Origin of the sequence: Spirosoma fluviale (assembly GCF_900230225.1) — a bacterium.
Taxonomy (GTDB): Bacteria; Bacteroidota; Bacteroidia; order Cytophagales; family Spirosomataceae; genus Spirosoma; species Spirosoma fluviale.
In genome coordinates, this window is sequence record NZ_OCNH01000003.1 from 980,413 (window position 1) to 1,095,755 (window position 115,343).

At 49.9% G+C, this 115,343-nt stretch carries 96 protein-coding genes (1 of these 96 running past the window's edge); 44 read left to right on the forward strand and 52 right to left on the reverse strand.

Annotation, left to right across the window (positions count from 1 at the left end):
- Window positions 1-51: 51 nt before the first annotated feature.
- From CRO74_RS20070 to CRO74_RS20185, 24 genes are all read left to right on the forward strand, one after another.
- Window positions 52-1,335 carry a M20/M25/M40 family metallo-hydrolase gene (locus tag CRO74_RS20070; protein ID WP_245877921.1) on the forward strand — a complete coding sequence of 428 codons (1,284 nt, stop codon included), beginning with the start codon at window positions 52-54 and terminating at the stop codon, window positions 1,333-1,335.
- Between the two features lie 369 nt (window positions 1,336-1,704).
- A complete protein-coding gene (locus tag CRO74_RS20075) occupies window positions 1,705-3,771 on the forward strand; it encodes an alpha-L-fucosidase (RefSeq protein ID WP_097128217.1) in 2,067 nt (688 codons plus the stop codon).
- Between the two features lie 24 nt (window positions 3,772-3,795).
- The gene (locus tag CRO74_RS20080) at window positions 3,796-6,078 is read left to right on the forward strand and encodes a family 20 glycosylhydrolase (protein ID WP_097128219.1); all 2,283 of its coding nucleotides are present in this window, start codon (window positions 3,796-3,798) and stop codon (window positions 6,076-6,078) included.
- Window positions 6,079-6,466: 388 nt separating this feature from the next.
- On the forward strand, window positions 6,467-8,761 hold the full coding sequence (locus CRO74_RS20085; protein ID WP_097128221.1) for a GH92 family glycosyl hydrolase: 2,295 nt from the start codon (window positions 6,467-6,469) through the stop codon (window positions 8,759-8,761).
- A 95-nt stretch (window positions 8,762-8,856) separates the two neighbouring features.
- Entirely contained in the window at window positions 8,857-9,753 is an 897-nt protein-coding gene (locus CRO74_RS20090) for a CE1 family esterase (RefSeq protein WP_097128222.1), read from the forward strand.
- A gap of 103 nt (window positions 9,754-9,856) precedes the next feature.
- Complete coding sequence (locus CRO74_RS20095; protein WP_097128224.1) at window positions 9,857-10,879, forward strand: LLM class flavin-dependent oxidoreductase; 1,023 nt, start codon at window positions 9,857-9,859, stop codon at window positions 10,877-10,879.
- Window positions 10,880-10,962: 83 nt separating this feature from the next.
- Window positions 10,963-11,322: a hypothetical protein gene (locus CRO74_RS20100; RefSeq protein ID WP_097128226.1), complete on the forward strand. Its 360-nt coding sequence runs from the start codon at window positions 10,963-10,965 to the stop codon at window positions 11,320-11,322.
- 6 nt (window positions 11,323-11,328) lie between these two features.
- Complete coding sequence (locus CRO74_RS20105; protein WP_097128228.1) at window positions 11,329-11,949, forward strand: TetR/AcrR family transcriptional regulator; 621 nt, start codon at window positions 11,329-11,331, stop codon at window positions 11,947-11,949.
- 213 nt (window positions 11,950-12,162) lie between these two features.
- Window positions 12,163-13,143, forward strand: a complete 981-nt coding sequence (locus tag CRO74_RS20110; protein ID WP_097128229.1) for an NADH-quinone oxidoreductase subunit B family protein — start codon at window positions 12,163-12,165, stop codon at window positions 13,141-13,143.
- Window positions 13,144-13,273: 130 nt separating this feature from the next.
- Complete coding sequence (locus CRO74_RS20115; RefSeq protein WP_097128231.1) at window positions 13,274-14,869, forward strand: nickel-dependent hydrogenase large subunit; 1,596 nt, start codon at window positions 13,274-13,276, stop codon at window positions 14,867-14,869.
- Window positions 14,870-15,005: 136 nt separating this feature from the next.
- A complete protein-coding gene (locus tag CRO74_RS20120) occupies window positions 15,006-15,482 on the forward strand; it encodes a hydrogenase maturation protease (protein ID WP_097128233.1) in 477 nt (158 codons plus the stop codon).
- 208 nt (window positions 15,483-15,690) lie between these two features.
- The gene (locus CRO74_RS20125) at window positions 15,691-15,996 is read left to right on the forward strand and encodes a hypothetical protein (protein WP_097128235.1); all 306 of its coding nucleotides are present in this window, start codon (window positions 15,691-15,693) and stop codon (window positions 15,994-15,996) included.
- Between the two features lie 9 nt (window positions 15,997-16,005).
- On the forward strand, window positions 16,006-17,502 hold the full coding sequence (locus CRO74_RS20130; protein WP_097128237.1) for a tetratricopeptide repeat protein: 1,497 nt from the start codon (window positions 16,006-16,008) through the stop codon (window positions 17,500-17,502).
- Between the two features lie 147 nt (window positions 17,503-17,649).
- Window positions 17,650-17,991, forward strand: coding sequence for a hydrogenase maturation nickel metallochaperone HypA/HybF (locus CRO74_RS20135; protein ID WP_097128239.1), 342 nt, complete (start codon window positions 17,650-17,652; stop codon window positions 17,989-17,991).
- A gap of 21 nt (window positions 17,992-18,012) precedes the next feature.
- On the forward strand, window positions 18,013-18,720 hold the full coding sequence (hypB, locus tag CRO74_RS20140; protein WP_097128242.1) for a hydrogenase nickel incorporation protein HypB: 708 nt from the start codon (window positions 18,013-18,015) through the stop codon (window positions 18,718-18,720).
- 96 nt (window positions 18,721-18,816) lie between these two features.
- Window positions 18,817-21,153: a carbamoyltransferase HypF gene (hypF, locus tag CRO74_RS20145; RefSeq protein WP_097128244.1), complete on the forward strand. Its 2,337-nt coding sequence runs from the start codon at window positions 18,817-18,819 to the stop codon at window positions 21,151-21,153.
- The gene (locus CRO74_RS20150) at window positions 21,131-21,406 is read left to right on the forward strand and encodes a HypC/HybG/HupF family hydrogenase formation chaperone (RefSeq protein WP_097128709.1); all 276 of its coding nucleotides are present in this window, start codon (window positions 21,131-21,133) and stop codon (window positions 21,404-21,406) included. Before hypF ends, CRO74_RS20150 begins: the two co-directional genes overlap by 23 nt.
- Window positions 21,403-22,539, forward strand: a complete 1,137-nt coding sequence (hypD, locus tag CRO74_RS20155; RefSeq protein WP_097128246.1) for a hydrogenase formation protein HypD — start codon at window positions 21,403-21,405, stop codon at window positions 22,537-22,539. Before CRO74_RS20150 ends, hypD begins: the two co-directional genes overlap by 4 nt.
- A gap of 98 nt (window positions 22,540-22,637) precedes the next feature.
- Entirely contained in the window at window positions 22,638-23,672 is a 1,035-nt protein-coding gene (gene hypE / locus CRO74_RS20160; RefSeq protein WP_097128248.1) for a hydrogenase expression/formation protein HypE, read from the forward strand.
- 4 nt (window positions 23,673-23,676) lie between these two features.
- Entirely contained in the window at window positions 23,677-24,819 is a 1,143-nt protein-coding gene (locus CRO74_RS20165; protein ID WP_097128250.1) for an NHL repeat-containing protein, read from the forward strand.
- A gap of 5 nt (window positions 24,820-24,824) precedes the next feature.
- Window positions 24,825-25,451 carry an urease accessory protein gene (locus tag CRO74_RS20170; protein ID WP_097128251.1) on the forward strand — a complete coding sequence of 209 codons (627 nt, stop codon included), beginning with the start codon at window positions 24,825-24,827 and terminating at the stop codon, window positions 25,449-25,451.
- Window positions 25,441-25,677 carry a hypothetical protein gene (locus tag CRO74_RS20175; RefSeq protein ID WP_097128253.1) on the forward strand — a complete coding sequence of 79 codons (237 nt, stop codon included), beginning with the start codon at window positions 25,441-25,443 and terminating at the stop codon, window positions 25,675-25,677. The genes CRO74_RS20170 and CRO74_RS20175 overlap by 11 nt, the downstream gene beginning before the upstream one ends.
- Window positions 25,652-26,221, forward strand: a complete 570-nt coding sequence (locus CRO74_RS20180; RefSeq protein WP_245877922.1) for a bifunctional nuclease family protein — start codon at window positions 25,652-25,654, stop codon at window positions 26,219-26,221. Before CRO74_RS20175 ends, CRO74_RS20180 begins: the two co-directional genes overlap by 26 nt.
- Before the next feature lie 224 nt (window positions 26,222-26,445).
- A complete protein-coding gene (locus tag CRO74_RS20185; RefSeq protein WP_097128257.1) occupies window positions 26,446-27,351 on the forward strand; it encodes an alpha/beta fold hydrolase in 906 nt (301 codons plus the stop codon).
- Between the two features lie 74 nt (window positions 27,352-27,425).
- Here the strand turns inward: CRO74_RS20185 and CRO74_RS20190 are convergent, their stop codons facing one another.
- Window positions 27,426-27,692 (reverse strand): hypothetical protein, encoded by a 267-nt coding sequence (locus CRO74_RS20190; protein ID WP_097128259.1) that lies wholly within the window; start codon window positions 27,690-27,692, stop codon window positions 27,426-27,428.
- A gap of 960 nt (window positions 27,693-28,652) precedes the next feature.
- On the opposite strand from CRO74_RS20190, the gene CRO74_RS20200 reads away from it, so the two are divergent.
- The 3 genes from CRO74_RS20200 (at window position 28,653) to cas5b (ending at window position 32,335) form a co-directional block, all read left to right on the forward strand.
- Entirely contained in the window at window positions 28,653-30,542 is a 1,890-nt protein-coding gene (locus tag CRO74_RS20200; protein ID WP_097128263.1) for a hypothetical protein, read from the forward strand.
- Between the two features lie 63 nt (window positions 30,543-30,605).
- Complete coding sequence (locus CRO74_RS20205) at window positions 30,606-31,529, forward strand: type I CRISPR-associated protein Cas7 (protein ID WP_097128264.1); 924 nt, start codon at window positions 30,606-30,608, stop codon at window positions 31,527-31,529.
- Window positions 31,526-32,335: a type I-B CRISPR-associated protein Cas5b gene (gene cas5b, locus CRO74_RS20210; protein ID WP_245877923.1), complete on the forward strand. Its 810-nt coding sequence runs from the start codon at window positions 31,526-31,528 to the stop codon at window positions 32,333-32,335. Before CRO74_RS20205 ends, cas5b begins: the two co-directional genes overlap by 4 nt.
- A 168-nt stretch (window positions 32,336-32,503) precedes the next feature.
- On the opposite strand, the gene CRO74_RS20215 is transcribed toward cas5b, so the two are convergent.
- From CRO74_RS20215 to CRO74_RS32425, 20 genes are all read right to left on the reverse strand, one after another.
- Entirely contained in the window at window positions 32,504-34,114 is a 1,611-nt protein-coding gene (locus CRO74_RS20215) for a right-handed parallel beta-helix repeat-containing protein (protein WP_097128266.1), read from the reverse strand.
- A 401-nt stretch (window positions 34,115-34,515) separates the two neighbouring features.
- A complete protein-coding gene (locus CRO74_RS20220; RefSeq protein WP_097128268.1) occupies window positions 34,516-36,978 on the reverse strand; it encodes a T9SS type B sorting domain-containing protein in 2,463 nt (820 codons plus the stop codon).
- A gap of 108 nt (window positions 36,979-37,086) precedes the next feature.
- A complete protein-coding gene (locus CRO74_RS20225; RefSeq protein WP_097128269.1) occupies window positions 37,087-37,962 on the reverse strand; it encodes a hypothetical protein in 876 nt (291 codons plus the stop codon).
- A gap of 53 nt (window positions 37,963-38,015) precedes the next feature.
- Window positions 38,016-39,443: an MBOAT family O-acyltransferase gene (locus CRO74_RS20230; protein ID WP_097128271.1), complete on the reverse strand. Its 1,428-nt coding sequence runs from the start codon at window positions 39,441-39,443 to the stop codon at window positions 38,016-38,018.
- A 41-nt stretch (window positions 39,444-39,484) separates the two neighbouring features.
- Window positions 39,485-40,696 (reverse strand): glycosyltransferase family 2 protein, encoded by a 1,212-nt coding sequence (locus CRO74_RS20235; RefSeq protein ID WP_097128274.1) that lies wholly within the window; start codon window positions 40,694-40,696, stop codon window positions 39,485-39,487.
- Window positions 40,697-40,960: 264 nt separating this feature from the next.
- Window positions 40,961-42,154, reverse strand: a complete 1,194-nt coding sequence (locus tag CRO74_RS20240) for a glycosyltransferase family 2 protein (protein WP_097128276.1) — start codon at window positions 42,152-42,154, stop codon at window positions 40,961-40,963.
- 136 nt (window positions 42,155-42,290) lie between these two features.
- A complete protein-coding gene (locus tag CRO74_RS20245; protein ID WP_097128277.1) occupies window positions 42,291-43,775 on the reverse strand; it encodes an O-antigen ligase family protein in 1,485 nt (494 codons plus the stop codon).
- Complete coding sequence (locus CRO74_RS20250; protein ID WP_097128279.1) at window positions 43,738-45,123, reverse strand: lipopolysaccharide biosynthesis protein; 1,386 nt, start codon at window positions 45,121-45,123, stop codon at window positions 43,738-43,740. The genes CRO74_RS20245 and CRO74_RS20250 overlap by 38 nt, the downstream gene beginning before the upstream one ends.
- 3 nt (window positions 45,124-45,126) lie before the next feature.
- Window positions 45,127-47,334, reverse strand: coding sequence for a GumC family protein (locus tag CRO74_RS20255; RefSeq protein ID WP_144035955.1), 2,208 nt, complete (start codon window positions 47,332-47,334; stop codon window positions 45,127-45,129).
- A gap of 65 nt (window positions 47,335-47,399) precedes the next feature.
- Window positions 47,400-48,179, reverse strand: coding sequence for a TolC family protein (locus CRO74_RS20260; RefSeq protein WP_179830253.1), 780 nt, complete (start codon window positions 48,177-48,179; stop codon window positions 47,400-47,402).
- A 48-nt stretch (window positions 48,180-48,227) separates the two neighbouring features.
- Entirely contained in the window at window positions 48,228-48,782 is a 555-nt protein-coding gene (locus CRO74_RS20265; RefSeq protein WP_097128284.1) for a PKD domain-containing protein, read from the reverse strand.
- A gap of 35 nt (window positions 48,783-48,817) precedes the next feature.
- Complete coding sequence (locus CRO74_RS20270; protein ID WP_097128285.1) at window positions 48,818-49,456, reverse strand: acyltransferase; 639 nt, start codon at window positions 49,454-49,456, stop codon at window positions 48,818-48,820.
- A gap of 37 nt (window positions 49,457-49,493) precedes the next feature.
- The gene (locus tag CRO74_RS20275) at window positions 49,494-50,717 is read right to left on the reverse strand and encodes a glycosyltransferase (RefSeq protein WP_097128287.1); all 1,224 of its coding nucleotides are present in this window, start codon (window positions 50,715-50,717) and stop codon (window positions 49,494-49,496) included.
- Between the two features lie 42 nt (window positions 50,718-50,759).
- Window positions 50,760-51,950: a glycosyltransferase family 2 protein gene (locus tag CRO74_RS20280; protein WP_097128289.1), complete on the reverse strand. Its 1,191-nt coding sequence runs from the start codon at window positions 51,948-51,950 to the stop codon at window positions 50,760-50,762.
- The gene (locus CRO74_RS20285) at window positions 51,947-52,837 is read right to left on the reverse strand and encodes a glycosyltransferase family 2 protein (RefSeq protein ID WP_179830254.1); all 891 of its coding nucleotides are present in this window, start codon (window positions 52,835-52,837) and stop codon (window positions 51,947-51,949) included. The genes CRO74_RS20280 and CRO74_RS20285 overlap by 4 nt, the downstream gene beginning before the upstream one ends.
- Before the next feature lie 83 nt (window positions 52,838-52,920).
- Window positions 52,921-54,108 (reverse strand): sugar transferase, encoded by a 1,188-nt coding sequence (locus CRO74_RS31680; protein ID WP_097128293.1) that lies wholly within the window; start codon window positions 54,106-54,108, stop codon window positions 52,921-52,923.
- A 46-nt stretch (window positions 54,109-54,154) separates the two neighbouring features.
- Entirely contained in the window at window positions 54,155-54,634 is a 480-nt protein-coding gene (locus CRO74_RS20295; RefSeq protein ID WP_097128295.1) for a response regulator, read from the reverse strand.
- A 63-nt stretch (window positions 54,635-54,697) separates the two neighbouring features.
- Complete coding sequence (locus CRO74_RS20300; RefSeq protein ID WP_097128297.1) at window positions 54,698-56,278, reverse strand: T9SS type A sorting domain-containing protein; 1,581 nt, start codon at window positions 56,276-56,278, stop codon at window positions 54,698-54,700.
- Between the two features lie 217 nt (window positions 56,279-56,495).
- Window positions 56,496-56,693 carry a hypothetical protein gene (locus CRO74_RS20305; protein WP_097128298.1) on the reverse strand — a complete coding sequence of 66 codons (198 nt, stop codon included), beginning with the start codon at window positions 56,691-56,693 and terminating at the stop codon, window positions 56,496-56,498.
- Window positions 56,694-57,242: 549 nt separating this feature from the next.
- Window positions 57,243-57,566, reverse strand: coding sequence for a LytTR family DNA-binding domain-containing protein (locus CRO74_RS32425; RefSeq protein ID WP_097128300.1), 324 nt, complete (start codon window positions 57,564-57,566; stop codon window positions 57,243-57,245).
- A gap of 1,109 nt (window positions 57,567-58,675) precedes the next feature.
- Between CRO74_RS32425 and CRO74_RS20315 the strand changes: the two genes are divergently transcribed.
- On the forward strand, window positions 58,676-59,548 hold the full coding sequence (locus CRO74_RS20315; RefSeq protein WP_097128301.1) for a CRISPR-associated endoribonuclease Cas6: 873 nt from the start codon (window positions 58,676-58,678) through the stop codon (window positions 59,546-59,548).
- A 125-nt stretch (window positions 59,549-59,673) separates the two neighbouring features.
- Here the strand turns inward: CRO74_RS20315 and CRO74_RS20320 are convergent, their stop codons facing one another.
- Window positions 59,674-61,296 (reverse strand): amidase, encoded by a 1,623-nt coding sequence (locus CRO74_RS20320; RefSeq protein ID WP_097128303.1) that lies wholly within the window; start codon window positions 61,294-61,296, stop codon window positions 59,674-59,676.
- A 33-nt stretch (window positions 61,297-61,329) separates the two neighbouring features.
- Window positions 61,330-62,157 carry an SGNH/GDSL hydrolase family protein gene (locus CRO74_RS20325; RefSeq protein WP_097128304.1) on the reverse strand — a complete coding sequence of 276 codons (828 nt, stop codon included), beginning with the start codon at window positions 62,155-62,157 and terminating at the stop codon, window positions 61,330-61,332.
- A gap of 798 nt (window positions 62,158-62,955) precedes the next feature.
- Between CRO74_RS20325 and CRO74_RS20330 the strand changes: the two genes are divergently transcribed.
- From CRO74_RS20330 to CRO74_RS20345, 4 genes are all read left to right on the forward strand, one after another.
- On the forward strand, window positions 62,956-66,084 hold the full coding sequence (locus CRO74_RS20330; protein ID WP_097128306.1) for a SusC/RagA family TonB-linked outer membrane protein: 3,129 nt from the start codon (window positions 62,956-62,958) through the stop codon (window positions 66,082-66,084).
- A 32-nt stretch (window positions 66,085-66,116) separates the two neighbouring features.
- Entirely contained in the window at window positions 66,117-67,655 is a 1,539-nt protein-coding gene (locus CRO74_RS20335) for a RagB/SusD family nutrient uptake outer membrane protein (RefSeq protein WP_097128308.1), read from the forward strand.
- 170 nt (window positions 67,656-67,825) lie between these two features.
- Complete coding sequence (locus tag CRO74_RS20340; RefSeq protein ID WP_097128311.1) at window positions 67,826-71,212, forward strand: CRTAC1 family protein; 3,387 nt, start codon at window positions 67,826-67,828, stop codon at window positions 71,210-71,212.
- 203 nt (window positions 71,213-71,415) lie between these two features.
- Window positions 71,416-72,417: a WD40/YVTN/BNR-like repeat-containing protein gene (locus CRO74_RS20345; RefSeq protein ID WP_097128313.1), complete on the forward strand. Its 1,002-nt coding sequence runs from the start codon at window positions 71,416-71,418 to the stop codon at window positions 72,415-72,417.
- Between the two features lie 276 nt (window positions 72,418-72,693).
- Here the strand turns inward: CRO74_RS20345 and CRO74_RS20350 are convergent, their stop codons facing one another.
- The 6 genes from CRO74_RS20350 to CRO74_RS20375 all read right to left on the reverse strand — a co-directional run bounded on the left by CRO74_RS20350 (window position 72,694) and on the right by CRO74_RS20375 (window position 79,912).
- On the reverse strand, window positions 72,694-73,209 hold the full coding sequence (locus CRO74_RS20350; protein ID WP_097128314.1) for a hypothetical protein: 516 nt from the start codon (window positions 73,207-73,209) through the stop codon (window positions 72,694-72,696).
- A gap of 307 nt (window positions 73,210-73,516) precedes the next feature.
- The gene (locus CRO74_RS20355) at window positions 73,517-74,752 is read right to left on the reverse strand and encodes an MFS transporter (protein WP_097128316.1); all 1,236 of its coding nucleotides are present in this window, start codon (window positions 74,750-74,752) and stop codon (window positions 73,517-73,519) included.
- Window positions 74,753-74,866: 114 nt separating this feature from the next.
- Window positions 74,867-76,564: a sodium:solute symporter family transporter gene (locus CRO74_RS20360; RefSeq protein ID WP_097128318.1), complete on the reverse strand. Its 1,698-nt coding sequence runs from the start codon at window positions 76,562-76,564 to the stop codon at window positions 74,867-74,869.
- Window positions 76,565-76,746: 182 nt separating this feature from the next.
- Window positions 76,747-77,160, reverse strand: coding sequence for a T9SS type A sorting domain-containing protein (locus tag CRO74_RS20365; protein ID WP_097128320.1), 414 nt, complete (start codon window positions 77,158-77,160; stop codon window positions 76,747-76,749).
- Between the two features lie 109 nt (window positions 77,161-77,269).
- Window positions 77,270-78,517 (reverse strand): MFS transporter, encoded by a 1,248-nt coding sequence (locus tag CRO74_RS20370; protein WP_097128322.1) that lies wholly within the window; start codon window positions 78,515-78,517, stop codon window positions 77,270-77,272.
- A 126-nt stretch (window positions 78,518-78,643) separates the two neighbouring features.
- A complete protein-coding gene (locus CRO74_RS20375; protein WP_097128712.1) occupies window positions 78,644-79,912 on the reverse strand; it encodes an MFS transporter in 1,269 nt (422 codons plus the stop codon).
- Between the two features lie 262 nt (window positions 79,913-80,174).
- Here CRO74_RS20375 and CRO74_RS20380 point away from each other — a divergent pair, with 262 nt between their 5' ends.
- Window positions 80,175-81,554: a hypothetical protein gene (locus CRO74_RS20380; protein WP_097128325.1), complete on the forward strand. Its 1,380-nt coding sequence runs from the start codon at window positions 80,175-80,177 to the stop codon at window positions 81,552-81,554.
- On the opposite strand, the gene CRO74_RS20385 is transcribed toward CRO74_RS20380, so the two are convergent.
- The 6 genes from CRO74_RS20385 to CRO74_RS20410 form a co-directional block, all read right to left on the reverse strand.
- Complete coding sequence (locus CRO74_RS20385; RefSeq protein ID WP_097128327.1) at window positions 81,551-82,492, reverse strand: hypothetical protein; 942 nt, start codon at window positions 82,490-82,492, stop codon at window positions 81,551-81,553. The genes CRO74_RS20380 and CRO74_RS20385 overlap by 4 nt on opposite strands.
- Before the next feature lie 89 nt (window positions 82,493-82,581).
- Complete coding sequence (locus CRO74_RS20390; protein WP_097128328.1) at window positions 82,582-83,073, reverse strand: NADH-quinone oxidoreductase subunit B; 492 nt, start codon at window positions 83,071-83,073, stop codon at window positions 82,582-82,584.
- Between the two features lie 75 nt (window positions 83,074-83,148).
- Window positions 83,149-83,622, reverse strand: coding sequence for an NADH-quinone oxidoreductase subunit A (locus CRO74_RS20395; protein ID WP_097128330.1), 474 nt, complete (start codon window positions 83,620-83,622; stop codon window positions 83,149-83,151).
- 14 nt (window positions 83,623-83,636) lie between these two features.
- Window positions 83,637-84,245, reverse strand: a complete 609-nt coding sequence (locus CRO74_RS20400) for an outer membrane beta-barrel protein (RefSeq protein ID WP_097128333.1) — start codon at window positions 84,243-84,245, stop codon at window positions 83,637-83,639.
- Window positions 84,246-84,359: 114 nt separating this feature from the next.
- Window positions 84,360-84,920 carry a YqgE/AlgH family protein gene (locus CRO74_RS20405; protein ID WP_097128334.1) on the reverse strand — a complete coding sequence of 187 codons (561 nt, stop codon included), beginning with the start codon at window positions 84,918-84,920 and terminating at the stop codon, window positions 84,360-84,362.
- 188 nt (window positions 84,921-85,108) lie between these two features.
- The gene (locus CRO74_RS20410; RefSeq protein ID WP_097128336.1) at window positions 85,109-86,809 is read right to left on the reverse strand and encodes a glycoside hydrolase family 13 protein; all 1,701 of its coding nucleotides are present in this window, start codon (window positions 86,807-86,809) and stop codon (window positions 85,109-85,111) included.
- A gap of 101 nt (window positions 86,810-86,910) precedes the next feature.
- Here CRO74_RS20410 and CRO74_RS20415 point away from each other — a divergent pair, with 101 nt between their 5' ends.
- The 4 genes from CRO74_RS20415 (at window position 86,911) to CRO74_RS20430 (ending at window position 91,734) form a co-directional block, all read left to right on the forward strand.
- Window positions 86,911-88,146, forward strand: a complete 1,236-nt coding sequence (locus CRO74_RS20415; RefSeq protein WP_097128338.1) for a sulfite oxidase — start codon at window positions 86,911-86,913, stop codon at window positions 88,144-88,146.
- 121 nt (window positions 88,147-88,267) lie between these two features.
- The gene (locus tag CRO74_RS20420; RefSeq protein ID WP_097128340.1) at window positions 88,268-88,675 is read left to right on the forward strand and encodes a hypothetical protein; all 408 of its coding nucleotides are present in this window, start codon (window positions 88,268-88,270) and stop codon (window positions 88,673-88,675) included.
- A 76-nt stretch (window positions 88,676-88,751) separates the two neighbouring features.
- Window positions 88,752-89,924 carry an LLM class flavin-dependent oxidoreductase gene (locus tag CRO74_RS20425; RefSeq protein ID WP_097128342.1) on the forward strand — a complete coding sequence of 391 codons (1,173 nt, stop codon included), beginning with the start codon at window positions 88,752-88,754 and terminating at the stop codon, window positions 89,922-89,924.
- A gap of 19 nt (window positions 89,925-89,943) precedes the next feature.
- Window positions 89,944-91,734 (forward strand): SLC5 family protein, encoded by a 1,791-nt coding sequence (locus CRO74_RS20430; protein WP_097128345.1) that lies wholly within the window; start codon window positions 89,944-89,946, stop codon window positions 91,732-91,734.
- On the opposite strand, the gene CRO74_RS20435 is transcribed toward CRO74_RS20430, so the two are convergent.
- The gene (locus CRO74_RS20435) at window positions 91,722-92,324 is read right to left on the reverse strand and encodes a DUF4230 domain-containing protein (protein WP_097128346.1); all 603 of its coding nucleotides are present in this window, start codon (window positions 92,322-92,324) and stop codon (window positions 91,722-91,724) included. The two genes, CRO74_RS20430 and CRO74_RS20435, sit on opposite strands and share 13 nt — an antisense overlap.
- An 87-nt stretch (window positions 92,325-92,411) precedes the next feature.
- Window positions 92,412-93,695 carry a glutamyl-tRNA reductase gene (hemA, locus tag CRO74_RS20440; protein WP_097128348.1) on the reverse strand — a complete coding sequence of 428 codons (1,284 nt, stop codon included), beginning with the start codon at window positions 93,693-93,695 and terminating at the stop codon, window positions 92,412-92,414.
- A 349-nt stretch (window positions 93,696-94,044) separates the two neighbouring features.
- Here hemA and CRO74_RS20445 point away from each other — a divergent pair, with 349 nt between their 5' ends.
- The gene (locus CRO74_RS20445; RefSeq protein WP_097128350.1) at window positions 94,045-95,241 is read left to right on the forward strand and encodes a sensor histidine kinase; all 1,197 of its coding nucleotides are present in this window, start codon (window positions 94,045-94,047) and stop codon (window positions 95,239-95,241) included.
- A gap of 21 nt (window positions 95,242-95,262) precedes the next feature.
- Here CRO74_RS20445 and CRO74_RS20450 read toward each other — a convergent pair whose 3' ends face one another.
- Window positions 95,263-95,805, reverse strand: a complete 543-nt coding sequence (locus CRO74_RS20450) for a hypothetical protein (protein ID WP_097128352.1) — start codon at window positions 95,803-95,805, stop codon at window positions 95,263-95,265.
- A gap of 124 nt (window positions 95,806-95,929) precedes the next feature.
- Between CRO74_RS20450 and CRO74_RS20455 the strand changes: the two genes are divergently transcribed.
- Window positions 95,930-96,973: a LuxE/PaaK family acyltransferase gene (locus tag CRO74_RS20455; protein WP_144035960.1), complete on the forward strand. Its 1,044-nt coding sequence runs from the start codon at window positions 95,930-95,932 to the stop codon at window positions 96,971-96,973.
- A 33-nt stretch (window positions 96,974-97,006) separates the two neighbouring features.
- Here the strand turns inward: CRO74_RS20455 and CRO74_RS20460 are convergent, their stop codons facing one another.
- Window positions 97,007-98,158 (reverse strand): sigma-54-dependent transcriptional regulator, encoded by a 1,152-nt coding sequence (locus CRO74_RS20460; protein WP_097128357.1) that lies wholly within the window; start codon window positions 98,156-98,158, stop codon window positions 97,007-97,009.
- A gap of 241 nt (window positions 98,159-98,399) precedes the next feature.
- On the opposite strand from CRO74_RS20460, the gene CRO74_RS20465 reads away from it, so the two are divergent.
- Window positions 98,400-99,347 carry an alpha/beta hydrolase gene (locus CRO74_RS20465; RefSeq protein ID WP_097128714.1) on the forward strand — a complete coding sequence of 316 codons (948 nt, stop codon included), beginning with the start codon at window positions 98,400-98,402 and terminating at the stop codon, window positions 99,345-99,347.
- A 29-nt stretch (window positions 99,348-99,376) separates the two neighbouring features.
- Here CRO74_RS20465 and CRO74_RS20470 read toward each other — a convergent pair whose 3' ends face one another.
- From CRO74_RS20470 to sufB, 5 genes are all read right to left on the reverse strand, one after another.
- A complete protein-coding gene (locus CRO74_RS20470) occupies window positions 99,377-99,904 on the reverse strand; it encodes a DUF2911 domain-containing protein (protein ID WP_097128358.1) in 528 nt (175 codons plus the stop codon).
- A 189-nt stretch (window positions 99,905-100,093) separates the two neighbouring features.
- Complete coding sequence (uvrB, locus tag CRO74_RS20475) at window positions 100,094-102,115, reverse strand: excinuclease ABC subunit UvrB (RefSeq protein ID WP_097128360.1); 2,022 nt, start codon at window positions 102,113-102,115, stop codon at window positions 100,094-100,096.
- A 172-nt stretch (window positions 102,116-102,287) separates the two neighbouring features.
- Complete coding sequence (locus CRO74_RS20480; RefSeq protein WP_097128362.1) at window positions 102,288-103,100, reverse strand: peptidoglycan-binding protein; 813 nt, start codon at window positions 103,098-103,100, stop codon at window positions 102,288-102,290.
- A gap of 81 nt (window positions 103,101-103,181) precedes the next feature.
- Window positions 103,182-103,382 carry a DUF4177 domain-containing protein gene (locus tag CRO74_RS20485; protein ID WP_097128364.1) on the reverse strand — a complete coding sequence of 67 codons (201 nt, stop codon included), beginning with the start codon at window positions 103,380-103,382 and terminating at the stop codon, window positions 103,182-103,184.
- A gap of 73 nt (window positions 103,383-103,455) precedes the next feature.
- Window positions 103,456-104,949, reverse strand: coding sequence for a Fe-S cluster assembly protein SufB (gene sufB, locus CRO74_RS20490; protein WP_097128366.1), 1,494 nt, complete (start codon window positions 104,947-104,949; stop codon window positions 103,456-103,458).
- Between the two features lie 697 nt (window positions 104,950-105,646).
- Between sufB and CRO74_RS20495 the strand changes: the two genes are divergently transcribed.
- The gene (locus CRO74_RS20495) at window positions 105,647-106,174 is read left to right on the forward strand and encodes a phage tail protein (protein ID WP_097128367.1); all 528 of its coding nucleotides are present in this window, start codon (window positions 105,647-105,649) and stop codon (window positions 106,172-106,174) included.
- A gap of 280 nt (window positions 106,175-106,454) precedes the next feature.
- Window positions 106,455-107,873, forward strand: a complete 1,419-nt coding sequence (locus CRO74_RS20500) for a hypothetical protein (RefSeq protein WP_097128369.1) — start codon at window positions 106,455-106,457, stop codon at window positions 107,871-107,873.
- 295 nt (window positions 107,874-108,168) lie between these two features.
- Here the strand turns inward: CRO74_RS20500 and CRO74_RS20505 are convergent, their stop codons facing one another.
- The 4 genes from CRO74_RS20505 to CRO74_RS20520 form a co-directional block, all read right to left on the reverse strand.
- Complete coding sequence (locus CRO74_RS20505; RefSeq protein ID WP_097128371.1) at window positions 108,169-108,882, reverse strand: hypothetical protein; 714 nt, start codon at window positions 108,880-108,882, stop codon at window positions 108,169-108,171.
- Window positions 108,883-108,952: 70 nt separating this feature from the next.
- Window positions 108,953-109,342, reverse strand: coding sequence for a DoxX family protein (locus CRO74_RS20510; protein WP_097128373.1), 390 nt, complete (start codon window positions 109,340-109,342; stop codon window positions 108,953-108,955).
- Complete coding sequence (locus CRO74_RS20515) at window positions 109,332-109,589, reverse strand: hypothetical protein (RefSeq protein ID WP_097128375.1); 258 nt, start codon at window positions 109,587-109,589, stop codon at window positions 109,332-109,334. The genes CRO74_RS20510 and CRO74_RS20515 overlap by 11 nt, the downstream gene beginning before the upstream one ends.
- 50 nt (window positions 109,590-109,639) lie before the next feature.
- The gene (locus CRO74_RS20520) at window positions 109,640-109,891 is read right to left on the reverse strand and encodes a hypothetical protein (protein ID WP_097128377.1); all 252 of its coding nucleotides are present in this window, start codon (window positions 109,889-109,891) and stop codon (window positions 109,640-109,642) included.
- Window positions 109,892-109,991: 100 nt separating this feature from the next.
- On the opposite strand from CRO74_RS20520, the gene CRO74_RS20525 reads away from it, so the two are divergent.
- Entirely contained in the window at window positions 109,992-110,786 is a 795-nt protein-coding gene (locus CRO74_RS20525) for an alpha/beta fold hydrolase (protein ID WP_097128379.1), read from the forward strand.
- Here CRO74_RS20525 and CRO74_RS20530 read toward each other — a convergent pair whose 3' ends face one another.
- The 4 genes from CRO74_RS20530 to CRO74_RS20545 form a co-directional block, all read right to left on the reverse strand.
- The gene (locus tag CRO74_RS20530) at window positions 110,787-111,725 is read right to left on the reverse strand and encodes a TIGR01777 family oxidoreductase (RefSeq protein WP_097128381.1); all 939 of its coding nucleotides are present in this window, start codon (window positions 111,723-111,725) and stop codon (window positions 110,787-110,789) included.
- The gene (locus tag CRO74_RS20535; protein WP_097128383.1) at window positions 111,722-112,489 is read right to left on the reverse strand and encodes a thiol-disulfide oxidoreductase DCC family protein; all 768 of its coding nucleotides are present in this window, start codon (window positions 112,487-112,489) and stop codon (window positions 111,722-111,724) included. Before CRO74_RS20535 ends, CRO74_RS20530 begins: the two co-directional genes overlap by 4 nt.
- Window positions 112,490-112,542: 53 nt before the next feature.
- Entirely contained in the window at window positions 112,543-113,043 is a 501-nt protein-coding gene (locus CRO74_RS20540; RefSeq protein ID WP_097128385.1) for a GbsR/MarR family transcriptional regulator, read from the reverse strand.
- A 229-nt stretch (window positions 113,044-113,272) separates the two neighbouring features.
- On the reverse strand, window positions 113,273-113,941 hold the full coding sequence (locus CRO74_RS20545) for a peptidoglycan DD-metalloendopeptidase family protein (protein WP_097128715.1): 669 nt from the start codon (window positions 113,939-113,941) through the stop codon (window positions 113,273-113,275).
- Window positions 113,942-114,204: 263 nt separating this feature from the next.
- Between CRO74_RS20545 and CRO74_RS20550 the strand changes: the two genes are divergently transcribed.
- Window positions 114,205-115,343 carry the 5' portion of a peptide MFS transporter gene (locus CRO74_RS20550; protein WP_097128386.1) on the forward strand. It continues 358 nt past the right edge of the window, so 1,139 of the gene's 1,497 nt are visible here — the first part of the coding sequence; its start codon is at window positions 114,205-114,207; its stop codon lies beyond the right edge, outside the window.

The following is a 115,343-nucleotide window of genomic DNA, read 5'->3' on the forward strand; positions in this document are numbered from 1 at the left end:
GCAGTATATTGACCAGCTAACGAACTACAAGCCAACTTTTACAAACACAGCATGAAGAAAGTAGTACCCACCTGTTTTATCGGATTATTGACGGTTTTTCTCTTTCCTGTCCATAACACACAGGCGCAGGATCTGGAACCGGGTAAAGTTGCCAACGTGCAAGTCCAGTACACAAAGGAGATCGACCAGTTAGCCAAAAACAAGCAGATTCAAAAGGCGTTTCAGTTCATTGTCGCCCAAAACAAACGGAACCGCGATGAATTGATTAAACTCACCGAAATTCCGGCTCCGCCCTTTCTGGAAGAAAAACGGGGGGTCGAGTTTGCCGCGATGCTGAAAGAAGCGGGTGCCGACTCGGTCTGGACCGATAAGGTGGGTAACGTACTTGCTCTTCGAAAAGGTAAACAAAGCAAGCGTACGGTGGCCCTCGATGGTCACCTGGATACGGTATTTCCGGCCGAAACAGACGTTCGGGTAAAAGCGAAAGGAGATACGCTCTTCGCACCGGGCATTGGCGACGATACGCGCGGGCTGGTGGCCGTAGTGGCGGTGCTGCGGGCATTGGAAGATGCCAACATCGAAACCCAGTCTGATGTGCTGTTTATTGGCTCAGTGGGCGAAGAGGGGCTGGGCGACTTACGCGGTGTAAAACACCTCTTTAGCAATCAAAGCCGCCGAATCGACTCCTGGATTTCGATTGAAGCAGGAGCCATGGGACGCGCCAGCAACATGGGCCTGGGGTCTAACCGCTACCGGATCACGTTCAAAGGCCCCGGCGGGCATTCGTGGGGAGCTTTCGGTCTGGCAAACCCCCAACATGCGCTGGGTTCCGCCATCCACTACTTTTCGAAAGCGGCCGACAAATTCACCCGTACCGGTGCCCGAACCAGCTTCAACGTGGGCCGTATTGGCGGGGGAACGTCCGTTAACTCCATTCCCTTTTCGTCCTGGATGGAAGTGGACATGCGTTCCGAAATTCCGGAGAACCTCGTGCTGATTGATTCGCTGCTGAAATCGTCTGTTCAGAAAGCGCTCGAAGAACATAACCAGATGCGCCGGTCGGGGCCAGCTTTGACCGTTGACTTTGAGCGAATAGGGGAGCGCCCTTCCGGTGAGTTACCCGAAACGCTCCCGCTGGTGCAGCGATCCATGGCTGCCATTGCCCATTTTGGTGAATCGCCTAAAATTGGACGCGGTTCTACGAACGGAAACATTCCCATCTCAAAAGGGATTCCGGCGGTTACCATCGGTCAGGGGGGACTAACGGGAGGCACGCTCTCAATGAGTGGTGGCTTGATAAGGATGCTTATAAGGCGATTCAGGCCGCGCTGCTGACGCTGGTGGCCGAAGCAGGCATGGTAAAACCCTGATTTATCGTTTCCTGGTCAGACAAAACGGTATACTCCCGTCTTTGACGTAAGCGGGGGCGAGGAGGCCGGTTGATCGGGAAAGTCCTGTTGCTGACCCACCAGTGATAAAGCAGCTACGGAGGCACTGCTTTTCAGGAAGTGACGACGTAGTTTTTCGCAGTTTCTCAGAAATTCTTGGAGATAAGTTAATCCGGCTGGCCCCTACGCTGTCCGTAATGGCCTACTTATGTCCATGGACGTTCAAAAAAGATTATCCGTGAAATACTATCGGGAAACGGGTATTTTTGCAGTAATCCGTTTGGTATTACCCCAATTCCCCAATATCCTCTAAACTATGCGTCGACTTACACTCCTTGCTGTTTTCGTTAGTTTTTCACTTGTATCATTAGCCCAGACACCCGCCCCGTATGGTGCCGTTCCGTCGGCCCGTCAGCTTGCGTGGCATAAGCTCAAGTACTACGCCTTCGTTCATTTCAATATGAACACCTTCACCAATGAAGAGTGGGGGCATGGCACCGAAACCCCCGACCAATTCAACCCAACCCAACTCGATTGTCGGCAGTGGGCTAAAGTAGCGAAAGAAGCGGGTATGGAAGGGATTGTGATCACGGCCAAACACCACGATGGCTTCTGCCTGTGGCCGTCGAAATACGCCGAACACTCGGTCAAAAACAGCAAATGGCGTGATGGGAAGGGCGATGTTTTGAAGGATTTATCGGAAGCCTGTAAAGAGTACGGCCTTAAGTTCGGTGTGTACCTGTCGCCCTGGGACCGTAACCACCCCGCCTACGGTACGCCGGAATACAACGAGGTATTCAAGAAAACCCTTCAGGAAGTGTTGACCCAGTACGGCGACGTATTTGAGGTCTGGTTCGACGGGGCAAATGGCGAAGGGCCGAACGGCAAAAAGCAGGTCTATGACTGGCCCGGATTCATCGAGACGGTGCGAAAATACCAGCCCAACGCCGTTATCTTCAGCGATGCCGGTCCCGACATTCGATGGGTGGGCAACGAAGACGGGTACGCGGGCGAAACCAACTGGAGCACCCTCAACCGCGATAAAGTTTACCCCGCTTACCCGAATTACTGGGAGTTGACGCTGGGTCATGAAGATGGCACGCACTGGGTGCCTACCGAAGTGAACTGCTCCATCCGGCCGGGCTGGTACTACCACGCCAGCGAAGACAACAAAGTTAAATCACTGGAACACCTGGTCGATATCTATTACAGCTCCATCGGGCGAAACGGCAACTGGCTCCTCAATCTGCCCGTCGACCGGCGGGGGCTGGTGCATGAAAACGATGTAAAGCAGCTCATGGCGCTGAAAGCGTATACCGACAAGGCCACGCATAACCTCGCCGGGGGCAAAAAGATCACCAGCAACAGCGTCTTCAGCAAGGCTCCTACTTTTGCCGCCAGCAACGTGCTCGATAACAGCCGGGATACCTACTGGGCTGCTGCTGAAGGCGCAAAACAGGCGACTCTCGACATTGACCTGGGCAAACCCACAACCCTGAACCGCCTGCTGATTGAGGAATACATTGCGCTGGGGCAACGCGTGAAGAAGTTTTCGGTGGCAGCCTGGCAAAAAGATAGCTATCAGACCATTGCCAGCGGAACGACCATCGGCAACCGGCGTATTCTGCGCTTCCCGACCGTAACGACCAGCAAAATCCGGGTGACCATCGACGAGTCGAAAGCGAGCCCGCTGATCCGGCACATCGAAATGTACAACGCGCCCGAGTTGATCGTAACGCCCGTTATCAGCCGGAATAAAGAGGGCATGGTGACGATTGCCTGTCCGAAAACGACCGATCCGGTCATTACCTACACCCTCGATGGCTCGGAGCCCACGGCTCAAAGTCAGCGGTTTACCCAGGCCGTTGCCTTGCCGCAGGGTGGGGTGGTAAAAGCCCGCGCTTTCGTGGACAACATGAAAAAGGCGAGCAGCCCCGTAACGACCGAGTTTGATATCAGTTCCGCAAAATGGACGGTTATCTCAACCGGCGACGCATCGCCCAAAAAAGAAGCTGCCCGGCTGATCGACGGCAACGCGGACACCTTCTGGCAGCAACGCAAACAGCCCGAAAATCCGACATCGGTGGTGCTGGATTTAGGCGAGTCATTACCCTTGAAAGGATTCACGTACATGCCTCGTCAGGATGGGAAAAAGACGGGTATTGTGTATCGGTATGCCGTTTCGGTGAGTGAGGACGGCAAAACGTGGACCGGGCCGATCAGTCAGGGTGCGTTCAACAACATTAACAATAACCCCGTTGGGCAGGCGATTCGCTTCGACAAGCCTCAAACGGCCCGGTTCCTAAAGTTCGACGCTCTGGAAACAACCGAGGCCAGCGACGCCACTGTTTCCATTGCCGAGCTGGGTGTACTGACCCGCTGATTTTCCTCACATAGATTTAATCGAATGCAAATCAAACCGTTCGTTTTCATAGTCGGGCTTAGTTTGCTGATTACCAGTCATGGTCAATCGCAAACACCCGATCAATATCCCATTATCCCGTATCCAACTTCGCTCGTGCCGGGTCAGGGACAGTTTACTATCACCTCCAAAACCGCACTGGTTGTACAGGATGGCCGATTTGTCAACGAAGCCAGGCAACTACAACTGTTACTGAAACCAGCGGTAGGTAAGCCATTGCCCACGAGTGGGGGCACCGCGCAGATTGTGCTCAACTACGACCCGTCCATCACGGCCCCGGAAGGGTATCAACTTACCATCACGCCCAGGGCAGTAACCTTATCGGCTAAAGAGCCGGTGGGGATGTTTCGGGCCATTCAGACCATCCGGCAGTTGTTGCCGGTGAGCATCGAGCAAAAAAAGGCGACTGGTGCGCTAACCCTCCCGGCGGTGCAAATCCGCGACCAGCCCGCCTATGCCTGGCGGGGTATGCACCTCGACGTGTCGCGGCACTTTTTCTCGATGGATTACCTGCACAAATTCGTTGACCTGCTGGCTCTTTACAAGTTCAATAAATTTCACCTGCACCTCACCGACGATCAGGGCTGGCGGCTGGAGATAAAGGCATATCCCAAACTAACCAGCGAAGGTGCCTGGCGGACGTTTAACAATCAGGATTCGGTGGTGCTGAAACGGGCCGCCACAAACCCCGACTTCAACCTGCCGAAGCAATACCTGCGGCAGAAAGAGGGGAAAACGCAGTACGGCGGGTTCTATACCCAAGACCAGATGCGAGAACTCATTGCGTACGCAACCGCCCGTCATATCGAGATTATTCCGGAAATCGACATGCCCGGTCACCTGACGGCGGCCATTAGGGCGTACCCGTTTCTGAGTTGTACGGGGCAGGAAGGCTGGGGCAAAACGTTTTCGGTGCCCATCTGCCCCTGCAACGAACCTACCTACACCTTTACCGAAACCGTGCTGAGCGAAGTGGCCGCGCTGTTTCCAAGCCAGTACATGCACATCGGGGCCGACGAAGTGGAGAAATCGACCTGGGCGCAGTCGACGGCCTGTCAGACGTTGATGAAGCGGGAAGGAATCAACAGCGTGGAAGAACTGCAAAGTTATTTCGTACACCGAACCGAGAAATTCCTGCTGTCGAAAGGGAAAAAGCTGATGGTCTGGGACGACGCGCTGGAAGGCGGACTGGCACCATCGGCCACGGTCATGTACTGGCGCAGTTGGGTGGCCGACGCACCTGTAAAAGCGGTTCGGAATGGGAATTCGGTGGTGATGACGCCCGTTAATACCCTCTATTTCGATGTGCTGCCCGATAAGAATTCGCTCGCGAATGTCTACCAGTTTAACCCCGTTCCGGCCGGATTAACCCCCGCCGAAGCGACATCCATTCAGGGCGCTCAGGCCAACACCTGGACGGAGTATATCCCGTCCGAAAATCGGGTCGATTATATGGTGATGCCCCGCATGACGGCATTGGCCGAACGACTATGGACCAATCAGAGTCAATACGACGCCTACCGGCAGCGCCTGAACCGGCACTACCCGCGTCTGGATGCGCTGGAGGTGCATTACCGTGTGCCCGATCTGAGCGGCTTTGCCGAAGAGAACGTATTTACAGACCAGATCGCCCTGCACATTCGCAAACCAACGGATAATCTGGTTGTTCGTTACACCATCGATGGCAGTTTGCCGGATGCTGCGTCGGTGGTGCTGCCCGAGTCGTTGCTGATCAGTCAGCCGACGACGGTGAAGCTGGCGGCTTTCACAAACAGTGGCTTACAGGGCGATGTGTATACACTAAAGTATCAGTCGCAATCCCTGGCGGAGCCGGTGCCGGTATCGTCCGTTAAAGCCGGGCTGATGAGTACCTATGTGAAGGGACAATTCAGGAACATAGCCGCCATGTTAAAGGCAACGGCTTCCGATTCGGTTGTGGTGAATCAGGTAAAAGTGCCGGACATGGCCACAGCGGGTGGTTTCGGGGTTCGGTTCCGGGGCTATATAACCGTTCCGGCTACAGGTATTTACAGTTTTTTTCTGGTTGCGGATGATGGGGGCGTGCTGCGCATTGCCAACCGAACGGTCATCGACAACGATGGCAATCACGGTCCTATCGAAAAAAGCGGACAGGTGGCGCTGAAGCAGGGCACGCATCCCTTCGCCCTCGACTTTATCGAAGCGGGTGGGGGCTACACGCTGAAGCTATTCTACAGCCGTGACGGTGCCGAACCACAACCCGTACCAGCCAACTGGTTCGGGCATTGATGTATGTATGTCTGGGCCAAGCTCCAGCTTGGCCATCGACTTGTAACGGCCAGGCTGGAGCTTGGCCCAGACATACAGTGGTGTCAGCTTGAAAAAGCTACGTTGTATAGGTAGCTCTGGCATAGGCCAACTAGCCCTGTAAGGGCGGCCTGTCGATAGGTATGAGCGCCCATGCCTTGCCTGAAGCGCCGTAGGTGCGACCTATATGAACTGAACTGGATCAGGTCGCACCTACGGCGCTTTCCAGATATATAATTCGCTCTTTTCTATTGACAGGTCGCCCATACAGGGCTTTTTTGTAAGGAAAAGAGTTTACAACGTAGGTTGAAGAACCCTACATCACAACTACCCCACACCACTACATTACAAAGCCAATTCTAAGAACTTTATGCGCTTATCCTCTTTGCATTCAACCGTCAACTACCTCTCTTCGCTAACCCTCGCTGTTGGGTTATTGCTACCGTTAGCCGGTAGAAGTCAGTCGACTACCGTTCCCAAAGCGGCAACCGGCCTGACCCGTTACGTCGACCCATTTATTGGAACGGGGTTTCACGGACACGTTTTCATGGGAGCCAATGTACCGTTCGGGGCCGTTCAGCTTGGGCCTACCCAGATGTCGCAGGGGTGGGACTGGTGTTCGGGCTACCATTATTCTGACTCCCTGATTGTCGGGTTTGCGCATACGCACCTCAACGGAACGGGCATCGGCGATCTGGGCGATGTACAGATCATGCCCACAACCGGGCCTGTCAAGCTCAGCCGGGGCAACACTAAAGACAGCCAGAGCGGCTACGCATCCCGCTTTTCGCATACGCAGGAAACGGCTCGGCCGGGCTACTACGCCGTAAAACTACAGCGGTACAACATCGACGTTGCGTTGACGGCTACCGAGCGGGTGGGGCTGCATCAGTACACCTTCCCCAGAAGCAGCGACGCCCACATTGTAATCGACCTGGGCGAAGGCGTGGGCGATAGACCCATCGAAACCTATCTGGAGAAGCTGAATGATTCCACCCTCGTCGGCTACCGTTTTTCCAAAGGCTGGGCTCCCGACCAGCGGCTTTATTTCGCCATTATTTTTGCCAAACCCATTCAGCAACTAGCGCTCTATACCGACCAGACTCCGGCAACGGGCACATCAGCAAAAAGCAATCGGGTGAAGGGCGTGGTGAGTTTCGCTACTCAGGCCAACGAAAAGGTGCTCGTGAAGGTCGGCATTTCGCCTGTTAGCTCCGTTAATGCGCTGGCTAACATTCGGGCTGAGCTACCACACTGGAATTTTGCGAAAGTGGCGCAGGATGCCGATGCGGCCTGGAACCGGGAGTTGAACAAAATTTCGGTCAAGACGAAAGATCAGAACCGGCTGAAAATCTTTTACACCGCCCTGTTTCATACGCAGGTAGCCCCGTCGCTGTTCAACGATCACAACGGCGATTATCGCGGTACGGACAAGCAGGTGTATCCGAAGGCTTCGTTCAAAAACATGACGACGTTTTCGCTCTGGGACACCTACCGGAGTGCCCACCCGCTGTTCACGCTGACCCAGCCCCGGCGCGTGGCCGACATGATCAATTCCATGCTGGCCATCTTCGATCAGCAGGGAAAACTGCCCGTCTGGCATCTGGTGGGTAACGAAACGAACACCATGCCCGGTAACGGCGCCATGCCCGTTATTGCCGATGCCTGTCTGAAAGGCATTGCCGGTATCGACGTCAATCGGGCCTTCAATGCTATGAAGACAAGCGCCATGCTGGACGAACGGGGGCTGAAATTCGTAAAGTCGACAGGCTATATCCCTGCTGATACCCTGGTGGAGAGTGTAGCCAGAGGACTCGAATACGCCATTGATGACTGGGCTCTTGCGCAGGTAGCGAAGAAGCTGGGGAAAGAGACCGACTATGCCTATTTCAGCAAGCGGGCCAAGGCCTACCAGCAGTATTTCGATCCGAAAATCCGGTTCATGCGCGGGCGCGTGTCGGACAACGAACGCCGGACGCCCTTCAGTCCGCTGGTATCCCGGCACATGAAAGATGATTTTGCCGAAGGCAACAGCTGGCAATACACCTGGCTGGTGCCTCACGATGTGGAAGGTCTGATTTCGCTATTCTCGGGCGAGAAAGCGTTCACGCAGAAGCTGGACTCTCTGTTTGTGGTCCACGGCGACATGGGCAGCGAAGCCTCCAACGATATTACCGGATTGATCGGGCAATATGCGCACGGCAACGAGCCAAGTCACCACATCACCTACCTGTATGGGTATGTGGGTCAGCCCTGGAAAACGGCGGATAAGGTGCGTTATATCCTCGATAGTCTGTACACCACCCGACCCGACGGTCTGATTGGCAATGAAGACGTGGGGCAGATGTCGGCCTGGTACGTGCTCTCGGCTATGGGTTTTTACCCGGTCAACCCGGCCAATGGGGCCTATGTATTTGGCAGCCCGGTCTTTGATGACGTTACGCTCAATCTGGAAAACGGCAAATCGTTTCAGATAAAAACGGTCAACAACAGCGCCAGGAACCGGTACATCAAGCGCATCCTGCTGAATGGAAAACCGTATACCAACGCTTATTTGCTCCACCAGACCATCCTGAACGGCGGAACGCTGACCATCGACATGGACAATAAACCAAGCGCCAGTTGGGGCATCCGACCCGAAGATCGGGCCAGGTCGGTGTATTGAGGGCGGCTGTAGAACAAACCTGACAATAGGTATTAAATCAACTTGGCGGGCTTTGATTGTCTTCTAATGGCTCATCTAACCAACGCCACAACTAAATGCGTAACAATCGTATGATAAAAGTAATGTTTCTGTTTTTTCTGACCCTTCTTGGGTTCTCGTCGGTGAGAGCTGAGGTTATCAGTGATTCTGTACTGATTGAGGGCCACTATCGGTCGTTTCATTACAACAATGTTCCCGCAGCGTCGGTCAATCGGTCGGGGCTGATTTTTGTGCTGCATGGGTCCGGGGGGGATGGTAAAAGGTTGATGAAGGCCGCTGCGAAGATGGAGCAACAGGCCAATGCCGAGAATATGCTGGTCATTTACCCGGATGGCTACAAACGGTACTGGAACGAATGCCGGAAAGCCTCTCCGGCGGAGGCCAACGTCGAAAATGTCAATGAGCAGGCATTCTTCGAGGGAATGATTCAGTACTTCGCGAAACGGTGTAAGATTAACCGGAACCATGTGTTTGCCGTGGGTACTTCCGGCGGAGGGCATATGGCCTATAAACTGGCCCTGACCATGCCGCGTACGTTTCGGGCCATCACGGCCATCATCGCCAATTTGCCCGATACAACCAATCTTGACTGTACGCCATCCGGCAAAGCCGTGCCGGTTATGATCGTCAACGGCACACTGGATAAGACAAATCCGTACGAGGGTGGCGTTGTCGTTCTGGGCAAAAACATGACTATGGGGGCCGTTCGCTCCACCGACCGTACGCTGGCGTACTGGGCCGAACTGGCTCGGTATAAAGGCAGACCAACTCAGGAGAACCTGCCTGATACCGACCCCGCCGACGGTAAAACCATCGAACGGTACACCTATAAAGAAAAGGGAAAGCCCGAAATTGTGCTTTTAAAGGTGATTGGCGGAAAACACGACTACCCCAACGATATTGACGTCCATGTAGAGGCCCTGCGGTTTTTTATGCGGCAGGTAATTGACTAGTTTCGTGGTACCAAACCGGCGACCGGCGTTCCGGCGTTCCGGTTCGGAGTGGAGTCAACAGGGATAAGCCCGGCCAGAACGGTCGGTACGACAATTCAGTATAATGCAAATTGGCATAGATAGTTTCGCGGCCAAAGGCCGACAGGAGGGGAGCCCGTCCATCAACAGTGATGCGGCTTCATTGAATCAGCTACTCGACCGAATTGAGCGGGCCGATCAGGTGGGGCTGGCTGTTTTTGGTATTGGCGAACACCACCGCCCGGAATTTCTCGACTCTGCCCCTACGCTGATTCTGGCCGCTGCCGCAGCCCGAACCCGCCAAATTCGGCTGACCAGCGCCGTAACGGTGTTGAGTGCTGCCGATCCCGTTCGCGTATTTCAGCAGTTTTCTACCCTTGACCTTATTTCCAACGGGCGGGCCGAACTCGTGGTTGGGCGTGGTTCCTTTACGGAAGCTTTTCCGCTGTTTGGCCTGAAACTTAAGGATTACGATGCGCTTTTCTCAGAAAAGCTCGACTTGCTGCTCGCCATTCGGGATAATGAGTTCGTTACCTGGTCGGGGCAGTTCCGCCCGGCCCTCAACGGAGAGGGGATTTACCCAAGACCCATCCAAAACCCATTACCCATCTGGCTGGGCGTTGGCGGAACTCCGCAGTCGTTCGTGCGGGCCGGTATGCTGGGACTGCCGCTTATGGTAGCGGTAATTGGGGGCGAAACCCACCGTTTCCGGCCCCTGGTTGACCTGTATCGGGAAGCGGGTCGGCGGGCGGGTCATTCGCCGGAGCAGCTACAGGTAGGACTTCACTCGCTGGGGTACGTAGCTGCCACCACCGAAGGCGCTATGGCTGATTTTTATCCGGGCTATGCCGCAACGTTCACTAAAATTGGCCGGGAGCGGGGATGGCCACCCGTCACGAAGGCACATTTCGACGCGTTGGCAGGTAAGCAGGGTGCTTTGCTGGTGGGTAGCCCCGAAGAAGTGGCGCAAAAGATTTTACGGCATAGTGAGGCTCTGGGCGGGATTTCGAGGGTTACGTTTCAGATGGACAGCGCGGAGTTATCGCACGAAAAACTTATGTCGTCCATCGAATTGCTTGGAACGCATGTGAGGCCGCTACTTCAATAGTTTTTTACGGAAAAAGTGGCTTTAACGCACAGATCATTATACATTCGTTCTAACGAACTCAGGATCAACCTTGCTTAAGCGTTATGAAGCCACTCTTTACTATGGACAAGGCGGCTTATGCCAACCTGCTTACGGGTCTCAATAGCCTCCACTTTACGGAGCGGAAAGGAAACCTGACCGATTTTCGGCTGTATTACGATGATTTGTGGTTGTCGGATACAGCGGTGATCGAGAACCTGCGTCTGCACCGGGGGGAGTGGGAGGTGGAGTTGATCTTTGCGCATACGGCTAATCCCCTTAAGTTCATCAAACGACGGATCACCTCGCATTCCTGTCCAAAACGGGCCGCGCAGCAAGCGCATTTTATGCGTCGGTTAGCGGCCAAAGACCAGCGTGGTACGCTCTCCGTCTCGGCCGATCAATTGAATACCTGCCTGAATTAATCAACTATGACGCTTTCGACCAAGGAACGCATTCTGAACGCATCCGTCCGGCTCTTCAATGAGTACGGAGTCGATGCCGTGCGGCTCCAGCAGATAGCCGAGGAAATTGGCATCAGCGTCGGGAATTTAGCGTACCATTTCAAGACGAAAGACGCGATCATCGAATCGGTTTATGAACAGGTGCTCGATGAGTTTGCCCATATTTTTCGCCAGTACCTTCAGGCTCCCGAGCTGGCGGCATTCGACCAGCAGATAAGCCTCTACTACCAATTCTTCCGAAATTATCAATTCTATCTGGCGGAGTTTTTCAAGACGAATTCCGAGCAAACGACGCAGCAGATTCAATGGCAGCGGGCGGTGAATAAAATGCTCATGCAACTGCGTAGCTGGCTCGATTTTCATGTGCAGCGACGTGTTATCCGGCCCGAAACCAGCCGGGGGCAGTATGACCAACTGGCTCAGTCGCTCTGGATGACGCTGGTTTTCCTGCCTGTATTCTCTGCCATGCGCGGCAATGCAGTGGATGAACGGCTCTACAAACAATCGGTTTGGGAACACCTGAAACCCTATCTTACCGAAGAGGGCATCTACGAATTCGAAACACTGGTTTTGCCAACACTGGCCTGATGCCGTCGAGTATCCTCCATTACGTATAAGTTTTTCCTCCTACAGTTAAAAAATCAACTTCTCACCTGATTGCGCTCATTCCGTTCGGGTGACGTAAAACAAACCTTGCTTTATTGTTAAAAAGAATTAGAAAAAATTTTCTAATTCAGAATTATAATTATATTTGTACTTCTTATAATTCAAAAATTCCGAACCCTTACACCCCCGTTTCGCATGGCTAATGTATTATGGCTTCAGGGAGGAGCGTGCAGTGGCAACACGATGTCGTTCCTGAATGCTGAGGAACCCACGGTTGTCGATTTAGTAACCGATTTTGGTGTCAACATCCTCTGGCACCCGTCTATTGGCCTTGAGATTGGCGATCAGGTAACGCACCTGCTCAACGATATTGTCAGCGGCCGTACGCAGTGCGACATTCTTGTCTATGAAGGCAGTATCATTCAGGGGCCGCATGGCACAGGAACCATGAACTACTTTGCGGATCGCCCCATGCAGGACTGGGTTCGGGATTTGTCGAAAGTAGTTGGTTATGTGGTCGCCATTGGCGATTGTGCTACCTGGGGTGGTATTCCGGCCGTGGCTCCCAACCCCAGCGAATCGACCGGAATGCAGTTTCTGAAAAAGGCCAAAGGTGGTTTCCTGGGCTCCGATTATGTATCGAAAGGGGGGCTGCCCGTTATCAATATACCTGGCTGCCCGGCTCACCCCGACTGGATTACGCAGATTCTGGTTGCCATTGCTACCGGCCGTATCGGCGATGTTCTGCTGGATGATTTCCACCGGCCCAAAACGTTCTTTACGGACTTCGTGCAAACGGGTTGCCCCAACGTGATTAGTTTCGCTCAGAAAGTTGACGGCGGATTTGGTAAGCGGGGCGGGTGTTTGTTCTACGAAGTGGGTTGCCGGGGTCCCATGACCCGCGCCAGTTGCAACCGGATTCTGTGGAACCGGCAATCGAGCAAAACCCGCGCCAATCACCCTTGTTTAGGTTGTACGGAGCCGGGCTTTCCCCACCATGATCTGGAGAAAGGCAGTGTCTTCAAAACGATGCATTACCTCGGTTTCCTGCCCAAAGAAGTACCCACCGGTACATCGAAATTAGGCTACTATTTACGGGCTGGTTTCGAGAAAGTCGTTTCAGGCAGTGAGCGCATGGTTGGCGTCGATCAACCTCAGTTTTCTTCATCTAAGTAGTTAGTGGTGAGTGGTTATTAGGGTATTGGTGATTAGTTAGATACGCACGAATAGCGCATCCCAATAACTAATGACGAATAACTCAGTAACCATTAACCAATCACCATTCACGAATTACCAATAACCAAACATGGCAACGCAGAAAGAACTAAACATTTCGCCGGTTGGGCGGGTCGAGGGCGACCTCGATGTGAAGGTATATATGGAAGACGGAGTCGTAACGCGGGCGCACACACAGGCTGCCATGTTCCGGGGCTTCGAGAAAATTATGGAGGGCAAAGACCCGCAGGCGGGTTTGATCGTAACGCCCCGTATTTGCGGCATCTGCGGTGGTTCCCACCTGTACTGTGCCTCGTCGGCGCTGGACACGGCCTGGAAAACAACCCTGCCGCCTAACGCGCTGCTGCTGCGGGCCATTGGTCAGGCTACCGAAACGATACAAAGTATTCCCCGCTGGTTCTACGCGATTTTCGCTACGGACATGGCGAATAAGAAATTCGCCAATAAGCCCCTCTACGATGAAGTCGTGAAGCGGTTTGCGGCTTATGTAGGTACTTCGTTTCAGCGGGGGGTTACCGCCAGCGGGCGTCCGGTTGAGGTGTACGCCCTTTTTGGCGGGCAGTGGCCGCATTCGAGCTACATGGTGCCCGGTGGGGTTATGTGTGCCCCCACGCTCAAAGACATTACCCGTGCTCACGCCATCATGAACCAGTTCCGGAAAGACTGGCTCGAAACCCTCTGGCTGGGCTGCTCCATCGAGCGGTACATGCAGATCAAAACCTGGGACGATCTGATGGCCTGGGTAGAAGAAAACGACTCGCAGCGCAATTCAGATCTGGGCCTGTTCATTCGCGCCAGTTTGGAATTTGGCCTGCATAAGTTTGGTCAGGGCGTTGGCAAGTTCGTTGCCTACGGAACGTACCTGCACAAAGACCATTATCAAAAACCAACCGTAGAAGGCCGTAATGCCGCCCTGATTAGCCGGAGTGGCTTCTTCGATGGTAGCAAATACCACGTTTTCGATCACCTGAGCATTAAGGAGCACGTGGGTCATGCCTGGTACGAAGATGTACCGGCGGCTCACCCCTGGGACGAACCCATGCCCACGCCCGTACAGTCGCACACGCTGCACGACTCGAATTTCAATGAGAAATACAGCTGGTCCAAAGCGCCCCGCTACATGGACATGGCGGCCGAAGCTGGCCCTCTGGCCCGCGTGATCATGAATGCCAATCCGGACAACCTGCTGCCGCATCAGGTCTACGACCCGCTGTTTGGCGATGTGCTGGATAAAATGGGTGCCAACGTATTTACCCGAACGTTAGCCCGCGTTCACGAAGCAGCCCGGCTGTACACCCAAATTGACGAGTGGCTCCGGCAGATCGACCTCAACAGCGAATTCTACATCAAACCCGAAGAGCGCGACGGGAAAGGGTTCGGGGCTACCGAAGCGGCCCGTGGTGCGTTGGCGCACTGGATCGAGATCGAGAACGGCGTTATCAAAAACTATCAGGTGATGGCTCCCACTACCTGGAACGTTGGCCCTAACGACGACCGGGGTAACCCCGGCCCAATCGAAGCGGCTCTCGAAGGCACCGAAATCGAAGACCCGCACGACCCCGTCGAAGTAGGGATGGTGGCCCGTTCGTTCGACTCCTGCCTGGTGTGCACCGTACACGCCCACGATGGCAAATCGGGCAAGGAAATGGCTAAATTTAAACTTTAACGGATTGATGGAACGCTGATTTTTATGATCCTTAAGCGCAGTTATGATTTTTAGAAGTGCTGACGTTTTTCTCGCTTTATAAATCATAACCAACCATAATGATCTTAAAAATCAGCGTTCCATCCTTCGCTCTTTGATGAAAAAGACCGCCATAATGGGTTTCGGCAATCCCGTTCGTAGTGACGACGGCGTGGGTTGTTACGTGATTGACCAACTTCGGGAATCACTTGGTGAGCAGCCCGACGTTGGTCTGTTTGATATGGGTACGTCGGCCTTCGAGGTGTTGTTTCAATTGCGGGGTCACGAACGGATTCTGATTGTCGATGCGGTGGTCAACACGGGCGAAGAGCCCGGCACGCTATACAAATTACCCGCCCACGAGGTTGAAGCCGCTATTGAAGATGATCCGATGGTGTTTCTGCATAGTCTGAAATGGAATCAGGCGCTATCCTACGCCCGAAAGATTCTGCTCAACGACTATCCCGACGATGTACAGGTCTATCTCATTGCAGTCGATAATACCAAACTGGAAGTCAGCCTGTCCGATGCCGTAAAAGCCGCCGGTGATCGTGTTGTAGCCTTGATTGGAGACTCCTTAATGGTTACTGGTTAGGGAGTTAATGTTTCTTTAGGGGTCATGTCCTCACACACCTCTCGTCCAGATGGACAATGCTGGCTGACACCACGGCAAACGCTGGCTAGCGCATGTGTGGCCTGCCTCCGTGGCGCGGTGAAGACCAGACCATGGAGAAGAAAAAACTCTGTGAATCTCTGTTTTTCTCTGCGAATCTCTGTGTAACAACTCAACAACTCAATCACCAATGATCTACCTGAAAAACAGCTATCTGCTCATTGGCGCATCGGTTGCTAAAGAGGCTTTTGATGATGATTTGCAGGTGAGTGTCGTGTATTATCCCGACCGGCAAACGTTGCTGGTAGCGGGTAAGTCGAAAGCGTTTTTCGAGAAAATGCACAAAACCAGTTGGCTGCTCCTGAAAGACCGGAACCTGCTGGGCGATAAGTCGGTGAATATTCGCGAGTTGTTGATTGATAATGACCTTGATGATACAGATCGTGACTTACCCTACGACTTAAAAACGACCGGAATTCTGAGCGTTACGCTTTAATCCTGCCTTATGCTTTATCTAACTATTCGAACCGATAACATAGCTGCTGTTAACCAGGTCATTGCATCCGAATTCAGGCTCAGTGAACTGGTGCAGATGATGCCGATTACTGATACCGATGCGGATCCTGACGCGATAACCGTTATCGAAGAAACGATTCAGGTATCACTCGACTGGAGTGAATCGCTTCCCCCCATTCTGTTGCCCCGCCCGTTGGTTTTCTCGCCCGAAAACCTGCTGACGGTCGTGTTTATTCGCTTAGACAACTGGGAGAAAGCCTATGAATACGGGCGGCATGATCGCTCACTGGCCGACACCATCGACCTGACGAACCGCTTGCAGGCGGGCGTATCGGTAGACGTACCGGCCCGGCCCGTTAATGGGGTTGGTACGTTCGAAACCTATCGGCGCTGGCATAACCGGGCGGTGGCACTGCATTACGGAAACCTCGAAACGGATACCGACGACGATGTATCCGAAGCGTATCAGACTGCCCTGAGTCATGCCCCCGATGCGGATTATACAGCCTACACAACAAAACACTACGCCACGCTGCTGCTCGACACCGGGCAACTGGCAGTCTCCAATCAGGTGCTGGCGCAGGCGGCTGTTCCCGAACTGAGTGATGCGGCCAAACATGAGTTGCTGGCGGTTCAGTATGCCGTTTGGTTGCAGCAACTGGTTGTTCCCTACGATGCGGATTTGCTCGAACAGACGAAAACAGCGCTCTGGCAGGTATTGCAATACTATGAAAATCAGCAACGTACCATTCAGGTAGGGCTGTTGCTGGTCGATGCCGCCCAAGTGGCCAACTTCACCAATAGCTTTGCCGAATCACTCGGCTACATCAGTCGGGCGGTGACCATCTTCCGAAATGAAGAGGTCCCCGAACTACTAGCCAATGCGTTATACCGTAAAGGTGTTTTGCTCTACACCTGGGCGCAGAGCGGTAATCCACAGTTTTACCGCCCGGCTATGGAAGCCTATCAGGAAGCACTCAAAGTGTTTACCCAGCAGAATGCCCCGGCCGTTTTTGCCGAAATCCAGCATCACCTCGGGGTTATTTTTGCCGAAATTCCGGACGAAGTCAAGAAGAAAAGCATCTGGGCGGCCGTATCGTCAAGTTCGTTTCAGCAGGCCCTGGCTTATTTTACGCGGGAGGAATTTCCGTACGAATACGCCACCATCTGCAACCACTACGCCAACGCTCTCACAAAATACCCGCAGGCCGCCAAATCCGATAACTATGCCAAAGCCATCGGTTATTACCGCGATGCCTTACGTGTTCGCACCGCCGAAGACTACCCGTACGAACGGGCACTGACCATACTGAACTACCTGGAAGCGGGCTGGTATGTGGGCGAAGATGACCCCGAAAATCAACGCGCTCTCTACAACGACATGGTCAAAAAGGCAAGCGAAGTGCGCTTTCTGGTTACCGATGAAGCCCTGATCAACGACGCCGAACAACACCTGCAACGACTGGGCGAGTTGGTGATTGGTTAATGTACAACGGACGGGGCCGCCCGCGCGGTGGTAATCCGTTGGGCCGCTAGGCCAATTAGTTACCTCATTAGCCTAGTGGCTCAACGGATTACCACCGCGCGGGCGGCCCCGTCCGTTGTACAGTACTACTAATTACCAATAACCAACATGCACGAAATATCCCTGGTCCGTAATATTTTCAGAACGCTGGAAGATGAATTTCCGACCGACATGGGCCGAATACGGGGAATTTATTTAAAAGCCGGACTACTCTCGAACGTACAACCTATATTGATGCAGAACGCATTTGCGGCCGTTCTGGAAGATGAGCCCCGTTACCAGCAAACGAGCCTGCATGTAGAAGTACTGCCGATTCTGATTCATTGCGATGTGTGTGATAAGACGACCGAAGTGCAGCAATATAAGTTTGTATGCCCCTGCGGCAGACCCAGCCGAAACGTCGTTCAGGGCGAAGAGTTGCTGATCAGTAAAGTGGAATTCGATGATTGAGAATCGACCATAACCAAAACTATGACAACTGCCAGACCGAAATCAAATCAGGCTTCAGTAGGAGCCGTACAGTGCGAAAATACAACGTTGAATCTGCTCAAGGTCAATGACTTCGTGGCAAAAGCCATCCGCGATCGTCTGCCCGATATATTGGTGATCAACGTCTGTTCGTCGCCGGGCAGTGGCAAAACCACGCTCATGCAGGAGACGGGCAAGCGACTCCGGGGGCGATTAAATATGGCCGTTCTGGTGGGCGATCCCGAAACCGAACGCGACGCTATCCGGATGCGGGATGTGGGCATTAACGCCCTGCAAATTGTAACGGGTGGCATGTGCCACATCGAAGCGCAGATGATTTATCAGGCGCTCGATCACATCAACCTGACGGGCGTTGATTTGCTGTTTATCGAGAATGTAGGCAACCTCGTTTGTCCGGCTGCCTTCGACCTGGGCGAAGACTTGCGCGTTACGCTGCTAGCCTCGACGGAAGGCGACGACAAGCCCAAAAAGTACCCGCGCATGTTCCTGACCAGCGAACTAATGGTCGTTTCGAAGGCTGATCTGCTGCCCTACGTCCCATTCAAGGTTGAAAACGTGATCCAGGACGCCCGCGACGTGAACCCCGACATCGAAGTTATCACCATCTCCAGCACCACCGGCGAAGGCCTCGATGCCTGGTGCGACTGGCTGCTGGCCAAGGTGGAGCAGAAAAAGGGTGTGATTGTGTAGAGACGCATATTTGCGTCTCCTATGCGTCAGCAATTTGTGTCCATAGAAAAACCATCCGGTCATGAGCCGCAAGGTATTGCGGCTCTACATAAAACCATGACATTCCATCTTCATCTTACCGGACAGGTACAGGGCGTGGGCTTTCGGCCATTCGTCTGGCAATTGGCGCGGTCGATGAAACTGAAAGGGTCCGTGAGCAATGGGGCTGATGGGGTGCATATTTATGTTAATGCCGATTTGGAAACGGCCAGAGTGCTCGCCCGTCGCGTTCAGGCCGAAGCACCCACGCTGGCCCGGATTCAATCGGTGGGGATTACCGAAGCCGACCCAATTGATTTTAGTGATTTCACAATTGTGGAAAGTCAGGCTAGCGGTCTGGCATCGCTGTTGTTAACGCCCGATCTGGCACTTTGCGATGCCTGCCGGGCGGAGATGGACGACCCGGCTAATCGGCGTTTTGGGTATGCGTTTACGACCTGTACGCACTGCGGTCCACGCTACTCCATACTTCATCAACTCCCGTACGACCGGCCCGCGACAACGATGGCTCCATTCGGCATGTGCGCCGACTGCGAGCAGGAGTACCACGACCCATCCAACCGGCGGTTCTACTCACAGACGAATTCCTGTCCGAATTGTCCGGTCGAATTGAGCTTATTTCTGGGATCAGGACGTCTCTTGAGCCAGGATCAGTCTGAAATAATTCGACAAAGTATTGATGCGCTGACGGCTGGAAAAACGGTAGCTGTAAAGGGAATCGGCGGATTTTTGTTGTTGTGCGATGCAACAAATGCCGATGCCATCCATCAACTTCGTGAACGCAAGCATCGGCCATCCAAACCGCTGGCCGTCTTATACCCCAGCGTAAACCAGCTACGGCAGGATTGCGATCTGGCTGACGACGAACTGGCTTTACTGACGAGTTCGGCAGCGCCTATTATCTTACTCAATAATCGGGTCACCCCACTCTCCGGGCTGGCTGTTGACCAACTGGCCCCCGGCTTAAACCAGTTGGGCGTCCTATTGCCTTATGCACCGTTGCTGGCGTTGCTGGCGGATGCGTTCGGCAAGCCACTTGTCGCCACCAGCGGAAATAGCAGCGGTTCGCCGATATGCTACACCAATGAACAGGCTTTGGCCCAACTGCCCGCCGTAGCTGATCTGTTACTGGCCCACAACCGGGATATTGTGGTGCCGCAGGATGATTCGGTGATGCGTCTGTCACCAACCTACCGTCAGCCCATCGTCCTGCGTCGGTCGCGCGGGTTGGCACCGACGTTCATGCCAACGGGTTTCACTCATCCGAATGTCAACGTCCTCGCCCTCGGTGCATCGCTGAAAAGTACGTTTGCCTGGCAATTGCGGGGTAATACGTATGTTAGTCAGTACCTTGGCGATTTGGAGAGCTACGACACTCAGACAAATTTCCGCGCCACACTCGACCATTTTCTGGCCCTCTTCGACGCCACGCCCGACGCCGTTCTGGCCGATCGGCACGAAGGGTACTTCTCCACCCAACTGGCCCACGAACTGGCCGCGATCTGGCGCGTTCCGCTCGTGTCTATTCAACACCACGAAGCGCATCTGGCCGCCGTACTGGCTGAAAATGAGCTGTTAGGGCAGGTAGAGCCTGTTTTGGGAATCATCTGGGACGGAACCGGCTACGGAACCGACGGGCAGATCTGGGGCGGTGAATTCATTACCTACGAAGATGGCGACTTTCAACGGATAGGTCATTTCGATTATTTCGACGCGCTTCTGGGTGATAAAATGCCCCGCGAGCCCCGGCTTTCGGCGCTTTCGCTGGCTTTTGACATACCGAGTGCCGATGAACTGCTACGGCCAAAATTCACCGAAAAAGAGTGGAATCTTTATACGAAAGTAGGTGTCCGGAATAAACTGAAAACCAGTAGCGTAGGGCGGCTTTTCGATGGGGTAGCCGCTCTGTTAGGTCTGGCAGACACTGTTAGTTACGAAGGAGAAGCCGCCTTATTACTTGAAAACTGTGCTACCCGATACGTCCGAACGAACGGCTACACAATCGCGCAAAGTTACCTGCCCGAAACCCTGTCGACGAACCGCATTTCCACAAAAACCATCCTTGCGGGTGTAGTGCGTGACATTCTGGCTGGATACCCAATTGACCGGATTGCGGCTGCCTTTCATTACACACTGGTGCAAGTAGTGGCGGCTGTAGCGCAACGAACGGGTGTCCGGCAACTGGCCTTTAGCGGGGGAGTCTTTCAAAACGGGTTGCTGGTCGACTGGTTGCGGCATGAACTCGAACCGGCGCATCAGCTCTACTTTCATCAACAGCTATCGCCCAACGACGAGTGCATTTCGTTCGGGCAGATCGCTCATTATTCATTGTCCACAACAAACACAGTACACGTCAAAACCGAAACTGCTCATGTGCTTAGCCATTCCCGGTAAAATAAAATCCATCGAATACCAGTACGACGGGCTCGTTCGTATGGCCCGCGTGGCCTTTGGCGGTATCATAAAAGAAGCCAGTCTGGATATGGTTCCGCTGGCTAAAGAAGGTGATTACGTGCTCGTTCACGTGGGGGTCGCCATCAGTATTGTCGATGAAGAAGAGGCCGAGAAAACGTTTGCCTACCTCCGCGAGATTGGTGAACTGGATGAATTGACAGAAAGCAGCCAAATCGATCGTCACGCTCTATGAAACACCTCACCGAATACCGCGACCCCGAACTGGTAGAGCAGTATATTCAGGAACTGCATCGCACCGCCACCCGTCCCTGGACGATCATGGAGGTGTGTGGCGGGCAAACGCATGGCCTGGTCAAAAATGGCATCCTGAACCTGCTGCCCGAGTTTGTTACGATGGTACACGGGCCGGGTTGTCCGGTCTGCGTGACACCCGTCAACCTGATCGATAAAGCGGTCTATCTGGCCGAAGAAAAAAACCCGGATCGCCGGCCGGTAATTCTCTGCTCGTTTGGCGATATGATTCGGGTGCCGGGTTCCACAAAGAGTCTGCTCGACGCAAAAGCGGGTGGGGCCGACGTCCGGATTCTGTATTCTCCGTTGGAGGCCGTTCGGCTGGCGCGCGAAAACCCCGACCGTGAGGTGGTCTTTTTTGCGGTGGGCTTTGAAACAACGGCCCCGGCAAACGCACTTTCGGTGGTACAGGCGCAGAAGCTTGGTCTGAAAAACTTCTCGATACTGGCGTCGCATGTGTTGGTGCCTCCGGCTATGGAGGCTGTTATTCAGGACGATGACACAAGTATTCAGGGTTTTCTGGCCGCTGGCCACGTTTGTGCCATCATGGGAATCGACGCCTACGGCCCACTCGTTGAGCGGTACAAAATGCCGATGGTCGTGACCGGATTTGAGCCGGTCGATCTGTTGCAGGGTATCCTGATGGTGGTTCGGCAACTGGAGCGGGGCGAGTACCGACTCGAAAACCAGTATGCCCGGGTGGTACGGCCGGAAGGAAACCCCGAAGCCCGGCGCATCATCGAACAGGTGTTCGAAACGGTCGACCGCGAGTGGCGGGGCATCGGTACCATTCCCGGTAGTGGCTGGGCCGTGCGTCCTGAACTGGCCGCTTTCGATGCGGATCGTAAGTTTTCGGTATCCATCGCCAAAGCGCCCGAATGCCCCGATTGCATTGCCGGTCTGGTGCTAAAAGGCATTAAAAAGCCGAACGAATGCAGCCAGTTCGGACGTGCCTGCTCACCCGAGCGACCACTGGGCGCGCCAATGGTGTCGTCTGAGGGGGCTTGCGCAGCTTATTATCATTTTGCGAATGTAGAGACGCAAGCCTTTGCGTCTCCTTTGCGTCAGCAATAGCCGTCAGGCTAAACGATTCAATAAAAAAAATATTCGGCCATAAGACGCAAGGGATTGCGTCTCTACAACGATTAACCATTATGCAACTTCACTGCCCAATGCCGAAACTCGATTTCGACATTATTACGCTCGGCCATGGCAGCGGGGGTATTCTGACCAATAAATTGCTCGAAGCGGGTGTGTTTGATCTGCTCAGTAATCCGCTGCTCGATACCCACCACGACGGTGCTTTGCTGAACCTGACGGGACGCGTGGCCTTCACGACCGATAGCTACGTTATCTCACCCGTATTCTTTCCCGGCGGCAATATTGGCGAACTGGCCGTTAACGGTACCGTCAACGATTTGGCCATGTGTGGAGCCATTCCAAAATACCTGTCGCTTGGATTTATTCTGGAAGAAGGCCTGACAATGGCCGAGTTCTGGGATATTCTGGTCAGTATAAAAGGAGCCTCTGAACGGGCCGGTGTCCAAATCGTGACGGGCGATACCAAGGTAGTTGAACGCGGGAAAGGCGATAAAATCTTTATCAATACTTCCGGCATCGGCGAACTGCACCCCAGGGCCGACATCAGCATAAAAAACGTTAGGGCAGGAGATAAGGTGATTGTTAGCGGCAACATTGCCACGCATGGTATGGCCATTATGTCGGTGCGGGAAGGGCTGGAGTTTGAAACCACCCTGACCAGCGATACCGCTCCGCTGAATCATGCGGTTTTGGCGTTACTGGATGAATTTGGAAACGATATTCACCTTCTGCGCGACCCCACACGCGGGGGTGTGGCAACCGTCCTGAACGAAATTGCCCGCGACCGAAACGTTGGTGCAACCCGACTGGGAATTGACCTGAAACAAGCAGCCATTCCGGTCCTCGACGAAGTCGCCGGGGCCTGTGAACTGCTGGGTTTAGACCCACTTTACGTGGCCAACGAAGGTGTTTTTCTCGCGATTGTTGCGCCGGAAGCAGCGGATGCCTTTGTCCGGAAACTACGAACACTCGATTATGGTCATTCGGCAGCGATTATCGGCGAAGTGGTAACTGAGCATCCTGGTCAGGTCGTGCTCACAAGCCGCATCGGCGGTCGCCGGGTGGTCAATATGCTGGTCGGCGAGCAATTGCCGCGAATCTGTTAAGTATATGCTACTGACTACGCCCAATCTTACCCAGTCTTTACCCACACGTCCCCCGTTGGTGGAATTAAATACCGTTTTTCGGGGAAGTGCGGGCCATCCGTTTTTGGCTCCGCGTGGAGTATGGATAGTGGGGGGGCGGTTGATGGTGTCCGATACAGGTCAAAACCGTGTCTTCATCTGGAACCAGATACCCACAACGGAGTACGCTGAACCCGATGTTATTCTGGGCCAGCTGGACACCCAGGAAACAGGCCGAAACTCGGGTGGCCATGTTGGTGGCGATACGCTGCAATATCCATCGGGGCTGTGGTCGGATGGTGTGCAGCTCATCGTGGCCGATGCCTGGAATCACCGTGTTTTGATCTGGAACCACTTTCCAACACAGCATGGCCAACGCGCTGATATAGTGCTGGGCCAGGCTGATTTCAGCAGCAACCAGCCCAACGCCAAAGGCATCGGTGCTGCGCCCACCGAACGAACATTGAACTGGCCGTATGGCGTAACTTCCGACGGAGAGCGGCTCTGGATTGCCGATACGGGGAACCGGCGGGTACTATTTTACGATCACATCCCAACCGAGTCGTTTGCTTCGGCTACAGCCGTAATTGGCCAACCAGATTTTACGGAGCGGGATTACGATTCGGCTAACCCGATCTGGCCGTATTCCGTCAAGATTGGGCCGAAAGGGCAGATGGTCGTGGCTGATACCCAATATTACCGGACGTTACTCTGGAACGACTGGCGAACGGCGCCCCATCAACCCGCCGATGTGCTGATTGGACAGGCTGATTTTGAGAGTAACGGCCAGAATCAATACGGCTTATTCCCCGCTCAACGAACACTAAGCTGGACGTACGACGCGCATTTTTACGGAAACGGCCTATTAGTTGCCGACACGGGTAACAGCCGGGTTTTGTGGTTCGATACGGTACCGACTGAACACAATCAACCGGCCGATAACCTGATCGGTCACGCCAGCTTCGCTACGGGTAGTGAAAACGCCAACACCCGATTCGGCACGGATAAGCAGTTGTATTGGCCCTTCTCCATTAGCACCGATGGCAATCAACTGGTCATTGCCGATACCGGCAACCACCGTATTATCATTGGCAAGCTGCCAGTGCAGTCAACAGACCTTAAAAAGTAACGGATATGCAAACGTTGTTTCCCCTTTTTCTGGCCTTAAGCGTTGGTTTTGCCCACGCCTTTGAAGCAGATCATTTAGTGGCGGTCAGTAGCATTGTTACCCGGCGCAACAATATCCGGCTGGCGCTGAAGGATGGCGTTTTTTGGGGCTTGGGGCACACATCCACCATTCTGCTCGTGGGCAGTGTTTTTATGCTGGGTAAGTTTGCCCTTCACGCGGGCGACTTTCGCTATCTGGAAGCGGGGGTAGGCGTCATGCTGGTTACGCTGGGTAGTCTGCGGCTCTATAAATTGATGGTATATCGAGAGCTGGCCATCACCCATACGCACGTTCACGAAGGTCACGCTCATAAACTAGCCTACGGAGTGGGCCTTGTCCACGGTCTGGCGGGGAGCGGTGCCCTTATCCTTTCTGTGCTAACCCAAATCAAAGAGACAGGGGCAGGTATGATCTACCTCGGGTTGTTTGGCATTGGGTCTATTGTGGGCATGATGGTAGCGGCTGGCGCATTCAGCGTACCGTTTTCTGTTCGCATGGCCACGAATCCATGGGTTCGCACTATGCTGGTTGTCGTATCATCGGTGGTTTGTATCGGCCTTGGTGCCACGGTTATTTATGAAAATGCAATGTAATTACGACGAAACAGATTTTGTGCTCTACGCGCTGGCCGAAATGAAGATTCCAGTGCTGAATCATACGGGAAAGCACATTACCCTGGAGAATGGGTACCAGATCGAAGTGGAGAAGCGCGATTTATACCGATTAAGTGTCGACGGTTTTGTGATTTCACCATTCGATGACATGGGTGAACTTTGCCAGTTTATTCAACGGAATGGATCGCCCGAAGATGATGATTGATTTGTCGATTATTGCTCTCTCGGAAAGCATTTCGAAGCCGGGAAATTATGCATTGATTCTGGAGGATGTTGTTGGTAAACGACGGATTCCGCTCATCATTGGCGCTTCGGAAGCGCAGGCCATTGCCGTAGCCATGGAGAAGATGCAACCCTTGCGACCCTTCACGCACGATCTGTTCTACCAGACGTTGAAACAGACGGGAGTTAGCATGAAAGAGGCCATTATTACCCGTGTGCAGGATGAGATTTTCTACGCCAACATCAGTCTCTTAACATCATCGGGAGAAAGCTTCACCCTGGATGCCCGCCCCTCAGATGCCATTGCGCTGGCCGTTCGCTTTAATTGTCCACTGCGTGCTACGGCTGAGGTTGTGGACGTGTCGGGCTATTTTGTCGATGATAAAACCCGCGATAAAAAAGGGTCCTATGCCGAGTACACACTGGCTGAGCTGGAAGAACTACTGGCAAAAATCATAAAAAAAGAAGATTACGAAAGTGCCGCCCGCGTCCGGGATGCCATTGACCGGCGCATGGGCTTAAAATAGCGTATTGTGTGTACGCTCACCCATGGCGGAACCATTCTATTAGCCGCTTACTAGATGATTAAGCTATTAGTTTACTGTTTATTTATATTGCGCTCAGAATATACTAATTAGTTAGTCGGGATTATTTGGTAATTAGTGCGATATTATTATCTCTATTTGGTCGATAAATAGTAGTGCATAGAGATACGGATAATAGAATCAGCTACCCAATATGCTATTCGTTTATGAGCTCAGCCAGTCACTCTCGTTATAAAGATCCTCAGCACGCTACCGAGTTTAATGACCGGTGGGCGCGCCAGGTGCAGGACTCAAATGGGTTTTCATTTGAGTCGGTTACCGTGCTCACCACCTGGGGTAAAACCGTGGTGTGGATTCATACGCCAAAGCGACGGGTGTATGAAACGCTGGTATTCTTACCTGGTTTTAATACAAGTGCTTTAGTCTGGGTTATCAATGGTGGTCTGGCTGGTTTGAGGAAGAATTATCGACTTTGTCTGATCGAAATCAATGGACAGCCAGGTTTCAGTGACGGTTTGAGCCCGAGCCTTAATACCGACGAATACGGTACCTGGGCACGGCAGGTATTAGAACAACTGGGCATTGCCCGCGTTACCCTGATTGCTCATGCACTGGGTGCGTTAATTAGCCTGAAGGTGTGCCGAATGGCTCCGCAACTGATAAAAAAGGCTATTTTAATTAATCCGGCAGGTATTCAACCACTTACGCTTTCCTTTTATTTACTGAGGTACTATTGGCTGGCTTCCCATGCACCATCGTATGAATCGGTGCAATCGTTTTTACGGGAAGTCATTTTTAGTCCAGCCTATACAGAGTTACTCCCTGATCAGGAAAAACTATTGATCGATTTTCAGGTAGACGCTTTTTCTAATTTTCAACTTACTCCCTGGTGGCATCTTGCCTTGCCTAAAGAAGAGTTGCTGGCTATTCAGACTCCACTTTATATACTACTGGGTGCTCAGGATAAACTATATCCTTACCAGGCTACATTAGAGCGTTCCATCCAGTACTTACCCTCTTTGGTAAGCGCAACTGTTTTGCCGGATTTGGGTCACGGTATTCAGACTTGCCCTTCAGTTCAGCCAAGTATAAAAGATCTGCTTTCATATTGACCACAGCACCTCTTCAAGCAAATTTTTCTCTTTACTTGAAGAGATACTGCTTTTTTTGTTTGATAATCAGATTGTTACATCGGCTTAAGATTGACTAATTTATCGACATTAACTTGTTCCAGATAAGGTGCCAGGCGTTGAATCCTGGTAAAGGTGCAGACACACGTCAGGCTTCCATCATTCTTGTCGTAACAAACCTCCGCAAAGAAATTATTAAAACTGTACAGCTGGCGATTCTGACAAACATCAGACCGATGGGCTAGTGGTACACCCCAAAGGCGTAAAGCACCTTGCCGGATAAATAGAGGTTGACGATCAAAGCAAACACGGGAAATAATCATAAGCGTTGAGTTTAAAGAATCTATAGATGAGGTTTAAAGTAGCATGCCCTGAGCTTGTTAAGAGGAAGCTACAAATACTATCCCGCTTACATCAGTCATAGACGAACAGATGATTAACATCTACGAAGGTATATTGTCCTGAAACATGTTAACACGTTGTTAATACCTTCTTTACTTTAAGAACACTGTTTGGCGAACTGATTGGTACGTTGGTCTGGTAAATTAGTAATAGGTCGACTGTACATACTTACTATAGTATACTTATTGCTACGTGAAATCAGTAGTGATCTACCCATTTCTGAACGAGTCGAATACACCCGTATTATAAGGGGAATAATAGGTGAACTGGTAAGGAAAAGTATGAAATATTACAAGTTTACTTTTGGTTGAAAAAAGAAACTATACAATAAATAACCTTACAAATAATTGCTGTGAAATATATCACCGTTTAATATTGAACCTAAATTGGTTTTTAATGCCAGATTAAAATTCTATCTGAGAATAAAAAAGTTTTACTATACTCAAATGCTGAAATAGCTTTCGCGAATTTGATTATATGAAAAAGCAGAAAATATCCAGATTAGATCAATTACTAATTCCGGCACAGAAAGGGTTTTTGTTCGAATTGTTATTGATCCTTTATATAATGAATGGACAAAAGCTTTTTGACTGTGCCGTTAAGTACGTACAGACAGGATTCTGTTTGGTGGCTACCGGGCGTTATCTTAAATGGAAATCGAAACATATTTAGTCGTAGTGATTATTTATCAGCACTCATTACATGAGTATTTGCTGTTGTTTTGTGCGTTTAATTGACTGCTTATTTTTATTCATTTAAGAAGAAGCGTAGTATGTCTGATGCATATCAGATAATGGTTATAATCCTTGTCTGAAATTTGCTAAGTATAGTGTGTGCTGTTGAATAAGCGTCCTTTATTCCGGCTGAACAGGTAGTTAATTATGCTCAAAGAACTTGCCAGCTTTACTCAGGCACTTGATCCAGAGTTCAAGCGAATTGGTATACAACCTAAAGAGGGCTTGAATGTAGTAATAAAGGTTGATTTTGACGATAGTGCATCATCTGTACGGTTATCCGGTGTTGAGTACGAGATATATAACAGACGAAAACAAATAGATAAACTGTCTGATTTATTGATTCGATGTGCTGAGATCCAGGAAGTAAGCTGGACTCTTGACTTTGATAAGAAACCATTTTACCAAAAGTGCTTCGATCTGCCACAAAAAGGTATATTGACAGTTTCCCCGTTTTGTTTTGCTACCAAGAAAAAGTCATTAATCGGAGGGTCAAAATATATTGAGAAAGATAAGGTAAAGATTAATGAGCGGGTGCCGCGTTATATTAAGAAAGCCAAGACGTTAATTGATGATGAATTTCATAAATATGCAGATTGGCTTCAGGACTATTTATCCACATGGGATGCGTTTGAGCGGTTTCTGGATACTGTTGACGGGTTTGATAACCTTAGCGAGGAAGCTCACATAATACTGCATCTCGATCTACCAATAACGCTATATAAAAAAGCATACTCGGCTTACTTAAAAGATTATCTGTTCAATCGGAAGTTGCCATCTGTAGGTGGAGAATCTATTGGTGTAAGCAATTTTAAGAACGGCTTCAATGAAGAAAAACCATTTCTAAAGCACCAGACGGCTACGTTTCTGTTTAACGGATCGGTAACGCATGAGTTTGCCGAAACAGTTTTTGAAGCACAGAAAATTCTTGATCGTGCTATTTTACCGAGACCCCTACCCATCTTCATCTTTCCTGATCAAGAACCCGTTACAGAGCTACGGGATGATGTAATGAATCTCTTTAAGGAGGAAGCGCGTAAAGCGCCCGCACAGCGTAAGTCATACGAGCAGATTATGGCTGATCTTTATGCAAAATCAACGAACGGGCTTTCTAACTACTACCTTTTATACTACCAGCAGGGACAAATTAAAGATTTCGATTTTGTAAGCAAGTTTGATTACTATATACGGGATGCTTATACAAAACAAGACTGGCTGGAGATTAAAAACGTAATGGCTGTTTTAACTGCCGCTAAAAAACCTAGAAAATACCCAAGACTAACCAACGTGTTTCAATTATTGGATTGTGTTTTTGCTCCTTTGTTTGGTCATAAAAACGTTCATTCCGCTAATCTGCTTGGCGATTTAAAAACAGACGATTTTATTGTTGCCACTACGCCGAATTCGTATCATCTTACCTATACGCACCTTAGCGCCCTAAGATACAGGAAGGCTGTTTATGACTTTGTTTTTAAATCAAAGCACGATGCAATTAAGGGAAAAGCCTTTTGGCACATGGTTGTATCTACGTTTCAGGATGATATGAAATGTGGTAGAAATAAGCAGATAAAAGAAAAACTCAATATTCTCTTTAGTGTTAATCATTTCTTTGATGAAAAGAATGAAAATTTCAACGGATTTTATATGCCAGATAAACTTGATTCATTAACAGAAAAGACGCTGAAGATTGCGGATAGCTTCGAACGTGTTCCCCTTGAGGATGAGTATGAGTTTGCCTTTATTTCGGGCCAGGTGATTGATTATCTTATGAGCTTGAATTATCCATCGGATGAATCGCATGCTGCTTTGGAAACGTTTATCCAAAAAACAGATGTCGAGCTTTTTAAACAGGAGATAGGGCGCCTGTTCCTTAAGCATAAGCATGAAGTTGAACGCCCGGCTAATCTGAAAAGAAACAGGGTTGCTAATCTGATGCGTGAGCTAATGGCTTTCGACAAACGGGCCGATTTAAAGAAACTATACGTGATTATTCTCGCTGGTTACTTCAGCCCGACGTTCTATTTACGGGAGAACTAACGGGGGCAATGCGTTCCAGATACCGCCCGGAATAATAACTCTTTTCTTATCGTAAACCCTGTTATGGGAAATCCTTTTTTTAACCGTGTCTTCGGATGCGTCATTATAAAGTCGGTCAATTCAAATTACAACGCTGATTTCTCGCATCAGCCCCGCACCTTACCGGATGGAACTGTTTACGCTACAGATAAAGCGCTAAAATATACCGTACGAAATTACCTCAAAAAGGCCTTCCCTGGTGAAAAGGTATTTTACCTTAAAACACTCAATACGGAGTTGCAGCCTCGAACGCTGGACGAAAGCTATGAACACTATTTTGGCGTGTATCCCAAAGAAAAAGACGCTCAGTTACGCCGAACGGTAGCTAAACATTTGTTCGAGTGCATCGATGTTCGCTTGTTTGGCGGGACGTATGCCGGTAAAACCAGTTTGTCGATTCATGGGCCTTTGCAAATAACTCATGGCGTCAATCGGTTTGTTGAAGGCGTTATTTACTTCGAACAGATTATGACGCCCTTTCGGAATCCCGGCGCAACTAGTGCGGAGTCTACGATGAGTTCACTGGGTACGCAGTCGAAGTTGAAAGAGGGTCACTATGTACATGGTTTTTCGCTGAACCCGCACAACAGCAGCGATCTTATTGAGTTATGTGGTGGCAAAGCGATCAGCGACGAGGATATTGATAAAGCCAAAAAAGCCTTAACGCAGGGTGCCACTTTTTATGATTCGGCGGCTAAAGCAGGGACGGAAAACGAATTGATGTTGTGGGTACAGCTTAAGGTGGGCTCTATGCTGGTCTTGCCCTCGTTTGTAGACCTGATTCAGGTAGGTGAAGATCGTAAAATTGATCTGTCCAGCGTTACTGAAATCCTCCAAAAACCGTCTGTAACCAAACATATTGAGAAGATTGAGCTTCATTACGATCCTACAGTATCAAACGTGATCGGTGCGCCCAGTGAAGCTGTCTTTTTAGAATTGAACCCATGATGCCTGAAACTACCTCTGAACCGCCGGTTACTGGTTGGAAGGAGTTATTGTCTTTTGATTTAAAGGCTGACTTTGGCTTTTTTCGTAAACCGGACGTTAATGAAGGCATTCAGTATTCGTACAATATGCTGCATAAGCCGGCCTTATTAGGTATTATGGGGGCTATAGCCGGTTTGAAAGGGTATCAGCAAAAAGGCCACTGGCCCCAGTATTACACCCTGTTAAAATCGGTATTAGTGGGTATAGCGCCACTCAATCATGAACGGGGAAGCTTCGCAAAAGTGGCTATTACGTACACCAATACCGTTGGTTACGCCAATGCCGATGGAGCTCTTATTGTACATGAGAATACGTTAAGATGCCCTGCCTATCGTGTTTTCGTACTTCTCGATCATACCAATGACGTGCAGGCTCGCCTGGCAACCCGCATAAAACAGCAGGAAGCTGAGTTTGTTCCTTATCTGGGCAAGAATGAATTTACGGCCTGGTGGGATAACGTACATGAATATGAGATTGACAGAACAATGCCAACCGAATCGTTTGCCTTAGTAAGCCTGTTTGATAGGCGTGTAAAGACTGATTCCAACGCCATAGCGAGTGGAAAAGACCAACTGGATTTCGTTGACATGTCACATCCGAAGGGTAGCTACGTCTATTTTGAACGATTGCCCTCAGGTTTTGATGAGGAATTGTTGCAGTATGATTTAACAAACTTTGTTTATACTGATTACCCAATAAAAGCACCAACTCAACTGGGTAATTTGTACCGGCTCAATGGAGCCAACTCGTATGTACAACTGACGTAGTAGTCCTTTTAATCGTACCTTTCAGGAATTGAAATTTTGGTAAGGAGATTAGTTAACGATCCCTTCTTTTAATCGTACCAATCAGGAATCAAACAAGGCTCCGGGAAAACTTACGTTAAGTTTTCCCGGAGCCTTGTTTGGTTTTCTAACTAATTGAATGAGGTTGACTTACTGTTTGATGAACCGACCTTCCAACACGTTAAGCTCCGACGTAACGACTTTAAAAACATATAAACCCGTTGGTAAAGAAGCCGTTTCGACCCGAAGCTCGCTGGTTGTTGTGGCTGGTTTTATGGTTGTAACCGGCTTACCGTCAACGGTGTAAATGGTGGCTTCTGAAATGGCTAATTCCGAATTCGTCAATTGGAGGAACACTTCGTTTATACAGGGCGACGGGAAGGAAAGAACCTGCCGAACTCCCACTTCTATTCCGCTAAATTCAGCGCCCAGACGAGCACCGGGCGATGGGTCAAATTCATATGCACCGATATCGATTCCTTTTCCCTTAGGACGGCCTTTCCCATTGAGGTCTGTCCTAACGCCCCAATAGTTATTGGTTATGCCTTTGTCAACCAAAGGAGATCCCGATAGTGGATTAAAACTACTATCAAATACTCCGTCTGATAAAGCCGAGCTAACTGAAGCTCCGTAGTAATTGGCCGACTGCGTTACCTGAACGCCCGGCAGCGTATTCAGCAATTTACCCACTCCCGACTGGATTACTGCATTGTTGGCCAGAGTGCTTCTATCCAGTTTGTTATACAGCGCAAAGCCTTCCTTACCAGTATTAGCAATCGTATTATTCGTGAATATGATGCTGTTACCAGCTGGGGTTCCGGCGCGGTTGTCACAAAAAACGCCTATTCCTCCAATATCCGTAACCAGGTTATTGTAGATCAGGTTGGTTCCAGAGTGACCAAGAATAATAATCCCGTTGCCACTTACATTTTTGACGATATTGTTGTATAAACGGCCTGCTACGCCCCCCGAAGCCTGAATGCCATTGTTCTGGTAGGTTGCAAACGGAGAGATCCCGGCATAGTTTACCACATTGTTATACACCCGGTAATCCGGTGCACAGCCATACTGGATGCCTTCGGCACCGGTGCGTTCGACCAGATTATTGTAAATGGCCAGACCATAAATGTTGTGCGGATACACCACTTTGCTCTCTCCATCGCAGTTTTTGGTTATACCACTGTTCCAGAAGGAGTTCCCAATGTACATGCCCTCGCCGTAGGTATCATGCACATAGTTGTCGTGTACCTTGATGTTGTACATGCTGAAGTTTCCCCGCCAGGTGGCCGGATTGCAGGTGGGGTCCATCTTGATCATGATCCCGGCAAAGCCCGTGCCTGATACCTCAACCCGCTCGATCTCAAAATCGGAGCTAAAGCCCGTTACATTGATGCCCGATGCTCCGCTGGGGGTTTTCGTGAGCCTTATACCGTATTTATAGTCACTATCGCCCGAGCCGGTCAGTTTGACAAATTTGCTGTCATAAAACTGAATACCATTTGTGCCGCTTGAGGTGCCAACCGTAACCCGCCCATCGCAGTTGATGAACTTGATGGGTTTGCCAGACGATCCTACAATGTTCTTAAAGTAAAGATAAGGGTAGTTACCGGCTGCAATGCAGATTGTCTGGCCTGGTTTGTAGCCCAGCGCCTTGCCATCGTACATGGCTGCTTTTGAGATAGTAATATCACAATCGCAGCTCTGGGCGAATGTGTGATAAAAAGAGGTAACAACTAAAATGGCAGTTAGAATAACCCTCATTTTGTTACGGTTTATATTGATTTATAAATTTAAATTAACGGATATATTAATTAAGGAATATCGTTTGTTGCTTCGTTGAACAACGACAATATTCCTTAATTAATGCATTAAGAAATAAACGTATACTAAAGGCGGTTTAAAGCAGTGTGTGGGCGTATTTTGTAAACATTTATTATGTAAATATATATTATTAACATAATAAATATAATTATTCTATGAATCCCGGTAAAAGATTACATAGTTGAGAGAAATCGAATTTGAAAAGACAATAATAGGGTAATTAGATTGATTTGTTGATTAAACGGTCACAAATTTATTCGTTTGTGTTAAACATTTTTGTTTGGGTTACAAAAGAGGGGGGCTACTAACTACTTCATGGCTTACCGGTAAAGCAAATGGAGTTAGCGCAAAAGCAAGACCCAACCCTTCAGGGGGGGCGTTGAGGAGGAGGGGATCAGGACATACGAATACGATCCGGTCGGTAGTGGTTTATTGGCAAAAGTGCCATCGAAGGCACGACTATATCCGTCTGCGGCATAGTAAACAATATCGCCCCAGCGGTTAAAAATGGTAAGCTTTGCCTCAGGGTACGCGTCAATTCCAGTTAATTGCCAGGTATCGTTCAGGCCATCACCATTTGGACTAAAGGCATCTGGTATCCAGATAGGCCGTATTAATTTGATTCGGATAGAATCTGAGTTCTGGCAACCCGTACTTCCGGTTACTCTGATGGTGTACTGAATGTCTTCCTGTACGTTAAGGGCCTGTACGTACGGTTGATCGGAAGCGGAGAGATATAGGGTTGGTTCCCAGGAGAACTGCACGGGCTGGCCCGTTAAAATGGGCTCCAAATCGATAGTGCTGCCTTTATAAACCGTTAGCGACGTGGGTAAGTCGACACCAGGTGGCCTAATCACGTCAACGTGTTGCCGAATGGATTCTGCGGCACAAGAGTTAACCGAGCTTTGAAGCGCGTAGGTTAGCTCATGCCGACCAATGCCTGCCAGTTTCGGACTGAATTGATTGCCAACTACCCCTTCGCCCGAAAATGATCCGCCGGGTGGATTGGCTATTAGCGTAACAGGTGGGCCATCCGTACCACAAATCGGAGGAATGGAGTCGAAGGTGATTAATGGCCTCGTTGATTGCCCAAGGACGAAAGGAGGAGAGGTAGCTTCGCAACCCGCCGAATCGACTCCCGTTGCCGTGATTTCGCCTGGTGTTTTCGCGTAAAAGGAGGCCTTATTGGGTGAATCAATCACGAGCCCATCAACATGCCATTGATAACGGGTTGCGCCACTGGCTAAAAGCAGTACCGAGTCGCCAGGACAAACAACGGTTTTGGCCGAAGGTGATGTTAGGGTAATTACCGGGTCTGGTCGCTGGGCTATGGTTACCGTGTCGGAGCCGATAATACAGCCCTGATCGGCATCGTACAAGCGTGCATTGTATTGCCCTGGTTGAGTGGCCGTCAGCGTCTCCCCCGTCTGGTTGCTTAGTTCGGCACCATCCCGGAACCAGCGGTATCCGTAACCCGATGGTGCCGTTAATGGAACTGTACCGCCACTTTTGCAAACTAATGCTGCGCCTGTATACGTAAGTTTAGCCACTACGGAGGCATCATTCAGGCTTACTTTTTCGGAGCTTACCCGTTGGCTACACCCCGAAGCGAGCGAAATAGTGACCCTATACTCCCCCGGTTCCGACGCTGTTAATTTAGCACCGGTCGCTCCATTGATGGGTACGTTGTTTTTGCTCCATTGGTAATTCCAGGCTGCGTTCGTTGTTGTTTCCAGCTGAATTGTTTTGCCCGCGCACAAACTGGCTTCTGTGCTGGTCAAAGGCCGGTTTTGGATGCGTATGGCGGGTGTAGGTAAAGCAACCGTCTGGCAATCCAGAACCAGCAGTTGCAGGTCACGGCGAATTTCTCCCAGTTTTACCCCTTTCCGGAACTCTTCTACCCGAATGGAAAAAACATAAAGACCCGTTTGGCTGGCTTTGACCGAAAGAATACCCGTTTGGGCATCTATAGATAAGGCTGGGTTGCCCGGTATTGCCTGCTGTGCACCAAAACCGGCACGCCAGTTGACTTCGGGGTAGGGGGCCGGTTTAATAACGGGTGTACTGGTGCTGGTAATAAACGTTCCGGCCAAAGGCGTAACCAGTGAGTAACGAAGCTCATCACCATCGGGATCCGTTGCTACGGTAGAGAATGTGAACGGACTACCCACACAGATATAATCGCCGATGAGAGGCTGAAAAACGGGCGACGAATTGACAAAAGCCTGACCTGCCTGCCGGAGTGCAGGGAACTCCAGGTAGAAGAGAAAAGGGGTCGTTTGCGGATTGTTAAGATTCGCAATATTCGCGTTACGGCAGCAGTTCTGCTGAATCATATAGTAGCCCAGCGGATCACTATAGGTATCGGTGTCGAGCTGGATGTCGGCCTGGTAGATAACCTGACTAATACGTAAGTTATTACTTAATGCGCAGCTTGAATTCGCGAACGTAACGGGTGGGCGGTTGGTACTTGTACTGTTGAGCAGAGTAAACTCCGCCATTTTCTTTCCGTCCGATTTCCTGAAAATGACGACATCGCTGGTTGATTGTGGAAGGTTAGCCGTTTGCGCTTCATTGTAGTAGTAGGTCATTTTTACCCGAAAATGCCCTGAAGTACTGTTAATCATCACCATTTCGAGCTGCCCGCCAACGATGTGGGTCGCAAATGTGAAGGTGGGTAAAAACAGAGCTATAATCGTGTACGTTTTCCAGGTCCTCGACACATAAGCATACAGTAACGCCAGCGGCCCTGACAACCAATGGATGAAAGCCTTATCTTTTGTGGAGGAATTAACTGGTTTCATTAATGTCCTGACTTAAAATGACGGTCAATATTCACTGGTTCAGGCGACTCTAGTCACAGAATCTGGCTAATCCATACGGATCGACGAGGAAAGGCGTACGGGATTCGACTAATCTAAAATGGCATCTTTCTTTAACAGAGAGATGTACTTCAGGCTGCCGTTTAAGTTCAGGTGCTGATAATCGGTGAAAAACTCATTGCCCTGAATAGCACGTGAATAATCGGCTACTGGCAAACCGGTAGCGGCTGTTATTGCGTTTTTCCAGGGTTGAACCTGTTTAATTTTGTTTGCGGCAAAAGCAGGCAGGTAGGGGTTAAGGACCAGTTTCACGTCAATCCCCCTTTGCTGAGCCAGTTTTACCGTTTTGACCAGGTTTCGTAAAATCTCCTCTGAGGCAAAGGCAAATCGATACGGTTGCTGTAAGGCTAAGCCCTCAAGCATACCCGGCGAAATAGTGCGGTTGGCCAGCCAGTTATCATCAGCACGATTTAAGTAATAGAGCGTTCGCTGAAATACTTCACCATTATAGCGAAGAAGGTTAATCACCTGTCCTGCAATACCTATTTTCGCATCATGTGCCGTAATAAGATCTGACAAACCCCTGGAAAAGGGCGCGTAGCAGCCAAATATGAGAACAAGCTCTTTGTTCGTCAGGCCACACATGGATACCTCAATGATCAATTTTTGGGGAGCCGGGTTCCGTTCCAGGTAATCGCGAAAGAGGGTATATCCCAAATCCATGGGCATCGCGTTGTAACTCAGGTTGAAGCTTGTGCGGCCCGTAATCTGGTGGACATAAGGCTCGCAGAACGACAACCCGCGTGAGTTGCCCAAAAAGGCAACCTGCGCTTTTGCCTCTCCTTTGTAAAGTTGTGAATAACGGAAATGACTTTTATTGACAAAGCGATTGAGTAGAGATCCGCCTAGTCGGTCGCCTAGTAACGTAAAAACGACGAGCGCAATAAGCCAGAGAACATGTTTCATGAAAAGAGTACGTTAAAGTAGAACACAACGAGTTTCAGGTTTGCATAGCCCCGTTAAAACTGGAAGTAAATGAATGAATTCGCGCCGAAAGTGCCCATCAGGGCAATAATCCAGAATATACACGCGTAGGCAACGAGCCTTAGTACCGGACGACGAATTAACAGTTGAGCATAGTGTAACCGAAAATTCGTAACCTCAATCGTCAGTAAAATGGCAATCAGCAGTACGCCCTTTATGACGGTAAACTTGTTGATCACACTGGACCAGTTGAAGTCTTCGAACGAAAGTACGGTGTGGATCACCTGATCGGCAATGGCAAACGTTGGGCTGCGGAAGTAGATCCAGGCGAAACAGGTGAGCGAATAAACAAGCAGTATATCCAGGCCTTGCCGAACAACTACGGGCAGATGCAGCACCTGATAAAACCGACGGCCATAGGGCTGAATTAAGCGTTGAATGACTTGATAGGAGCCATGCAGAAAACCCCAGAACAGAAATGTCCAGTTTGCACCATGCCACAGCCCGCCAATGAGCATGGTGATCATCATGTTACGGTAGGTTTTGAGTTTGCCGCCCCGGTTACCACCCAACGGAATGTACAGGTAATCGCGTAGCCAGGATGACAGGGAGATGTGCCAGCGTGTCCAGAACTCGGTAAAGCTCCGGGAGAAATAGGGCGTTTTGAAGTTCTCGACGAACGTAAACCCAAGAATACGGGCCAGACCGATGGCAATATCCGAGTATCCCGAAAAATCGCAGTAAATCTGGAATGAATAGAAGATGATGCCCAGAAGTATGTGCAAAGACGATAAAGTAGCTGGTAATGAGAAACACTGCTCAACAAACGGAGCCAGTGAGTCGGCAATGGCCACCTTTTTAAAGAACCCCCACAACACCCGGGTGAGCCCCGACATAAACCGATCCCAATCCCAGCGTTTGTCGGCCTTAAACTGTGGCAGAAAATCCTTCGCCCGTACAATAGGTCCGGCTACCAGTTGAGGAAACAGGGAAACGAAAGCAGCAAAGCGAACCAGGTCGCGTTCGGGTTCAATTTCACGGCGGTAAATATCGACCGTGTAACTCATGGACTGGAAGGTGTAGAACGAAATTCCAATGGGTAAGAGTATTGTCAGCGTCGTATCGCTGGGGTGAAACCCAAACGCCTGCACCAATTGGCGAAATGAGTCGGCGAAGAAGTTGAAATACTTGAAAAAGCCAAGAAAGAGAAGATTGGCCGTCACGCTGAAATAAATCAGCCGTTTTCGATAGCGCTCACTGTCGGAGCCAGCCATCAGAATCCCCAGCGTATAATCCATGAGGGTTGTAAAGCCAATAAGCCCCAGAAAACGCCAATCCCACCAGCCATAGAATAAATAGCTGCCTATTAAACAAACCCATAACCGGGCCCTGCCTGTCAGCGAAAAGTAAATCAACAGGAAGACCGTAATAAATACCAGAAACGTTAAGCTATTAAAAACCATTGCAGTACGATTGATTGTAAAGACTCACTGAGAGGTAGATGCTAAGCCGCCCGGCGGACTTTCTCCCAGATCCCGTTGTCGTTGCCACGTCGGTAGCGAACATAGCCTAACAGGGCACAACCGTTCATGAAGGAGAAGTAATAAGGGACAAATAACATCTTGACTCGTATTTGGCGGTCTTCCAGGTAATATCCCAGAAGTGCTGCTGAGTAAAATCCAAGCTGAGCCACGAATAACCCCTGATAGACCGTGTCGGAGAGAAGGCCATTGCCCGGCAGCGCGAGTAACAAACCATTAAGAATAACAATGAGCGGCAGGCAAAACGGGGCTACTGCCCAGCGCATAACCCGGTGGGAGGTGTACTGAAAAGACAGCCAGCCGTAGCGGAATATATTGAGCAGTGGCTGTAAGCGGGAGATTGCCTGAAAACCACCGGCCGCAATACGTACTTTCCTTTTTTTCTCATCGCCAACCGAAAAAGAAGGCCGTTCCAACGCATAGGCATCCGGCTCATAGACTACCCGATAGCCCCTTTCGGCAATACGCAGCGAAATCACAAAATCATCGAGCAGGGTGTCTTTTTCAACCTGTTCGTACAACTCCGTTCGTACGGCAAATAATTCGCCGGCGGCACCTACTACACTGTAGAGTTCGGTGTCCAGGCGCTTCAGAAACGACTCATACTTCCAGTACAGCCCTTCTCCAGACCCAACAGCGGCTTCGCTGCTTAAGAGCTGGATTCGTTTTTCGCCTGCTACAGCACCTACATTGGGGTCGGCGAAGTGACGGATTATGTGCTTGATAGACGCTGAGTTGAGCGTTGTGTTAGCATCGGTAAAAATGACATAAGGCGCTTTGATCTGGTGCATAGCCCGATTAACTGCTTCAATTTTACCCAGTCGTTGACGGCCACCCATGACATGAACACGCGGGTTCGTGGTAGCATACTGTTCCACTAATTCCGTTGTCCCATCGGTTGAGCCCTCCGTCACGAAAAGGATATGAAGTTTATCGGGTGGATAGTCGAGTGCCAGTGAATTATTGACCTTTTCATCAATGCAGTCCCGTTCATTATAAGCGGGTACGACGAGCATCACCTCGGGTATAAATGAGCTATTGTTTGGTATGGAGCGTTTTCTGCCCATAAGCTTGCGCAGCTTGACAATCAGGTAGATCAGGAGTCCGTATCCCAGGTATGTGTAGAGTACGGCAAGTAGCATCAGTAGGAGGAACACTTCAATCAACAGTTTCATAAATCTGGTTTTAAAGGGTTAATAAAACCCACATTGAGCCATCGTATACCATTCAGGGTAACCGGGTCAGAGCTAGGTTTTTAATGTCGGCTTAGGGGGTATCCGGGCTATGTTTTGCCTGCTTAGTTGATTGAAAAATCAGCTAAGCAGGCTAGTTCGGGTGGTTAGATTGGCCGCCAGGATACTGGTTGTGTGGTTGAGTAAGTATCGTCATTGCCAGCAGGGGCAACGGTGCTTTTGAAAGTAAAGGTTCGCCATACAGTATTAAACAATAACCTCAGAGTCAGTACCATGAGTTGTGTGTAAAAAACGACCTCTCGCCTGACGGAAATTGATAACCGATCGAACAAAGCGAAAGAACAATATGGGTACCATGAGTAACTCATTGATGCCAATGAGCCTGCGTAAATAACCGGGTAGGGCAATGGTCAGCGTAATCAAAAAAAGCAGTAACTGAACGCCCATCAATTCGGCAAACCAGGTCTTGTGCAACAGCAGGCTGATTATCAGACTACAGGTGATTGTGCCCAACAGCAGAATTCGGGGTAAAGCAAGTGTCTGGATTGCCTTTTCAACGTAGTCGAAGTTTTGATTGACGCCCTCTCTGATGCCCTGGACAAGGTGCAACCGGGCCTGGTTAATCTGCGATTCTACCCAACGGGTACGCTGCCGTTCAAACATACCTGAGGTTTGCACCTTTTCGTCGAAGATGAATGCATTTTCCAGGTAGCCAATGGCTATTTTATTCTTCAGTAACCTCATTTCCAGGTCTTTGTCATACCCGCCAATCGTTTGGATCTGGCTCAGGTACTTTTTCAGGAGGGGTAACTCAAAGGCCATGCCTGATCCAATCAGGGTAGACGAGAAGCCAAAAGCCCGATGGCCCTTTCTGAAAATATGATTGTTCACCTCTTCGCTGATTGCGTCGAGAATGGCGACACTGGTGTTCAGGTTCTTGGCAATTCGGTGGCCCTGCACGGCCCGCCAGCCGCCTTCAAACGCAGCATTGATGCGGGTCAGAAAATCGGGTGCCATGTGGTTATCCGCATCGGCCACTACGGCAATATCGTAGCTCCCGACAGGGAAGTGCATCAAAGCGGCATTCAATGCTTTGCTAACCGAAGAGACCGCAAACGATACCTCCACCACTTTAATGGGCATCTCTTTCAGCTGGTTGATTGTATGTGGCTGGAATGAGTCGGCAATAACGACCAGATCGTACAGGTCGCTCGGGTAGTTCTGCTTCAGATTAGCTTTGACGGAGTCAATGATTACGGTATCCTCTTTATAAGCCGGAATCAATACCAGAATACGCCGGAAAGTTTTGGGGGGCGAGTCGATGGGAACATCGTCGGCGTGGCCAAAAAGCCCACCTACCGACCACAGGAGCAGGTTTAATGTGTTGGCTACTGTGTATCCGCCGATGAGTATAGCAAATAAGTTGAAAATAGCATTCATAGAAGATTCGGTACGCTTGGCGTGAATGTCGGGTGCTCAAAATGAAAAGGCTTGGTTCGACAGGTGCTTTTGTTAGCGGCCAATGAAGTTGTACAAACTGACTGAAGGTTAGTAAAAAAACACTGGAGCCAGTGGGTTACATTACCTGAGGGTGAAGCACCTGTTTCTTTTTTTGTTTTACGTATTCCCGGCTCACATGCGTTGAACATAACAGGACGATGGTGATCGACATGATTGAGTTGGTCGGAAACTGACCAAAAATGGGATTGCCATAACAGGCAACCAGGATGCCCGCGTAGCCACAAATAAGCGAAAGCAATAGTAACTTCAGATCAGGGGCATGGGTTGCCAGCTCGGGCCTTGTTGTATTATAGATGCCCAGGACCAGGAAGAATAACAACATGCCCAGGTGTATGACAAGGCCTACGATACCGTTTTCAATCCAGATTTTTACATACCAACTGTCGGGAGGGGTTCCGGCCAGGAAACTATTGGGAGTAAACCGTCGGGCCCAGTCTCCCGAACTGCCAATACCTCCGCCGAAAGGGCGCGTTGCCAGGTAATCAACCAGTTTTTTCTGATTATCCAGCCGAACCTGGAAGGAGTCGTTGTCGGGGTCAAGTGCGGTACGCATCCGTTCAATCTCATACAAACTACTGCCTATGGATGTGTATTTTAACATACCGAACAAAGAGCCACCGATCAGTACACCAATAATCAGGATGGCGAAGTTTCGGCGTAAGATAATATACACGGGCAGGCCTGCCAGAATCACAAACAACGCGCCCCGTGTGCCCGACACGGCAAATCCCCAAAACACGACCAGGCCAACGCCCAGATACAGAAGCTTTATTCGCAACACACGCTCATCCAGAAACCGTATTATGCAAAGTAGGGTAGCATAGGCCATTTCTGCACCAAACTGCCCGGCATCCGAGTAGAACGAAAAGCAGCGTAACTGGCCAAATAATACGTGTGTCACGCTGGCCCCTGCATCGAGCCACTGCTGTTCGCCGGCCGTCAGGCCGATATAGCGTTGTCTAAACGCCCAGATTGCCGCCACTACCGACCAGATCAGCCATATGGTGAATATTGTGTCGATGTCTTTTTTGCTCCGAATTAACAGCAGACCCAGAATGGTTATCTGGAACCAGTAGAGCGATTCGGCACGTACGGCAAAAAACCAGGCTCCCAGCACGGGTAACTCCGTATTGAATAATTGCAGAACGGTGTACAACGTCCAGAAAAGAATCAAATAGAACGCCGGGTTATGCAGGTTTTTCCAGTCGAACTGTTTGTAATTGATCAGAACACCAATCAGAAGCAAAAACAGCAGTCCATCGGCCAGCAGTCCATAGGGTGCTATGACCGGACTGAAGCGCTGTATGCCATTGACAATAAACGCATATTGTAAATAAATGAACAAACCCAGTTTAGGTTTATACAGGCAAAGAAGCACTACGGCCAGGGCCATCGGAATCAGCAGGATGATCGCGGCTCCTTTTAATTCTCGCTGGGCAATAATAAATCCAGTGCCAAGCGCCACTACTGCCCCTAAAAAGGCAAATAGGACGGTCTGGCGATCAACGGAAATTTTTAACTGTTGAACGTATCCATTCATGACGAAATCGGGTAATCAGGCTGACCAGTTCGGTCCACCCGGTTTGTATACAACCAGTTAATGTGATAGGCACATGGCGCTTCAGCAAGCGAAAGCCCAGCATCATACCCAGTGCGAACGTGAAAATTGAAACACCGGCCAAAGCCGTGGTTGATTTAAATACGAGTAAGGCGACTAAAGCTCCCCCTATCTGTATGCAGAGCATAAAGAGTACCTTGATCAGGTTGAACTGCGGTTTGCCGATGGCATCCAGGCCAACGCCGGAGTACCGGTCGAGGGGAAGCAGGGCACCATAAAGCATAAAACAGCGCATTAACGTGGCCCCATCGCGGTAATGTCCGCCACCCAGCAGCGTAACAAGGGGCTCGGCGAGCACAAATCCGGCTATCGATAAAGGCAGCATTACCAGCCAGAGCAAGCCCGCGCTTTGCTGAAAATAAGCCGCCAGTTCGCTGGCCTTTCCCTGCTGCTGTAGTTTTACCAGCCGTGGCATGGCGGTTACCACCACGCTTCGTATCGGCATGTCGAGGAGTTGAGTAAGCCGCTGTGGAATGGCATAGAGTGCAACCGCTTCCGGACCCAGTAGGGCACCCAGCAGCAGGGTGTCTGCACTGCGTTGTAAGTTGGAACCAACGAGCGTACCAATGGTGTACTTGCCAAAATGAAAGAGGGCGTTCCGCTGGGCCGATCTCCCCGCCGGAATGGAGCGCCACTGGCTCCACCCAATAAACAGAGCCCAAACACTGATTGCCCCGTTGGCAATGGCAAATAAACCGTACAGGCCCTTCGCCGGAAATAAATGAAACTGGTAACAGCCAACGATGAGCAACAGAAAAACCAGTTGCGTGAGTACCCGTATCCATTGCAAGGGCCTGAATTGAGACCGGGCGTGCAGAAACCAGGTGGCAATGTTGGCGGGTAACGATACCAGGCTGATAATCCAGAACCAAACGGCTGTTTCGGAGTTGCCTACCCAGTCGCTGAGCGTAGGGAAACAGTAGGTTAATCCAATCAGGAGCGGCCCAACAACCATCGTGATGAGTAAGCCAAGCTGCCAGACAGCACCTTCCCAGCGTTTCAGACTGGATGCATAGGTCCTGGACTCAACGCGCAGGTCGGCCGTGTACTGAATCATCCCGTTGAGCAACAAACCAGACCGGAGCGTGTCAAATAAGGTATAGGTAACCAAAAAGAGTACCCAGTTCCCAAATGCTTCACGAGGCATCCAGCGCGCCAGTAAGCCCGTTGTGCTGAGCGAGATAACGGCAGCCGTACCGTTGCCTAGTAATGATACGGCTGCATTTTTCCGCAAAAGTGTCTGGATCGCATTTAGTGTTTGGTTAACCATCTGTTAAACAGTTTGCTGAGTAGGAAGGTGTGTTGCCAGAGTATTGGGTTGCGGAACACCCGTTGCAACCACTACGGGGCCTTCTGCGGATGGACTGACTCTGATCAGGCTGGGGTGAACATGATTCAGAATCGACAGGATGGGGGACTTCGTCGCTTTGCGGTACAACTGATACAGATTCTGGTCGGTACTATTCCAGGTGATCCGGGCGCTGACGGCCATCAGCAGCAGATTACTCTGCGCTACCAGATGAGTTGCAATCGGGGTAATGCTCAGGTCGGGGAGTTCCAGCAGAATAATGTCGTACTGTTGTGAGTCGAACGGAGCGAGGTCACCAACTACCTGATCGACGGTTTTAGCGTAGGCAAAATTGCTGCGTACTTCGTACGAGATGGCGGTAACGTCGGGCGGCAAGTTGGTCATCTCGCTGAAGGCGTAGGGGGAGAGGAGGGCCACTCGTTTTCCGGCTACTGAATATTGCTCGGCCAACTGGCTGGCCAGCCAGGTTTTACCCTGTTTAGGCCGGGGGCTCCAGATGGAAATAAGTACGTACGAACGGTAATCTGACGTTGGGTACATGTCTACCTCAACTCTACTGCGCAGATTGTCAAGCATGTACTGTAACATGACGCGCGTTTTCTTGCTTCGGGTCTGTGCAGGAACCCTCGGGAATGAGGCCGCAACGGGCAGCTTTGTTACCTCTTCAAATCGGCCGGCGTCATAGATACGTCCATCCACGAGGTAACGAACCAGCAGCAACAGCAACGCCAGCACCAGACCAACGCCAAAGGCGGCACCAAGAATCATCCAGCGCTTGGAGGGCAGCGGGTGCAGTGGAAACTGAGGAGCATCGAGCAACTTGAGTGGGCCGGTCATTTCGGCGTTTTTCTGCCGGGTTTTGGCCTGGTTCAGAGCCGCCATGCTGCTCATGTAATCTTTTTCGGCAACGCTTACATCACGCTTGATCTGGGTAAGGGTCGATCCCAGAGGAGTGAACTTAGCCGCCATATCTTTGAAGTCGATCAGGCGTTTTTCGTAGGTGGTCAGCCGTGCTTTGGATTCTTCATATTGAATGAGCCGGTTAAGCCATTCATCCAGCAGGTGCATTTGGGGGAGCGACTCGGTGGAGTTTCCAGCCTTGTAATATTTTTGAGCCGTTACTCTCAGATCGTCGGTGAGCCGATTAACTTTTCCTGAAAGCTGCTCAATCGTTTCTTTGGGTCGGCCAGCCATTCGGGCCTGCGATAACTGGCTGGTTGCCGTGGTGAGTTCCTGGCGTTTGGTAAGCAGTTCATCGTTTACCGTGAGCGCGCTCATCCGGTCGTCAAGGCGTTTGCCCAGCGCATCCATAGAGGCTTTGGCCGCCTTTAACTTCATTAACTCTTCGTTGTACTGGCTTTGCAGAATGTCTTTGTTAAGGGCAATACTGCGGCTCTCTTCGTCGTAATTGATAATCTGGTTGTTTGCTTCAAATGCTTTCAGCCGTTGCTCGGCCTGTTGCAGCCGTTGAATGGCTTCCTGATTTCGGTTGTTGTAATAGCTAACAACCGGGCTTGTTTCGGATGTTTTAAAGCCCGCATACCGGTAACTGAAAACGTTGATTAGTTCCGTCAGCGTCGCATACGTTAACCCGGCATCGTCGGCCTGAAAAGACAGTTCGAGCATATCACTGTCTTTCTTCCGGATGGCTCTCAGTTGTTTGGCAATCTTGGCCGTTGCGTAGTCCGATGCGGGATTATTCAGCAGCTTTTTAATCGGGTTGTCGCTGGTTGTGTGGGCCATACTATCGAGACGTTGATAAACGATATGCTCGTTTCGGCTGGCAACCAGGCTGGCACGCAACGCTTCGGGAACGGCTTTGCGCAGCTCATTAAAGTTCCGGCGATCCATAATCATTGTATCGGGCGCTTCCAGCATCAGGTGGCGACTCAGGAGTCGGATAGACACTTGGGCCATTGTTTCACGCGATGAAATGGTTGAGAGCAGATTCTCGAAAGCGTTATCGACCGCTTCGTGGTCGACGCGGGCGTTCGATTCGTTCGACAGGATCGAATAACCGGAAGTAAGACCTGTATATAAGGTGGCGGTTGACTCGTAGACGCGGGGCTGGTTCTGGGTGAAATAGTATGCCGTACAAGCGGCAACAACTGGCATTAACAGTAGCCAGATAACATTTTGTCGAAGAAGGCGACTAACGATTTGAGAGTTCATAAATGGACTGACTGGTTTTGAGCGATTATAGAAGTGATTAATAGCCAGGGTGTTGTGAATGAAGCCTATTTGATCATCAACGTCCGGAGCGGGGTGCCAACAAGTGCTTCAAGATCATAGTAGTTGATCATGAAGTCGCCCCGTGCCCGTTCTGCATAGGCTTTGGCCTGCGTATAAATATTACTGATCTGAGACAGTTGACTGGGTTGTGCTTTGCCTTGCTGTAACTCAACCTCTGTGACCCGATAGGTAGTTAACCCTACCTGCTCATCGCGAACACGGGCATTCATGACGCGCTGGGCAACCAAAAGATCCTGGTAGATACGGATAAGCTCCCGTTTGAGAGCAAGGGCTATTACGGCTTTTTGTTGCTGGGTAACCTGATACTCAGCTTTAGCTTGCTGAATAAGGTTGTGCCGGCCAAATAGTGTGGATAAGGGCACCTGTACGTTAAATCCCCACCGGGTGCCATTACTTAACTGAAGCCCATCCGTTGGGTTAGTACCCGTTGCAACGAGTGTTTGATTGCCCTGTGCGTAGTTCGCATAAGGATAAATATAATCCAGAGCAGTTACTTTAGAGTAGCGGTAAGCCTCCAGTTTGCTGTTGGCCATAGCCCCCTGCACCTTCATCATGGGCGAGTATTGCAGGGCAATCTGATAAATCTCCTCAAAAGGGATCAACTGCTCGGTGATGTCTCTGTTTAAGTCAAAGTAGGCTGTGTCATTAACGACGATCTCACTCTTTACTTTGGCCGACTGAGCCAGGACGGGGAGACTGTTGCCTAAACTGAAAAATGTAAGCCACGTACATATTGTATAGGCCAGGGGCATGGAAATTTTCATCGGATTGTGTTTTCGGCTTCTGGTTTGACTACTTAGGAGATGCTTCATTTAATAAGTCAATGCTTTCTTCGTACACTGACCACCCACTACACTCACGACACCACTCCATTTTATTTCGCTGCTCCCTTCTTCGCGGGCAACGAACGGGTGGTCGCCTTCGGGTAAGTTGCTGGCCAATGCGCAACCTGTTGTGCCGCAGTAAGTAACGCCGTTGGGAAAGAAGTTGAAGATCGTTCCGACCCGTACATCTCTAATAAAGACGTTTACACTATTGGAGCCTTTGGGCATCCAGAACATAATGGAACCGCGAACGCCCGTTACGGACACAGGCTTGGTAACGGTGGTTGTTCCCCAGGGCCCCGTTGCTTCCAGTTTCACCTGATAGATGCCGTTTGTGGTATAGGCATGGTTTGCGTTCTTCTCTTTGCTGATTACCCCTTTGTCCCCAAAATCCCACATAAAACTCGTTGCGTTCATTGAGGTGGCCCTAAACTGAACAAAGCCTTTGCCATCATCGACGCTGGTGAAATCTACTTCTGGTGGGGGTAATTTGGGCTGACAACCTGTGAGGGCGATCAATAGAATAAATAGAATTTTTTTCATGCGATTTAGGGCCCACAGGGCGCTTTGGTGTTAGATTATGTGGGCATTCTTCGGGTGCCGTCTACTTTCAGCCATTCTTTTTGACTAAAATCATACTGCTTTATTACCCGTGCCGGATTACCCGCTACAATGCTATATGGGGGCACATCTTTGGTCACTACACTGCCTCCGGCCACCACGGAGTGCTTCCCAATTTTAACCCCTGCCGTGATCACCGAGTTGGCACCAATCCAGCATTCATCTTCCACAATAATGAGTTGGGTCGTAACGGGTTGTAAACGGATGGGTGTTGTAATGTCTTCGTATCCATGATTCAGACCCGACATCACAACATGTTGAGCCAGAATAACATGGGCGCCAATGTTTACCGGGCCAATAACGACGGACCCAATGCCTATCCGGCAGAAATTACCAATTCGTATATCACCTACGCCATTGTTGAGTACGCTGTAATCTTCAACCGTCGACTCGACACCTAACTCAAAGACCCGGAAAGGCAGTACATCGAGCCGCGCTGTACTGCGTATTATGGAGGTTCGGTGCCGGTCATGCACAAGTGGATTAACGAACCAGCTCACCCACCGACGGGGCCGTGCCTGCCCTCTCGGAATAAGCAGGTAGTGGACAAAACGTTTGAGTGTGGTGTTCTGCTTTATGATGTGGAGTGGTTTCATAGTTTACTAACTTATTGTTGCCTTCGGCAATGAAGGACTAATCCTGCTCGACGGGTGTAACATGTTCGGATAATTTAGCATCAAAGACCTGTTGCATGATGTCTTCAAACTCCTCGGCCCGGTGTACCCACGAGTTGGAGGCCGCCGTTTCGATAAACTCCTCAACCCGCTCGTCGCTTACTCCTGCCAGTGCTTCCTTAAGGGCGTCGACAAACGCAGCCGGTTCATTGGCAAAGTCAACCACCTGATCGAAGTCGTCCAGGATAGAGAACCGGGTAGAAACGACGGGGATGCCAGCGGCCAGATACTCGTTGATCTTCAGGGGGTAGATCGTATACGTGTGCTCATTGCAGGTGAATGGAATGATGCCCACATGCAAACGGGCCAGCAGAGGCACCAGCTCGGCAGGTGGTACGGGTTTGATAAACTCTACGTTAGGGTACCCCCCCAGCCGCTGGGTAACGACCTCGTCGGTGATGCGGCCAATGAACTGGAAGGTTACCTGAGGCAGGGCACGCAGGCAGTACTCCACCAGATCGAGGTCGATGCGGTTGTCGGACGTGCCGAGGTAGCCCACCGTAAGGCGGCTGCGGTCGGTGTTCAGGGCCAGTTGGCGTGCCTGGCTGAAGAGGTCATAGTTGGCTCCGTTCTTGACACAGAAGGCCCTGGGCTGAAGCCTGCTTTTAGCCGAGCGAAGGGTTACTGAGGTGGTCACTACGGCATCGACCTTAGGCAGGTATTCCTGCTCGCAGCGGCCGCCGTGCCGGGCAATCCACGACTCGATCGTTATCTCGTCAAAGCAGTAATAGATGGTCGCCTTCTCGTTGAGCTGTCCCAGCATAGGCAGTCCCCAAACGGGGTTGAAGGCGTTAACCACCAGCGGAGGCTGGGTGTCAATCTGGGGAATCACCTTGCGCAGGCTGTTAAGCATCCGCTTAACGTTCCATTTCATGACGCGGTCGTGCCATCGGTTAGGCATCCAGTTGACGGGCAGGCTGACGGGGGGCGTCCACAGGTAAAGCTGAGCACCGTTGGCCAGGGTCTTGCGGGTGAGGGGGTTGCGGAGTCGGATAGATTCCCGGAGAGGAACTTCCACGCGTCCCAGCAGGCCCATGATCCAGTCTTTAAGTGTGTACTGATAGTCAACAAACAGGACCTGATGCCGGGGAGCCAACTCAGTCATGAGTTGAACAATCGTCTTCTGAAAGACCCCTTCCCAGGATGTTTGACTTATGCAGATGATGAAGTTCCTGTCTTGCATGAGTAAAAAAATAAGTGAACGTGATTGTACCTAACTCGTTGTTTACCCTTCGTTAATGGCTGTACTGGTGGTGGTATGGGGCGTATTGATAAACTTTTTACCTGCTTCACCCAGCCGGGTTATGGATCGTAAAAAGCGGAAGAATAAACCGGGAACCTGCTTTATTTCCTGCCAGGTAATCAGGGACTTAAGGTCTTTGGGGGTGGCAACGTAAAAGGAAAGTAAGAGAACTATGAGCTGGCCTCCCGCCAGCATCAACAAGTTGGGCGCTCTCAATAGAAGTGCCGCAGCCGTGCCAATGGTAAGAAAGCCCAGCAGAATGACGCGGGGTAAAAACATGGTCTGGAAAACCTTGTCGAAATAATCCAGATTGCCTTTCAGTAATTGAATGATGCCTGAGGGTAAGTTACGGCGCAGGTACTTAAGCTGAGCGGCAATCCACCGGGCCCGTTGCCGCTCAAACACGGCTCCGCTTTGTACTTTCTCATCATAGCATAGAGCATCATCTATGTAATCGATCCGGTAGTGATCGTGGATGAGTCGCATTTCCAGTTCTTTATCGAAACCGCCGGTCGTGTCGATTTGCCCCATGTATTGTTTGAACAGGGTATAATCGAATGCCATACCAGAGCCCATCAAACTACCCGAAAGGCCAAGCGCCCGGTGACCACGGCGGAGTATGTAGGTATTGATTTCTTCACTCACTGCGTCCAGAATAGCGACGCTGGTATTGGTATTTTTGGCCACCCGGTGGCCTTGTACCGCTTTCCAGCCACCGTTGAAAGCGGCATTGATGTGGGTTAGGAAATCGGTCGCCATTACGTTGTCGGCGTCCAGAATGACAGCCACATCGTAGTTAGCGTTGAGCTTTTTCAGGGTGGCATTCAACGCCTTGGATTTCGTAGAAACGTCAAAGCTTACTTCAACGACAGTTATGGGCAGTTTGGCCAGCTTGTCGAGTGTATCTCTCCGTAGTGAATCGGCAATGACAATGACATCGTACGCATTGCCCGGATAATCCTGTTTGAGCGCCTGTTCTGCGGTGTCGACAATTACGGCGTCTTCTTTATAGGCTGGAATCAACACGGCCATCCGCTTGGCAACGGGATTTGAACTGACGGGAGGGGCCTGAAGTCGCCCGAACCGTCCAGCCATTGTGAAAACGAATAAATAAATCGTTTCGACAGCTGTGAAGAAGAAAAGTGTGGTCAGTAGGTTAGTAAGTAAATTCATAATAAAGAGGATTTCCGGGTTATGTTCCATAGTAGACCGCTCCAGAAAGCATTCAGGTAATCGAAGCGACGGGTTAACAAAAAAGACAGGGAGTTTTTAGGGATCGAAACCAGCGTGAAGAAGCTGAGAAACATCAGTTTTTGGGCGAGCGGGAAGTTCCGGCGCATGAAATACAGCCGGTTGCGAGTCAGGTAATACAGTTTTAAAGGACTGTACTTACCCGTTGAGACCGACTCTTTATGCCAGACTACGGATTCGGCCACATACCAGGTTGTGAATCCGTCGCGCTGGGCACGGGCGCACCAGTCGAATTCTTCGTAGTAAAGGAAGAATTCGACATTCATGAGCCCGCTGGTTTGCACCACCTCGCGCGAGATAAGCATGGCGGCTCCGTGGATGAAAGGCGTCGGCTGGGTTTTGTCGAACTGCCCCTGATCAACTTGTCGGTTGCCCACAAAAAAGCTTCGGCCGGTATAGGGATTCATTTTGCCCGAACCCGCATACTGGATCAGGTTGTCTTCGTGAAAGAATTTTATTTTGGGGCTGGCCATGCCCGCATTAGGCTGCGTTTCGAGGCAGTTGACCAGGGGTTGTAAAAAATCGGGTGCCACTTCAGTATCATTATTCAGAAAAAGCAGATACTTCCCGTTGCAATGGTCTATCGCCAGATTGTTGCCACCGGCGAATCCCAGATTTTTTTTACTTTTTATGAAGTGAACACCTGGGAATTCACTGGCCAGCGAGTCGACACCCCGATTGGGACTGCCATTGTCAACCACAAACACTTCCGTATTTGGATAGTCGATCCGCTCAAGTGATTTGAGCAACTGGCCAGTCACCTCGGGCTGATCGTAGTTAACCGTAATGATGGATACTAAAGGTTGCATAGCGTCAAACAGATTCATACGCTGACTTTTCAACGAAATGAGTGAGTAGGTGTAGATAAGCCGCGAAGGCCGCCGAAGCCTGGTTATACATTTTCCTGCTGAAATACGGCCGTTACTGTCCGGAGCATGATGGTCATATCCGTCCGGAATGAGAACTTCTCGGCGTACTGAATATCAAGCTGAATCCGTTCATGGTCTGACATAACTCCCTTCGATTTTCCCCGCTTGGTAACCTGCCAAAGACCTGTTAGCCCGGCGGGTGCCGCAAAGCGCTGTACGTGGCCGGATGTGGTAAGCCGTTCGGCCTCATAAATTGGTAATGGACGGTTACCTACCAGCGACATGTCTCCCCGAATAATATTGAACAGCTGAGGGAGTTCATCAATGCTCGTGTTGCGCAGAAAAGCGCCGATTGGCGTAACCCGAGGGTCATTCCGAAACTTACTGAACATGGCCTTCGCCTTTTTGGCGTTGACGTACTCCCGCTCGCAGATGAGCTGCTCTTTCAGGAAAAGGGGCTGTTGGCAGGGGATTCCGGCCCGCGTACAGTTTTCACATCGGGAATTATCGGTTGGTGCCGTTTCGGCCGTGTTATAGATATTGTGCGCAGACATGTCGGCGATTAGCTTGTCTGCATTGGGGCGCATACTGCGAAACTTATACATATCAAAGACCTTATAATCTTTGCCCACTCGTTTGGAGCTGTAGAAGACAGGGCCGGGGTGGTCAATAAATACCAGTATTGCGGCTACGAGTAATACGGGCGAAAGGGCAATTAAAACAGCCAGTGAAACGGATATGTCGAGCACTCGTTTCCAGATGGGTATTGTCAATTCGGGTAGGTCGACAGTTTCCCAGCGCGCGGCAGAATGCAGATACGCTGCTTTTTGAATCAGGTAGTCAACCCGCAGGTTGAGCTTGTCGATGTCTGATACAATGGAGAATACATCCAGAGCTACCAGCCGACGAGCCTTTTCCTGTAGTTGCGTGGTTATTGTTTTCGTGATCAGAATAACTGGTGGTGTGGGCACAATCTTCTCTGAGCGTAGCTTTTCTAATACTGAAAGTCCGCCCACGTCAACATTGGCGATTATCAAATCTGCTCTGTTGCCGACTTGAATCCAGCTCCAGGCCATTTCTGCACTGGTAAAGCAGATGATGGTTGCCTGCGGGCTGAATGTTTCAATAAAAGAAGCCGGAATGGCCGTGTCTGAATCCAGGTAAACGATCAGGAACTTACTCTTCGTTAGCGAAATTCCGTACGTTTTCATTGCAATGGGGTGAAGTGAGTAAAGTAGGCGCGGTAGTCAGAGTAGGCTAGCTGGCAGATGGTAAGATCCACTGAGGAGTCGTTGTCAGTCGTTCCGGGAAATGCTTAACGGGCGTCTTGTCAATGGTCGAGCGACGCAGAACAGCCCGAACTTTTGCTTTTACTTCCAGCGGATTGAAGGGCTTAACCAAATAGCCATCGGCCCCGCTCTCCAGGCATTCGATGCGCGTGTTACTATCATCACTGTCCGACAGAACAATAATGGGCAAATGACTCAGTAATGTACTCTCTCTAATGAGCCGGATGAGTTTACGACCGTCCAGCTGGTCCATTTTCAGCTCAGTGATAATGAGTGCCGGCGAGTTACCCTGTTCGAGCCAGTGCATAGCTTCCATACCATTCGAGACGTACTTAATGGTAAATTCGGACTGGAGGGTTTGGCGGAGAATACCTGCGATAAAACGATCTTCATCGACAAGTAAAATGGTCGAAGAAGCCGTTGCCAGAGAGGAGAAGTTATAGTTCATTTTCTACAGGTTGATTGAATGTTAGTGATTGGATTTCAGAGAGTCAGTTGGTGAGGTAGGTCGTCATCGTTTAATGAATCGTTTTGATACGGAACCAGAAGCTGTTTCGACTTTTAAGACATACAAGCCAGCCGCCAATGACTTCACAGACAGGTTGATACTCGTAGTTGGTTCAGAATCAAACAGAAGCACTTCCCTGCCGGTAGTGGAGTACACTTTTACCTGCTGAATTGCCTCAGGCGACCAGAGTGAGAGCTGGTCGTCGCAGGGGGAGGGATAGACGGTTATGAGCTGGTCGTTGACGGGGTAGTATTCGTAAGCACCAATGTCAATTTGCCGACCTATTGGGCGACGGTTGTTATCCAAATCCATACTGATCTGACTACCCGTGCGGCTAAGGCCGGAATCAATCAATTTTGAGGTACCCTTCAGGCGGAAATTGCCTTCGGCGGGATTGATGAACCCGATCGAATCAATATCCGACGTCATGAAGTTGCCGGCCACCTCGGCGGGAACGTCCTGTGCCATCGTAATGTAGCGACGCCCTTTTCCAACCCTGGCAATGATGTTGTTGATGACCAGGTTCCTGTTGGTTTCGTTGTATAATTTGATGGCTTCCTCGCCGGTATTGATGAGGGTGTTGTTGGCAAAGAGGATGGGCGTATTGGCTTCTGTACCAGGCCGGTTGTCGCAAAAGATCGCATTGATAGTACTGTTCACGATCAGGTTGTTGTATATCCGCATGTTACCGCCATTGCCAATGACGATCAGGCCTACTGCTGGTGAATTGGAAATCTGATTGTTGTAAAAGCTGCCGCCTACCCCACCGCCGAGTTGTACGCCATTATTTTGAAAAGAGGCAAACGGCTTAAGACCAGTGTTTCTAACAATGTTGTGATGAACAACTGCATCGGGTGCTGCAGCATATTGAAGACCCTCTGTACCCGTTCTTTCGATCAGATTGTGGTGAATTTCAAGGCCATAGATACTATGAGGATAGATGAGCTTTGGTTGATTTCCACAGGCCATTTTGTAGCCTTCGTTCCAGAAAGAGCTGCCAATGTAGATGCCTTCGCTGTCTGTATCGTGAATGTAATTGTGGTGTACTTTCACATTCCGTATAGCCAGGTTTTCACGCCAGGTAGTGGAATCACAAGTGGGGTCTGTCTTGACCATAATACCGGCAAAGCCAGAACCGGCAATTTCAACATGATCGATCTCACAGTCGGAGCTTTTGTTCTCTACCCGAACTGCCTGACCACCCGTACCGGTTTTTTCTACCAATATGCCGTACTCAAGATCAGGCGATCCGGAGCCGGATAGAATGAAGTTCTTGGAAAAGTAGAATTGTATACCCGCCGGAGACTTGTCTGCACTGACGATCACTTTCCCCCCATTATTCGTAAACCGTATTGGCTTTTCCGCTGTACCTGCAAAATCACTGAAGTGCAAATTAGTGTACGTGCCAGCCTGTATACATACCGTTTGTCCGGGACGAATGCCCAGGGTGCCATTTTTATAGAGTCCACTCTTTGTTATTGTATAATCACATGTATAAGTGGTGCTAGTCTGTGCGCACACGATGGTTCGTAGGCACACAGTAAAAATCACCGATATAATGTAAGTAAATACTAGTGGCTTCATGCAGATTTATTGATTTAACAGGGCTATTCGAGTAAGTTCCTTTGCCGAAAATCGTGTGACTTAGTTGCGAAATCTACTCAGCGTAATTGGGTAGTTATTCAAAAGATGAATACTAAAATTGAACATGATTAATCTGTTTTTTTATGTATTTCAGATTAATGGATATTTATTATTCGGTTGAGCTGAATCAAATTTTTTCAATAAGATCTATGTGATTTTACTGAAATCTATTGGCTTTGTAGTCTTCTGTTCGAATGCTTGATTTTGCAAGTTTGAAGGGTAATTTTTGTTGAAAAACAGCCCACTTTACCAGTTCTTTGAACTCTTGTATATCTGAAGTTTTCGGAGTAGATAAAGGTAGGATGACCGAAAAAACAGGCTTTATAAAAGCAAATTTCATGCTGGTATATTTCATAGTGTTTTGTGGAGTTGAAGTTTTTTTTGGTTTACCTACCAATTAATAAATAATCGTTAATGGTCAGTATACCTGATATTCATCCGCCTAATTAATGAACGGTTTAACCGTGCTATCAAAATAAGATAACCTCACTGTAGCGCTGTTTGTACCAACTTTATAAAGCGTAACATTCGTTGTCGTTGTGTCAAAAAAACGGTAGAGTGTTATTATTGACACAATGCCTAACCTCTTACTTTTCAAACGGTCATCTAAGCCTGTAATTGATCAAAGAATTGGTTGTTTAGGAGGCCAAGCCAGATCCACCAGAGTCAAATCGGGAGTCGTTTCAGGAGACCAGCAGGGCGTTAGGGAGGAGGAGGAAAATCAACTGCCTTCACGACTACTTGTCTTACCCCTTCGGCCTTCAAGCGTGGATTTCTAAGCTGACTCACGTTTTATTCTTTGACAGAACCTATGAAAATCAACTAGTTAAATTATTGTCAGCTTGTTCTTGACAGCCCTTCCCTTATTTTGGATCGGGCGCATGGATGACTATCCGATAAGGGATCAGGGCTTTGGAAGGTTTAATTTCGTGGCTGTCTGAACGATCCGTTTACGTGAAACGGAGAGAACTTGGCCGCTGCTTAGTTTAACCCAATAGTCCTGATATCCTCTGCTGGTAAGCTCCTGGACGTACACTGGATTTATTAAACTTGATTTATGAATGCGTACAAAGTCGGGTAGTTTGTTCGCAATATATTTCAGTGTATAAGGAATTGATTGGTATTTTCCATCCTGCAAATGCATACGGGTGTAGTTTCCATCGCCCTCTAACCAAATGATTGAATTAGTCGGCATTAAAAAGAGAAGTTTTGGATAAGCTGTCATCATAATGTGAATATAAAAGAGGTTGTAAAAAGTAGTCAATAACTAAAAAGTTATCTGGTTGAAAAGAAATTTTTGGTTAAACTGCCTGTTAATCTTGGTTAGAAAAATGCAAGCTTATTTTCTAGCCTATTGTCTCCACTAATAAGCCTCCCACCAATGTGTCAATGTTGTTAATAACTCAACTGAGTTGATTTGTCAAATTTGATTGCATCCATCATCTTTTGATAGTTGAATCTGATAAAACTTGTTTACTGCGTTGGACGATTCAATGATAGAGCAATTCATAACGACACACAATAAATTAACTGAATTTTGATTCTAAGATTTTATCAAAATACCTTACTTTAACATAGTGTACATACCTGTTTAGGTATTGGTACAACGTGTTTACGGTATTTGCAGATAATAAATAGTCGAGTTTAGATTTTTTCCCTTGTCAATCATGCATTAATATTCAACTTAAAATTGCTTTTGTACAAAATTTAGGCTTTGTACATTTAAGTTGTTAATACGTATAGTAATTCAAAGGGGTTTCGACCAATATTATAGTAGATTTTCATCTCAGAAAAGGTGTTGCCGAACCTTATGAGTGTTTTTATTGTTTTGGCAATTTTTACAGCCTGTGCCAAGTAATTGCTTATTCATTTTGCTTCATTTGGTATTGATGATGTTTAGACTGCAAAGTCTTTGCTTTATGAATGGCTAACTTTGGTTTATTTCGTGAATGGTATGTTGCTAAAATCCTATAAAATAGATAGGGAGTTTATGTATTGACTATCAAAGAGATTTATCTAGTACTTTTATTAAGAAAACTTTAATTTAACTTCTATATAATATACAAATTGTTGATGAATGATTATAAGTCTAGTCTTAATTAGATGCATAGTATATATTTATTAATTGGCGTATATGAGCATGCTAGTTTTATATATAATTACCTGTATTAAATAGATAAATGGAGGAAATAAGTTAATTAGTGATGTTTTGTGCCATAAGTACGATTTGTTAGACCCCTTGGATTGATGTATGTGCATCATTAACAAGGCAAAAAATCTATTACCGTATAGTAAATTTGAGTATTTATCATACCGTTCGGTCATTAAAGGAGCTTTATGCAATTTAAACTTACTCTCCGCCCTGCCAGCGCGAAAACACTTGTACCTTTTAATTACGCATATAGATTAAGTGGATTTATATATTCGGTTTTAACTGAAGCTGATGCCCGGTACGCTCGTTTTTTACATGAGGAGGGCTACCCCCTAACCAGCACGCGACGGTTCAAACTCTTTACGTTTTCAGATTTGATCATGCCGCGTATCGTTGTCGATGTTAAGGCAGGCGGGATGTGGGTTAATTCGCCTTATATCGAATGGGTCGTTAGCTTTTATATGGATACAGCGGCCCAGCACTTTTTAATGGGCCTCTTTCAGGATCAGCGGTGTGTGATTGTGTCGACGCCACGCGGGGCGAATCCGCGCCAAGCGACTCCGTGCCAGGCAGAGTTCATCATCGACCGCATAGAGGCCGTCCCGGTACGGATTGTCAGTCAAAGGGTTCAACTCCGTACGTTGTCGCCCGTGGTTATTGCGCTCAAAGATGAGCGTGGTATGGATCAGTATTTACATCCCGCCCATGAACAGTTCGGGCCATTGCTTGTCGCTAATTTGTGGGCAAAATACGGTAGTACTCAGGTAAACAAACCGGTAACCGTACTACCTGGCCATAACCCGCCTGACGGAGTGCTGAGTTATCGATTGTTGCCCAATCCAGACGGAAAGGCTGTCAGCAAAGACAGGACAACACAGCCTAAGTCAAGGTTACTCACCATAAAAGAAGGCTCGCGGGCGCAGACTCAGTTACGTGGGTACTATGACTTTATGTTTGAATTGGAGGGGCCACCCGAACTGCTGGAACTGGCCGTACTGGCGGGGGTAGGACGCTATAACGCAGAGGGCTGCGGCTGCGTTAGTGTAATTGAGACATAAACTCGTCCATGCTATGCTAATACGTCGTGACGACCGGAAACAGCATGGACGAGTTCTAAAGCGCGTTTATCAGGCGTTTAGCGGTAGTGAGCAGGCTCTTGCCCCTTGTTCGTTATTGATCGCAATCAAGCCGGAACCAATGACTTCGTGAAGGGTGGGCGTATGCGTTTCTTCGAAGCCTGTTCATAGGCGTAGCCTATGGTTAGCAGTGCCCCTTCCTGATAGGCACTGGCAATGAACGAAAGACCAACCGGTAAACCATGTACCATACCCATTGGGACGGTAATATGTGGATACCCTGCCATAGCTGCCGGTGGACAGAAATAAAAGCCCGTGTCATAGTCCCCGTTTATCAGGTCGATACAGCCTGCAAAGCCTATGCTGGTGCCGCAGATAGCATCCAGTTTAGCGGAGGTCATTAATTTGTCGATCAACTGGCGGGATGTTCGGGTCTTGGCCAGCGCATCCGTGTATTCCTTACTGGTCAATGCGCCTTTGGCCTCACTGCTTTCGAGCGTCTCCTGCTTGAAGAAAGGCATGGCTTTAGCCTCATTTTTTCGATTAAAGGCGATCACCTCCGCCAGCGATTTAACGCCTGCATTGGCCGATGCCAGGTACTGGTTTACGCCATCCTTAAATTCGTATTGAAGTACCGTAAACTCCGCTCCACCAATGGGATTGAGCTGGTTGAGAAGCTCAACCTCAACAATAACTGCTCCCTGCCTTTTCAATACGTCAATCGCTTGCCTGAACAGGCCAACAACACCTTCGTGACCCTTCAGAAACGATTTTTCTACCCCAATGCGTTTACCCGACAAACCATCGTCCTTTAAAAAGGGGGTGTAATCGGTTATAGCTTTGCCCTGGCTTTCGGCCGTAACGGCATCGGTTGGATCAATACCAGCCATGATACCCAGCAAAATGGCGGCATCCGTTACCGTGCGGGTCATGGGTCCGGCGGTGTCCTGCGTCTTCGAGATGGGAATGATACCGCTGCGGCTCACCAGCCCTACGGTTGGCTTAATCCCGACAACGCCACAAAACGAGGCAGGAGCAATAACGGAACCATCCGTTTCGGTACCTACGGCCACGGCGCATAAATTAGCCGATACGGCCGCGCCTGAACCCGAGCTGGAGCCGCAAGGACTGCGGTCCAGCACAAAGGGGTTGCGGGTTTGCCCACCCCGGCTGCTCCAGCCGCTGCTCGACCGGGTCGAGCGAAAGTTAGCCCATTCACTGAGGTTTGTTTTACCAAGAATAACCGCCCCGGCGTCGCGCAGCTTTTTGGCGACAAAGGCATCTTTTGCCGCTTTATGGCCCTCCAGCGCCAGAGCACCGGCAGTTGTCATCATCTGGTCGCCGGTGTCGATATTATCTTTTAGTAGGATCGGAATACCATGAAGCGGCCCCCGTAGTTTGCCCGCTTTCCGCTCCTGATCCATAGTGTTGGCGATCGATAGGGCGTCGGGGTTTAGTTCGATAACGGAATTGAGGCCCGGCCCTTGCTTATCAATAGCCTGAATACGGTCCAGGTAGAGCTGGGTAATGGCCGCCGACGAGTACTGGCCCGACTCCATTTTTTGCTGAAGTTCGGTGATCGTTGCTTCATTCAGGTCAAAATCGTCGGTAAACGCTGCGGTGTCATTCTCCTTTGCTGTCTGTTTAGGCGACGAGCAGGCCGCTACGGTAAGTGTACTGGCAGATAGGGTAACCGCCGAACTGTTCTTAATAAAGCTCCGTCTGTTCATGAAGTTGGGTTGTGGTAAAAAATAGGGGTATGGCTAACGATATTGTTTAATGATCTTAACCAGCTTATGGCTAATTAGAGAATAGCCCGCATCGGATGGGTGAAGACCATCGTACGTTTTGTCAATAGCCTCCATCGGATACGGATACTCGTCGGTTTCCGGGTTAAATGGTACGTCGATGAATTTCGGATAGGGGTAATTAGTGTACACACCTGTTTTTGGGTCTTTCAGTCGTTTGTATTTAACTAGTTTCTTCGCGTCTAAACCGCGCATGTGGTAAAGATCAACAACGGGGAGGTGTTCGTAGCGACCAATGGAATCAATGGCATTGGCAAACGACTCAAGTAGTTGACCGTTTTTGGGTTTGTACGAGCCGTACGCGTTGTTCTTGAAATTGGTCAGGTAGACAAAGTCCACCCGCTGCATGGGGGTAATCAGGATGATCGGAGCCTGTGGGTTGAGTGTGCGGAGTTTGTTGATAATGATTCGAAAGGAGCCATATACCGTAGCATTGCCAGTGTTGCGCTCATAATCGGCCAGGGTGCCCAAAGGTCGGCCGGCCCACCAGTCATTCGTGCCCAAAAAGACCGAATAGAGATCGGCTTTGACCAAGCCCAGTGTTTCGATCGAAGACGCAATCCGGCCCGCTGTCCACCCATTATGCCCCTGGTTCGTATACTGTATGTAGGGCAACTGCTCTTTCACACGGGTCATGTAACCTTTAGTGATCCGGTTGCCCGTTTCGTCCAGATGCTCGTTTAAATAGGTGATCGAATCGCCAATGGCTACCCAGGAAATCTCTTTATGGGTGAATGAACTCGTCAGAAAGACCAGAGCCAGGATAAGAAAGTACTTGTTCATCGTCGGTACTGGGCAGCCTTCATACAGGATTGCCCTGGAAAAGGGTAGGGTTAAATCAATGTTTTGTAAAACCACGCACTGTTGTAATGGATCGTGTTTCGAAAAATAAACCGATTTCTTTCAGAAAGCACTTTGCCAATGCATTATTACCGTAAGCGACTCAGGCGGGTCTAATGCACGCCAGCCATTTGGCCTTTTATAAGTGAGCAGTTATTTACAACACGTACGTTGTCTATTGACATTTACTATATCATACATAAATAAAAAAATCGTAATTTAAGAATCATAATGTATGAGTATATATACTCTAAAAGCATATCTTACAATATCGTTTTTGAGCCTCTTGTACCACCTCGATTCCCGCATCAATTTAAACGAATCCAGGCCAGAATCTCAATTACCACAAGTAGTCATATTTCTTCTATAGTTGACTAGAGGGCTCGTCTAACTTAATAGGGTATAAAAGGAATAGACTGTACAAGGAAATTTTAAACCAAACATAACGCTGATTTATTTGCACTATTCAGTCCATTGTACTTTTTTTGCTACGGTAAATATCATTTTAACCATTAAATACATAAATATGACACTAAATGCTCTTTCCACTATGGACTCATTGAATGAACCAATAAGTTGATAAAGTTTGTAAAAAAACGTCTCGTAAAACAGCTAGCCTTGTCTGATCTTAGTGTCGCTAAAACGGAATAGTATAGTTGTTTAGGTTACGTTTTAATTGCTTTTCTTCCTGCTGTTTATACTTAGTGAATTTTGTTGAGTGTTAAATCAATTACTATCACTATGCAATACAAGAAACGTTTACAACCCAAAAGCAGTAAACTGCTGAATGCTTTTCGAACCTTAATGGTCGTTTGGCTTTTTGCCATCGCCACACCATCCCTTGCCCAGCAAGTATCGGGCACAGTTACCAACGAGGCCGGGGAACCGCTTCCCGGCGTGAACGTGGTAGAAAAAGGAACAGTGCGAGGAGCCACCACCGACAAAAATGGTAAGTACTCCATTGCTGCCGGGCGGCAGGCAACCCTCGTTTTTAGCTTTATTGGTTATACGAAACAGGAAGTAGCGGTGGGCAACCGGTCGGTAATTGACGTAAAAATGAACACCGACCCCCTGGCGCTCAATGAAGTGATCGTGGTGGGCTACGGTACCCAGAAAAAGTCCTCGCTGACGGGAGCCGTTTCGTCCGTTTCGCCGAAAGACCTGCGGGCGCTTCCGGTCATCAGTCCCGTGCAGGCCTTGCAGGGGCGCGTGCCGGGTGTTTCGGTCACCAACAACAGCAGCCCCGGCAGCGAACCCGTGGTGCGGGTGCGGGGCGTGGGCTCTATTAGCCTGAACCCGAATCCGCTCTATGTGATCGACGGGATACCGGCGGGTGGGCTGAACAATATCGACCCCAAGGATATCGAATCGCTGGAAGTGCTGAAAGACGCCAGCGCGGCCGCTATTTATGGGTCACGGGCCGCCAATGGGGTTATCCTGATTACCACCAAGAAAGGGGCTACCAATGGCAAGCTCACCATTAACGTCGACTCGTACTACGGTTCGCAATCGGCCTGGCGCAAACTGGACCTGCTCAATAGCCAGGAGTACATTAACTATGGCACATCGTTATTGACAGCGGCCGGGCAACCTGTACCGGGTCGTTTCGCTAACATGAACGTACCCATTTACGATGGCGCTACGCAGACATTTGCCCAGACCGATACCGACTGGCAGGATGTTATGTTCCGTGCGGCACCCATTATGGATCACCAGATTTCCCTGTCGGGGGGGAATGCTACTTCCCGGTTCTATACCTCACTGGGTTATTTTAAACAGGATGGAATTCTGCCTTTCACCAACTACGATCGGCAGAGTTTCCGGATCAACTCGGATCATAAAGTCAGTAAATACCTGACCATTGGACAAACGATGCTGGCGTCTACGGACTTCCGGCGGCTGGAGCGCGACGGTGGCGGGCGTAGTCTGCTGATGAATATCATGCGGATGACGCCCTACTGGCCCGTGCGTGATCCAACAAAGATTGGCGGGTTCAGCACAACGGCGCAGGGGCTTGATGCCACCGACCCCGAAAACCCCCTACGGGTAGCCGAGCAGGAACAACAGTTTCAGACAGACCGGGGCTTTAAACTGCTGGGATCGATCTTCGCCGAGGTTAAGTTTACGGACTTCCTTCGGTATCGATTCACCTTCGGGGCCGATTACGCCAATGCGCGGTTCAATGGGTTTCTGCCGATCTACAACGACGGCAACCGCAGCCGGGTAATTGCCAACGTCAACGAAAACCGCAGCGAGTTCTTCTCCTCAGTGATGACCAATCAGCTCACTTTCGAGAAAACCTATGGCAAGCACTTCGTCAACCTGACCGGTGTCGCCGAGCAGCAACGCAGCATGTCGCGGTCCATTAGTGCCAGCGGCCAGCGCCCCGACAATAACATCCAGGTGATTCAGGGCGTATCGAACCCCAACGGCTCTAGTACGCTGAATGAAAACCTCCTGATTTCGTATGTGGGTCGCCTGAATTACGAATATGCGGGCAGGTACCTCCTGGGCGCATCCATTCGGCGGGATGGCTCGTCGAAATTTGCTCCGGGTCGGAAATGGGGTACGTTCCCGGCTGTTTCTGCAGGCTGGCGCATTAGTGAGGAGAAATTCATGAAGGGCGTTTCGGCCTTTTCGGAATTGAAACTGCGCGGAAGCTACGGCCAAACCGGGTACAATGCCATTGGTGATTATGACTGGCAACCACTCATTCAGGCCAACAACACCATTTACCCATTCGGTAACCAGACTCAGCTAGGTTCGTTTTTCAACCAGTTGGGCAACAGCGACCTGAGCTGGGAGGTAACCACCATGAGTAATGTTGGTGTCGATGCGTCGCTGTTCAACAACAAGATCAATCTGAGCGCCGAGGTGTACAGCCGCCAGACTGAGGGCCTTCTGCTGCGCGTACCATTGCCCGAATCGCAGGGGTACTCGGTCAACCCACTGGCCAACGTAGGCAGCATGCGTAACCAGGGATTCGAATTGACGGCGGGCTACAACTACTCCAGCAAAAATTTCAACTGGAACCTGACCGGTACGTTTGACATCACGCGCAACAAAGTGCTGAGTCTGGCTACCCCGAACGCAACCATCAATTCCGGCTCAAACGCCGACTTCGGTGGCTTCGACATTACCCGTACCGAAGTTGGACAGCCAATTCAGTCTTTTTACGGCTGGGTAGTCGATGGTATTTTCCAGAGCCAGGGCGAGCTTGACCGGTACAATTCGATTGACGGCAACGCCAGTACGTTTTACCAGAATGACAAGACGGCACCGGGCGATATCCGGTTCCGCGATTTGAATGGCGACGGGAGGATCGACGCCAATGACCGCCAGTATCTCGGTAGCTTCATACCTAAATTCAGTTATGGCCTGAACTGGACCGGTACGTACAAAAACTTCGATTTCACCGTGTTCTTCCAGGGCGTGCAGGGTAATAAAGTCTATAACGGAACGAAAGTGATCGGGCAGGGCCAGCTTCGGTTGTTCAACGCCACCGCCGATGTGCTGAACGCCTGGACACCCCAGAACACCAATACCGACGTGCCCCGCTCAATCAGTGGCGACCCGAATCAGAACTCCCGGACGTCCGACCGCTTCCTCGAAGATGGCTCGTACCTGCGCCTGAAAAACATGAGCATCGGCTATACCATTCCGGCCTCGGTTATTGGTAAACTGACGGGCAATGTGCTCAGTAAAACGCGGGTGTACGTGTCGAGCCAGAACCTGCTGACCTTCACCAAATACACCGGCTACGACCCCGAGGTGTCGTCGAAGAACTACAACCTGCTCAACAACGGCATCGACTACGTACAGTACCCACAGGCACGTACGATCATGGTTGGCGTTAACCTGGGCTTTTAATGAATCAGTTCATCTTTTAGCGACGTGTTATCATGAAAAAGACAATCCTATTTGGCATCGCGCTACTTGGCTTAACCATCAGTTGTAGCGAAGATGATCTCAATAAATTGAACCCCAATGGCGTAACCTTCGAAACCTATTTTAACAATGCCGACGAATTAACGGCGGGGGTCAACTCGATTTATGCCCTGGTGCAATCGAACAGCTTGGTTTCCAGAGAATGGTTTTTTACCCACGATCTGCGAAGCGACGAGATGGCCTCCGGGGGCGGGCAACTCGAAACACCCCGTAACCAGATGCTCATTGGCGTACATGACACCGGAAACGGGCTGGTTGGCAGCATATGGCGGGGCTGGTATCGGACCATTCACCGGGCCAATGTGGTCATTGAAAAGGGAGCGGCTGTCAAAGACATCACCCCGGCCGTACGCGACCGTCTGTTGGGAGAAGCACGGTTCCTTCGGGCGTGGGGATATTACGAACTTGCAACGTTTTTCGGTGGCGTGCCCCTTTACAAGGAATTTGCTAAATCGGTTGATGGCTCGTTGCCCCGCTCAACCCAGCGGCAGGTGTACGACTTTGTTATTGCCGATCTGAAAACGGCTGAGGCCGGCCTGCCTGCTACCTACGATGCCCGGAATCAGGGCCGGGCCACCAAAGCGGCAGCACAAACGCTACTGGCTCGCACCTACCTTCAGTTGGGCGACTACGCCAGTGCAAAGACAGAATTACAGAAAGTTGTGAATTCAGGGCTGTACAAAATCGTCGATGAGTACACCGACCTTACGAACGAGGAGGGCGAGTTTAATCAGGAATCTATCTTTGAAGTGGTTTATGCCCAATCGGGTGGCGCTTACAACTGGGGTGGCGACAGCGATGGGTCGGCCGTTCAGGAAGAGACCGTCCGGACGCAGGAGTACTCGGCTATCGGCTGGCGGAACGTGATTCCGTCCAACAAAATTCTGAATTCCTACGAGCGGATTTCGGCAGGAGACACTAAGAACGACCCCCGCTACGTGTATTCGTACTATAGTGAAGGTGACAAATTCAACAATGGACTCAGTGTCCTCACCGCCGACCGTGTACAGGGTAACGCATCGATAGTGGATGGGAAAACGCTAAAAGTAAGCTGGCGTAAATACTCCGTGCTTTACAAAATAGACAATGGCTACGCCCAAAGTGGTATCAACATGCGGGTTATGCGTTATGCCGATGTACTGCTGATGCTGGCCGAATGTGAAAACGAGACCGGAAATCAGGCGGCTGCTATAGCCCTGATGAACCAGATACGAGCGCGTAAATCGGTGGATATGCCGCCTTATCCGACCAAAAACTACCCCTGCCGTAACCAGAGTGAGGTATTCGACGCCGTGGTACACGAGCGTATGGTCGAACTCGCGGCTGAACAGGTTCGTAACTTCGATATTGTCCGCTGGCGGAAAAACAAGAAGCAGAAGTCCGAGCCGCTTTCGTATTTCATTGCGAACAAGCATGAACTGCTGCCCATTCCGCAAGCCGAAATCGACAACAGCCCGGCTATCGATCCCAAAGATCAAAATCCCGGCTATTAGGTTATTGAGTTATTGGTGATTGGTTACTGAGTTATTGGTTATTGAGTTAGTTGTTGCCAGCCTATCGATCAATCAATAACTATTAACCCAAAACCAAGTAGTAAACCCTCAAAACTCCCTTCCCAAACTAATCCGGGAAGGGAGTTTTGTTCGTATTCAACTAGTGATTCATGCGTATTTTTTTAGTTTTTGGGGTATTCTTGTTGAACTTCGGTCTGCTAAGTTGCCAACCCAAAGCAGACCGTTTATTTGAGAAAATAGACGCCGGTCAGTCGGGTATAGCGTTTACCAACAACCTGACCCCCAACGACTCCCTGAATGCCTTTACGTTTACAAACTTCTACAATGGGGGAGGGGTGGGCGTGGGCGACTTCAACCACGATGGTAAACCCGACCTGTTCTTTACGGGCAATCAGGAAAGTAGCCGTCTGTACATTAACCAGACGACGGAACAATCCGGTTTCCGGTTCGCCGACCTGACCGATGCGGCCGGGGTACGCACAGACCGCTGGTGTACGGGTGTATCGGTCTTGGATATCAATCAGGATGGCTGGGACGATATATACGTGAGTGTAGCGGCCCACCGAACCATGCGCCAAAGCCGGAACTTGCTGTTCATCAACCAAAAAACTACCTCACCAACCTTTCGCGAAGAAGCTGCGGCTTATGGCCTCGATTATGATGGCTATACGACCCAGGCGTCTTTTTTCGATTACGATCTGGACGGTGATCTCGACGCCTTTCTGCTCAATACGGCCCCGGATGTGCAGAATCCGAACTACCTGCGCCCCGCTATCAACGACGGAACCTACCCCTCCACCGACCGTTTGTTTCGCAACGAGGGTGTGGGTCCAACGGGTCGACCCGTTTTCCGCGATGTATCCAAAGCGGCCGGTATCCGGTTCGAAGGGCTTGGACTTGGGGTGGCCGTGTCGGACTTGAACCAGGATGGCTATCCGGACGTGTATTGTTCCAATGATTTTATCAGCAGTGATATTTTCTACCTCAACGGCGGGGCCAATCCCGATAGCCTGGGCGTGTTTCGGAATAGTACCCGTGCCTCGCTGGCCCATACGAGTATGTATGGCATGGGCATCGATGCGGCCGATATCAACAACGACGGTCGGATCGACCTTATGCAGCTGGACATGCTGCCGAAAGAAAATGCCCGTCAGAAACAGATGCTCAGTGCGCAGGATTACGACAAAAAGGAATTGAGCCAAACTCCGCAGTACGGCTATCAACTTCAATACATGCGGAATACCCTACAACTCAACGCAGGAAACGACCGGGGGAAACCTGTTTTTAGTGAGGTCGGCTTACTCGCCGGAATAGCCCAAACCGACTGGAGCTGGTCCACACTCCTGGCCGATCTCGATCTGGACGGTCATAAAGACGTATTCGTGACCAATGGCTACCGCAAAAACGTCACCGACCGCGATTTTATCAGCTTCACAGAGGAGTTCGGTAGTTTCGGTACCGATGCCGCCCGCCAGCAGCAACGGGATAAACTGCTGGAAAAAGTGCCGGAAATCAAACTCCGTAACTACGCCTACCGAAACCACAATGATCTGACATTCGAGGATGTATCGTCGGCCTGGGGGCTGGATGAATTATCTTACGCCAACGGGGCCGCTTATGCTGACCTCGACGGCGACGGCGACCTGGATTTGATTGTCAACAACATTGATGAGAAAGCGTCTCTTTTTCGCAATAAAAGCCGCGAAACCTTGAAAAGTGGGTTTTTGTCAATGGCGTTCGTTGGGCCGGGTACCAACCGGGTCGGCATTGGCACTACGGTTACCGTCTGGGCGGGCGGGGAGCAGCAGGTGCTGGAACAGTATCCGGTACGCGGGTATTTATCGTCGGTAGAAACCCGGCTGGTCGTTGGGCTGGGTAGCGAGCCCGTCGCCGACTCGGTACGTGTAGTATGGCCCGGTGGACGGACCGAAATTCGCTATAACGTGCGGGCCAATCAGCGGCTTACCCTTCAGTACAGAGATGCGAAACCAGCGATTAAACCCGTCAATACATCGTCAAATTTCCTTTTCTCGAAATCATTAACGAACCTTGACTATGTGCATCAGGAGTCGGACTTTGTCGATTTTAAAACAACCCCCGCCCTGCATAAGATGTTGTCGCGGGCTGGGGTAGCGGTCGCCGTTGGTGATCTCAACGGCGACGCCATCGACGACATTGCCGTGGGCGCTTCGTACCGGGGCAGTCCGGGAGCCTTGTTTTTCGGGCAGGCCGATGGGCAGTTCAAACGAGCCGACTGGATGCCCAATACGCCCATGGAGGTAGGCGCGATTCTGCTCTTCGACGCCGATAACGACCAGGATAACGATTTGCTGGTGGTGGGCGGAGGCAACGAACGCCCGCTTACGGCAACCGAAGCGTTTCAGCCGGTGCTTTACCAGAACGATGGTCGGGGGCATTTCGCGCCCGTTTCCGGTTTGCCGTCGATTACGGTCAGCAGCCAGTCGGTTCGCGCCCTCGATTATGACCGGGACGGTGATCTGGACGTGTTGATTGCCGGGCGTCAACTGCCGCAAAAATACCCGCTGCCCGCCCATAGCTACCTGTTACGCAACGACCAGGTTCCGGGGAAACCAACACATTTTACAAACGTCACGGCTCAGGCCGCGCCCGATCTGGCCAGTCTCGGACTGGTGTGCGACGTATTGCCCGTGGATATTGACGGCGATCAGGATACGGATCTGGTGGCAGTGGGCGAGTGGATGCCGCTTACGGTACTGGAGAATCAGAAAGGAGTCTTTCGAAAAGTAAAATCTGAGGATTCTACCCTGGCCACGAACCCCACCGGCTGGTGGAACTGTGTGGCCAGTGGTGATTTCGACGGCGATGGCGACGCTGACTTATTATTGGGTAACGAAGGATTGAACACCCTTTACCGGGCGTCGGCCAGCGAGCCGATCCTGATGTACGGGAAAGATTTCAACGACGACGGGCAATTTGACCCCATCATGGGCTATTTCATCAATGGAACGCGTTATCCGGCCCTACCCCGCGATGCCCTGAATCAGCAGGTTATCCAGTTTCGGCGTAAATTTCTGCACTACGCCGATTATGCCGAAGCCGATTTCGATGCACTGTTTTCCGAGAAAGACCTCGACGGGGTGTATCGCGCGTACGTCAGCGAACTACGGAGCTGTTATGCGGAGAACCTTGGCAAAGGAAAGTTTCGCTTAAAACCCCTGCCAATGGCTGCCCAGGAGGCTCCTGTTTTTGGGTTCGTTGTCGATGATTTTGATGAAGACGGCAAGCTCGATGCGCTGGCAACGGGCAACTTCTTCGCGAACGAAGCCAATATGGGGCGGCAGGATGCGTCCCGTGGTTTGCTGCTCAAAGGCGATGGAAGAGGGCGGTTTGTTGGGCTACCGGCTACCCAGACCGGTTTTACCGTAACCGGCGACGCTCGCCGTTCCTACAAACTGCATAATCCGGAACGGATCATTACGGCCGTCAACAACGGTCCGCTGGTCGTTCATGCCCTTCATGCACCGGTAAATTCCAGGAAAAGGAAAGGGCAGTGAGGGGGGGATGGTTAGTAAAAGCAGCTTTTACGTTTCGTTGACATTCTTTTACAAGCGGTTAACCAAAGCTCAGCACAAAGGCCGTTAGATTTACGGTGCCGTTGCGACCGTCTGCGGCTGCGGTTGAAATCCCCTGGTAAAAAAGTGATGAACTATGAATTCCAATGTCTTTATAACAGGGCTTCACCAAACCAATTATAAGTATGAAAATCGTTAGCCTGGCATTTTTGCTTCTTTTTCAAATTCCCTTTGTCTGCAATGAAGCAGTAAAATTGCTTGCTTCATCGCCAATCACGGATCGTCCGCAAAAACTAACGAGCCATAAATCGGGGCTTGTAAACCTTGTTTTCAAATCTACGGATGGTGGACAAACCTGGCAGGACATAAGTAAAGGGCTACCTGAAGGTTCGCAGGGCGATGGTTTCTTTGCGACTACTAAAGGACTTTACTTACAGGCTGGAAATGGGTTATATCACAGTAACCCAAATTCCACCGCTCCATTTTGGGAGAAGGAGAGTTTCCCTGACCAGCATAGTAGTATTGCCCCTGGCAAGACCGGGATCGTTGCCTACAATTACTACGATGGCCAATTTCTACAAAAAATAAACGGAACGAGTGTATGGTCGCCTATGTACACGAATGTTCAGGAGAGACAGGTACGAACCGTTTTTGAAACGGTCGGGGGCACCGTTTTCATCGGCTCCGACAAGGGCTTGCTTAAATCTACTGACAGTGGAAAAACCTGGAAACGCGTCCATTCTGGAGGCTGGGTAATAAAAATGGTCGAGTCAAACGGTGTACTCATGGCAACCAGCCAGAAGGGAATAATCCGGTCGACCGATGATGGTGAAAACTGGGATTGTGTACTTAGTGAGGGCGGTGTTGGCATCGCTGTCGAACGCATCAAGGGTGGGTTCGCGGCTATCACCTACAATACACAGTCGGAAACCAGACGAGTGCGAACATCGTATGACGACGGTAAAAGCTGGCAGCCTATTGATGCTGACCTTCCGGCAAGCCTCTCCATTGCCTCAATTATTGAGGTTGGCGGATACTTTTTTTGTGGTCATCCTACCGGCATTTTTAGATCATCTGACAAGGGTAAAACATGGAAACTGTTACTTCCTTCTATTGATGATAAGGTCTTCAACTTAGCTGTTTCGGGTAACGTAATTTATGCCATACCCAGAGCGGGAGGATGTTGAGAAAAATACACAGCAGGTAACGGCCAATACCACAATCGCTTTCATAATATGACACTTTTCGTCTATTCCGACTTATCTGATGATACTGTAATTCCCTGCGCTTTGAAGGTAGTTCAATAAAGGTGTTGTATTTATAATTTTTGATAGAATAGTATTTTGATGCCTACTCTGGGAAACAATTATAATCTCTTTACATAAAGTTAGTTATACAAGAGTCCATGAAAAAGTGCTAATAAAAGCTCCTGAGTCTTTATTAGCACTTTTGTATTTGTCCAATTAATATCTATTTGGAGTCGCTGACGTTTTCTTTGCCTCATATACATAGCGAACAATATGACCTAATGAATCTGGTTCCGCAAAATCGAAGGCTAATTGATCGCCATCACTATTACCAATCAAGTCTGAGTTGTTTTTGTAGAAAGCAAACATACCGGGGCTTTGAGCGGCCTTTATCGTGATTTGATTTTGGGCAATTGGTCGGCCGTAACTTTTTGAAGTAGTGCGTGTCGAATCAGCGTTACTTTGGCTTTGGATCATGTGATAGCTAATAAAAGCATCGGTGGTTGATGATTTTAAGGTCGCCAACTCAATGCTAAGGCCATGTTTTATCGTCATTGAATCGCCCAATATCGCTGGTAAAGCGCCCTCGAATACAAGTTTGCCATCTTGGTACTGTTTCAAATGGGTTACCCCATAGGTACCGATTAAAGGCCTTTGAGCAGGATCGACTTGCTTTTGATCACAAGCGATAAAGCTGAGTCCCAACAGTAGAAATAAAGTAGCGTATTTCATAAAGGTTAGTTGAGTAAATCGATACGTACCTTGATAAGATTCCAAGTCCCTATCAAGGGTTGTATAGGTAACAGATTTCAAAGCAAAGTACAAGTTTGTTCTCCGCTGTAAATAGTTTATCTGTAGCACTTTTTCATGGATTGTTGTATAACTAGGAATTGTATAAAGGTATTGAACTTAGATGCAATGTACAGTTACATAATACGCCCTGAGGGAAAAGTTATATTTACTGCAATCGTATAAGCTAACTGTATGACACTTAAAGTTAAACGGATTTTAGGTTTGTCTGCTTTAGGCTTGATGTTACTTACTCTGTATAATCCAGCTCCTTACCGTACGTTTCCTCCATCGTTGCCAGTGACCAGTAGCCCAGGGCGAAACAGACAAAAGCGACGATGGCTGCGGCTTCCAGAACACCTAGCGAGGGTTTCATGGCCTGAAAAGCGGGAATGCTGATCAGGGTAGTAGCCCGTACGTTGTTGGCTACTGATGTGGTAGCCGTGGCCCGGAGATTAGTACCGAAGCTTTCCGCTGTGATGGTCAGGAACATGGCAATGTAGCCGATGCCAAAGCCCATTGCCAGACACAAACCATAAAAAGCCCCGGTCGAGTTGATGCAACCAAAGAGGTAGATGATGACGAAAACAAACGTCAGGCTCATCATCAAACCAATCGCTTTCCGGCGCGACCGTAGGTACTGGCTCAGAATACCACTTGCCAAATCGCCCAGAACGGTGCCCACGTAGGTAAACATCACGCATCGGCCGGGCTGAATGGGGTCTGCCAGGCCAATGGCTTTTCCAAATTCATTCCCGAAGGTGGCCAGAATGCCAATGACCAGATAGGTTGGGAGGGCGATGCCCATACAGCGGAGGTACCGTAAAATCTTCGATCTCCCGTTAAACAAAGCCAGAAAATTCCCCCGGCTCACGTTGGTTCCCTGCACGCGTTTGAACATGCCCGATTCGAGCACACTCACCCGGAGCACCAGCAGGCCCAGCCCCAGACTGCCGCCAATGAAATAGGTCGTGCGCCAGTCGAAAAGCGTAACCGTAAAATACGCCACAACGGCACCCAGCAACCCAACGCTGGCCACCAGCGATGAGCCGTATCCGCGCAGGTTGGGCGGTAAAATCTCGCTTACCAGCGTAATACCCGCGCCAAGCTCACCGGCCAGACCAAGCCCGGCAATGAACCGAAGCCACGCATAGAGTTGTGGGTCGTGGACAAATCCGCAGGCCAGATTCGCCAGCGAATACGTAATAATGCTCCCGAACAACACCGAAAGTCGACCGCGTTTATCGCCTAGAATCCCCCAGAGAATCCCGCCCAGAAGCAGACCGGCCTGCTGAAAATTCAGGATTTTACCGCCGATGAGTGAGATATCCGCTTCGGAAAGTCCCAGTTCTTTCAGGCTGGGCACCCGCACGATGTTGAACAGCAGCAGGTCATAGACATCCACAAAGTACCCCAGCGCAGCCACAATAACCGGCAGGGCAAACAAAGGACGGAGGGAGGGTGAGTTGGGAGAAAGTGGTTGCATATGTGACGGACAAACGGGCTAAAAAAGAGGATGGAACGGATTACGGCAGAGCTTAAAGTGGCTCTATCCGTAAAAATCCGTTCCATCCGTATAATCTGTGTTCTAAAACCAGGTCTACCAGAGCCGAACGTACAGCACCGTGATCAGCAGGACAATAATAGCCGCCAGAGCCGTTGCCGTTGGTGTCAGCTTGAACATGCTTGAGTCGATGGCAAATGCTTTCGGGTTGATCGCCGGGCCGACAAGGCTAATGGCTACCATCATCAGGACCGTAAACACAAACGCCCAGCCCATACAGATCAGGAAGGGGATTTCATACCCACCGTTTCCGTTGGGATAAGCCGTGTACAGAATCGTTTCGTTGCCAAACAGCGCAGGGGCAAAGTTATTGAACAACACGGCCAGGCCAAAACCGCCCAGAATACCGGCTACGGCAGCAGTTCCCGTTGTCCGCTTCCAGAAGAAACCAAGAATGAACACCGCGAAAATAGCCGGGCTCAGGTAGCCGGTGTATTTCTGAATGAACGTAAATCCACCTTCACGACCAATGCCCAGGGCATCCTGCCACGTCAGGCCGATCGACAGCAGCATAGCGGCAAAAATAGTGATCCGGCCCACCCATACCAACTGCTTCTGGGAAGCGTCTTTCTTGATGTATTTCTGGTAGATATCGAGCGTGAAAATAGTCGAGATCGAGTTGGCTTTACCGGCCAGCGAAGCGACAATAGCGGCTGTCAACGCGGCCATGGAGAGACCTTTGAGACCATTGGGCAGGAAGGACAGAATGGCTGAATAGGCATTGTCGGCGAGGAGTTTACCACCCGGTGCCATTTCGTTTTGCAGACTGCCGTTTTTGTAAAGTACGTAAGCCGCAATACCGGGCAGCATAACAATAAGCGGCATGAAAATCTTCAGCAGGGCGGCAAAGAGGATACCGGTACGGGCCGTTTTCAAATCGGCACCCAGGGCACGCTGGGTAATGTACTGGTTACAGCCCCAATAGTTCAGGTTCACGATCCAGATACCGGCAAAATACATAGCCAGACCGGGTAAGGTCAGGTATTTGTTGATGTCGACCTGTGAGGTGTTCGGACCGGGCTTTTCGAAAATCATGTGGAAGTGATCATCCGCATCGGTCATCATGGCCGAAAAACCAGCCAGAACGTCGTTACCCAGACCGAATTTCTGGCTTACCAGCGTCAGGGCAATGTACGACGTTACCAGACCACCGATGATAAGAACGGCTACCTGAATTACATCGGTGTAGCCAATTACTTTCATACCGCCCAGCGTAATGACGATGGCAAAAACACTAAGGCCAATCACAATCGGGTGGAACGAGTCCGCTCCAACGAGGGTGCTGATCGCCAGCGCGCCCAGAAAGAGAATAGACGTGAGGTTGACAAATACGTACAGGAACAGCCAGAAAATGGCCATGATCAAACTCACCGTTTCGTTATACCGCGTTTTTAGAAACTGCGGCATGGTGTAGATGTGGTTTTTGAGGTAGATAGGCATAAACCAGACGGCCACAATAATCAGGGCGAGGGCTGCGAACCACTCGTACACGGCTACGGCAACGCCAAAGGTGAACCCATTTCCCGACATGCCGATAAACTGCTCAGCCGAGATATTGGAGGCAATCATGGAGGCACCGATAGCCCACCAGGTTAACGACCCTTCGGCCAGGAAAAAATCTTTTGTATCGAGGCTGGTTGTTTGTTTCCGCTTGTAAATCCAGTAGCCGTAAGACGAAACGCCAATGAAATACAGAAAGAAAATAATGTAGTCTATTTGGTTAAGCTGATTCATTGCTTCAATTCTAGAATGAGTTTTGGAATTAGCCTGTAAAAAAGCAATTATTTCTCCAAATAGGCTTACACTCTCTTAAAATCATTTGCAGATTTTTGCAGAATCATGTCATATATACACAAATACACCCAGGGACGTAGCCTAAAGCGATGTCCCTGGGTGTATTTGTGTATATAAACACTTCACTTGATTGCGATGATCCTTGCTGGCTGTACTTCTTCTACGGTTGGTGTACTGAGCTTAAATGAACGCTCTTCCTTCTGACTACCCGCCGATATACGGAATGTGTAAGTGCCGTCCTTCAGTTCACTCATGTCGAATTGCTGACGATACGCCGTTTGCCTGCTGTTCTTCCCGCTTACGACTTCATGAAACAGGATGTCGCCCTGTTCGTTGACCAGGGTCAGGTCAATCTTGCTTTCCGACTTGTATTTTTCCAGACATAGCCAGAGTTTGGAATTCTTGGCTGCCGGAAACATGACAGCGGCAAAAACTTTGTTCTGTGATTTGTGATCATCGGCCCGGACGGGCGATGAAACGGAGGTCATAAATGATACGACGAGGGCACTGACGAGTAATTTGATGGAAGTTTTCATTGAGTTGATAAGATTAGATGGTAACCTTTAGCTGTCAACCCAATGATGCAGGAGCGCACCTCCAAGCGCTGTCGTTCTGGAGCAGCGGTTTAGAAAAATGATAAACGGTTCATGGCTCTTCCACAAAGTCGAGGTCCTTACCAAAGGTTTCGTCCATGCGGCTCAATGACCAGAATGTTACCCCGTAAACGATGATGCCAAGCAATCCGGCTGCCAGTAAAGCTCCCATAGACGGCTTTAGCGCTTGAAAAAGCAACGTCATCGGAATCAGCGTGCCTCGCACCACGCTGGGTACTGAGGTCGTGGCTGTATTGCGAAGGTTCGTGCCGTACAGTTCGGCCACCATCGTCAGGTACATAGCTATGTAGCCCGTGCAGAAGCCTGCCAGCAAACAGATCGTATATAAGCCGCCCGCTGTGTGAATACCGCCGAACAGATACACACCGCTACACAGGGCACTGAAGATCAACAAACCTGTAATGGCCTTCAAACGCGATTGCAGCCAATGGCTTAACGGACCGCTCAGCAGATCGCCCCCGGCCAGCCCGACGTATACCATCATGACGCATCGCCCCGGCTTCACGACTTCGGCAATGCCCAACGCCTGCCCGAACTCGTTGGCAAACGTGGCCAGGATACCCACAATGAACCAGGTAGGAATACCAACCGACACGCAGCGCAGGTACTTGATGGCTTGCCGCCAGCTACTGAAAAAATGAAGGAAATTTCCCCGGCTAACTTCCTGGTGTTGGTCTTTCATGCGGTTGAAAACCCCCGACTCGAACACGCTTACCCGCAGCAGCAGCAACGCAATACCCATGCCGCCCCCAACCCAGAAGGCTGTTCGCCAGTTGAAATACTCCACGGTCAGGTAGGCCACGCCCGCGCCGAGGTAGCCGATTCCCGCCACAATCGACGAGCCGTAGCTTCGAATTTCTTTGGGTAGAATCTCCGATACGAGAACGATAGCCGCCCCAATCTCACCCGATAGGCCAACGCCCGCTATAAAACGCAGCAGGGCGTACGTATTCACGTCCTGCACAAAGCCGCACGCAATGTTCGTGAGCGAATACGTCAGGATACTGCCAAACAGCACCGACATGCGTCCCCGTTTATCGCCCAGAACGCCCCACAGAAAACCGCCCACGACCAGTCCCGCCTGCTGGCAATTGAGAATAAACGTACCCGCCTGCGAAACGTCCGCTTCCGACAATCCCAGCGATTGCAGACTCGGTACCCGCACAATGCTGAAAATCAGCATATCATACACATCCACAAAAAAACCAAGAGCCGATACAATGACCGGTAAAGCCAGCAACGGACGTAATGAAACACGGGGTGGGGAGATGGCTTGCATGGAATAGGGGAGGAGGAAAGGGGGAGGAAAAGGACGAGGGGGAGGAGAAGGAGAAAAATGATGAAAGATAGGTATAACCCTTTCCCCCACTCCCTTTCCTCCTTCTCCTCCGTTCTCCCTCTTTCTCTATTCTTCCAGATAATTTAAATCCTTGCCGTGGGTTTCGGGGATGGTCAGGATTGAGTAGAAGCCAATTATGAAGCAAACCAGCCCGACAACAGCCCCGGCGTTGATAGTAGCTAGTGAAGGCTTGAGTGCCTGATAAGATAAGGTCATGGGAATAACCAGGCCGCGTACCATATTGGGAACCGTGGTGGCGGCTGTGGCGCGTAGGTTGGTCCCAAACTGCTCAGCGCCAATGGTCACAAACATGGCCCAGTAGCCAATGCCAAACCCCATAGCCAGGCAAAGTCCATACAGTGCAGTAGAGGACTGGATCCCGGTAAAGAGATACACCAGGCTGAAGACCAGCGCAACTGCCATAAGGAGTGCAACCCCTTTCTTGCGCGATTCGAGTGCGTGGCTGATAAATCCACTGGCCAGATCGCCGGTGGCCAGGCCCACGTAACACCACATGATGGCGAGCCCCGGCTGAATTTCTTCGGAGATGCCGAAGGCTTTGCCAAACTCGTTACTGAACGTGGCCAGAATGCCAATTACAAACCAGGTTGGCAACCCAATGCCAATGCATTTGAGGTAGCGGCTAAAGCGATCGGCGTTGGTGAAAAACGATAGAAAGTCACCCCGGTTGACGTGCTTCTGATCGTTAACTTCTTTAAACATGCCCGATTCTACCACGCCTACCCGCAGCAGCAGAAGGCCAAAGCCTAAGCCACCCCCGACGAAAAAAGCTGTTTGCCAGTCGAATAATTTAACGGTGAAATACGCTACCACCGCGCCAAAAAGCCCGATTCCCGCCACCAGCGAGGTGCCAATCGCCCGCTTCTCTTTCGGTAACACTTCACTTACCAGCGTAATGCCCGCGCCTAATTCACCCGCCAGCCCGATACCCGCCACAAAGCGCATGAGGGCGTAATAGGTGGAGGGGTCCATGAACGTAACGTATTTGACGAATCCGCAGGCAATGTTGGCAATCGAATACGTGATAATACTCCCGAACAACACCGAAAGTCGCCCCTTCTTGTCGCCAATGATCCCCCATAATATGCCGCCAAGCAGCAAGCCGCCCATTTGCCAGTTGAGAATACTGGCCCCTACCGTCGAGATCTGATCGGGGGTGAGGCCCAGGTCTTTCAGGCTGGGTACACGAACAATGCCAAACAGAAGCAAATCATAAATATCAACGAAGTAACCCAGGGCTGCTACAATAACGGGTAAGCCAAATAAACTGGTTTCGGGCGTTTTCTGGGTAGAAGAGACAGTAGGAATAGCCATGCGGCAAATCAGGTAGTTATAAAAACGAAAAAGTTCTGCAAGTATACGAAATGGCCAAAGAAGATTGTGCAGGGAAATCCAATCCATTTGAATCCCGCCTGTCGATCTGCCTGCTATTTGTGTTTGCTATCAGGTCAGAAAAGTAGACTTTTCTGACCGAATCCTGACCATTGGGAGCAGATTACGCATAACGGGCGTATCCTAATGTGTCCGTTAGCGCCTAATCTATTAATTTTGACCAATTCAACTTTGCATTTATTTAATGAAACCAGCAACTGTCCAGCCTGCTTTACCAAATAGCCATGTCGCAGCTGACAACAACAAAACCTACCGGCGGTACTTTCTGATTAGCTGTCTACTGTATCTGGTCGTAGCTGCGGTACTCGCTGTATTGGTTCAGTGGGGGGTTATGGACGAAGATTTTCATCTGGAATCGAGTCTGCCATTTGCCAAATCAGGCGTCAATTCAACCACGTTATACAACCACGTTCCGCCCACGGGCGTATCCAGCCACATCTGGTTTGCCATCTGGATATGGTTATGTCCCGGCATTACTTACGTTGGTCTTCGGTTAATTACCTGCGGGTTTCTGGCCCTTCTGGTCGTCTGGGCCTATGTGCACCTGAAAACTCTCTCGACGGCTTCTCAGCGGAAGCTGCTTGCGGTTACTTTATTTATGCTGGCATTCCCGTACTTTTTCCTGAGCGTTTCTACGGTCATGACAGAAGGCCCGTCGATGCTGTATTTGTTTGCGGGGTTATTATTTCTGTCGATTTCCCGGCTTCAGCGGTTACTGCCCTTTTTTCTGGGGTGCCTGTTGCTGGGGCTAACAACCATTTCCCGTTTCTACTACATTCCGCTGCTGCCTGCTCTGGCCGTGGTGCTGTTTGTAGCAGACTGGAAGGCATTTGTGCAAGGGGGCATCAAAAGCATAACGACCAATAAGGTGCTGATGTATCTGGCCATCGCCGTTAGCCTGCTGCCGTTAATTGGGTTGATCGTACTCTGGGGCGGTATGACGCCCCCGGCTTTTCACCAGTGGTCGAAACTGCGGTCGGGCATCAGTTTTAACGCCTTCCGGCCTGTTTCATCCCTGGCGTTGGTGGGTATCTATTCCGCTCCGGCGGTGCTGGTCAACGTAAACTGGCGTTCGAAAGGAGTTCGTTCCATACTGTTGATTTCGCTTGGACTTGCACTGGTGCTGGCGCTATTCAGGATCAATCTTTTCCACGATGCATCGTCCGTCAATGACGTGTTTAGCGGTCCTATCGAACACGGTTTAGCCTGGTTAACGGCACGGGGCAGCGTAGTACTTTCGTTGGGTATGTTTGCTGTTTACAGCCTGAGTCTCCTGAGCCTCGTGGTTGTGGGCGATAAGCTTATACAGTATGTCCGGCAGCAGGATTTCAGCGATGCTGGTCTGGTGTTTTCAATCGTGTTTGTGGTATTCTTTATCGCATCACAGACGTTCGTTGGGGGAAATCATCCCTTCTTCGACCGCTATCTGGCGCATCCCTGGCCATTCATGGGCTACATACTGGTTGCCTTTTTCCCTAAATTCCTAAACCCTAGATCGTACCTGGTGCTGGCTGCCTATACGGTTCTTTCCGTAATGATTCTGGCAAAATGGGGAATTCACTAAGCTTCGATGGGGTTCATCGGGGCGTCTCCGTTGGGTTCGGTAATAGGATCGGGCATGGGCGCTGGTCGTAAAACGGGTGTTGGCTTAGGAAGCGTTTGATAAATGGTGTAGGCCGTTCCCAGCCACCACACTTTAAGTCCCACGCGGGCGAAAATCAGGGTTTGCTGAATCACGAACATGACAAAGATCGTCAACCAGCCGTTCATGAGAATGGCGTCGTCGAGTAAAAAGTAGATCCCAAACAAGGCGGTTCCCAGCAGGATCATGAGCCAGTATAGGCCAACGGTTTTGCCCGGATTTCGTAGTACGAGTCGCCCGGCCTGACCAAAAGCCCGAAAGGCACCGTGCTCATCTTCCCGGAACATCAGTACTTTAGCGAAGTCGCCAATGCACAGCAGCAGGGTAGCTGTAAGGGCAAATAAAGCGAAGAACACCGCACCGATCCAGAAAAGGCCCCGTTCTGTGTACGAATCGCTGACGGCCACGCTAACCAGTGAGCCGATTACGAGCCAGATTCCCGCGCCAACGATCACAAACAGCAGGGTAACACCAAAGAGCCGCAGAAACCGGCTTACGTAATGGGCGCAACCCTCCCAAAAGAGGCCACTATTGAATCGGTTGGCCGGTTGCGAAAAACGGAGTAATATCCCACCGGCGAAAAACACACTCAGGAAAATATACACCAGCCCCAACCAGCGCCCAACGTTAACCAGTGGCGATATGGCGCGGCCACTTCGGTGCATGAAGTCCGAAAAAATGGTGTAGTCGAAGCCGTTTAGCAGGTTCAGAAAGGCCAGTGAATTCTGGTCCTCTACCTTAAGGGTGTTGAAGAATGGGAGGGCCGCCACTAGTCCAAGCACCAGCGTTATGCCGTAAATTAACCATACTAAGCGCGCTGACCGCAGCGTTTGCCGAAAGGAAGTGACGAGTGAATTCACGATTGTCTAGGTTCGCGTACAGGGTTCTGGATGTCAATTGGGCATCAAGATAGCTGTTAAACCAATCGGAAGTTGACACTTTTTAGGTTTTAATCCTTGGCAAGCGGGTGCTCGGTTCGGATCTTCTCCTGCAATTTTATGAACCCGTCGATCAACGCTTCCGGACGGGGCGGGCATCCGGGTACATACACATCTACCGGAATGATGCGGTCGACGCCCTTCACCACATGATACCCGTGCTGCCAGTACGGGCCACCACAATTGGAACACGAACCCATCGAAATTACGTAGCGGGGCTCGGCCATCTGTTCGTAGAGCCGCCGGATGCGGTCGGCCATTTTGAACGTTACCGTGCCCGATACAATCATAATATCGGACTGACGCGGGGAAGGTCGCGGAAAAATACCGAATCGTTCCAAGTCATAACTGGCGGCAAAAGCCTGCATCATTTCAATGGCGCAGCACGCAAGGCCAAAGCTCATGGGCCACATCGACTTCTCCCGCGACCAGTTCAGGAGGTCTTCGGAATGCATCATAATGACGCTGGCTTCGCCTGTTTTATCGGTTGAGGAAGAGGTCATGCTAGCAAAGAGTTTTAGACAGTTGGTCAATCAACTGAGGTACAAACGCTGACAAACAGGAGACGCGTGGTGAAATCAGATACCACGTTTGTACCGTTCGTTTACCCGTTGGTACAATTGATCAGGCACTTTGGTTTCTATTGTGGGTATTTTGGGTTGAGGTTTTACCCAGTCGAGGTACCCTTTCGCCCAAACATAGGCAAGGCCTAAACCAAGAACAACCACGAAGAGAATGGCTTCGGTAAGGGCAAACCAGCCCCATAAGCCGCCCGTTGCCTGAATAAGCCGCGCCTGACCGAATACCGTAGCCCAGGGAAACAGAAACACCAGTTCGACATCGAATAAAACGAACACCAGCGCTACGACATAAAACCGGATATTGAACTGCACGTTGGCGTTCCCAATCGGCTCCTCGCCCGACTCATACGTACTGTTTTTCTCGATATTCGGCCGGTGCGGCCGTAGCAGACGTGCCACAAACAGCACGACGGCGATGAACGCAAACGCGGCCAGGATGAACAGGAATATGATGCCGAAATGAGAGAGCATAATGGGTCCGGTGCTTACTTCTTTTTCTTCTTCGGAAACAGATTATACACGATAGACACCTGAACATTCCGATTATAGTAAGAGGCACCGGCTTCTGACGACACGTTCACAAATCCGTGTACGTAGCGAACGTGCAAACTGAATTTGTTCAGCATGTCCAGAAAGTCGTAGTGTACACCCACAACAGCACCTAAATCGTTTTGGGCACCCGGCCCGTTGGCCGACCCTGAGTTAAGCGCATAACTGAGTTCGGGTCCGGCCTGAACAGTGAGCCCCTCGGTGGGGATGTAGCCAAACAGGATAGGCAGGCAGGCGTAGTAATACGACTGGCTGGTTGTGGTTCGTCCGCCAACACCTTCCTGCTGAAAGGTACCGCCTTTAATAGCCAGAAGCGCTTCGGGCTGAACCACCACCCGATGGTAGCGGTAGCGGTACATGACGCCTAGATTTGGCTGTAGCGCCCGTTTTGGAATATTTACGCTGGTTCCGGAAATGGCTACCTGCGTAAAGGAAGCACCTACTTTTACGCCAAAATGGCCACCAACGGGTTTATCACTTTGCGCCTGCGAAAGCAGGGGAGAAATCAATACAAAAAATAGAAGTAGAAAACGATTCGTATACATACGGGACTGTTGAAAGGTAGTTAACCTTGCAATAACGAGTTTTGGTCCCGTAAAATTGGTTAAAAAAAGTTAAGAAACGGCCGTTAACATTGTTTAACTCAATAGCCGCATGGGCTAGTTGAGTCGTGGGTCAACAGGGTAGTGGGCAATGGATTTGTACTCACCCCCCTTGCGTTTCAGGACTTCGCGCCAGAACTCGGTCGTGGGCGTGTCGAACAGAAAGTCGGCTTTGGTCCGGCTGATGATCCACGCTTTCTGAAGCAGTTCACTGTCCAGTTGCCCTTCGTCCCAGCCCGAATAGCCAATGAAAAAGCGAATGTCCCGCTCCGTCAGTGTACCCAGATTGACGGCCTCTTTGATCTGGTCAAAATCACCACTCCAATAAAGACCATCGACGACACAGATAGAGTTGTCGATCAAATCGGGTCGGCGATGGATGAAGTGCAGGGTATTTTGCTGAACCGGTCCGCCAACGAACAGCGGCAGGTCGGTGTGGACATCTTCGATAACGTCGCCCAGGTGAATATCCGTCTTCTGATTCAGCACCAGCCCGAACGTACCCAGCGCGTTGTGCTCGCAAACCAGGACCACGCTGCGCTCAAAATTGTTGTCGCCCATAAATGGCTCGGCAATTAATAAATCTCCATTCCGGATGCTTCGCGAAGAGGTATTCATAAAAAAGCAGTTAACGGTTCATATAGCAAAAACGCCTTTTCTGGGGGTGATATTGGTTAAAAAGTGTTAAATACACCAGTCAGACCGGCAATATTGACCTTACGGATAAATTCTTCGTCCGGATGTTTGACTGATACATTTATTGTACACTAAAACTACCGGAAAAGAGCCTCTGTTCAGAATACGGCTCAGAAGTTCGTTTGCTCATATACCCGTGCTTCGAACGGATGCAAAGTAGTGCCTTGGTTCGATAGATTGGCTAAGACTAGCCGGTCATTTGAAAACAAAACGTCGGGAATGGACGGCATGGGCACGGGTTCTCCCGAAAAATTAGCAACGGTGTAAAAAGCAACCTTATTCAGCTTGCGCTCAAATACCCAAACGGACGGGTGGTCGGGTAGCAGATCTCGATAACTGCCTTCGTGCAGGGCGGGTATCTGCTTTCGCCAGTGCAGTAACTTTCGGTAAAACTGTAATACAGAATCAGGCCTGGCTTCCTGCTCATCTACATTGATGGCTGTGTAATTGGGGTTTACCTTCAGCCACGGCTCGCCGGTGGTAAATCCGGCATTTGGCGCATCGCTCCACTGCATGGGCGTCCGGGCATGGTCGCGGGCAATCCGGTTGGACGTTGCCAGAAACACCTCCGGCGAATGCTTGCCCGAAGCGACCAGCGCCTGCCAGGCATTTCTAACCTGAATATCGTCGTATTCGTCAATGGAGTCGAAAGTGCAGTTGGTCATACCAATTTCGTCGCCCTGATAAATGTTAGGCGTACCCCGTTGTGTAAGCAAAACCGTTGCCAGCATCGTTGCCGATTCGTACCAGTAGCGTTCCGTATCGCCGAAACGGGAGAGACATCGTGGATTATCGTGGTTTCCGAAATAGATATTCTGCCAGCCGCCCGTGGCTTGGGTTACGGGGTCGACGCTGCCTAGGGCGACATTCCATTTGGCGAAGATGGCTTTCAGTTCAAGTAAGGTGAACTCGGGCGCGGGGTCAATGAACCGGTATTCGTCGCGGGGAACGGCATGGTCGAAATGATAGATCATGTTCAGTTCATGCCGGTTTTTGCCCACGTACAGGTTTGCCAGATCGGCCGTGACGCCAATTCCCTCACCAATGCTGATGCAGGATTCGCCATCCTGTCCGTACTGGCTGAGTACCTCCCGGTTCATTTCCTGCAAAAATTCATGAATACGTGGCCCGTTGGCATGAACGCTCGAATCGCCGAAGCGGCCAGCCGGATAATCCGGGAATGTCTGGTCTTTCGACAAAAACGGAATAACGTCCATCCGAAACCCGTCGACGCCCTTGTCGAGCCAGAAACGCATCATTTTGTAGATGGCTTCGCGCAGGGGCGGGTGCTCCCAGTTGAGATCAGGTTGTTTGGTGGCGAACAGATGCAGGTAGTATTCGCCGGTGGTTTCATCGAAGGCCCAGGCCGGTCCCGAAAAGATCGACTGCCAGTTGTTCGGTTCAGCGGGTCCTTCAGCGGTGAGTTTGGGTTTCCGCCAGATGTAGTAATCGCGGTACGGATTGTCTTTACTTTTGCGGCTTTCCTGAAACCAGCGATGTTCGTCGGAACTGTGGTTGACCACCAGATCGAGGATGAGCCGCATACCACGCTGGTGTACACCCGCCAGCAGGTTATCGAAATCGGCCATGGTGCCAAACTCCGGCATGATGGCTTCATAATCGGAAACATCATAGCCATTGTCGGCGTTGGGCGAGTCGAAAATGGGGCTCAGCCATAGAATATCGACGCCCAATTCGGCCAGATAATCCAGTTTGGCAAGTATTCCCGGCAAATCCCCAATACCATCGCCATTACTATCGGCAAATGAGCGCGGGTAGATTTGATAAATGACTGCATCTTTGTAATTCATAACCAGATTTAGGCTTACCCGTCGTTCTATTGAGGACGAATATGGGTTGTTGATTGGTTATTCACCAAATTTGTTTACTCAAGAAAAATTATACTGACTCTATGCAGAATCAGATTCACGACCGGCGGGGATTTCTCCGGACAAGTGCGTTAGCTACGCTTACAACGCTGGTAGGTACCTCGGTTGTTTTCGCCGATCGTATTCCGCCTTTTTATACACCGCTGGCGTTCGACTATGACCCGCTGAAAGGAAAGAGCCCCGATATGAAAGTATTGGGCGATAAACCCTGGAATGTAGAATCGCCCGTGCATTTGCTGGACGACGCCATTACACCCGTCGAGAAGATGTTTATCCGCAATAATGGCCTGATTCCTTCCGAACCGATCGACCCGGCCAAGTGGACCCTGACCATCAAAGGCGAATCCGTAAAAGCGACGAAAACCTACACGCTTAACGACCTCAAAAAACGGTTTACGCCCCATACTTACCAGCTTGTGCTCGAATGCGGGGGAAACGGCCGGTCGGGCTACGAGCCACAAACGACGGGCAATCCCTGGGACCAGGGCGCGGTAAGTTGTGCCGAATGGACGGGCGTTCGGCTGAAGGATATTCTGGCCGACGTGGGTCTTAAAGACGACGCCGTTTACATCGGGTATTACGGAAAAGACCCCCATCTGAGCCAGGACCCCACAAAAGTGGCTATTTCGCGGGGTGTACCCATTAAAAAAGCGCTGGAGAATGAAACCCTCATTGCCTGGGCGGTCAACGGCAAAGACATTCCACTGGAGCACGGGTATCCGTTGCGACTGGTGATTGGCGGCTGGCCCGCGTCGGTATCCGGCAAGTGGCTGCACACCATCGCCGTTCGGGATAAAATTCACGACGGTGCCAAGATGGAAGGGCACAGCTATAAGATGCCTATTCGGCCAGTACAGCCCGGCGAGAAAATCGCCGAAACACCCGAGAATTTCCGCATTATCGAGTCCATGCCCGTTAAGTCGTTGATAACGTACCCTAAAACCGGTGCGATGCTGGAAGGGAAGAAAACGCTGGAACTCCGGGGTCATGCCTGGGCGGGCGATAAGTCGGTTCAGGAAGTCCAGACCTCCATTGATTACGGTGCTACCTGGCAAAAAAGTAAGCTACAGGCCCCTAAAAACCGGCTCGCCTGGCAACACTGGACTACAGAGGTCACCTTCCCGCAATCGGGCTATTATGAGGTGTGGGTTCGGGCTACCGACAGCAGCGGCCTTGCTCAGCCAATGGTTATTCCGCAATGGAATCCCGGCGGTTACCTGAACAACGCCTGCCACCGGATTGCCGTGAAAGTAGCGTAGCGCATTCGTCAACAGGTGTGACGTGGTTTTTGGCCGACCCGGAGGGGCGGCACTACAGTAATGCCGCCCCTCCGGGTCGGCCAAAAACAAGGTTATTCAGCCAAAAAGCAGACCAAACGTGATGAAGATAGTAAAATCAGTTCTCGTCGTAACCGCCCTATTGGTTAGTATGGCGAGCTTTCGGGGCGCTTACACGCCCACGCAAACGACCTCACCGGTGGTGAAAACGGACACCACTAAACTTGATCCTGAATCAGGGATGGTCAATGACCCGAGCCTGATGATGGTGAAAGCACAGTGTACGGCCTGCCATTCTTCGAAGCTTATTCTGCAACACCGCTTTACGCGGGCGGGTTGGCAAGAGCGGATTCGCTGGATGCAGAAATACCATAAACTATGGGATCTGGGCGAATCGGAAAAGGTGGTGCTGGATTACCTCGAAAAAAACTATGGTCCCCAGACGGCCGTTAACCTGAACACCTTCCGGCGGGCTCCGCTGAAAGAGGTGAAATGGTATAAACTGCCCTGATACTTCGTTGATTGACGGCTTCGACAAACAGGTTTTACTACCTGTCGTCTGGAGCCGTTTCAGATTTACTCAATTTATGCTTAACGAACCTATTCAGGCCGTACCCGCCCGAACCGAAAAACGAATCTGTGAAGTAGCCTGGTTCGATGATCTGTGCGGTGGCGACACGGCCTTCCTCGGAACCCTCGACCCCGACCGACGCAGTAACTACGCCCACTGCGCCGACATTATGAAAACGGCCGACCGTATGGGCTTCGAGAATATCTTATTGCCCACGTCGTACATTGTAGGGCAGGAGGTACTGCCATTTGCCGGGGCGATGGCCCCCCAGGTGAAAAATATTTCCATGCTGGCGGCCGTTCGTACCGGCGAAATCCATCCGCCCATGCTGGCCCGGCACATCGCTACCCTCGATCATTTGCTGGAAGGGCGGTTAACGATCAACATCATCAACTCCGACCTCCCCGGCCTGAAAGAAGACCACGAATTTCGGTATAAGCGTTGCGAGGAAGTCATCGAAATCCTGAAACAGGCCTGGACCCAGGACCGGATTGAGTTCGACGGTGAGGTCTACGGCAACATCAGCATGAAAGCCGACCCGGTAAAGCCGTATCAGCAAAACGGTGGACCGCTGCTTTATTTCGGTGGTATCTCGCCCGGCTCCAGGGAAGTGTGTGCCAAACACTGCGACGTCTTTCTGATGTGGCCCGAGCCGGAAGAGAATATTTATGCCACCATGCAGGACATGAGCCAGCGGGCGGCCCGGCACGGGCGTACCATCGACTTCGGCTTGCGGATTCACGTCATCGTACGCGAAACGGAGGAGGAAGCCAGAGCGTACACCAAAACCCTGATGTCGAAGTTCGACGCGGCCGTGGGCGAGCAGTTGAAGAACCGGACGCAGGATTCGCAATCGGCGGGGGTGCTGCGTCAGAACGAACTACGCGCCAGTGCCGACCCCGACGATTTTATCGAACCGATGCTCTGGATGGGTATTGGCCGTGCCCGGTCGGGATGCGGAGGAGCTTTGGTGGGAACACCGGCGCAGATTATTGAGAAACTGAACCGCTACATGGACATGGGCATTCGGGCGTTTGTGCTGTCAGGTTATCCGCTGATCGAAGAGTGCGAATTATTTGGAACGCATGTGCTGCCGCATCTGCCCAACGTAAAATTATCGGTAGAACAGGGCCGAACCCCCGCCACAACGCCCGTAACACCGCTGACCACCGGCGAACTGCGGGTATAACATAAATAGGAATAGCTGAATGCTTCAATCTCTGAGTACCGTCGATCTGGTCGTGGTCGTTTTGCTGTTACTGTTTCTGGTGATAGCCAGTATGTATTCCAGCTTTAAAAAGAAAAGCTCGGAGGAGTACTTCATGGCAGGCCGCTCGTTGAAATGGTATTCAGTAGCCGGGTCGATCTTCGGGACCAATATCCACGCCCAGCAAATCATTGGGATGATGGGTGTAGGTTATTCAATCGGGTTCGTCCAGAGCCATTACGAAGTATGGGCGGTTCCGGCTATTCTGGTGCTGGTGTACATATTCATCCCCATCTACCGCAAACGGCAGTTTTTTACCCTCTCGCAATTTCTCGAAAATCGGTATAGCAGCCAGACGCGGCTGGTGTACACCGTACTCATGATCGCCTTCATCATGATTCAGTTGATTGGTGGCTTTTACATCGGGAGCCGCACGTTGGGAATTCTATTCGAAGGTACAAGCTGGGAGTTGACCTATTTGCAGGGAATTCTGATCATTGCGACCGTCACCATCCTGTTTACGGTTTTCGGGGGCATGGAATCGGTCGTAATTGCCGATAACATTCTGACCGTCGTGATGATCGTGTCGGTGCTCCTGATGGGTACGCTGACTTATCTGCAACCCGAAATTGGCGGGCTTTCGGGCTTGCTCAAACTCGACCATGCCGAGGCCAATAAAATGCATCTGTACCTCTCGGCCAGCCATCCCAAACTTCCTTGGCTGGGCATTTTCACGGGGCTAACGATCCTGAACTTCTTTTACTGGACAACAAATCAATACCAGGTGCAGCGGGTGCTGGCCGCTCAAACCGAGCGCGATGCCAAGCTGGGGTCAATTGCCGCCGGATTTTTAAAGCTGATCATTCCGTTCTTCTCCATCGGTGCCGGTACAGCCGCCTTTTATCTCTTCCGGGCGCGATTCGGAGAGAATATGATCAAACCCGATGATACATTTCTGACGTTGCTGAAAACGGTTGTTCCGGTTGGGTATGGCTTTGTGGGATTGATTCTGGCCGGACTCATGTGCGCCATATTTTCGGCAATTTATTCGATGATGAATTCCGTGTCGACCATGCTGGCCTACGATGTGTACCGCAAGTACCTGAAGCCCAATGCGTCGGATAAACTGACGGTGCGCTTCGGACAGGCGGGCGTTTTCGTCATGTGCGCCATTGCTACCGGGCTGGCTTACACTACCTTCGACCCCAACTCATCCGAAAACTTCTTCCTGATTTTAGCGAATCAAACGTCTTACCTGAAACCGGGTTTAGTAGTAGTCTTCTTCTGGGGCGTTCTCTGGCAAAAGACCAATCCAAAAGCGGCCGTTATTGTGCTCATGAGTTCACCGTTGATCGGCTTCGGCTGCGACTGGCTTTATGATCACGTGCTGGTTAATTCTGTCTGGGTGCGGGATACGTTCGGAGAAACGTTGAATTTCCTGTACCGCGTGTTCCTGATCTTCGTGATCGGGTCGGTGCTGATTGCAGTATTGAGTGTTTATTTCAACCGCCGGACCGGGCAGGTACAAACGCACGACATGACCGTTTCAGTCAATGGCATCGGAAGCGCGTTACTGCGCTTTGTTGTTCTTCAGCTACCGCTTATTGTGCTGACGATATTGAACAGCATTACACCGCAACAAGCAGCTATTCCAGCGGCTTTACTGACGTTCGGGCTGTTCTGGTGGTATATGAAACGGGAAAAAGAAGCGGTGACCTTTTACCAGTCCGACATTTTCTACGCCGGTTTGCTCACGGGCGTTATGATGTGGATCATGTACTACTTCGCCTGATCCCGAAACGTTAATCCTACTTTCTTGCCCGAAATTCGTTCCAGCAGAGGTCGTAGCATCTGGTTGGCATTCTGGCGTGTCTGGTCCAGAATACCGCCCGTCAACGCCGATTGTTTAACCTGCCCTTCGGCTTTACGGTAGGCATCACTTACCAGTTGAGCTTCGTTAAGGAACGAGAATCGGGTATCATACACCCGCGAGCGGTCGTGGTTGATTTTCCAGGTACACAGTTCCGGCTGTGGCAACTTTACCGTTATTGAATCCCCGGCTGTAACAATATCGCTCAGGGAAATCTGCGTTAGGTCGATACAGCCCGTTGCTTCACCTTCTATAATCAGGATGGCATTTGCATTTGGCAGAAAGGTATTGACCTGTTCATGCTCGACAATGTCTTTGAAGGTGTATTTCACGAGTTCCAGCTTCCCCAAAGCCTTCACTTCTTTCAGGACAATGCTCTGTGTAGTGTTATCCCCGCGCCGAAACCGGCTCATGAAGTTATTGCCACGAATCTGCTCCCAAATAGCAATCAACCCCGCCACCAGCACGGCAATCAGAAACAATCGAAACAGGGTATTGATGAGTCGGGACATTTCTTTGTTTTTAGTGAGCCTATCTACAAACTAAAACTCCCAAACCGGGCTTGGTTCAGGAGTTTTACTAACGGAAAACCGTATCAATTAATATAAATGCTTTGGGTCTTCGACGGAGTGCTTTTCCAGATCGAACAAATCATTCAGTACGTCGATCAGCGTTTCGGCCTCGCCCCGTTTGCAGGCGGCTTTCAACTGGAGAACGGGCAACTTAATGATCTTCTGCATAATCCCCTTCGTGATCTTATCGACTTTCTCCGACTCGTCCGGAGTGAGGTGCTTCAAATGCCGGGCAATCTCATCGCGACGAATCTGCTCCAATGCATTTTTAAGTTTGTTGATTGTTGGCGATACAACCATCTCCTTCGACCAGTCGCCAAATTCGGCTACGGCCTGGGTTACAATCGCTTCAACTTTAGGAATAGCCGCCAGACGCTGATTGAGGGCTTCGTCGGCGCGGTTACGGATGTGGTCGATGTTATAAACCAGCATACCCGGAATCTGCTCAACGGCGGCATCGACGCTGCGGGGAACGGATAAGTCAATGAAATATTTAAACGTCAGCACGTTCATGTCCTGAAGAAGAGCAGGGGTAATGAGCGGCTCGTCCCGTTGTACGGACGAAATGATGACGTGAGCGCGACGAATCTCGTCGGTTAAGTCAGCAAAGTCGGCAACCCTGAATCCGTACTGGCTGGCCAGTGCATCGGCCTTCGACTGCGTACGGTTGCAAAGGGTGATGTTTGTTTGGTTTCTAGCCTCTAGGTTCTTACAAACGTCGGTCCCAATCTCACCGAGGCCAATGACTAGTATATTCGGGTTTTGATTTTCACCGATTAACTCGTCGATCAACTCAACGGCGGCATAGGATACCGAAGCGGCTCCATCACGGAAGGGTGTCTCCTGCGCTACCCGTTTGTTGGTAAAGAAAATTGTGTGCATCAGCCGGTGTAAAAACGGACCAGCCATGTCTAAATCGGCCGACCATTGGTACGACTGTTTCACCTGATTTGGGATCTGCATATCGCCGACAACCTGCGAGTGCAGGCCAACGCATACTTCAAACAAATGCCGAACCGCTTCGTCGTGGGCGTTGAAGAGCTGGAAATAAGGCAGGTAGTTATCCGTATCGGTTAGCCCTTTTTCGATGAGGAGCAACCGGGCAATATCAGCGTTAAGGTCCTGATCAAAGGCATAATAGACTTCGGTGCGGTTGCAGGTGGAAATGACAAGCAAGTCGGTCAATCCGAAAAAATCCCGCAGCCGAAGCATCAGACGCTTAGCTTCGTCTTCGTTAAGTGCAATTAGTTCCCGCACCTGAAGGGGCGCCGTTTTGTGGGACAGACTAATTGTTTTGAAGGTGTCTAACATTATGGTAAATCACGCAAATTGGGCAGAAGCCTTGACAAAATTACGGCATAATTACCGGACATAACCAACCCAGTGCACTGCAAACTTTTATTTAGAATCCGTCCAAATAGTTGGTCGATTTCTTTGCTCAATCCTATTCAAATTTATAACGCAAGTGGTTGATTGGTGGTTCGGCTTTACACAATTAAACCGCATTTGACGTTTACTTGATACAGGAATAGATTTGGTATTTGACCGATAACCTGATGAAGGGTTTAGTCGCCTGATACCGTTAATTTTGTGCCACTACACAGGCTTCTTTTAGGCAATGGTCAATCTGACTTTGTAAGCAAAAAAGTAGCAAGACGATATGCTGAAGTCATTCGATATTTATAATCAGAATAACATTCTGAAAATTATTGTTGCCCTTAACCTACTCCTGGTCGGAACGGGGTCATTGCTCTATACAGACCGGCTTATTAACAGACTGGAGAAACGAGAGGAACAGTATGTACAACTCTATGCAAAAAGTATAGGGTATTTATTCGGTTCGAGTCATCCCAATGCCGGCGACCTTACGTTTGTAACCGATCAAATCATTCAGGCTAACACAACCATACCCGCTATTTATGTTGACCCCAGTGGAGCAATTGCAGCGCACAAAAACATTGAAGACATGCCTGCCGGTCTGGTACCTGAAGACACGCAGAAGTTTTTAAAGCAAAAGACGCTCGAAATGCGTAAGAGACATGGACCGTTAATTGTGGATTTAGGTAATGGCGAACAGGGCCTGGTTTACTATACAAACTCAAGCCTGCTTCGGCAAATAGCTTATTTCCCCTATGCCTTACTGGCCATTTTAACTGCTTTGGGGGTGTTGGCTTATCTGGCGTTCAGTTCATCGCGCAGGGCCGAGCAAAATCGGGTCTGGGTTGGCCTTGCCAAGGAAACCGCCCACCAGTTGGGCACCCCCATGTCGTCGCTGATGGCTTGGGTCGAGTACATGCGCTCTGACCCTGACCAGTTCGATGGGTCTATTACCGACGAAATAGAAAAAGATGTTCAACGGCTGGAAACGATTACGGCCCGTTTTTCCAGTATTGGCTCTGTGCCTACGCTAAAGGAGGAAAATGTAGCCGAAGTGGTTCGACAGTTTACGAACTATCTCTCAAAACGTATTTCGACAAAAGTTAAAATGAGTGTGAATAGTCAGCTACCGCCCGATCAGGTAGTGAAAATCAACAAATTACTATTTGAGTGGGTTATCGAGAACATTTGTAAAAATGCCGTCGATGCCATGAAAGGGGTCGGTGAGTTACGGCTGAACATGGTGCCTTTGCCCCACGATGAAGTGGCCATTGACATTACCGACACGGGTAAGGGCATCTCGAAAGCGAATATGCAAAAAGTATTTTCGCCGGGTTTTAGTACCAAGAAGCGGGGTTGGGGGCTGGGGCTTACCCTGGCCAAGCGCATTGTGGAGGAATACCACAATGGACGACTCTACGTAAAAAGTTCGGAGGTTGGCAAAGGCACAACCTTCCGAATTATCCTGAATAGAAAATAAGCTCTACCGGCTGAAAAACGTCTAGCGAAAGAAAGGAACTGATATCGTGTCAGTCTCGACGGTGTTACTGACGTTTAGGTTGCGGTCCCGGATTTCGATCTGAAATTTGGTAGGGAAAAGCTGGAAGCTGGTGCCGTACTGAAAAATCTGGTTGAAATCCAGTGAGCCTTCAATCGCTCCTTTTGGTTTCCCTTTTGTCAGGTCAGGAATATAGAGGGTTGTGTTAACCGCCAGGGGCACTTCTTCATACTTCCTGTTAACCAGCCTAAAGGTACGAATCCGGTAACTCCCCCAGCCACCGTTTGTGGCATATCTGGCCGAATCGGCTTTGGGGAGCGGAATGCTGTTGCCAATGTTTCCATCGCCATCTTTGAAGCCAATCGTGATCACGACCGAATCCCGCTTTCCTTTCCCTACCCCTCGTCCGGCTTCGATGGTATACCGGGATATACCTTTAAAATCAATGGCAGGGGTGTCAGAGTAATTTGGTTCCGTAAAACAGGACGAAAGCGTAAGGGCCAGGCCTATTACGAAGAGATACGGTTGAATTAGTTGCCGTCGCATACTGTTGTGTACTCGTTGTGCAATAAACGCTTTTTAAAACTTGTCTTTTTTATCAACACTATCCGCCGGGACCGCTGACCATCGGCAGGGGCTCCGGCAGCAAATTTTGGCACTAAACGCTGAAATGCCAAATCGCGAGTCGTTTGAGTCGCTGGCTTTATCGGTTTTTCGATATCAGGCTGTCAATAATGCTATTTACGCAGATTATCTGCGTTACCTGTCTGTTCGGCCGGAAATCGTTACTGATGTACGTCAGATTCCGTTTATGCCGATTAGTTTTTTCAAGAATCACATCGTCTTAACGGGAACCCCTATAGCATCGGATCTGGAAAGCGCTCAGGTACTTACATTTGCCAGCAGCGGAACGACGGGTCAACTCACTACGAGCCGCCATGCAGTACCCGACTCGGCCCTTTATGACGCTATCAGTACCCGGATTTTCGAGCAGACGTATGGTCCGCTCAGCAATTTCCATATTCTGGCTTTACTTCCCTCGTACCTTGAACGAAATAATTCGTCGCTCGTGTATATGGTTCAGCAATTTATGGCCCGAATCGGACGTGAGCAAACGACGGAGAATCTATCCGGGTTCTTTCTGCATAATCACCACGAATTAACCCAACGGCTGAAGCAGCTCGCCCAACAACCCGATCAAAAGCAGATTTTACTCATTGGGGTCACGTTTGGTTTGCTGGATTGGGCTGAATCGGCAGTAGATTTAGCCTTTCTGGGTCAGCTGGATAAGCTTATCGTCATGGAAACCGGCGGCATGAAAGGCCGTCGGAAAGAGCTTCTGCGCGAAGAGGTACACGAGATACTGACAACTAAACTGGGTGTTCGGGCGGTGCATTCCGAGTATGGTATGACTGAGCTGCTGTCGCAGGCTTATTCAAAAGGAGAGGGTATATTCCAGCCAAGTTCGACCCTGCGCGTATTTCTGCGCGATATAAACGACCCGTTTTCGCTTTATTCTGACGACAGCGGGCGTGTGGGTGAACGGCGCACCGGAGGTATTAATGTGATTGATCTGGCTAATCTGGATTCCTGCTCGTTCATTGAAACACAGGATTTAGGGCAATACGTCGACGAAGCAGGAAATTCCGGTGCTTTCCGGGTCATTGGCCGCTTCGATAACTCCGACGTGAGGGGGTGTAACTTACTTGTCTGAACCGCACGGGCGGGCGGCCCGTGCGGTTAGGGTTTACGCGTAGGCTTTTACATCATCGAGCATGATTTCGTCTCCGCACATGATGACCAGACGTTCAATGACGTTGCGCAGTTCGCGAACGTTACCCGTCCAGGGTAGTGACTGTAGATAATCCATGGCGTCGGGCGATAGCTCTTTGACCGGTGCGCCGTATTCGGTGGCTATGTCGTGCAGGAATTTATCCGCGAGGAGAGGAATATCTCCCCGTCGTTCGGTTAAAGGTGGAACGTGGATCATAATCACGCTCAAACGGTGGAACAAGTCTTCGCGGAAGTTTCCGTTTACAATTTCCTGCCGCAGGTCTTTGTTAGTAGCCGCAATAACCCGAACGTTAACCTTTATTTCTTTGTCGCCCCCAACGCGTGTGATTTTGCTTTCCTGAAGGGCCCGCAGCACTTTCGCCTGTGCAGATAGACTCATATCGCCAATCTCGTCGAGGAAAAGGGTTCCGCCGTCGGCTTGTTCAAACTTGCCTACGCGTTTGGCTGCTGCACCGGTGAATGCGCCCTTTTCGTGGCCAAAAAGTTCACTTTCAATGAGTTCGCTCGGAATAGCTGCGCAGTTTACTTCAACAAGTGGCTGATTGGCACGACTCCCTTTTTCGTGAATCTGTTTGGCAACCATCTCTTTGCCCGACCCATTGGCACCGGTTACCAGCACCCTCGCTTCGGTAGCCGCCACCCGATTGATTGTATCTTTTACTTTACGGATTGAGTCCGATTCTCCGACAATCTCGTTTAGTTTATAGATACGTTTCTTAAGCGTTTTGGTTTCCTGAACCAATTTGGATCGCTCAATGGCGTTACGAACGGTAATAAGAAGACGATTTAAATCGGGTGGTTTGGTGATGAAATCGAAGGCACCCCGTTTGGTGGCTTCGACTGCGTTTTCAACATTGCCGTATGCCGAAATCATAATGATCTGCGTACTTTTCTCAGCTTCGCTGACCTTCATAAGCAATTCAAGCCCATTCAGTTTGGGCATTCGAATATCGCACAGGGCTACATCGTAGCTTGTACGCATAATCATATCCAGACCTTCTTCGCCGTCTTTTGCTTCGTCAACATCGTAGCCTTCATACTCTAAAATATCGCGTAGAGCTGCCCGAATCGGTTTTTCGTCGTCCACGATAATCAGTTTGGCCATACAGGTGGGGTAAAATAAAAAGATTGGGTTAGTACAAGCCCCCAAAATAAAGAATTTTATATCGGTAAGCAGTATTGTGCGTAAGATGTATGCTGAATACCCTTTTTTTTAGCCTAAAAAGAGGTATTGCATACGTTTAGCACCCAGTCGAACGTACTTAAAAGACAATTTATAAGTCGATGAGCGAAGGCCCGTTATTTCCTGATAAATTTGACAACCACTTATGTACTCTATGCGTAAAATGTCTGTACGCTGTCTGCTTCTTTGCTTCTTTGCTTCCGCTCTGGCGCTAACGGCCCCCGCACAATCGCGCCGACGTGCCCAGCTTACAGCCCCTCAAACTAATGGCCCGGTGCCTGTTGTGGCGGCCCCACAAGCCAGACTATTGGAGAGTATGATCATGAACAGTTCATTAATGAACCAGGCGGTTAAGTTCTCTATTTATTTACCACCCGACTATTACGTCTCAAACCGGCGCTATCCGGTTGTGTACTTGCTACATGGTTATGGAGATAATGAAACCGGTTGGGTGCAGTTTGGTGAGGCCGACCGTATTGCCGATGAGGGCATTAAAGCCGGAGAGTTGCCGCCTATGATTATTGTGATGCCCAATGGGGGAGCCAGCTGGTTCGTGAATGACTACCAGAACAAGGTCCGCTACGAAGATATGTTTGTTCAGGAACTGATTCCGCATATCGACTCTATGTTTCGTACGCGCACCGAGCGTGAATTTAGGGGCATTTCGGGTCTATCGATGGGTGGATTTGGTTCGTTGACCCTCGCCATGCACCACCCCAATTTGTTTGGTTCCTGTGCTGCCCTGAGTGCAGGCATCCGTACCGATGAAGGGTTTGTGAATATCCCTGATGAACGCTACAATCTTGTTTTTGCGCCTGTATTTAGTGGGCCGGCCAAAGGCGAAGACCGGCTGACCATAGCCTGGAAACGAAATAGTCCTATCACACTGGCGAAGTCAGCTCCCGAAGGCGATTTGCTCAAAGTGCGCTGGTTTATCGACTGTGGTGACGATGATGCGCTGACCGTGGGCAATTCAATGCTACACCTGGCGCTGCTCGACCGTAAGGTTCCGCACGAGTACCGCGTTCGCGATGGGGCGCATACATGGACGTACTGGCGCACCGGCTTACCCGATGCGCTGAAGTTCATTGCCCAGAGTTTTCACCGGTAAGTGAACAGTGCCCTGTTTTGATAAAGGAGTTACCGTTTTTGAATCGGTATAATGGCTTCCGTTTCATCCCAGGCCAGTACCATGTCTGTGCCCGACGTTGACGGTCGGAAAGTAATATAAAACTGTTCGGCTTTGGGAGTGTGCTTTTGTGAGACGATCGGTACTCGCAACACATCCTTGGTTTGGTCGTAATTGGTACCCCATTGCCCCGTTTCGCTGTTGAAAATAGCAATCCAGCCGTTCTGCGATGGAATAGTCCAGAGTGAGTATTCGCCTTTGTCCAGGGGCTGGCCCGCTACGATAATATTCTGGTCGAAATCAACCACCGTTGCCTCGTTTGCCCCCGTACGCCACACTTCGCCGTAGGGAACCAGACCGCCAAATATCTTGCGCCCTTTTTTATAAGGCTGGCAATAGTCGACCTTGATTTTTAGCCCATTCTGGTCAATTTGCGCAATCGCTTCCGGACTACCGGATTTTGTCCAGCTACGAAGTGAAAAAAAGCCAACAAGTGCTATTACGGCAATAACACCAAGGATAATCAGAATGCGTTTCATGGGTATTCAGGGGTTTTGAGCTGACAGACCGCAAGGTATGAAGATTTTATAATTTGCAAATGATTGTAAAATACAATGAGGTGACACGGTCGAACCGCATCACCTCAAGGAGGGGCCTGGGATATCTCCCTGACCATTGAAAAGATACAAAATAGTATATTCTTTTATACGAGAATGGTAAACAAGCTTTTAAGCCGTCTCCTTCTTTAACTTATCCCGTAGTTGAAACAACTCGTCGCGTAAACGGGCGGCTTCCATAAAGTCGAGATCTTTAGCGGCCCGCTCCATTTTGGATTGGGTTTCCTGAATTACTTTCTCCAGATCACCTTTACCCATGTAGCGCACAACAGGATCGGCGGCAATGCGAATCTCTTCGGGTTCAACGTAGAAATGTTTCGGCTTGGAATCGGCCACTTTGGTCTGACCCATAATCGACTCCCGCGATTTAAATACTGTCATGGGCGTAATGCCATTGTCGGTGTTGTATTCCAGCTGAATAGCCCGACGGCGGTTGGTCTCGTCAATGGCTTTCTGCATGGAACCCGTAATCCGGTCGGCGTACATAATTACTTTGCCGTTCACATTCCGGGCCGCCCGGCCAATGGTCTGAATCAACGACCGGATATCGCGCAAGAAACCCTCCTTATCCGCATCCATAATCGCCACCAGCGAAACTTCCGGAAGGTCAAGACCCTCGCGGAGCAGGTTTACACCCACCAGTACATCAAAGTTGCCCAGTCGTAAATCGCGCAGAATCTCAACCCGATCCAGCGTTTTAACTTCGGAGTGGATATATCGGGTTTTGATACCTACGCGGTCCAAATACTTGGTCAGTTCCTCGGCCATGCGTTTGGTCAGGGTCGTAACCAGCACCCGCTCCCCATTTTTGATGCGGCCGTCGATGGCTTCGAGCAGATCATCAATCTGGTTTAGACTCGGACGTACTTCAATTTCGGGGTCGAGTAGACCCGTTGGCCGAATCAATTGTTCAACCACAACGCCTTCACTTTTGCGGAGTTCGTAGTCTGAGGGAGTAGCCGATACAAAAATAGACTGCCCCGTCAGGTCTTCAAATTCCTGAAATGTCAGCGGGCGGTTGTCCATCGCCGACGGAAGCCGGAAGCCGTAGTCCACAAGTGCTGTTTTCCGAGAGCGGTCGCCACCCCACATGGCTCTGATTTGCGGAATAGTCACGTGACTTTCATCCACAACCATCAGGAAGTCGTCCGGGAAGTAGTCAAGTAAGCAGAAAGGCCGCTGACCGGGCAAGCGTTTATCGAAATAGCGGGAGTAGTTCTCAATACCCGAACAGTAGCCCAGTTCGCGCATCATCTCAAGGTCAAATTCGGTCCGTTCCCGAATTCGGGTCGCTTCCATTTCGCGGAGTTCCGATTCGAAGTAGCGCACCTGAGCAACCATATCGTCCTGAATCTGATTAATGGCCCCATTGAGGGTATCGCGTCCGGTTACGAACAGATTGGCCGGGAAGATCGTAACCATGTTCTCCTCCGACAGTTTTTTGCCGGTGCTAGGGTCGATGCGCTGGATCGTTTCGATTTCGTCGCCGAAGAAGATAACGCGGTAGGCAAAATCGGCGTAGGCCACGTATAAATCTACCGTATCGCCTTTCACGCGGAAGTTACCACGCTGAAATTCGCCTTCGGTCCGGCTGTATAAAATACTGACCAACTGGTGCAGGAAGTTGTTGCGGCTCATCTGCTCGCCAACCCCGATGCGTACCACATTGCGTTTAAACTCTTCGGGGTTCCCCATGCCGTAAATGCAGGATACCGAAGCGATCACAATCACGTCGCGCCGACCGCTCATCAGCGCTGAGGTGGCTGCCAATCGTAGCTTATCAATTTCTTCATTGATTGCCAGGTCTTTTTCAATGTACGTATTGGTCGTAGCGATGTATGCTTCGGGTTGGTAGTAGTCGTAGTAGGAGATGAAGTACTCGACGGCGTTTTCTGGAAAAAACTGTTTGAACTCCCCGTAAAGCTGAGCAGCCAGCGTTTTGTTGTGGCTTAGTACGAGCGTTGGCCGGTTGGTTCGCGCAATGAGGTTAGCTACGGTGAATGTCTTGCCGCTACCCGTTACACCGAGTAGCACCTGAGCGGGTTCGCCCTCGTTTACACCCTTCACCAACTGCTCGATTGCCTTCGGCTGATCGCCGGTTGGTTGAAATTCAGACGTTAGTTTAAAGTTCATTAGTACCGTTTGGAATCTGGCTAATTTACGAAAATCCGGGCTCGATAACAAGGACGCTTTTATAATTTACCTATGTTATTCAGCCCCTTCGACTCATAACTACGAACACCAAAAAACCATGTATCGTTACCGTTTCCAAAGGCAGGAAAACTGCGTTCAGACAGAGTAAGTTTTATAAGCCGTCAATTGTAAAAACATCAAGGGTTGTTTTGCGGAAGTTGCGCACCCTGGAGAAAACGGCGGTTCCGTTGCTGCCCCCTTTGAGGTCGGTGTTTCCCTCGATTGTTTCGACCACATCGTCCGAAATGGCCGTAATGAGGCCCGTATGATACCAGTCGTCGGCCGGAGTGGAGGTACGGAGCAGAAAGACATCGCCGGGGCGAACACGCTGCGGGTTCTTTCGCACCGCTTCACTGCGAATAAGCCGTCCGGTTGCCTGGCCACTTAAAGCCAGCGTATCACAACTTAGGGTTCTTGGCATTATATCCGTGAACGGCCGACCGGCGCTGGAAGCGGCCTGGTCCAGAATAGACTGAACAAACCCTGCGCACCACTTAAACAGGGAGCCATCCAGCCCATCACAATAACTGCGAACCCAGGGACCTAGATTCTGACCATCAGCGCATTGTAATTCCGCCGAGCGTTGTTTCAGGTGCGTTTGTCCCAGTTGCACAATGGCCTTTCGAATGTCTTTACTTGCTGGTCTGGCCTGAAAGCCTGTTGCCAGCGGGGCGCTTAGCTTTGTGAATAAGTCGGGTGTAACAATTCCGGTTTTAGGTAGCTTAAGGACGGCCTGAAAATTCTGCACCGCCAGTTTCGTGGCCGGGCCAAACTCGCCATCGAGTGACGTGGTTAGGGCGGCAGTTGGGTATCGGAGCGCATTTAGGCAAAGCCACTCCTGAACCCGACGAACGTCAGGCCCGCTACTGCCTTTTTGCTGTGTAGTCGTAAAGTGTAATTCGTTCAGGTAGGCCGTTTTAAGCATGATCGTTTGTGGTTATGCAGCCAAAAGCCCACTCGATCTATTTTCTACGTATGATGGCTAATTTCATAAGTTACTTCTATATCAATTGGTTAACTCCCGCTTTAGCGTAACTAATAACCCTTTTGTCGCCCCCTGATGCTGGTTCAAGTCGACCATGGATGTTAATTCCCAACCCTCTCTACCCAGTTGGTTCAGTTTGTCCGTTAATTCCTGCGTATCGATTTTATTGCTCCAGAAACCTGCGGGGGCAACGTCTAAAACCAGATATTCGAATTTTTTCATGGGGTAATTTATTAAAAAAAGCCCCTACGTTTCCGGAGGGGCTTCAATATAGATAAAATAAGGATGTCGCGGGTTAACCAACGCTGCCTTCCAGACTGATGGCCAGCAGCTTTTGCGCTTCGACCGCAAACTCCATTGGGAGTTGGTTCAGCACTTCCTTGGCGTAGCCGTTAATGATCAGCGCAACGGCCTGTTCGGTAGGAATACCGCGCTGGTTGCAGTAGAACAACTGATCTTCACCAATTTTCGAGGTCGTTGCTTCGTGCTCAACAGTGGCCGATGGGTTGCTCACTTCCAGATAGGGGAAGGTATGGGCACCGCATTTGTCGCCCAGCAACAGCGAATCACATTGCGAATAGTTACGGGCATTTTCTGCGCGTTTCATCACCTGCACCAATCCCCGGTAAGAGTTCTGGCTCTTGCCCGCCGAAATACCTTTCGATACAATCCGGCTCTTGGTGTTTTTACCAATGTGGATCATCTTGGTACCCGTATCGGCCTGCTGCATGTTATTGGTAACGGCTACCGAATAAAACTCTCCGATGGAGTTATCGCCTTTCAGAATAACCGACGGATATTTCCAGGTGATGGCAGAACCGGTTTCTACCTGTGTCCAGGAGATTTTGGCATTCGGGCCATCGCAGATACCGCGCTTGGTTACGAAGTTATAAATACCGCCTTTACCGTCCTTATCGCCGGGATACCAGTTCTGTACCGTCGAATATTTGATTTCGGCGTTACCCATGGCAATTAGTTCGACCACGGCTGCGTGAAGCTGGTTCTCATCACGCATGGGGGCTGTACAACCTTCCAGGTAGCTCACATAGGAGCCTTCGTCGGCGATGATGAGCGTCCGTTCAAACTGGCCGGTACCAGCTGCGTTGATGCGGAAGTAAGTCGACAGTTCCATTGGGCAGCGAACGCCTTTGGGAATATAGCAGAACGAACCGTCGGTGAAAACGGCTGCATTCAGGGCGGCAAAGTAGTTGTCTTTGGCGGGTACTACGGAACCCATGTATTTCTTCACTAATTCGGGATGCTCATGAACAGCTTCCGAAATAGAGCAGAAGATGATGCCACGTTCGGCGAGGTCTTTCTTGAAGGTGGTGGCTACAGACACGGAGTCCATAACGGCATCGACGGCTACCCGCGGACGGTCGCCCGGAGCTGCGTCTAACCCGGAAGAATCAACGACACCGGCCAACCGCTTTTGTTCAACGAGTGAAATACCGAGCCGGTTGAAGGTATCCAACAGTTCAGGATCGATTTCGTCGAGCGAGTTAACCGTTTTTTTCTGCTTCGGGGCAGAGTAGTACTTAATAGCCTGATAGTCTATTTTGGGATAGAAAACATTGGGCCATTTTGGCTCGGTCATTTCCTGCCACATCCGGAATGCCTTCAGGCGATTCTCCAGCAGCCAGTCGGGTTCGTTCTTTTTGGCAGAGATGAAACGGATCGTGCTTTCATCAAGCCCCATAGGGGCCTCGTCGGCCTCAATCAGTGTCTCGAATCCGTACTTATATTCGGAGTTAGTTATGCTTTCTAAAATATCCGCGTCCTTGCTCATAGTCTCGGTTAATTGCGTGGTTTTTGCACCACGGCAACATATTTTTAACAATCTGCCAGGTGGGTACGTTCCGGGCAGGTTGTACAAATATCGGAAACTTTCGGCTATTTCCGGTAGTCAACTTGGATAGTCTATCTACTTGTATGTATAGGCGATTGAGGGTTTTCTAAGGTGCTGCGTGTATATCAAGTTGGTTAATTAGCCTTTGGGATAATCTGATCGTTTACCATTGATCGCCAACTTATTGAGTTTCATAGTAAAATGTACTTTTTTTTGATAGACTATTTTTGTTATAAGGTTTCCCTATGATGAATTTAAATATACTATTCTTAGTAATGGTGTATTTTATGGCTTTATAGGTACACTATAGTGATGTTGTTTATATAAATATGTAAAGCTATAGTAGTATTGATAGAGTAATTAATGTATAATTTATTAAAATCAGTTTCTTACATTGCATTAGTTCTCTTTCAACACTTTTTGCTACGTTGATGAATTTGCTTGCTATGGGGTACTCATGTATGCATGGTGAACCTTTAATGGCAAGCGACATTTTCATCAAAAGTGCCTGTTCGATTACGTTCTAGCTGTTGTTTAAAGTGTCTTTTTAGGTGGTTAAGTGAATTTTCAGCTTAATCTGAAAGGGGAAATGTGTATCTCTTTTATTCTCACTCATTCCTATTTTTCAACTTTCTTTATGGAACCTTACATTGGTCAAATTCAGGCGTTCGGATTCAATTTTGCCCCCAAAGGCTGGGCTTTCTGCAACGGGCAATTATTGCCCATTGCTCAATATCAAGCCCTTTTTTCACTTCTGGGTACTACGTATGGTGGTAATGGTACTACTACGTTCGCGTTACCTAACTTACAGGGACGTGCGCCCATTCATTTCGGTCAGGGGCCGGGCTTAAGCTTTTATGACATAGGCGAAATGATCGGGACAGAGAACGTTACGCTGTTGCAAAGCCAAATGCCTGCCCATAACCACACGTTGGGGGTATCAACTGAGCCAGGAAGCAGTAACTCACCTGCCGGGAAAGTATCAGCAGTAGTTATAGACGGTAGTGAATCCGCAGTCAATGCGTATGGGTCTTCCATCAACAGTACCGCCAGTGCACAGGCCATCGGAATGGCTGGTAACAATGCACCCGTTTCTGTTATGCAGCCTGTGATTGCTATAAATTACTGCATAGCCCTGGAAGGAATTTACCCCAGTCGTCCATAGGAATGCTTTTTCTCTGAACTATCTGTAGAGCGTTTGGCCTGAACTGGCAACACCTTACCACAAGACGTTGCCTAATTAGCCGATGTTATGTAGGTAGTTCAGGGATGATGACATCTAAGACACTTTCTTTTTATAAACTTACCGCTGAAATCAGCTTCTTATGAAACACCATTATCTATCACATCAACCCTCCCGTCTATCTCGTCTATTACGTACGCCAATAGGCAGTTGCTCAGCCAGAATCTGGCATACTGGCATCCTGGTATGGCTCCTATTGGCCATGGCACTGCCGGGACAGGCTCAGATTTATTATTTATTGAGTGACAACAATTCGGCAACCCGGACGGATGAATTAAGAAAGATTAATACTAATGGTACAGGGGATACACAGGTAGCTACCAACTTTGCCGATTTGCCCAAGTCTATCGTCCTTGACGATGCTAACGGGTTTGCTTATGTAACGGAAGCAAGATCAACGGTAACGCCTAAGATATTTAAGATTAATCTGGGATCTGGTGCCAGCACTACCCTCGTGTCCTCTACCAGCTTAGTAAGTGGTATAGCCCTTGACGCTACGCGTGATTACCTGTATTATCTTTTGTCAGATAACACTCCCTCAACCAGTGTCGATGAATTGCATCGAATTAAGCTGGATGGCACTAACGATGTATTGGTAGGTACGGGGTATGTGAATGCACCAGGGGCTATCTCTCTGGATGTACAAAGTAATCGCTTGTTTATATCTGATCTTCGGGCAACAGCCCCCAAAATCGTAGCCGTAAATTTGGAGGCTCCAGCATCGGCTACTACGATTGTTACCCTTACCGCCAATGAGCCTGCAACTGGTATTAGTGTGGATATTAAAGCCGGGAAACTCTATTATGCGGTCACCGACGGTTCATTTAGTACAAATACGGATGAGCTAAGGCGCATCAATCTGAACGGTACCGCTGATGAATCGGTGGCTACTGGTTTTGTGGATGTTCCGGGTGAATTGGCCGTTGATTTTCCCAATAGTCGTGTTCTGGTTGCCAATACTCGGAACAATCTCCCTAGAATTTACGCCGTCAATCGAACGAGCAAGACCGCCAGCCTGCTATTTACGCCGAGTCAGTTTACGCTGGCCGGAATCGCCGTAGCCAACGGTAATCCCTTGCCCGTTAGCCTGGTTTCCTTTACAGCCAAAGCAGAGGCCAATGCCACGGTGGCGCTTGACTGGGTAACTTCCTTCGAAACCAGCAATAAAGGCTTCCGGATTGAACGCAGCAAAGATCTACTCCGCTTTGAAACCGTGGGTGAAGTGAGCGAACTATCGTCGGAAAGTAAGGCCCTAAAAACCTATCATTTTGTCGATCAGACACCTTACCGGGGTACCAGTTATTACCGGCTAACGCAAACCGATCTGAATGGCAAAGCTACCACGTACCCGGCCGTGGCGGTGGTGCTCCGGGACGATGCCTATGGTGTATCCCCAAACCCGGTCATCAATGAGGGTCTGTTTACCCTTCGGCTGGATGAGCCGGAAACGGCGGCCATTCGTTTCAACAGGGTAGACGGCCGTGCGGTAGCCTTTCAGAAACAAGGGGTACAGTCGGGGAACTTACTAATTCGCGCTACGGAGAAGTTATCGGCGGGGGTGTATCTGCTCACAGTTGATGAACGGAGCCAGAGACGGCAGTACCGGATCGTCGTCGAATAGGCATAACCTTGTCAATCTGTTGATATCACTGCAATTACCACACAAATCTTATCGAACTCATGACGGCAAAGACGAGTAATAAAGGGCGCTTGGCACCCAAAAAAGTATATAAAACACCCCGACTTAAATCATTGGGAAATGTAAAGACATTGACCTTAAAAACGGGTTCATCTGTAGATGGATTTGGCACGTTTGGCTAATTAGTTGCCCGGATTGCGCTAAACCGATTACGACTTTACGCGAGAAGGCCGCTCTTCATTGAAGAGCGGCCTTCTCGCGTAAAGTACGCTATGACTTACTTCGTCGTTTTAGGCGTAACGCTGATCTTGCTGTAATACAGCGTTGTCAGTCCTTCAAAACCGGAATCTGTGCCCACAATCAGCCAGAGTTCGCCCTGGGCGTTTGTCCGCGTTTTGAACGGAGTAGTCTGATTGGAACGGGTGATAAGCTTATACACTTCGTCGGAATCGCCCGTGCCGATGTCGCCTATTCGGATGGCGTCTTTCCCATCGTTGTTCTGTTCTCCTTTGTCAATATTGATGGTATAAAAACCATCTTTTAAGACCTTGGTCGGCTCAACGGGTGAAGCACCTACTTTAAGGAAAACACTGCCTCCGGGCGAGCCGCCGATTCCAATAGAATTGCTTGGATACTGCGAAGCCAATTCGACGTCGAAGATCAGTGAATAGTCGGTGTTTGGCGTTAGGCCTGTCACTTTCTTTTTAATGAACATGAAGGCATCATCGCTGCGGTTCATGCTTTCGACCATGATCGACTTGCGGGTGGTATCCAGCGGAGCCGGGAGTCCTTTCCAGGCCGATTTGAACTCCATAATACTGTCCTGCGCCGTTCCATAGTCGGTAAGTCCCGCAACCCAGCCGTCTGCATCGCGTTGAAACGAAGACTGGTAGGGGAGGCCCGGTGTGGCCGGTACAGACTCGTCTGTGCATGCGGTGAATGTGAGTACGCTAGCCGTTAAAACGGACATTAATAACAACGTTGATTTCATTGAATAACTCGGTTTGTTTGATGTACAGACTCATCCGAATTCTTAACCGTTGTAAAGCTGACGTGAAAAACTAGCGAAAACGACCGCGACTGTAAGGGTCCAGCCCACGCAACCCAAGATAAAAGGCTATTACATAGATCATTTGGGTGCCAGCCGTAGCCCAGTCTTCTTTCAGGGTTGTACCTACTAAAAGAGCTGCAATGATGAGGCCACCAATGAAATACCCCCATCTGGTGAACTGACCACCCAGTAAAATGAGTATGCCTGTGGCCAGTTCGAGAAAGGGAAGCGTAAACAAAAAGAACCGGGTTAGTAGGACAGGCAAAATAGTGTTGGCAAAACCAACTTCAGTTTTTGCCACAAATGTGCCGAGCTTAGGCAAACGAACAAGGCCGTGCATGAGCATGTTAATACCCAGGCCGATGCGGATGACGAGTTGCGCCAATTGATTATTCGTCATCTTCCTCGTCTATAATACCATTTTCAACATCTTCCTCCGCCAGTAAGTCATCATTTATACCGATCGACTCGTCGTCCGAATCATTGACCTCCGCTTTTTCCGGCTCGGGGCCCTGATTGGTGACGGGGTTCATGTAATCTGCCTGGGCAACACCACCTCCGGATGCTTCGCCCTGCATCAATTTGGTCATAACACCCTGATTTTCGTCATCGGCAGGTGTATAATCTTTGTTCTCGTTACCGCTCATGTGGTTAGTATGTGAAGGTGAATGATTAAATTGACGATTATTTTTTATGATTAAACACTGCCTGAACGGGTTACGTGGCCACCCAGCGCATAGTTGTCATCCTGATGATGGTCATGCTCACCGGTGGGGTCACCTTCGGCATCAACGGGTTCGTCGAACAGATCGGTTTCTTCTTCATCCTGATGGTCGGCATCTATATCATCAGTGCGTTGATTTCGGAAGTTGTCGGGGTCGATACGGCCGATACGAGAACCAATTACCTCAGTGTCTTCGGCCAGATGGGTGTTTATCAGCGTTGCCATTGTCGTTGAGTGGTTTATTGTAATTTCCTATAACCCGGTAGATTGCCTAAAGGTTAGACTTATTTGACTACTAAGCCTATGCTGTAGCTATACATACTGTATGAAGTACTTTTTCTTAGTTGCCGGACTATTATTTTCCGGTCTTGTTCAGGCGCAGACGACCCGTGAACCTCTTTTTACATCGTTCGATGGCACCAAAATTCACTACGACATTCTCGGTACCGGCAAACCCGTTGTGTTACTTCACGGCTTTATTTCAACTAGCGAAAGCTGGAAGCGGGCCGAGGTTCGGCAGGCGCTGGCCGATGCCGGTTTCAAAGTAGTCATGCTCGATCTGCGGGGGAATGGCCTGTCCGACAAGCCACACACGGCCGAAGCCTACCGCGATAACGCCGAACTGAAGGACGTAATCGCGTTAATGCAGCACCTCGGTCTGAAAAACTACGATGTGGTGGGCTACTCGCGCGGGGCGATCCTGGCGGCTAAGTTGCTAACGATGGACAAGCAGGTACATAAAGCAGTGATGGGCGGCATCAGCGTCGATTTTTCAGATCCGAACTGGTACCGACGCAAAAACTTCCATGAAGCCCTGATTAAACCCGGCAGCCATCCTGAGTTACAGGCTGCTGTTGATTATGCCAAAAAATCGGGTGCAGATACAGTCGCACTGGCTCGCATGCAGGAGTTTCAGCCCGTTACGAGCCGCGCTGAATTAGGGAAAATCAACGTACCCGTACTGGTTGTCAACGGCGATAAGGATACCGACAACGGCGATCCGCAAACGCTGGTCGATGCCATTCCGGGCTCTCGGCTGGTCATGGTTCCCGGCGATCATGGCGGAGCGATGCGCACGCCTGAATTTGCCAAAGCGGTGGTGGCGTTTTTGACGAAGTAACTATTTGGTCGTTAGCGCATCAATGGCGTTTTCCGCGTTCGTGTAGTCAAACATGAAGCCCGCATCAAGTAAGCGTTTGGGAACTACGTTTCTACTTTTAAGGAGTAACTCTGTTTCTGTTCCCAATAATACAGCGCCCACTTCCAGCATCCATTCATTTGCCGGTAAACCGAACGGAATGGCGAGTGACTGCCGCAGCAACGCCATAAATTGATGATTACGAACGGGGTTAGGCGCCGACGCGTTAAGCGTACCGCTAACAGAGTTATTAGTGATTATAAAGTCGAAAATACGACCTAAGTCCCGTTCGTGAAGCCAACTTATGAACTGATTACCATCCCCCATTTTGCCACCTAGCCCGAAGCGAGTCAGGCGTTTTAATAAAGGGAAAGCGCCACCTTTCTGCCCAAGTACAATAGCCATGCGTAGTGCTACTTTACGAACTGTTTCGGGTGTTTCTGCTGTCCAGAATGCTTCTTCCCAACGTTTGCAAACCTGTACGGAAAACTCATGCTCCGGCAACCCATTATCTATATCGCCGGTTAATTCGTCCATCGGTCTATCTGGAGCGTGTCGGTAAATAGTGGCTGAGGCAGCGTTGATCCATAAACGAGGGGGCTTTGGCAACTGACGAATAGCTGTACCCAATATAGTTGTGGGACTTATGCGCGAACGCAAAATGAGCGCCTTATTGGAAGCTGTGTAGCGGCAGTCTACCGATTTTCCTGCCAGGTTGATAAGTACATCGGCATTGTTGAGCTCCTGGACCCATGCGCCCAGAGTTTCACCATCCCACACTACATATCGAACTTGGTCGTGGTCTGCGTAGGGTTTTCTGGTAAGAACGACAATGTCAACTGCTGCATGCTGCCAGTGATCAATTAGTAACTGACCAACAAAACCACTGCCTCCGGCCAGTATAACTTTAAGCGTCTTCATTGTGGTAAGATTAACAGAAATACGAAAATCGTAAAGCACACACTCAGCCACGGATTCAGGCCAAGCCGGTAGGTGCGGATGTAGTGTTGACCGATCATGAGGGCGTAGCCCGTATAGACCAGTGCTGTCCAGCCAATGCTTACGCCAACGGCAATCACAAGGCCACCCAGCAGCAGGCTCATACCAAAATGGCCGATATAATCCAGCATCATTTGGCCGAAATCGTCGGGCCGCTGACGAAGTAGATACAGGCAGGTAATGGTTAACTGACCCAGTATTAATGCTATTGCCGCTGGGGGCCAGATTGAAGAATGGATACCAGAGAAAAGAAGGCCAACCAATCCCGAAACGACAGCGATGAAAGCCAGTCGGTAACCAGCATGAAAATCGGGCTGAAGGTCCATGAGATTCCAGCGACCGGGTGCTGATGTAATGATAATGCGTCGGTTATAGGAGATGAAGGCATATAGCGTTTGGAGAATCGCCTTGAACCAACCTACCGACAAGATATCTTCTAACTGCTTATTGCGCTGGCCAGCGGCATATATCCAGGTGTCGACGCCATACAGTGTTTCGCCCCCTTCAAGATCAACGAGTGGTATTTCGTGCCTTACCCGTTTTGGATCAAGCCTTGCAATCAGGTCCTGCGTCAATTGACCGCTACTCGTTCGCGTTAAGCAACCGCTATGGTCGCTGGCTACCATTCCCCTTGTATAGAGATTACACATGGGGCAGCTTTCATCATAAATAATGAGCTTTTTCATGGTTGTGTATTTTGAATTTTCAGAAATAATTGAAACTATAAACTAAAAAAAAGTCAACGGAATACTTTCAGGAACTGGCCCATCAACCAGTTTTCTTCGGCTTTGATAACGGCGTTGAGCGTATTATCGGCAAAGCTAACGACGTTGCTCAGGCCGGCCATGACGCGCTGAAATTCAATAGATTCGGGTGTATCGGTCGGAATAGCTTTCAGCTCGTCCAGCACTTCCACCACAGGAGTGATCTCCCGCCGACGGCGTTCCTTAGCTACCTGACGGGCTACCTTCCAAATGTCTTTTTCGGCAATGAAAAACTCCCGACGCTCACCGGGTTTGAGTTGTTTATAAATGAGCCCCCAATCCATCAGATCACGGAGATTCATACTGGCATTACCCCGCGAGATTTGAAGCTGTTCCATCACATCCTCCGTCGACATCGCTTCGGGCGAGATCAGGAGTACCGCATGCAGTTGAGCCATCGAGCGATTGATTCCCCACTGGGTGGCCAGCGTCCCCCAGGTATGAATAAACTTGTCTTTGGCTTCCTCGAATGTCATGGCTCAAATGTAGATGATTATTTTTGTAGTTTCAAAATAAATTGAAAGTTTATTTTTGTATACGCCTGCTTTTTAATGTTGTCTGTATGGAAGCTTAGTTGCTACTTTAATTAGGACTAGTGCTCCAACGATACGTTCGGGCCAAGCAGGAGCTTGGCCCTATATAATTTTTTTTTATTTGTACGGCCAAGCTGGAGCTTGGCCCAGACATGTCAATCCATTTAAAAAATCACGGCAAGCCCGCTATGTTCAGCAACTGGTTTGGGTTCGGGCAAATTGACAAAAACTTGGCCCGGTCGGCAACGGAGCAGACGCCGGGGAAATCCCCTTTCAGCCCGAGCATGTCGGTCATGAGTTGAAAATGCAGGTGAGGTGGCCAGTCGCCGTTTTCGGGATACGGGCCAATCTCACCCAGTTTCTCACCGGCTTTAAATGCCTTGCCTTTATACAAATCGGCCAGGGATGATCGGGTAAGGTGGCCGTAAAGGGAGTAGCGTGGCTTTCCAGCCGCGTTAGCTGTATGTTCCAGAATAATGGTCGGGCCGTAATCGCCAAAGTTGTTGTTGTCCTGAAAACTGTGAACGATACCGTCCATTGGTGCAAAAACGGGGGTTCCGGCTTCGGCCCAGAAGTCAATGCCCAGATGAATCTCACGGGGCTCTTCGGTCGCGGAAAAGTGTTCACTCCGGCGGTAAATGACCCGGTGTTCGTTGTAGCCGCCCACGCCAATTTTAACGCCAGCCGCCTGCATTTTACCGAACACATAGTCAGAAAAAGCCGACGTATTGGTTAAGTCCAGACCGTTAGGCCGATTGGGATCAGAAAGCAGGTCCGGGTTGGTCGCGGAAAAATCAAGAACAAGATAGGGCTCTTTCTGGAAATCGAAGGGAAGTAGCATGGGCAAATAAATCAAGAAGCAGGCAAATTATTACTCAACTTTAAACATAAGGAACTTTGCCCGGAATGCGTCATGAACTTACTGAAACAACAAAAGACACTGATTGATGATTAGCGCACGTTTACAGAAAAGGAGCAGCCGCTCCATCTTTGGCAGTCTCGACTATCGAAGATATATTTACAGCTAATTTTTTTCTTAATAATCGCAATTTATAATTGCGAACGATCATATTCTTCGGCAAACTGACTGCTTAACCTAATTTTATGGAAGTTACTCTTGATAAGACCGTTATCCAAAAAGGCCATCCAACCGGCCTTTACGTCCTGTTTTTCACCGAGATGTGGGAGCGGTTTAGTTACTACGGTATGCGGGCTATCCTGTTGCTCTTTCTGATCGACAACATTCGGGGCGGCATGGGCCTCAACGAATCGGAAGGGGCTGCTATTTATGGAATTTACACCGCATCCGTTTACCTGCTTTCGTTACCCGGCGGCTGGATCGCCGATAATATTATTGGGCAGCGTAAGTCCATCTGGTACGGCGGACTGATCATTATGCTTGGCCACATCATTCTGGCGATTCCTTCGGGTACGGGCCTGTTTTACGCGGGCCTGTGTGTCGTAGCACTGGGTACGGGTTTGCTCAAACCCAACATTAGTACCATCGTTGGGGAGTTGTATCCGGAAGGTGGGGCTCGTAAGGATGCTGCTTTTTCGATTTTCTATATGGGTATCAACCTAGGGTCGTTTCTTGGTATTACGATTGTTGGGTATCTGGGTCAGAAAGTGGGCTGGCATTATGGGTTTGGAGCCGCTGCCGTTGGTATGGGGCTGGGCATGGTTACGTTCCGGTTACTGGGGCAGAAATACCTTGGCCAGTATGGCAATGAGCCGAAGAAAGCCGATCCGTCGGAGGTGAAATCGTCGAACGGAAACAAGTCTATATTGGGCTTCCTTGCGTTTTTGGTGCTGGTACTGGCTACGCTTCAATTGACCCATGTCATCGACCTGACAACGGCCCAAGGCCTGGCAAAGGGCATGGGGGCCATTATCTCGCTGGTTGCCATAAGCTATTTTCTTTATATCCTCTTAGCGGGTGGGCTCGATCTTGTCGAGAAGAAGCGCGTGGCCGTTCTGTTCGTTTTCTTCCTGGCGGGCGCGTTGTTCTGGGCGGGTTTTGAGCAGCAGGGGTCATCTTTACAAATCTTTGCGGACCGGTACACCGACCTTAATTTCCTGGGCTGGCATTTGCCGTCGAGCTGGTTCCAGAATTTCAACCCTGCCTTTATTCTTATTTTTTCGCCCATTCTGGCAAGTCTCTGGATACTACTAGCCAATCGGAATATCAGCTTGCCAACGCCCGCCAAATTAGCTATTGGCCTGATTTTGCTGGGTTTGGGATA

Coding starts and splice junctions, on each gene's coding strand:
- CRO74_RS20070 (WP_245877921.1), top strand. CDS start 52: ATGAAGAAAGTAGTACCCACCTGTTTTATCGGATTATTGACGGTTTTT.
- CRO74_RS20075 (WP_097128217.1), top strand. CDS start 1,705: ATGCGTCGACTTACACTCCTTGCTGTTTTCGTTAGTTTTTCACTTGTA.
- CRO74_RS20080 (WP_097128219.1), top strand. CDS start 3,796: ATGCAAATCAAACCGTTCGTTTTCATAGTCGGGCTTAGTTTGCTGATT.
- CRO74_RS20085 (WP_097128221.1), top strand. CDS start 6,467: ATGCGCTTATCCTCTTTGCATTCAACCGTCAACTACCTCTCTTCGCTA.
- CRO74_RS20090 (WP_097128222.1), top strand. CDS start 8,857: ATGCGTAACAATCGTATGATAAAAGTAATGTTTCTGTTTTTTCTGACC.
- CRO74_RS20095 (WP_097128224.1), top strand. CDS start 9,857: ATGCAAATTGGCATAGATAGTTTCGCGGCCAAAGGCCGACAGGAGGGG.
- CRO74_RS20100 (WP_097128226.1), top strand. CDS start 10,963: ATGAAGCCACTCTTTACTATGGACAAGGCGGCTTATGCCAACCTGCTT.
- CRO74_RS20105 (WP_097128228.1), top strand. CDS start 11,329: ATGACGCTTTCGACCAAGGAACGCATTCTGAACGCATCCGTCCGGCTC.
- CRO74_RS20110 (WP_097128229.1), top strand. CDS start 12,163: ATGGCTAATGTATTATGGCTTCAGGGAGGAGCGTGCAGTGGCAACACG.
- CRO74_RS20115 (WP_097128231.1), top strand. CDS start 13,274: ATGGCAACGCAGAAAGAACTAAACATTTCGCCGGTTGGGCGGGTCGAG.
- CRO74_RS20120 (WP_097128233.1), top strand. CDS start 15,006: ATGAAAAAGACCGCCATAATGGGTTTCGGCAATCCCGTTCGTAGTGAC.
- CRO74_RS20125 (WP_097128235.1), top strand. CDS start 15,691: ATGATCTACCTGAAAAACAGCTATCTGCTCATTGGCGCATCGGTTGCT.
- CRO74_RS20130 (WP_097128237.1), top strand. CDS start 16,006: ATGCTTTATCTAACTATTCGAACCGATAACATAGCTGCTGTTAACCAG.
- CRO74_RS20135 (WP_097128239.1), top strand. CDS start 17,650: ATGCACGAAATATCCCTGGTCCGTAATATTTTCAGAACGCTGGAAGAT.
- hypB (WP_097128242.1), top strand. CDS start 18,013: ATGACAACTGCCAGACCGAAATCAAATCAGGCTTCAGTAGGAGCCGTA.
- hypF (WP_097128244.1), top strand. CDS start 18,817: ATGACATTCCATCTTCATCTTACCGGACAGGTACAGGGCGTGGGCTTT.
- CRO74_RS20150 (WP_097128709.1), top strand. CDS start 21,131: ATGTGCTTAGCCATTCCCGGTAAAATAAAATCCATCGAATACCAGTAC.
- hypD (WP_097128246.1), top strand. CDS start 21,403: ATGAAACACCTCACCGAATACCGCGACCCCGAACTGGTAGAGCAGTAT.
- hypE (WP_097128248.1), top strand. CDS start 22,638: ATGCCGAAACTCGATTTCGACATTATTACGCTCGGCCATGGCAGCGGG.
- CRO74_RS20165 (WP_097128250.1), top strand. CDS start 23,677: ATGCTACTGACTACGCCCAATCTTACCCAGTCTTTACCCACACGTCCC.
- CRO74_RS20170 (WP_097128251.1), top strand. CDS start 24,825: ATGCAAACGTTGTTTCCCCTTTTTCTGGCCTTAAGCGTTGGTTTTGCC.
- CRO74_RS20175 (WP_097128253.1), top strand. CDS start 25,441: ATGCAATGTAATTACGACGAAACAGATTTTGTGCTCTACGCGCTGGCC.
- CRO74_RS20180 (WP_245877922.1), top strand. CDS start 25,652: ATGGATCGCCCGAAGATGATGATTGATTTGTCGATTATTGCTCTCTCG.
- CRO74_RS20185 (WP_097128257.1), top strand. CDS start 26,446: ATGAGCTCAGCCAGTCACTCTCGTTATAAAGATCCTCAGCACGCTACC.
- CRO74_RS20190 (WP_097128259.1), bottom strand. CDS start 27,692: ATGATTATTTCCCGTGTTTGCTTTGATCGTCAACCTCTATTTATCCGG.
- CRO74_RS20200 (WP_097128263.1), top strand. CDS start 28,653: ATGCTCAAAGAACTTGCCAGCTTTACTCAGGCACTTGATCCAGAGTTC.
- CRO74_RS20205 (WP_097128264.1), top strand. CDS start 30,606: ATGGGAAATCCTTTTTTTAACCGTGTCTTCGGATGCGTCATTATAAAG.
- cas5b (WP_245877923.1), top strand. CDS start 31,526: ATGATGCCTGAAACTACCTCTGAACCGCCGGTTACTGGTTGGAAGGAG.
- CRO74_RS20215 (WP_097128266.1), bottom strand. CDS start 34,114: ATGAGGGTTATTCTAACTGCCATTTTAGTTGTTACCTCTTTTTATCAC.
- CRO74_RS20220 (WP_097128268.1), bottom strand. CDS start 36,978: ATGAAACCAGTTAATTCCTCCACAAAAGATAAGGCTTTCATCCATTGG.
- CRO74_RS20225 (WP_097128269.1), bottom strand. CDS start 37,962: ATGAAACATGTTCTCTGGCTTATTGCGCTCGTCGTTTTTACGTTACTA.
- CRO74_RS20230 (WP_097128271.1), bottom strand. CDS start 39,443: ATGGTTTTTAATAGCTTAACGTTTCTGGTATTTATTACGGTCTTCCTG.
- CRO74_RS20235 (WP_097128274.1), bottom strand. CDS start 40,696: ATGAAACTGTTGATTGAAGTGTTCCTCCTACTGATGCTACTTGCCGTA.
- CRO74_RS20240 (WP_097128276.1), bottom strand. CDS start 42,154: ATGAATGCTATTTTCAACTTATTTGCTATACTCATCGGCGGATACACA.
- CRO74_RS20245 (WP_097128277.1), bottom strand. CDS start 43,775: ATGAATGGATACGTTCAACAGTTAAAAATTTCCGTTGATCGCCAGACC.
- CRO74_RS20250 (WP_097128279.1), bottom strand. CDS start 45,123: ATGGTTAACCAAACACTAAATGCGATCCAGACACTTTTGCGGAAAAAT.
- CRO74_RS20255 (WP_144035955.1), bottom strand. CDS start 47,334: ATGAACTCTCAAATCGTTAGTCGCCTTCTTCGACAAAATGTTATCTGG.
- CRO74_RS20260 (WP_179830253.1), bottom strand. CDS start 48,179: ATGAAAATTTCCATGCCCCTGGCCTATACAATATGTACGTGGCTTACA.
- CRO74_RS20265 (WP_097128284.1), bottom strand. CDS start 48,782: ATGAAAAAAATTCTATTTATTCTATTGATCGCCCTCACAGGTTGTCAG.
- CRO74_RS20270 (WP_097128285.1), bottom strand. CDS start 49,456: ATGAAACCACTCCACATCATAAAGCAGAACACCACACTCAAACGTTTT.
- CRO74_RS20275 (WP_097128287.1), bottom strand. CDS start 50,717: ATGCAAGACAGGAACTTCATCATCTGCATAAGTCAAACATCCTGGGAA.
- CRO74_RS20280 (WP_097128289.1), bottom strand. CDS start 51,950: ATGAATTTACTTACTAACCTACTGACCACACTTTTCTTCTTCACAGCT.
- CRO74_RS20285 (WP_179830254.1), bottom strand. CDS start 52,837: ATGCAACCTTTAGTATCCATCATTACGGTTAACTACGATCAGCCCGAG.
- CRO74_RS31680 (WP_097128293.1), bottom strand. CDS start 54,108: ATGAAAACGTACGGAATTTCGCTAACGAAGAGTAAGTTCCTGATCGTT.
- CRO74_RS20295 (WP_097128295.1), bottom strand. CDS start 54,634: ATGAACTATAACTTCTCCTCTCTGGCAACGGCTTCTTCGACCATTTTA.
- CRO74_RS20300 (WP_097128297.1), bottom strand. CDS start 56,278: ATGAAGCCACTAGTATTTACTTACATTATATCGGTGATTTTTACTGTG.
- CRO74_RS20305 (WP_097128298.1), bottom strand. CDS start 56,693: ATGAAATATACCAGCATGAAATTTGCTTTTATAAAGCCTGTTTTTTCG.
- CRO74_RS32425 (WP_097128300.1), bottom strand. CDS start 57,566: ATGATGACAGCTTATCCAAAACTTCTCTTTTTAATGCCGACTAATTCA.
- CRO74_RS20315 (WP_097128301.1), top strand. CDS start 58,676: ATGCAATTTAAACTTACTCTCCGCCCTGCCAGCGCGAAAACACTTGTA.
- CRO74_RS20320 (WP_097128303.1), bottom strand. CDS start 61,296: ATGAACAGACGGAGCTTTATTAAGAACAGTTCGGCGGTTACCCTATCT.
- CRO74_RS20325 (WP_097128304.1), bottom strand. CDS start 62,157: ATGAACAAGTACTTTCTTATCCTGGCTCTGGTCTTTCTGACGAGTTCA.
- CRO74_RS20330 (WP_097128306.1), top strand. CDS start 62,956: ATGCAATACAAGAAACGTTTACAACCCAAAAGCAGTAAACTGCTGAAT.
- CRO74_RS20335 (WP_097128308.1), top strand. CDS start 66,117: ATGAAAAAGACAATCCTATTTGGCATCGCGCTACTTGGCTTAACCATC.
- CRO74_RS20340 (WP_097128311.1), top strand. CDS start 67,826: ATGCGTATTTTTTTAGTTTTTGGGGTATTCTTGTTGAACTTCGGTCTG.
- CRO74_RS20345 (WP_097128313.1), top strand. CDS start 71,416: ATGAAAATCGTTAGCCTGGCATTTTTGCTTCTTTTTCAAATTCCCTTT.
- CRO74_RS20350 (WP_097128314.1), bottom strand. CDS start 73,209: ATGAAATACGCTACTTTATTTCTACTGTTGGGACTCAGCTTTATCGCT.
- CRO74_RS20355 (WP_097128316.1), bottom strand. CDS start 74,752: ATGCAACCACTTTCTCCCAACTCACCCTCCCTCCGTCCTTTGTTTGCC.
- CRO74_RS20360 (WP_097128318.1), bottom strand. CDS start 76,564: ATGAATCAGCTTAACCAAATAGACTACATTATTTTCTTTCTGTATTTC.
- CRO74_RS20365 (WP_097128320.1), bottom strand. CDS start 77,160: ATGAAAACTTCCATCAAATTACTCGTCAGTGCCCTCGTCGTATCATTT.
- CRO74_RS20370 (WP_097128322.1), bottom strand. CDS start 78,517: ATGCAAGCCATCTCCCCACCCCGTGTTTCATTACGTCCGTTGCTGGCT.
- CRO74_RS20375 (WP_097128712.1), bottom strand. CDS start 79,912: ATGGCTATTCCTACTGTCTCTTCTACCCAGAAAACGCCCGAAACCAGT.
- CRO74_RS20380 (WP_097128325.1), top strand. CDS start 80,175: ATGAAACCAGCAACTGTCCAGCCTGCTTTACCAAATAGCCATGTCGCA.
- CRO74_RS20390 (WP_097128328.1), bottom strand. CDS start 83,073: ATGACCTCTTCCTCAACCGATAAAACAGGCGAAGCCAGCGTCATTATG.
- CRO74_RS20395 (WP_097128330.1), bottom strand. CDS start 83,622: ATGCTCTCTCATTTCGGCATCATATTCCTGTTCATCCTGGCCGCGTTT.
- CRO74_RS20400 (WP_097128333.1), bottom strand. CDS start 84,245: ATGTATACGAATCGTTTTCTACTTCTATTTTTTGTATTGATTTCTCCC.
- CRO74_RS20405 (WP_097128334.1), bottom strand. CDS start 84,920: ATGAATACCTCTTCGCGAAGCATCCGGAATGGAGATTTATTAATTGCC.
- CRO74_RS20410 (WP_097128336.1), bottom strand. CDS start 86,809: ATGAATTACAAAGATGCAGTCATTTATCAAATCTACCCGCGCTCATTT.
- CRO74_RS20415 (WP_097128338.1), top strand. CDS start 86,911: ATGCAGAATCAGATTCACGACCGGCGGGGATTTCTCCGGACAAGTGCG.
- CRO74_RS20420 (WP_097128340.1), top strand. CDS start 88,268: ATGAAGATAGTAAAATCAGTTCTCGTCGTAACCGCCCTATTGGTTAGT.
- CRO74_RS20425 (WP_097128342.1), top strand. CDS start 88,752: ATGCTTAACGAACCTATTCAGGCCGTACCCGCCCGAACCGAAAAACGA.
- CRO74_RS20430 (WP_097128345.1), top strand. CDS start 89,944: ATGCTTCAATCTCTGAGTACCGTCGATCTGGTCGTGGTCGTTTTGCTG.
- CRO74_RS20435 (WP_097128346.1), bottom strand. CDS start 92,324: ATGTCCCGACTCATCAATACCCTGTTTCGATTGTTTCTGATTGCCGTG.
- hemA (WP_097128348.1), bottom strand. CDS start 93,695: ATGTTAGACACCTTCAAAACAATTAGTCTGTCCCACAAAACGGCGCCC.
- CRO74_RS20445 (WP_097128350.1), top strand. CDS start 94,045: ATGCTGAAGTCATTCGATATTTATAATCAGAATAACATTCTGAAAATT.
- CRO74_RS20450 (WP_097128352.1), bottom strand. CDS start 95,805: ATGCGACGGCAACTAATTCAACCGTATCTCTTCGTAATAGGCCTGGCC.
- CRO74_RS20455 (WP_144035960.1), top strand. CDS start 95,930: ATGCCAAATCGCGAGTCGTTTGAGTCGCTGGCTTTATCGGTTTTTCGA.
- CRO74_RS20460 (WP_097128357.1), bottom strand. CDS start 98,158: ATGGCCAAACTGATTATCGTGGACGACGAAAAACCGATTCGGGCAGCT.
- CRO74_RS20465 (WP_097128714.1), top strand. CDS start 98,400: ATGTCTGTACGCTGTCTGCTTCTTTGCTTCTTTGCTTCCGCTCTGGCG.
- CRO74_RS20470 (WP_097128358.1), bottom strand. CDS start 99,904: ATGAAACGCATTCTGATTATCCTTGGTGTTATTGCCGTAATAGCACTT.
- uvrB (WP_097128360.1), bottom strand. CDS start 102,115: ATGAACTTTAAACTAACGTCTGAATTTCAACCAACCGGCGATCAGCCG.
- CRO74_RS20480 (WP_097128362.1), bottom strand. CDS start 103,100: ATGCTTAAAACGGCCTACCTGAACGAATTACACTTTACGACTACACAG.
- CRO74_RS20485 (WP_097128364.1), bottom strand. CDS start 103,382: ATGAAAAAATTCGAATATCTGGTTTTAGACGTTGCCCCCGCAGGTTTC.
- sufB (WP_097128366.1), bottom strand. CDS start 104,949: ATGAGCAAGGACGCGGATATTTTAGAAAGCATAACTAACTCCGAATAT.
- CRO74_RS20495 (WP_097128367.1), top strand. CDS start 105,647: ATGGAACCTTACATTGGTCAAATTCAGGCGTTCGGATTCAATTTTGCC.
- CRO74_RS20500 (WP_097128369.1), top strand. CDS start 106,455: ATGGCACTGCCGGGACAGGCTCAGATTTATTATTTATTGAGTGACAAC.
- CRO74_RS20505 (WP_097128371.1), bottom strand. CDS start 108,882: ATGAAATCAACGTTGTTATTAATGTCCGTTTTAACGGCTAGCGTACTC.
- CRO74_RS20510 (WP_097128373.1), bottom strand. CDS start 109,342: ATGACGAATAATCAATTGGCGCAACTCGTCATCCGCATCGGCCTGGGT.
- CRO74_RS20515 (WP_097128375.1), bottom strand. CDS start 109,589: ATGAGCGGTAACGAGAACAAAGATTATACACCTGCCGATGACGAAAAT.
- CRO74_RS20520 (WP_097128377.1), bottom strand. CDS start 109,891: ATGGCAACGCTGATAAACACCCATCTGGCCGAAGACACTGAGGTAATT.
- CRO74_RS20525 (WP_097128379.1), top strand. CDS start 109,992: ATGAAGTACTTTTTCTTAGTTGCCGGACTATTATTTTCCGGTCTTGTT.
- CRO74_RS20530 (WP_097128381.1), bottom strand. CDS start 111,725: ATGAAGACGCTTAAAGTTATACTGGCCGGAGGCAGTGGTTTTGTTGGT.
- CRO74_RS20535 (WP_097128383.1), bottom strand. CDS start 112,489: ATGAAAAAGCTCATTATTTATGATGAAAGCTGCCCCATGTGTAATCTC.
- CRO74_RS20540 (WP_097128385.1), bottom strand. CDS start 113,043: ATGACATTCGAGGAAGCCAAAGACAAGTTTATTCATACCTGGGGGACG.
- CRO74_RS20545 (WP_097128715.1), bottom strand. CDS start 113,941: ATGCTACTTCCCTTCGATTTCCAGAAAGAGCCCTATCTTGTTCTTGAT.